At 54.1% G+C, this 115343-nt stretch carries 96 protein-coding genes and 1 tRNA gene (2 of these 97 running past the window's edge); 36 read left to right on the top strand and 61 right to left on the bottom strand.

Features of this window, described 5'->3' with window-relative positions; translation table 11 throughout:
- The 3 genes in view from RGQ30_RS03070 to RGQ30_RS03060 are tightly spaced (at most 15 nt apart) and all read left to right on the top strand, a layout consistent with a single transcriptional unit that may run on beyond the window.
- A protein-coding gene (locus RGQ30_RS03070; protein WP_130558381.1) for an NAD(P)-dependent oxidoreductase crosses the window boundary here: on the top strand, positions 1-33 show its 3' end. It extends 831 nt beyond the left edge of the window; only the last 33 of its 864 coding nucleotides appear in the window; its start codon lies beyond the left edge, outside the window; its stop codon occupies positions 31-33.
- Positions 34-48: 15 nt separating this feature from the next.
- On the top strand, positions 49-987 hold the full coding sequence (locus RGQ30_RS03065; protein WP_130558382.1) for a DMT family transporter: 939 nt from the start codon (positions 49-51) through the stop codon (positions 985-987).
- Positions 984-1970: a quinone oxidoreductase family protein gene (locus RGQ30_RS03060; protein ID WP_130558383.1), complete on the top strand. Its 987-nt coding sequence runs from the start codon at positions 984-986 to the stop codon at positions 1968-1970. The genes RGQ30_RS03065 and RGQ30_RS03060 overlap by 4 nt, the downstream gene beginning before the upstream one ends.
- 652 nt (positions 1971-2622) lie before the next feature.
- On the opposite strand, the gene RGQ30_RS03055 is transcribed toward RGQ30_RS03060, so the two are convergent.
- A complete protein-coding gene (locus RGQ30_RS03055; protein WP_338284713.1) occupies positions 2623-3600 on the bottom strand; it encodes an HD-GYP domain-containing protein in 978 nt (325 codons plus the stop codon).
- A 180-nt stretch (positions 3601-3780) separates the two neighbouring features.
- Here RGQ30_RS03055 and RGQ30_RS03050 point away from each other — a divergent pair, with 180 nt between their 5' ends.
- The 4 genes from RGQ30_RS03050 (at position 3781) to RGQ30_RS03035 (ending at position 9151) form a co-directional block, all read left to right on the top strand.
- On the top strand, positions 3781-5976 hold the full coding sequence (locus tag RGQ30_RS03050) for an amidohydrolase family protein (protein WP_338284712.1): 2196 nt from the start codon (positions 3781-3783) through the stop codon (positions 5974-5976).
- Positions 5973-6362, top strand: coding sequence for a hypothetical protein (locus RGQ30_RS03045; RefSeq protein WP_130558386.1), 390 nt, complete (start codon positions 5973-5975; stop codon positions 6360-6362). The genes RGQ30_RS03050 and RGQ30_RS03045 overlap by 4 nt, the downstream gene beginning before the upstream one ends.
- A 9-nt stretch (positions 6363-6371) precedes the next feature.
- Complete coding sequence (locus RGQ30_RS03040; RefSeq protein ID WP_130558387.1) at positions 6372-7094, top strand: sulfite exporter TauE/SafE family protein; 723 nt, start codon at positions 6372-6374, stop codon at positions 7092-7094.
- Between the two features lie 101 nt (positions 7095-7195).
- Entirely contained in the window at positions 7196-9151 is a 1956-nt protein-coding gene (locus RGQ30_RS03035; protein WP_130558388.1) for a methyl-accepting chemotaxis protein, read from the top strand.
- 3 nt (positions 9152-9154) lie between these two features.
- Here the strand turns inward: RGQ30_RS03035 and RGQ30_RS03030 are convergent, their stop codons facing one another.
- Positions 9155-9517 (bottom strand): phage holin family protein, encoded by a 363-nt coding sequence (locus RGQ30_RS03030; RefSeq protein ID WP_298218895.1) that lies wholly within the window; start codon positions 9515-9517, stop codon positions 9155-9157.
- A 118-nt stretch (positions 9518-9635) separates the two neighbouring features.
- Between RGQ30_RS03030 and RGQ30_RS03025 the strand changes: the two genes are divergently transcribed.
- Positions 9636-10454: a class I SAM-dependent methyltransferase gene (locus tag RGQ30_RS03025; protein WP_130558389.1), complete on the top strand. Its 819-nt coding sequence runs from the start codon at positions 9636-9638 to the stop codon at positions 10452-10454.
- 9 nt (positions 10455-10463) lie between these two features.
- Here RGQ30_RS03025 and RGQ30_RS03020 read toward each other — a convergent pair whose 3' ends face one another.
- The 7 genes from RGQ30_RS03020 to RGQ30_RS02990 form a co-directional block, all read right to left on the bottom strand.
- The gene (locus RGQ30_RS03020) at positions 10464-12668 is read right to left on the bottom strand and encodes an ATP-binding protein (RefSeq protein WP_338284709.1); all 2205 of its coding nucleotides are present in this window, start codon (positions 12666-12668) and stop codon (positions 10464-10466) included.
- An 87-nt stretch (positions 12669-12755) separates the two neighbouring features.
- Positions 12756-13715 (bottom strand): ABC transporter substrate-binding protein, encoded by a 960-nt coding sequence (locus tag RGQ30_RS03015; protein WP_298218889.1) that lies wholly within the window; start codon positions 13713-13715, stop codon positions 12756-12758.
- Between the two features lie 183 nt (positions 13716-13898).
- The gene (locus RGQ30_RS03010; RefSeq protein WP_298218888.1) at positions 13899-14414 is read right to left on the bottom strand and encodes a porin family protein; all 516 of its coding nucleotides are present in this window, start codon (positions 14412-14414) and stop codon (positions 13899-13901) included.
- Positions 14415-14525: 111 nt separating this feature from the next.
- The gene (locus tag RGQ30_RS03005; protein ID WP_130558393.1) at positions 14526-15617 is read right to left on the bottom strand and encodes a fatty acid desaturase family protein; all 1092 of its coding nucleotides are present in this window, start codon (positions 15615-15617) and stop codon (positions 14526-14528) included.
- A gap of 32 nt (positions 15618-15649) precedes the next feature.
- Positions 15650-16762 (bottom strand): ferredoxin reductase, encoded by a 1113-nt coding sequence (locus RGQ30_RS03000; RefSeq protein WP_130558394.1) that lies wholly within the window; start codon positions 16760-16762, stop codon positions 15650-15652.
- A 245-nt stretch (positions 16763-17007) separates the two neighbouring features.
- The gene (locus tag RGQ30_RS02995) at positions 17008-17301 is read right to left on the bottom strand and encodes a flagellar biosynthesis anti-sigma factor FlgM (RefSeq protein ID WP_130558395.1); all 294 of its coding nucleotides are present in this window, start codon (positions 17299-17301) and stop codon (positions 17008-17010) included.
- A 212-nt stretch (positions 17302-17513) separates the two neighbouring features.
- Positions 17514-19619 carry a TonB-dependent receptor gene (locus RGQ30_RS02990; RefSeq protein ID WP_130558396.1) on the bottom strand — a complete coding sequence of 702 codons (2106 nt, stop codon included), beginning with the start codon at positions 19617-19619 and terminating at the stop codon, positions 17514-17516.
- Positions 19620-19796: 177 nt separating this feature from the next.
- Here RGQ30_RS02990 and RGQ30_RS02985 point away from each other — a divergent pair, with 177 nt between their 5' ends.
- Positions 19797-20489 carry a hypothetical protein gene (locus RGQ30_RS02985; protein WP_130558397.1) on the top strand — a complete coding sequence of 231 codons (693 nt, stop codon included), beginning with the start codon at positions 19797-19799 and terminating at the stop codon, positions 20487-20489.
- Between the two features lie 66 nt (positions 20490-20555).
- Here RGQ30_RS02985 and RGQ30_RS02980 read toward each other — a convergent pair whose 3' ends face one another.
- Both RGQ30_RS02980 and RGQ30_RS02975 read right to left on the bottom strand, forming a co-directional pair.
- Positions 20556-20795: a hypothetical protein gene (locus RGQ30_RS02980; protein WP_130558398.1), complete on the bottom strand. Its 240-nt coding sequence runs from the start codon at positions 20793-20795 to the stop codon at positions 20556-20558.
- A gap of 12 nt (positions 20796-20807) precedes the next feature.
- Positions 20808-22427: a DUF4331 domain-containing protein gene (locus RGQ30_RS02975; protein ID WP_130558399.1), complete on the bottom strand. Its 1620-nt coding sequence runs from the start codon at positions 22425-22427 to the stop codon at positions 20808-20810.
- Between the two features lie 250 nt (positions 22428-22677).
- Between RGQ30_RS02975 and RGQ30_RS02970 the strand changes: the two genes are divergently transcribed.
- Entirely contained in the window at positions 22678-23430 is a 753-nt protein-coding gene (locus RGQ30_RS02970; RefSeq protein WP_130558400.1) for a metallophosphoesterase family protein, read from the top strand.
- Positions 23427-24938 carry a bifunctional serine/threonine-protein kinase/universal stress protein gene (locus RGQ30_RS02965; RefSeq protein WP_130558401.1) on the top strand — a complete coding sequence of 504 codons (1512 nt, stop codon included), beginning with the start codon at positions 23427-23429 and terminating at the stop codon, positions 24936-24938. The genes RGQ30_RS02970 and RGQ30_RS02965 overlap by 4 nt, the downstream gene beginning before the upstream one ends.
- 69 nt (positions 24939-25007) lie before the next feature.
- On the opposite strand, the gene RGQ30_RS02960 is transcribed toward RGQ30_RS02965, so the two are convergent.
- The 10 genes from RGQ30_RS02960 to nirB form a co-directional block, all read right to left on the bottom strand.
- Positions 25008-25086, bottom strand: a tRNA-Ile gene (locus RGQ30_RS02960).
- 20 nt (positions 25087-25106) lie between these two features.
- On the bottom strand, positions 25107-27677 hold the full coding sequence (gene rpoD, locus RGQ30_RS02955; protein WP_130558402.1) for an RNA polymerase sigma factor RpoD: 2571 nt from the start codon (positions 27675-27677) through the stop codon (positions 25107-25109).
- Positions 27678-27760: 83 nt separating this feature from the next.
- Positions 27761-29629 carry a DNA primase gene (gene dnaG, locus RGQ30_RS02950; RefSeq protein WP_130558403.1) on the bottom strand — a complete coding sequence of 623 codons (1869 nt, stop codon included), beginning with the start codon at positions 29627-29629 and terminating at the stop codon, positions 27761-27763.
- 150 nt (positions 29630-29779) lie between these two features.
- Entirely contained in the window at positions 29780-30226 is a 447-nt protein-coding gene (locus RGQ30_RS02945; RefSeq protein ID WP_130558404.1) for a GatB/YqeY domain-containing protein, read from the bottom strand.
- Between the two features lie 19 nt (positions 30227-30245).
- Positions 30246-30458 (bottom strand): 30S ribosomal protein S21, encoded by a 213-nt coding sequence (gene rpsU / locus RGQ30_RS02940; RefSeq protein WP_130558405.1) that lies wholly within the window; start codon positions 30456-30458, stop codon positions 30246-30248.
- 178 nt (positions 30459-30636) lie between these two features.
- Complete coding sequence (locus tag RGQ30_RS02935) at positions 30637-31866, bottom strand: BaiN/RdsA family NAD(P)/FAD-dependent oxidoreductase (RefSeq protein ID WP_130558406.1); 1230 nt, start codon at positions 31864-31866, stop codon at positions 30637-30639.
- Entirely contained in the window at positions 31853-32827 is a 975-nt protein-coding gene (gene ybiB / locus RGQ30_RS02930; protein ID WP_130558407.1) for a DNA-binding protein YbiB, read from the bottom strand. Before ybiB ends, RGQ30_RS02935 begins: the two co-directional genes overlap by 14 nt.
- Before the next feature lie 27 nt (positions 32828-32854).
- Complete coding sequence (locus RGQ30_RS02925; RefSeq protein ID WP_338284705.1) at positions 32855-35734, bottom strand: nitrate reductase; 2880 nt, start codon at positions 35732-35734, stop codon at positions 32855-32857.
- Between the two features lie 64 nt (positions 35735-35798).
- Positions 35799-36170, bottom strand: a complete 372-nt coding sequence (gene nirD / locus RGQ30_RS02920; RefSeq protein WP_130558408.1) for a nitrite reductase small subunit NirD — start codon at positions 36168-36170, stop codon at positions 35799-35801.
- Positions 36170-38626: a nitrite reductase large subunit NirB gene (nirB, locus tag RGQ30_RS02915; RefSeq protein WP_130558409.1), complete on the bottom strand. Its 2457-nt coding sequence runs from the start codon at positions 38624-38626 to the stop codon at positions 36170-36172. Before nirB ends, nirD begins: the two co-directional genes overlap by 1 nt.
- Before the next feature lie 346 nt (positions 38627-38972).
- On the opposite strand from nirB, the gene tsaD reads away from it, so the two are divergent.
- A complete protein-coding gene (tsaD, locus tag RGQ30_RS02910; RefSeq protein WP_338284702.1) occupies positions 38973-40031 on the top strand; it encodes a tRNA (adenosine(37)-N6)-threonylcarbamoyltransferase complex transferase subunit TsaD in 1059 nt (352 codons plus the stop codon).
- An 8-nt stretch (positions 40032-40039) separates the two neighbouring features.
- Here the strand turns inward: tsaD and RGQ30_RS02905 are convergent, their stop codons facing one another.
- Entirely contained in the window at positions 40040-42148 is a 2109-nt protein-coding gene (locus tag RGQ30_RS02905) for a hypothetical protein (RefSeq protein WP_338284700.1), read from the bottom strand.
- Positions 42149-42308: 160 nt separating this feature from the next.
- On the opposite strand from RGQ30_RS02905, the gene RGQ30_RS02900 reads away from it, so the two are divergent.
- The 4 genes from RGQ30_RS02900 to RGQ30_RS02885 all read left to right on the top strand — a co-directional run bounded on the left by RGQ30_RS02900 (position 42309) and on the right by RGQ30_RS02885 (position 46694).
- Entirely contained in the window at positions 42309-43799 is a 1491-nt protein-coding gene (locus tag RGQ30_RS02900) for an FAD-linked oxidase C-terminal domain-containing protein (protein WP_130558412.1), read from the top strand.
- Between the two features lie 12 nt (positions 43800-43811).
- Positions 43812-44903 (top strand): glycolate oxidase subunit GlcE, encoded by a 1092-nt coding sequence (gene glcE, locus RGQ30_RS02895; RefSeq protein ID WP_130558413.1) that lies wholly within the window; start codon positions 43812-43814, stop codon positions 44901-44903.
- A gap of 10 nt (positions 44904-44913) precedes the next feature.
- Positions 44914-46164 carry a glycolate oxidase subunit GlcF gene (glcF, locus tag RGQ30_RS02890; protein ID WP_130558414.1) on the top strand — a complete coding sequence of 417 codons (1251 nt, stop codon included), beginning with the start codon at positions 44914-44916 and terminating at the stop codon, positions 46162-46164.
- Positions 46165-46250: 86 nt separating this feature from the next.
- Positions 46251-46694, top strand: coding sequence for a hypothetical protein (locus RGQ30_RS02885; RefSeq protein WP_130558415.1), 444 nt, complete (start codon positions 46251-46253; stop codon positions 46692-46694).
- Between the two features lie 3 nt (positions 46695-46697).
- Here RGQ30_RS02885 and RGQ30_RS02880 read toward each other — a convergent pair whose 3' ends face one another.
- Together RGQ30_RS02880 and pdxH are read right to left on the bottom strand one after the other, a co-directional pair.
- The gene (locus tag RGQ30_RS02880; protein WP_130558416.1) at positions 46698-47297 is read right to left on the bottom strand and encodes a M48 family metalloprotease; all 600 of its coding nucleotides are present in this window, start codon (positions 47295-47297) and stop codon (positions 46698-46700) included.
- Positions 47298-47359: 62 nt separating this feature from the next.
- Positions 47360-47995: a pyridoxamine 5'-phosphate oxidase gene (gene pdxH / locus RGQ30_RS02875; RefSeq protein ID WP_130558417.1), complete on the bottom strand. Its 636-nt coding sequence runs from the start codon at positions 47993-47995 to the stop codon at positions 47360-47362.
- 67 nt (positions 47996-48062) lie between these two features.
- On the opposite strand from pdxH, the gene xerD reads away from it, so the two are divergent.
- Positions 48063-48956: a site-specific tyrosine recombinase XerD gene (xerD, locus tag RGQ30_RS02870; protein WP_130558418.1), complete on the top strand. Its 894-nt coding sequence runs from the start codon at positions 48063-48065 to the stop codon at positions 48954-48956.
- 28 nt (positions 48957-48984) lie between these two features.
- A complete protein-coding gene (plsY, locus tag RGQ30_RS02865; protein WP_130558419.1) occupies positions 48985-49593 on the top strand; it encodes a glycerol-3-phosphate 1-O-acyltransferase PlsY in 609 nt (202 codons plus the stop codon).
- Between the two features lie 62 nt (positions 49594-49655).
- Here plsY and RGQ30_RS02860 read toward each other — a convergent pair whose 3' ends face one another.
- From RGQ30_RS02860 to RGQ30_RS02800, 13 genes are all read right to left on the bottom strand, one after another.
- Entirely contained in the window at positions 49656-54434 is a 4779-nt protein-coding gene (locus RGQ30_RS02860; RefSeq protein ID WP_130558420.1) for a hypothetical protein, read from the bottom strand.
- 24 nt (positions 54435-54458) lie between these two features.
- Positions 54459-55223, bottom strand: a complete 765-nt coding sequence (locus tag RGQ30_RS02855; protein WP_130558421.1) for a hypothetical protein — start codon at positions 55221-55223, stop codon at positions 54459-54461.
- A gap of 422 nt (positions 55224-55645) precedes the next feature.
- Positions 55646-58840, bottom strand: coding sequence for a hypothetical protein (locus RGQ30_RS02850; RefSeq protein WP_130558422.1), 3195 nt, complete (start codon positions 58838-58840; stop codon positions 55646-55648).
- 137 nt (positions 58841-58977) lie between these two features.
- Positions 58978-64665 carry an excinuclease ABC subunit UvrA gene (uvrA, locus tag RGQ30_RS02845; RefSeq protein WP_130558423.1) on the bottom strand — a complete coding sequence of 1896 codons (5688 nt, stop codon included), beginning with the start codon at positions 64663-64665 and terminating at the stop codon, positions 58978-58980.
- Between the two features lie 94 nt (positions 64666-64759).
- On the bottom strand, positions 64760-65317 hold the full coding sequence (locus tag RGQ30_RS02840; RefSeq protein WP_130558424.1) for a hypothetical protein: 558 nt from the start codon (positions 65315-65317) through the stop codon (positions 64760-64762).
- Positions 65318-65396: 79 nt separating this feature from the next.
- Complete coding sequence (locus RGQ30_RS02835; RefSeq protein ID WP_130558425.1) at positions 65397-65930, bottom strand: hypothetical protein; 534 nt, start codon at positions 65928-65930, stop codon at positions 65397-65399.
- Between the two features lie 121 nt (positions 65931-66051).
- Positions 66052-66657, bottom strand: a complete 606-nt coding sequence (locus RGQ30_RS02830) for a hypothetical protein (protein WP_338284698.1) — start codon at positions 66655-66657, stop codon at positions 66052-66054.
- Positions 66658-66725: 68 nt separating this feature from the next.
- The gene (locus tag RGQ30_RS02825) at positions 66726-67295 is read right to left on the bottom strand and encodes a hypothetical protein (protein WP_130558427.1); all 570 of its coding nucleotides are present in this window, start codon (positions 67293-67295) and stop codon (positions 66726-66728) included.
- 170 nt (positions 67296-67465) lie between these two features.
- Positions 67466-68917: a leucine-rich repeat domain-containing protein gene (locus tag RGQ30_RS02820; RefSeq protein ID WP_130558428.1), complete on the bottom strand. Its 1452-nt coding sequence runs from the start codon at positions 68915-68917 to the stop codon at positions 67466-67468.
- 174 nt (positions 68918-69091) lie between these two features.
- The gene (aroG, locus tag RGQ30_RS02815) at positions 69092-70156 is read right to left on the bottom strand and encodes a 3-deoxy-7-phosphoheptulonate synthase AroG (RefSeq protein WP_130558429.1); all 1065 of its coding nucleotides are present in this window, start codon (positions 70154-70156) and stop codon (positions 69092-69094) included.
- A 317-nt stretch (positions 70157-70473) separates the two neighbouring features.
- Positions 70474-71943, bottom strand: a complete 1470-nt coding sequence (tldD, locus tag RGQ30_RS02810; RefSeq protein ID WP_130558430.1) for a metalloprotease TldD — start codon at positions 71941-71943, stop codon at positions 70474-70476.
- A 10-nt stretch (positions 71944-71953) separates the two neighbouring features.
- Positions 71954-72760: a carbon-nitrogen hydrolase family protein gene (locus RGQ30_RS02805; protein ID WP_130558431.1), complete on the bottom strand. Its 807-nt coding sequence runs from the start codon at positions 72758-72760 to the stop codon at positions 71954-71956.
- A 1-nt stretch (position 72761) separates the two neighbouring features.
- Positions 72762-76817: a YhdP family protein gene (locus tag RGQ30_RS02800; RefSeq protein ID WP_338284696.1), complete on the bottom strand. Its 4056-nt coding sequence runs from the start codon at positions 76815-76817 to the stop codon at positions 72762-72764.
- Positions 76818-76896: 79 nt separating this feature from the next.
- Between RGQ30_RS02800 and glnE the strand changes: the two genes are divergently transcribed.
- Positions 76897-79623 (top strand): bifunctional [glutamate--ammonia ligase]-adenylyl-L-tyrosine phosphorylase/[glutamate--ammonia-ligase] adenylyltransferase, encoded by a 2727-nt coding sequence (glnE, locus tag RGQ30_RS02795; protein WP_130558433.1) that lies wholly within the window; start codon positions 76897-76899, stop codon positions 79621-79623.
- Position 79624: 1 nt separating this feature from the next.
- Here the strand turns inward: glnE and mtgA are convergent, their stop codons facing one another.
- Genes mtgA through mpl form a run of 7 tightly spaced genes read right to left on the bottom strand, consistent with a single transcriptional unit; the run spans position 79625 to position 86767 of the window.
- Positions 79625-80377 carry a monofunctional biosynthetic peptidoglycan transglycosylase gene (gene mtgA, locus RGQ30_RS02790; protein ID WP_338284695.1) on the bottom strand — a complete coding sequence of 251 codons (753 nt, stop codon included), beginning with the start codon at positions 80375-80377 and terminating at the stop codon, positions 79625-79627.
- Complete coding sequence (aroE, locus tag RGQ30_RS02785) at positions 80374-81270, bottom strand: shikimate dehydrogenase (RefSeq protein WP_338284694.1); 897 nt, start codon at positions 81268-81270, stop codon at positions 80374-80376. The genes mtgA and aroE overlap by 4 nt, the downstream gene beginning before the upstream one ends.
- Before the next feature lie 17 nt (positions 81271-81287).
- Entirely contained in the window at positions 81288-82112 is an 825-nt protein-coding gene (locus tag RGQ30_RS02780) for an energy transducer TonB (RefSeq protein WP_130558435.1), read from the bottom strand.
- A 5-nt stretch (positions 82113-82117) separates the two neighbouring features.
- Entirely contained in the window at positions 82118-84151 is a 2034-nt protein-coding gene (locus RGQ30_RS02775) for a ribonuclease catalytic domain-containing protein (protein WP_130558436.1), read from the bottom strand.
- 8 nt (positions 84152-84159) lie between these two features.
- The gene (locus RGQ30_RS02770; protein WP_130558437.1) at positions 84160-84723 is read right to left on the bottom strand and encodes a chorismate--pyruvate lyase family protein; all 564 of its coding nucleotides are present in this window, start codon (positions 84721-84723) and stop codon (positions 84160-84162) included.
- Positions 84720-85364: a YqiA/YcfP family alpha/beta fold hydrolase gene (locus RGQ30_RS02765; RefSeq protein ID WP_338284693.1), complete on the bottom strand. Its 645-nt coding sequence runs from the start codon at positions 85362-85364 to the stop codon at positions 84720-84722. Before RGQ30_RS02765 ends, RGQ30_RS02770 begins: the two co-directional genes overlap by 4 nt.
- Positions 85361-86767 carry a UDP-N-acetylmuramate:L-alanyl-gamma-D-glutamyl-meso-diaminopimelate ligase gene (gene mpl / locus RGQ30_RS02760; protein ID WP_130558438.1) on the bottom strand — a complete coding sequence of 469 codons (1407 nt, stop codon included), beginning with the start codon at positions 86765-86767 and terminating at the stop codon, positions 85361-85363. The genes RGQ30_RS02765 and mpl overlap by 4 nt, the downstream gene beginning before the upstream one ends.
- Before the next feature lie 62 nt (positions 86768-86829).
- Between mpl and RGQ30_RS02755 the strand changes: the two genes are divergently transcribed.
- From RGQ30_RS02755 to RGQ30_RS02715, 8 genes are all read left to right on the top strand, one after another.
- Positions 86830-87432, top strand: coding sequence for a UDP-N-acetylmuramate--alanine ligase (locus RGQ30_RS02755; protein ID WP_130558439.1), 603 nt, complete (start codon positions 86830-86832; stop codon positions 87430-87432).
- 8 nt (positions 87433-87440) lie between these two features.
- Positions 87441-87938, top strand: a complete 498-nt coding sequence (locus RGQ30_RS02750; RefSeq protein ID WP_130558440.1) for a TlpA disulfide reductase family protein — start codon at positions 87441-87443, stop codon at positions 87936-87938.
- A gap of 232 nt (positions 87939-88170) precedes the next feature.
- Positions 88171-88617 (top strand): acetyl-CoA carboxylase biotin carboxyl carrier protein, encoded by a 447-nt coding sequence (accB, locus tag RGQ30_RS02745; protein ID WP_130558441.1) that lies wholly within the window; start codon positions 88171-88173, stop codon positions 88615-88617.
- 14 nt (positions 88618-88631) lie between these two features.
- Positions 88632-89981 (top strand): acetyl-CoA carboxylase biotin carboxylase subunit, encoded by a 1350-nt coding sequence (gene accC / locus RGQ30_RS02740; protein WP_130558442.1) that lies wholly within the window; start codon positions 88632-88634, stop codon positions 89979-89981.
- 8 nt (positions 89982-89989) lie between these two features.
- Positions 89990-90904 carry a 50S ribosomal protein L11 methyltransferase gene (gene prmA, locus RGQ30_RS02735; protein WP_130558443.1) on the top strand — a complete coding sequence of 305 codons (915 nt, stop codon included), beginning with the start codon at positions 89990-89992 and terminating at the stop codon, positions 90902-90904.
- A gap of 21 nt (positions 90905-90925) precedes the next feature.
- Positions 90926-91729, top strand: a complete 804-nt coding sequence (locus RGQ30_RS02725) for a zinc-ribbon and DUF3426 domain-containing protein (protein ID WP_420915157.1) — start codon at positions 90926-90928, stop codon at positions 91727-91729.
- Between the two features lie 44 nt (positions 91730-91773).
- Positions 91774-92733 (top strand): carbohydrate kinase family protein, encoded by a 960-nt coding sequence (locus RGQ30_RS02720; protein WP_130558444.1) that lies wholly within the window; start codon positions 91774-91776, stop codon positions 92731-92733.
- A gap of 19 nt (positions 92734-92752) precedes the next feature.
- A complete protein-coding gene (locus tag RGQ30_RS02715; protein WP_130558445.1) occupies positions 92753-93229 on the top strand; it encodes an outer membrane lipoprotein in 477 nt (158 codons plus the stop codon).
- 20 nt (positions 93230-93249) lie between these two features.
- On the opposite strand, the gene RGQ30_RS02710 is transcribed toward RGQ30_RS02715, so the two are convergent.
- The 7 genes from RGQ30_RS02710 to RGQ30_RS02680 all read right to left on the bottom strand — a co-directional run bounded on the left by RGQ30_RS02710 (position 93250) and on the right by RGQ30_RS02680 (position 97777).
- On the bottom strand, positions 93250-93843 hold the full coding sequence (locus RGQ30_RS02710; RefSeq protein ID WP_130558446.1) for a type IV pilus modification PilV family protein: 594 nt from the start codon (positions 93841-93843) through the stop codon (positions 93250-93252).
- The gene (locus RGQ30_RS02705) at positions 93843-94970 is read right to left on the bottom strand and encodes a hypothetical protein (RefSeq protein ID WP_130558447.1); all 1128 of its coding nucleotides are present in this window, start codon (positions 94968-94970) and stop codon (positions 93843-93845) included. Before RGQ30_RS02705 ends, RGQ30_RS02710 begins: the two co-directional genes overlap by 1 nt.
- Positions 94971-94983: 13 nt before the next feature.
- Positions 94984-95718, bottom strand: a complete 735-nt coding sequence (locus RGQ30_RS02700; protein WP_130558448.1) for a PilW family protein — start codon at positions 95716-95718, stop codon at positions 94984-94986.
- Positions 95712-96254 carry a prepilin-type N-terminal cleavage/methylation domain-containing protein gene (locus RGQ30_RS02695; protein ID WP_338284691.1) on the bottom strand — a complete coding sequence of 181 codons (543 nt, stop codon included), beginning with the start codon at positions 96252-96254 and terminating at the stop codon, positions 95712-95714. The genes RGQ30_RS02700 and RGQ30_RS02695 overlap by 7 nt, the downstream gene beginning before the upstream one ends.
- Positions 96251-96718, bottom strand: coding sequence for a type IV pilin protein (locus tag RGQ30_RS02690; RefSeq protein WP_338284690.1), 468 nt, complete (start codon positions 96716-96718; stop codon positions 96251-96253). The genes RGQ30_RS02695 and RGQ30_RS02690 overlap by 4 nt, the downstream gene beginning before the upstream one ends.
- 132 nt (positions 96719-96850) lie before the next feature.
- Positions 96851-97420, bottom strand: coding sequence for a YggT family protein (locus tag RGQ30_RS02685; RefSeq protein ID WP_130558451.1), 570 nt, complete (start codon positions 97418-97420; stop codon positions 96851-96853).
- A gap of 18 nt (positions 97421-97438) precedes the next feature.
- Positions 97439-97777 (bottom strand): hypothetical protein, encoded by a 339-nt coding sequence (locus RGQ30_RS02680; RefSeq protein WP_130558452.1) that lies wholly within the window; start codon positions 97775-97777, stop codon positions 97439-97441.
- A gap of 125 nt (positions 97778-97902) precedes the next feature.
- On the opposite strand from RGQ30_RS02680, the gene RGQ30_RS02675 reads away from it, so the two are divergent.
- Positions 97903-98148, top strand: coding sequence for a DUF1653 domain-containing protein (locus RGQ30_RS02675; protein ID WP_130558453.1), 246 nt, complete (start codon positions 97903-97905; stop codon positions 98146-98148).
- 63 nt (positions 98149-98211) lie between these two features.
- Here the strand turns inward: RGQ30_RS02675 and RGQ30_RS02670 are convergent, their stop codons facing one another.
- Positions 98212-99717 (bottom strand): flavin-containing monooxygenase, encoded by a 1506-nt coding sequence (locus RGQ30_RS02670; RefSeq protein WP_130558454.1) that lies wholly within the window; start codon positions 99715-99717, stop codon positions 98212-98214.
- A 177-nt stretch (positions 99718-99894) separates the two neighbouring features.
- On the opposite strand from RGQ30_RS02670, the gene RGQ30_RS02665 reads away from it, so the two are divergent.
- Together RGQ30_RS02665 and RGQ30_RS02660 are read left to right on the top strand one after the other, a co-directional pair.
- A complete protein-coding gene (locus tag RGQ30_RS02665) occupies positions 99895-100794 on the top strand; it encodes an alpha/beta hydrolase (protein WP_130558455.1) in 900 nt (299 codons plus the stop codon).
- A gap of 52 nt (positions 100795-100846) precedes the next feature.
- The gene (locus tag RGQ30_RS02660) at positions 100847-102058 is read left to right on the top strand and encodes an MBL fold metallo-hydrolase (RefSeq protein ID WP_130558456.1); all 1212 of its coding nucleotides are present in this window, start codon (positions 100847-100849) and stop codon (positions 102056-102058) included.
- A 33-nt stretch (positions 102059-102091) separates the two neighbouring features.
- Here RGQ30_RS02660 and RGQ30_RS02655 read toward each other — a convergent pair whose 3' ends face one another.
- The 3 genes from RGQ30_RS02655 to RGQ30_RS02645 are packed head-to-tail and all read right to left on the bottom strand — an operon-like array spanning position 102092 to position 104391.
- Positions 102092-102913: an Lnb N-terminal periplasmic domain-containing protein gene (locus RGQ30_RS02655; protein ID WP_420915156.1), complete on the bottom strand. Its 822-nt coding sequence runs from the start codon at positions 102911-102913 to the stop codon at positions 102092-102094.
- Positions 102910-103746 (bottom strand): helix-turn-helix domain-containing protein, encoded by an 837-nt coding sequence (locus RGQ30_RS02650; protein ID WP_130558457.1) that lies wholly within the window; start codon positions 103744-103746, stop codon positions 102910-102912. Before RGQ30_RS02650 ends, RGQ30_RS02655 begins: the two co-directional genes overlap by 4 nt.
- A 27-nt stretch (positions 103747-103773) precedes the next feature.
- Positions 103774-104391, bottom strand: a complete 618-nt coding sequence (locus tag RGQ30_RS02645; RefSeq protein WP_130558458.1) for a hypothetical protein — start codon at positions 104389-104391, stop codon at positions 103774-103776.
- A 146-nt stretch (positions 104392-104537) separates the two neighbouring features.
- Here RGQ30_RS02645 and RGQ30_RS02640 point away from each other — a divergent pair, with 146 nt between their 5' ends.
- Entirely contained in the window at positions 104538-106160 is a 1623-nt protein-coding gene (locus RGQ30_RS02640) for an NAD(P)/FAD-dependent oxidoreductase (RefSeq protein ID WP_130558459.1), read from the top strand.
- Between the two features lie 12 nt (positions 106161-106172).
- Here RGQ30_RS02640 and RGQ30_RS02635 read toward each other — a convergent pair whose 3' ends face one another.
- Together RGQ30_RS02635 and RGQ30_RS02630 are read right to left on the bottom strand one after the other, a co-directional pair.
- On the bottom strand, positions 106173-107441 hold the full coding sequence (locus tag RGQ30_RS02635) for a nitrate regulatory protein (RefSeq protein WP_130558460.1): 1269 nt from the start codon (positions 107439-107441) through the stop codon (positions 106173-106175).
- A gap of 113 nt (positions 107442-107554) precedes the next feature.
- Positions 107555-107902, bottom strand: a complete 348-nt coding sequence (locus RGQ30_RS02630) for a hypothetical protein (RefSeq protein WP_130558461.1) — start codon at positions 107900-107902, stop codon at positions 107555-107557.
- Between the two features lie 216 nt (positions 107903-108118).
- Between RGQ30_RS02630 and RGQ30_RS02625 the strand changes: the two genes are divergently transcribed.
- The gene (locus tag RGQ30_RS02625; RefSeq protein WP_130558462.1) at positions 108119-108577 is read left to right on the top strand and encodes a hypothetical protein; all 459 of its coding nucleotides are present in this window, start codon (positions 108119-108121) and stop codon (positions 108575-108577) included.
- Positions 108578-108601: 24 nt separating this feature from the next.
- On the opposite strand, the gene RGQ30_RS02620 is transcribed toward RGQ30_RS02625, so the two are convergent.
- Complete coding sequence (locus tag RGQ30_RS02620; protein ID WP_130558463.1) at positions 108602-109189, bottom strand: IMPACT family protein; 588 nt, start codon at positions 109187-109189, stop codon at positions 108602-108604.
- A 64-nt stretch (positions 109190-109253) separates the two neighbouring features.
- Between RGQ30_RS02620 and RGQ30_RS02615 the strand changes: the two genes are divergently transcribed.
- A complete protein-coding gene (locus tag RGQ30_RS02615) occupies positions 109254-110132 on the top strand; it encodes a PAAR domain-containing protein (protein WP_338284688.1) in 879 nt (292 codons plus the stop codon).
- A gap of 97 nt (positions 110133-110229) precedes the next feature.
- Positions 110230-110673 carry a hypothetical protein gene (locus RGQ30_RS02610; RefSeq protein ID WP_130558464.1) on the top strand — a complete coding sequence of 148 codons (444 nt, stop codon included), beginning with the start codon at positions 110230-110232 and terminating at the stop codon, positions 110671-110673.
- Positions 110674-110679: 6 nt separating this feature from the next.
- Here the strand turns inward: RGQ30_RS02610 and RGQ30_RS02605 are convergent, their stop codons facing one another.
- Both RGQ30_RS02605 and RGQ30_RS02600 read right to left on the bottom strand, forming a co-directional pair.
- Complete coding sequence (locus RGQ30_RS02605) at positions 110680-111216, bottom strand: hypothetical protein (protein ID WP_130558465.1); 537 nt, start codon at positions 111214-111216, stop codon at positions 110680-110682.
- On the bottom strand, positions 111213-111710 hold the full coding sequence (locus tag RGQ30_RS02600) for a M23 family metallopeptidase (protein ID WP_130558466.1): 498 nt from the start codon (positions 111708-111710) through the stop codon (positions 111213-111215). Before RGQ30_RS02600 ends, RGQ30_RS02605 begins: the two co-directional genes overlap by 4 nt.
- A 65-nt stretch (positions 111711-111775) precedes the next feature.
- Between RGQ30_RS02600 and RGQ30_RS02595 the strand changes: the two genes are divergently transcribed.
- Together RGQ30_RS02595 and RGQ30_RS02590 are read left to right on the top strand one after the other, a co-directional pair.
- Positions 111776-114277: a DNA/RNA helicase domain-containing protein gene (locus RGQ30_RS02595; protein WP_338284687.1), complete on the top strand. Its 2502-nt coding sequence runs from the start codon at positions 111776-111778 to the stop codon at positions 114275-114277.
- 91 nt (positions 114278-114368) lie between these two features.
- Positions 114369-114785: a hypothetical protein gene (locus RGQ30_RS02590; RefSeq protein WP_130558468.1), complete on the top strand. Its 417-nt coding sequence runs from the start codon at positions 114369-114371 to the stop codon at positions 114783-114785.
- A 59-nt stretch (positions 114786-114844) separates the two neighbouring features.
- On the opposite strand, the gene RGQ30_RS02585 is transcribed toward RGQ30_RS02590, so the two are convergent.
- Positions 114845-115343, bottom strand: partial view of a class I SAM-dependent methyltransferase gene (locus RGQ30_RS02585; RefSeq protein ID WP_130558469.1) — the 3' portion only. It continues 1181 nt past the right edge of the window; the window shows 499 of its 1680 coding nt (coding positions 1182-1680); its start codon lies off the right edge, out of view; the stop codon is at positions 114845-114847.

Below are 115343 nucleotides of genomic sequence, written 5' to 3'. Positions count from 1 at the left end.
TGGGACACGTCCAGCCTCATCAAACGTTTGTAAAAGCACGCCCAAGCCTTGAGCCGAACGCGCGCTTTACTGGAACGATCACCCACGGCTTGGGGCGTGGGTTTGGCGCTCTTGGGCGCCATCTTTTTTTCGGGCAAGGCCATCGTGGTCAAGCTGGCGTATGCCTACCCTGTAGATGCGTCGACTCTGTTGGCCATGCGCATGTTGTTGTCCCTTCCACTGTTTTTGGGCGCCCTGATTTTCACGACACTGCGCGAAAAAAATGCCGCGAAAATGACGATCAAAGACTACGGGCTGATTACGCTCGCTGGCTTGTTGGGCTATTACCTCGCCAGCCTGTTTGACTTCATGGGCTTGCAATACATCACCGCTGGCCTTGAACGGCTGATTCTGTTCACCTACCCATCGATCGTGCTGCTGATTTCCTGTGCAATCAAACAACGCTGGCCAGAACCTTGGCAACTCATGTGCATGGCCTTGAGTTATGTTGGGCTTGCCGTGGTGTACGGCCACGAAACCGTGCTGCTGGGCGACAACACCGCGCTGGGCGTTTTGCTGGTGTTTGTATCCGCAGTTTGCTATGCAAGCTACCTTATTGTGGGCGAGCGCCTGCTGAAAAGGCTGGGTACCATCCGGGTTACAGCGATGGCCACACTGGTGTCTGCCACCGCCATTCTGATTCAGATCAACCTGCAACAGCCCATCAGCATTATTCTTGATCAACCGCTACCGGTCTGGGGCTGGTCGCTGGTGAATGCGGTGTTCTGCACCTTTGTGCCTGTGTTCTCCGTGATGACCGCCATCAGCTTGATCGGTGCGCCGCGCGTGTCGCAACTGGGTATGATCGGCCCGATCGCCACCATCGCTTTGGGTACCTGGATATTGAAAGAACCATTCACCATTTGGCATGCCGCTGGCACCGCGCTGGTTATTCTGGGCGTGGCCTTGCTGAGCATGAAAAAAACAAAAGAAGGAGTTACACCATGAGCATCACACCGGGAAAAATTGTCCGCTTCCACAACACCGGCGCCCCCGACGTATTGCAACTGGAAAACACGGAAGTTGCCCTGCCCAAAGCAGGCGAAGTGCAAGTGGAACACAAGGCCATCGGCTTGAATTTCATTGAAGTGTACTGGCGCACCGGTGTGTACCCGATACCCCTGCCCTGCTGCCCCGGAAGCGAGGGCGCAGGCATTGTGCGTGCAGTCGGCGAAGGGGTCACCGAATTCAAGCCAGGCGATCGTGTGGCGTATGGCTCAGGTCCTGTCGGATCTTATTGCACTGTACGCAACATGCCGGCGCACCCACTGGTGAAAATTCCGGATGCAATCGATTTTGAAACCGCTGCCGCAATGATGCTGAAAGGTTTTACCGCGCAGTATTTGCTTCGCCGCGTCTACAAAGTACAGGCTGGCGAAACCATTTTGTTTCACGCCGCAGCCGGTGGTGTGGGTAGCATAGTGACCCAGTGGGCCAAGTCCTTGGGTGTGCGGGTAATCGGCACAGTGTCAACACGGGAGAAAGCGGAACTTGCAAAGGCAAATGGCTGCGCAGAAGTAATTATTACAAGCGAAGAAAATATTGTTAGTCGCGTTAAGGAATTGACCAATGGCAAAGGCGTACCCGTGGTGTATGACGGCGTGGGCAAAGCCACTTTTGTCGACTCATTGGATTGCTTGAAACCCCGCGGCATGATGGTCAGCTTTGGCAATGCCAGCGGCAAAGTGGATCCAGTTCCACTGAACTGGCTGGCCGAGCGCGGATCGCTGGTGTTGACCCGCCCCACAGTTGCATCATTCACGATGGACAAAGCCGAAATGCTGGAAAGTGCAGGCGAGATGTTCGATGTAGTAGCCAGTGGGGCGGTGAAAATACAGATCAACCAGCGGTTTGCGTTGGCCGACGTGGTGAAGGCACACACCGAACTGGAAGGGCGACGCACCACGGGGTGTACGGTGCTGATTCCCTGACAGCGCTACCTGCCCATTCGGCACGGGAGTTGATTCAGCGCTGTTGGCTTCATACCCATTCGGCGAGTATTCGAATTGCCCGACGGTTTTTTTATGCCCATTCGGCGCGCATTCCAATTGCCCGCCTGAAAACCTGTCGTTCCCTTTTTGACCGCAATCTACTGCTCACAGAAACCCGGCAAAACACATGGCCGGGATTCTGTGTTGCCCGTTGGGCACACGCAGCGGGTTGGGTCAAACGGGCAGGTTTTCTTGAATGGCGGAGCGATTGGCATGTCGCTACCGAGTGGGCTGGAACCCAACGGTGATTCATCGTACAGTTGCCTGCCACCGCGGCGGCTTAACAACCCGCTCCGCGCGCGAACTGGCGCTGATCAGGCCATCCCGGCAGTGAGCTTGCCCATTTCGCACTTTCAGGAAAACCGCCCTGTTTGAACAAGGCTTGAATGGTCGCGCACAGCGCGACACCCGGGACCGACCGCGCTTTTTTGTCGGCCTGGGTGAATTCAAAGACTTCGTTCAATAAGGGATCAGCGGTTTTCTGTGCGGAATGGGGAAGCCACGCCGGGGTGGCTGAACAACAGACTGGAAACGCCGTACGGAGTGGGCAAGCTACGCTAGGGTACCTAACAAACGGACGCAGCCAACCAGCCTAACAAGCCTTTTTCACCGTGTAAATCTTCAGTGCCGCACCGTGCAACTGCTCCGCCTCTCGAACCCTGTCAATGAAATGCCTCGACACCACGTGGTCTTTGGACAGCCACATGAACCCGTCGGGGCCGGCAAAGTCACGCGACAGCACCATGCCCTCGCACAGGTCTTCGCCGTGCAGAATTTTCTCGTGGGCTTTCTCCGCTGCACGCAGTTTTTCAAGTGCAGCCGGCAACACAGCAATGACTTTGGGGTCGTAGCGCTTGCCTGAGGAACCCATCAGAAAGGCCTGTGCCTCGTGCTCATCAAACTCCTTGGTAGCCAACCAGCCCAGCTGCAACTCATCGTAATCTTCGGCCACGGCCAGAATCCTGGCTCCCATGGGAATTTTATCGGCAGCCAACCCATCGGGAAATCCTTGGCCGTCATAACGCTCGTGGTGGTGGCGAATAATTTGGGCCACATGTGCCATTTCTGCCAAACCATGAAAAACCGATTCTGCCTTCATTGGGTGTTTCATCAATGCCACGCGGGGCTCCCCCTTCAACTCCACCACGGGTTTGAACAGGGTGTTGTCATTCAACCCAAGCTTGCCAATGTCGTGCAGCAGCGCGGCCACATAAATGTCTTGCAGGGCTGCGTCCGTGGCGTGCATTTCCTTGGCAATCAGCCTGGCCAGTTCCGCCACATGCCGACCATGTGCTGCCAGTTGCGGGGAACGCAACTCCATCAGGATTGAAAACGCCTTCACCGCGGCCAGGTACTGCATGCGAATGTCTCGGTGAGCCTGCTCCAGCATCAACTGGATCTGTTGGATTTCCATGCGTTGTGAATCCAGTTGCCGAGTCAGGCTGGAATTGTCGCTTTTCAGTGACTCCGTTTCTACACGAAGCTTTTCAGCCAAAGCCAACGCATCCGCCATTTGCCGTCGCTGCTCTTCACACTGTTTCTTCTCGTTACCGCTGTTGTCTTCTTGCATCTCAGGTTTGGCCTTGCAAAGGTTGGAGCAATTCCCCCTACGAATCAACGGCATTGGCTTGCCGATTCTGAAATGCATCCCCTTGTCAGGTAGGCGACACAAGGCTGAATCTGAATGATTGCCCCGACAGTACCTTTTAGTAGAAACACACGAGTCACAACGACCACAGGAAGAAGAGACATGAAACAAGTACTTTTCGGTACATTGCTGTTGTGCGCAGCATTGGCTGGCTGCAATTCGGATGCCGAACTGGCTGGCAACGGCATCGGAACACCGACCAACCCAGCCGAAGTGGAAGAAAGCCCCACCGCATTTAACATCGCCAACCAGTGCGTGGCCATTCAATCTTTGGCCAACGACCGGTTCATCAGCATGAACAGCGATGGCAGTTATGGTGTGAGCCAGGCCACTGCGGTCAATGCAAGCCCGTTTTACCTCAAGCCCACGGCCCTGGGCAAGTACATGATCTACAACCGGGACAAAGCCATGATGAGGGCTGTTGGCAGCTCCGCGGGCACACCGGTTTCCAGCGCCACAGCCTTCTCAGACGCCATTGAATGGACTGTTCTGGAGGACGAAAAAGGCCGTGCTGGCTTTTCGCTCACCAATTCTGGCAACAACATGAAACTGGCATTGCTGGGCTTCAGCAATGGCTTGGGTACCGTCGAAAGCAGCGGCAACAGTGAAGAAACCCTGTTCCAGTTTGTCAAATCAACCGGCTGTGCCGAATTTCCGGAAATTGCCACCAACACGCAGGGCCGCACCTTTGCGGGCGCCGGGCTGAACAATGCCGTGAAAGGTTTTGCCGACGTGCACAACCACATCACCGCCACCACATTTCTGGGAGGTGCCCACCACGGCACCCCTCACCATCGGTTCGGTGTGACACAGGCCCTGGGCAGTTGCGAAGCCAATCATGGCCCCATGGGCAGGCTTGACCTGGTGGACAACCTGTTCAAATTCTCGCCCCAAGCCACCCACGACACACAGGGTTGGCCCACCTTCCGCACCTGGCCTGCAGCCGATGCACTGACCCATGAAGGGCTTTACTACAAGTGGCTGGAACGTGCCTGGCAAGCAGGGCTTCGCATCTTTGTGACCAACCTGGTGGAAAATGAAACCCTGTGTAATGTGGTCAAAGTGAGCAAGGGTATGCCACTTCAAAACTGCAATGAAATGGAAAGTGCAGTGGCACAAATTGACTACATCAAACAACTGGAAAGCTACATTGATGCGCAGGAAGGTGGCCCAGGCAAAGGCTGGTTTCGCATAGTGACCAGCCCCAAAGAGGCACGCAAAGTCATCAATGAAGGCAAGCTGGCCGTGGTACTGGGGATTGAAATTTCACACCTGTTCAACTGCGGCATCAAGTTGGGTCAGAACCTGTGCGATGAAGCGGAAATCGACAAACAACTGGATCGCCTGCATGCCTTGGGGGTGCGCCAGATGTTCCCCATTCATGAGTTCGACAACGCATTCGGCGGAAACGGTATTTTCGACGGCGCAGTGTTGAACGTAGGCAACTTTCTGGACACCGGCGCTTTCTGGCAAACTTACGATTGTCCAGGTGGCGACAACAATTACGCGGATTACATTCTTCGCCAGCCCGGCGCGGTCATGACCTCGGTTCCCGGTCTGGGCAACGACCCTGTGACGCAGGCGCTGATTGGTGCCAACCCGGGCTTGGCCCCGCTGTACCCCACAGGTGAAAACCAGCGCCAATGCAATCGGCGTGGTCTGACAGAACTGGGCAAGTATGCATTCAAACGCCTGATGGAAAAAGGCGTCATCATTGAAGTGGATCACATGGAGCTGAGCATCAAGGGCGATTTGATTGAAATGGCTGACCGCCAGATGCCGAAGTACCCACTGGTGTCCACGCACGGCGCGCATGGCGGTATTACCCGCGAACAGGGTCGCAAAATTCTGGCGGCGGGCGGCATCATTTACCCCTACCAGGGCGACGCCAAAAGCTGGTCTGAAGACCTGAAAGTGATTGCCCCCTTGAAAAGCCAGCAATTCGATTTTGCCATGGGCTTTGGCGCTGACACAAATGGCTTGGGTGCCCAGGCTGGCCCACGCGGTGCGGACAGGCCACAGATCAGCTATCCGTTTACGCTGTTCCAGGGGCCTGACTGGGCTGGGGTATTCAACATCAATGTGACACCCGTCAAATTCGACAAACAGACCAGCGGTGAGCGTGTGTTTGATGCCAATACAGAGGGGCAGGCGCACTATGGCCTGAAAGCCGATTGGGTTGAAGAGTTGCGCCTGGAAGGTGGCAATGAAGCCCTGAAGGCGCTATACAATTCCGCTGAGGTGTATATTCAAATGTGGGAAAGAACCACCGCCAAGCGAACTCAAATCAATCCATGAACAAACGTGCACTTGTTTACCTGGGCCTGGCCAGCGCCACGCTGGCCGGCGCTTACCTTTATGTTCCATCCACAGTGGAACTGCCTGTGCAAATACCCGCAGGGGAGGAAAATGCTGCACAGGCACTTGACTCGCTTTCCCTAGTTGACGGCGCACTGACCACGGGTTCGTACAACACTACGGTTCAGAAAGGCCAGCGTATCCAGTTTCTGGTGTACAGCAATGAAACCGATTCCCTGATCGTGGAAGGCCTGGATGCGCGGGTACCCTTGCCCGGCAATGAAACCACACTCGTCAGCATCAAGGCCAGCGAGCCTGGTACCCACACCATTCTGCTTGATTTGGCCGGTACAAGCATCGGTACCATTGAAGTGCTGAACAAATAAGGGGACACCATGGCCTTGGTGCTGCTGCTCAGCCTGGCGGCTTTTGTCACGTCCAGCATCACAGCGGCCATGGGCGTGGGGGGCGGTGTGGTGCTGTTGGCCATCATGGCGCAATTTGTACCCCCAGCCTTGCTGATACCCCTTCACGGTGCAGCACAACTGATGTCCAACACCAACCGGGTCTTTGTACAACACAGGCACATCAATTGGACGTATGTCAGGCCATTTTTTCTCGGCTCCATTCTGGGCGGTGCTGCCATCACGCCACTGGCTTTGTACATGCCAGTGGCCTTGGGGCAAGTGCTGCTTGGGCTGTTCATTTTACTGGCCACCTGGAAGGCAGACTGGTTGAAACTGAGCAATTGGCACCCTGCCATATCCGGTGGCAGCACCACGGGCTTGAGCCTGATCCTGGGCGCAACTGGGCCCTTGGTCATGTCCGTTCTGCCAAAATCCGAATGGCGGCGTGAAACCGTCGTAGCCACACACGGAATGGCCATGACCATTCAACATGGCATCAAGATCATTGCATTCACCAGCCTCAGTGTCAGTATCCTGGACTATTGGCCCATGCTGCTGGGCATCGGCCTGGCCACACTGGCAGGCAACATTGCCGGTGCGCGCCTGCTTTCAACAATTCCTGAATCAAAATTCAGGATGGTACTGAACATTTTGCTCAGCATGCTGGCCCTGCGACTTTGCTGGCAAGGGCTCTCCTCCCTGATGGGTTAACAACTAACCAGTTTGGGTTCCCTTCCAGCAGGGATGTGAACACCGCCCTGAATCGACACAATTGTATTCAACCAATTGTTCGTATTTCTCAGGGGAACTTCATGCCGGTCAAGTCCATTCTCAACTCACTCACCTTGCCAAAGAAATGTGCGCTGATCGCACTGCCTTTGTTATTGGCTTTCGGCTTCCTGTTTCAACAGATGTACTCGCAAATCAGCACACTGATTGCTTCCTCCGACAACGAACTTCAAGGCGCGGTTTTTCTGGAAAAGCTCAACCCGGTGATACAGGAGATACTGCAAAACCGGGCCCAGAAACAAAATGACTCGATTGAACCCACGATCAAAACCCTCAATGACCTGAAAGCGAGCGTGCCTGAGCATTGGCCCAACACCAAAGCCAACATCGACAAACTGGTTTCACTTTTGCCGCAAGCCCTGGCACGCAATGCAACAGAAAGCCAAAGCGTGGCCCTGGGCAACCACACGGTGACGCTGGTGCGCCAAATGGCCGATGAAAGCGAGTTGACCCTGGACCCTTACCTGCCCAGCTACTACATGATGAGCCCCATGGCATTCCAGTTGCCGGGAGCCATTGAATACATTGCCGAACTGGAAGGCAAACTGCGCTTTCAAGACACAGATGTGGGCGGCACCCTGAGCTTCGCGCGTTCGCGGCTGGGCACACTGAACCGGGCGCTGGATGAGATTCGCGAAGCCACACAAAAATCGGCGGCTGCTGGCGGTGACATCAAGGCCGAAACCACACAACACCTGGATGCCATTTACCAGAACCTGGAAGGCGTGGCCAAATGGGTGCAAGGTGAATCCGCAAAAGACCTGAACTACGAAAGCATCAGCGGCTCACCCGAAGCCATTCGCCAACTGAACGCGGCCTTCAACAGCGCGTTTGCCTTGAGCCGCGGTTTGAACCGTACCCTGCAGGAAGACCTCCGGGTTCGTATTGACAACATGCAGATTGACTTGATCACTTCGGGTACAGGCTCTGCCGTAGTGCTGCTACTGGCTTGCGCCTTGGGCTTTGTCGTCTTTCGGGACGTAAATGGTGAAATTGCACAAATTCTGGCCCATGCAAAAATCATCGGCATGGGTGACCTGTCCAACCCAATTGAAAGCCCGGGTAGCAATGAAACCAGCAAAATTCGGGCAGCGCTTGAGAACATTCGCCAAAAGCAAACCGGGTTGGTGGGGGAAATCGTGGATGCATCAGCGCGTATGGCCGACACCATAGGCACGCTTGTCACGGCAGCCTCACAAGTCAAAACCAGTGTGCAGGAGCAAACCGATTCAGCATCCGCCGTGGCCGCCTCGGTGGAGGAACTCACTGTTTCAATCGGGCAGGTTCACACGCACGCCAACCAGGCATTGAGCTTGTCAAATCAGGCCGGGCAGTCCTCGGGCGAAGGTCGCGAAAGCGTGAAACAGGCTCGATTGGCCATGGAAGAAATCAGCGCCGCATCAGGCACGCTGGCGCAAAGCATCAATAACCTGGGGCTTCAGTCCGACAACATTTCCAGCATCATCCAGGTCATTCACGCCATCGCGGACCAAACCAACCTGCTGGCCCTGAATGCGGCCATCGAGGCTGCACGCGCCGGTGAACAAGGTCGAGGGTTCGCGGTGGTGGCTGACGAAGTACGCAAGCTGGCTGAAAAAACAGCTGAATCCACGAAAAGCATTTCAGTACTGATTTCCGGCATTCAAAGTGAAACAAGGTCGGCTGTCGAACAGGTTCACGGCTGGACCGAGATGATCCAGTCTGGGCAACGTTCATCGCTGGGCGCCGATCACCAGATGGAAGCCATCAGCCACCACACCGTGGATGCTGAACGGGCTGTGAATGAAATCACAGAGGCACTGAAGGAACAAAGCTCGGCCTCAACCCTGATTGCGCAGCAGGTGGAAAAAATTGCCCGTATGACCGAAGAAAGTCAGGGTGTGGCCCATGAAGTGAACAACGTAATTGACCAATTGCAGGGGCTTTCCCGCCAAATGGACACAGTCATGGGCAAATTCAAACTGACGCAACAAAGCTGATTGTCAGATGCGCTCGATCCTCACCTTCTCCTGAAGCAGGATCGAGCTCAGGAAAGTTGCAAAAGCCGAATACAGCAACGACGCCAGAACCGCCCACCAAAAGCCGGTCACGGTGAATCCGTCAAGAATTGAGCCCACCCAGTAAAACATCAGGCCGTTCAACACAAAGTAGAAAAGCCCCAGGGTGACCACGGTCAACGGCAGGGTCAAAATCAGCAGCACCGGTTTCACCACGGTGTTCACCAAACCCAAAATCAAAGCGGCCCAAAGCGCGGCCCAAAAGCCCTCCACAAGCACACCGGGCAGCAAGTACGCCACGCCCATCAATGCCAGCGCATGCAATATCCAGCTCAGCAAGAGTTTCAAATCGGTTCCCTCCAAGTTGTGAAAACAAGTGATGTACAATCGAAAACGCTTCGGCCATCAACCGGTGTCAAGCTAACACATTTATAAACCCGCATTACCGAATCAAGAGAATTTCAGGATGGACGTCAGCCAACGCCTTGTGTCACGCACTTGCCCTTTCTGCAAGGCCAGCGCCGAGGACGCAACAATCCTCAGCTACGGCAACGATGAATGGCCCATGGTTGAATGTAAGGGTTGCAAATTCGTGTACCTGAAACGCGCCCCGGTGTATGAACGGCTGAGTGAAGAATTTGCCTGGGAAAAAACCTCGGAAACCGAACGGCAAGTGCGCGAAGAACGTGAACCCGTCAAACAGGGCCTGAGCCGGGCATTCAAGCATTTCCGCCAAAAGGTACTAAAGCGCAACAAGCTGCCAGAACTGATTGCCAAGTACATTCCGGGTGGACGGGTGCTGGACATCGGCTGTGCCGCTGGGGGCCTGCTGGCCACGTTGCCCACGCAATATCAACCTTACGGCATTGAAGTGTCCAAGGCACTGGCCCAAGCAGCAGGCGCCGTGGTGGAGCCACGCGGCGGCAGCATCATGCACGACAACGCACTCAACGGCATTCAAAAACTGCCCGAAGCCCATTTTGCTGGTGTGCTGATGAGCGCATTTCTTGAACATGAGGTCGAACCCGATGGGCTGCTGAAGGGCGTCGCACGGGTTCTACAACCCGGTGGTGTGGTCATTATCAAGGTGCCCAATTACGGTTCCTGGAACCGCAAGGTTCGCGCAGAAAAATGGTGCGGCTTTCGCCTGCCCGACCATGTGAATTACTTCACCCCTGAAAATCTGGAGGCGTTGATTGTTCGCAACGGCCTGAAAGTGGTGCAGTTTGGGCTGGCTGATCGCCAACCCACCAGCGACAACATGTGGATTGTTGCAGCGCGTTAAACAAACTGTTTACACGGAAACAGGCTTGATCAACTTGTTCAACAAAAACATCAAGTCTTCCGGCTGCAACGGTTTGTGAAGAACGGCGTTCATACCCGCCTCCAAGGCACGCTTTTCATCCTCGCTACTCACTTCTCCGGTGAGGCCAATCACCGGCAAGTCCGAATTGAAAGGCTGCTTGCGAAGCTCCCGGGTCGCCTCAAGCCCATCCATCAAGGGCATTTGTACATCCATTACCACTGCATCAAACCCGTGTCCAAACTGCAACAAAAAGGACAAAGCCTCCAGGCCGTTCTTTGCCTTGGTGATGTTGGCCTGCTTGCGGCTTAAAATGCCGTCAAGTACTTTCAGGTTCAATTCACTGTCGTCCACAATCAACAAATTCAGCTTGTTAGCGGTGGTTGCCGCAAAGCCTGAGCGCATGGGTAAATTGGGGCTAGGGCCATTGAAAGCATCCTTGAGCTGCAAGGGTGTTAGCGGCTTGACATAAATGGCACTGAATATTTCACTGATCCCCTTGTTCAACAGGCGTCGCGTACCTTCGCCGCCCAGCATCACGGCGCAGGGCACGCCACGCAAGCCCATGGATTTCACGAAATCGACCCAGACTAACCTGTCAATACTTTCACGCGGAAAATCGAGAATGACACCTGCCGCTTTACCTCCACATTCAAACCAGTGAATGGCCTCTTCAAGTCCACTCACGCAAGCCACCCGACGTCCCACGAGATGTCCAGATTGAACCAGGGCATCGGCTTGCAGCGTATTGTCAGTCACCAGCAAAAAGGCCTCAGCCTGCTCGGGTTCAGGCAAGGTTGCAGCATCAGGTTCTGGCAGCTTGAATTCAAGTTCCGCCCAGAAAATGCTACCTTGCCCCAAGTCGCTGGAAAAGCCCATCGTGCCCTGCATCAGCTCCACCAGATTTTTAACCAGGTTCAAACCCAGGCCTGACCCACCAAACTCGCGTGCAACGGAGCTATTGGCCTGGTAAAACTGTTGAAACAGGTTGGCCTGACCTTGAGGAGAAATACCTACCCCGGTGTCCTGAACCTCGACACGCAATCGGCACATGCCTTGGGGGCTGGGCACAGTTTTGATCAACAGGTGCACATGGCCAAACTGGGTGAACTTGATCGCATTGCCCACCAGATTAACGACAATCTGGCGCAGGCGCAGCTCGTCACCGACCAGCGTAGGTGGCAGGTTGGAGGCCGGGCTGATAATCAACTCAACGGGCTTGCTGGCCGCGGCCCCTGTCATGATGCCCGCCACCTTGTCCACAAATTCGAGTACGGAGAATGCCCGGTTCTCCAGTTCCATGCTGCCTGACTCGATCTTGGAGATGTCAAGTACATCGCTGACCAGATCAATCAGGTTGCGCGACGTCTTCTCCAGACTGTCCAGCAGCAGCTTCTGGTTGGAAGACACTGCGGTGTCTTTAAGCAGGTAAGTCAAACCCACAATGCCATTCAACGGCGTGCGAATCTCGTGGCTCATGCTGGAAAGAAACTCGGTTTTCGCCTTGCTGGCATTCTCCACGCGCGCATTGGCTACACGCAAGCGCTTGTTCTTGTGAGCCAGACTTTGCGTCATCTGGTTCACAGCGCGGGCCACATCGCCTATCTCGTCTTCAGAGCTGACGTCGCACACGGCATCTTCGTTGCCATTGCGAATGGCCTCTGCTGTGCGCTTCAACCGAATCAAGGGGTTCAAGACACCACCTCGAATCAAGGCGACCAATAGCGCAATCACCAATACAAAGCTGCCCAGTCCAAGTGCCCCCAGCAAGGTTAATCCCTGCAGGTAACTGGTCTGATCCTTGTTCACTTGAGCGGCCCATTGGTAACCCAACTCAGAGATTAGCTGGGTTTCGGCAATCAGGCGCTCAATAATCAAGGCTTGTCGCCGTTGCATGAAATCCGTCTCTTCGCCCACCAGCAGGTTACCAATCACCAGTTCCTCGAAAATTGGTTTCAGTTCGGCCAGGCTGCTTTCAATGTCAGCGAGTTCTTGTGGCTTCACTCCGGATTTTGTGGGAGCTTTGAGAACCCTTTCAAGTTCATCGCGGGTTTGGCCCCACGCATCACGAACGGAAGGCGATTGAAACAGGACATATTCCTGAGTCAATACCAGCAAGTCAGAAGACAAATGGGTAATCGATTGGGCTTTCTCGGTGCGCTTTAAACCTTTGAACTGCTCACTGATAATGAACATGTTCCCAAGCACAAGCACAACGGTGCACACAATGGTGCACATCACTGCCCAATTGATCTTTGTAGAGACACGCACTAGGTTCAGCCTTTACGGAAGGGATACTGCACCGGGGTCTGCCTTTTTCAATAATCGAGGATACACATAGGAATTGTAGTTTGGTTGGGTCAAAGCAGAATCCACATGCCCTTCCCGCATGGCCCAGCGAGCCTGCCCCTCCATGGTACGCGGCAAGGAACGGTTCAAACTGAGCTTGAACCGGTAATCATTGAATATCGAATTCACAATCGCCATGGGAATATCAAAACGCTGGGCAAGCAGGGTCTTGGCCTTATCCGGGTTCTGATTGATGAACTCGGTGCTGTCCTTCAAAGCCAGCAAAATCAACTCCAGATCACGCGGGCGGGTCTTGATGACCGGTTTTGTTGCGATCAGGTTGAAAGTTTCGGTGTATAACCTCGGGGCGGGAACCAGATTCACTTCAGAGACCAGTTCCTTTTGAATTTTCGACGCAAAGGGCTCCCAAATGCACAAGGCATCCACCTCCGCTTTGGCGAGGGCTTGCAGTGCAGTCTCGGGCGTAATGGCAATGGGGGTCACTGTAGATGGGTCGACCCCACTGTAGACCAACACCAGATCAAGCACATACTGGCTCGCTGTACCCTTGATGTAGCCCAACTTTTTGTTTCTAAGCTCCTGAGCTTGAGACACATTGGCCTTTTTTCTGGCAAGAACCTTCACATCGTTGGACGTACTGACAAAGCTGGTCAAAATGGCAAAATCGGCTCGCTCGAAACTGTTGAACACCACGGGTAGCTCAGTGGCTGTGGCCAGGTCTGTTTGACCCGCCAGCATGTTTTTCATGCACCGGTTTCCCCCGACACACTTGACCAGAGTGACATCGACGCCGCGTTTGGCGAAAAGCCCCTCGGATTGGGCCACGAAAAGAGGCAAGGACAAAATGGTTTCAGACACCCCAATCCGTACCGGCTGGGCGTGCAAAAGGCTGCTGGAGAACAGCAATAAAAGCAAAACGTGAAATTGACGCATCCCGCTTCCTGACAACATGACCTTACCTCAAAAATGTTAGGCAATGTTACAGGATGAAAGTACCAAGAAGCGCTTTAAAAAGCCATCACTTCCGGTCTATCTTCTGGTCTGAGAACACGATATGTTGGCAAGCGGGCACAAGGGGATGCCGCAATGTGACAACCCCTTGATTATTGATGATTTTTAGAAGGCGAAGGTGGCAGTCAAGTTCAAGCCATCGGCCTCAACATTGTTCTTGTCGTAAAGCATTTCATAGCCTGCGCGTATATTCACGCTGCCCGCGGTGTACATCACGCCGCCGCCATAGCTCAAGCCGCCTTCATCGTCGTCCACATTGAAACCGGGGCCACTGATACTGGTGTCAAAAAAGCCATAACCCAGAGTACCGTACAAGGAAAACTGGTTATTCAACGGCAATTTGCCCAACAGGTTGGCACCGATGTAAGAATCAATTTCTCCACGAAACGCACCCGAGGATTCTTCGTCCACACCCGTCATCAAACGGCCTTCCACGGCCAGATTGGGGCTGAGTTCGTAGCCTGCAACCACGCCCACCGTGTCAATGTCCAATTGGTTGCCACCAATGCGGCTGTCGGAAATACCGAGGTTGTTGTATGTGGCGCCCAAGTAGGGGCCTTCGGCAAAAGCCGGGCTTGCGAAAGCGGCTGCAAGTGCGGCAACAGAGATTAGTTTTTTCATGGCTGACATCCTATGTTTGTTGTAAAACCTGTGCGCCCCCTTGGGGAGAGCGCACAGTGTCTAACGCGACAGGATTGCCTTGGGATTACACAGAAAGGACTTCGCTTTGGATCAGGCTGCCACGGCTTGTGTTTTGCTGCGCTTCAATGATGGCAGGCTGTACTTGAATGCACGGCCAACCACTGTTGAAAACTGCTTCACAATGGACGCCTTGTTGTAGTGCTGGCCATAGCGCTTGCAAATTTCCTGTACCTCAACCGACATTTCTGCATAGCGATGGGCTGGCACTTCAGGGAACAGGTGGTGCTCAATCTGGTGGCTCAAGTTACCTGACATGATGTGGAACAGCTTGCCACCGGTCAGGTTTGAAGAGCCTTTCAATTGACGCAAATACCAATGTGCCTGCGATTCACCTTCGGTGATGGACTTGTCAAACACTTCAGAATCAGCCGTGAAATGACCGCAGAAAATGATGGTGAATGTCCAGTAGTTGCGAATGATGTTGGCCAGGAAGTTACCAGCCAGCACGGGCAGGAAGAATGGACCGGCCAACAGCGGAAAGAAAATGTAGTCTTTCGCAATTTGACGGCCAGCCTTCTTGAAGGTTGGAATGGCGCGGTCTTTGGTTTCCTTGAGGGTTTTCTCGCCGCTGATCACTTTTTCAAGTTCAAGGGTTTGCAAGGCCAGCAGGTTTTCAAAGAATGTGGCCAGCAGGGCCATCATGGGCACGTTGGCCAGGAAGCGGGGTTCCCACTTCTGTTCGGGGAACAGACGCAACACGCCGTAACCAATGTCATGGTCCTCACCCAACACGTTAGTGAAGGTGTGGTGGCGATAGTTGTGGCTGTAGCGCCAGTTGTCGGCGGTGCACCAGGTGTCCCACTCGTAGGTTTGGCCCATCAGGCGCTTGTTCTGCATGAAGTCGTACTGACCGTGCATCACGTTGTGGCCCAGTTCCATGTTTTCCAGAATCTTGGAAACACCCAGGGTCAGCGTACCCAGCACGAATGCGGGCGGGAAAATGCCAGCCATCAACATGGCGCGGCCTGCCACTTCGGTATAACGCACAGCTTTTTCAATCTTGGTGATGTACTTGGCATCGCGTTCGCCCACATCGGCCAGGTGCTTCTGGCGGATTGCTTCAATTTCAGCACCAAACTGTTCCAGTTCGGCGGGGCTCAATTTGCGGTCTGCTTTTCTCATGATGTTGCTCCGAATATTTTTTGAATTGGGTTTTACAGGTCCAGTGTTACCGGGCCTTGGGCGGCGTTGATACACAAACGCAGCGCTGAGTTGTTGGTTCCGCAGACCGATTTGTTCTGCATGTTCTGTGTGGTACCGGTAATTTTTTCGCAGGAACAGGTGTTGCAAATGCCCATGCCACAACCGTGGGGTGGGTTGATGCCCTGCTCCTGCAATGCTTTCAGCAAGGGCTTGTTGTTGCTTACTTCCAGAATGCGGTTGCTCTTGGTCAGCGTCACGGTGAATGTTTTCACTTCAGCGCTTTCATCAATGCTCAAGGCCATGGGCGTGAATGATTCGGCGTGGAAGCTCTTGGGCGAATCACCCAGAATGCCGCGCAGTGCAGTCATGAAACCATCCGGGCCACAGGCGTACACGTCGGTGTTGTCCAGGGCACCAGCCACTGCTGCAAACTGTTCCTTGCTGGGGCGGCCTGCCAGATCACCTTCAGCCATGTTTGCACCGCTTTCCAGCAAGCGCACATACTTGAAGTGTTCATTGGTCTTGGCTTTCAGTGCGGCGTCAAACAGCACGTCTTCCGGGTTGCGCGCCCAGCTCATCAAGGTGACGTCTGCTGGCCAGCCTTGGGCTTCCAGTGTTTCGATCAGGCTGATCATGGGGGTAATGCCGCTGCCTGCTGCCAACAACAGCATGGCGGGGCGTTGGGATGTCAGTTCAGGTTGGGTGTGGGACAAAGTCATGTCGCCGAACACATCGCCCAGCTCCACGATTGTGCCCACTTCAAGCTGGTTCACCGCGAAGCGCGAAACCAGGCCGGTTGGCGTTTGCTTGATGGTCAGGCGAACCAGGCCATCGGCTGTTGGGGCATTGCTGAAACTGTATGAACGGGTGTGCACCACGTCATCAATGGTCACGCTCAGGTTCACGTGCTGGCCAGCTTCAAAGCCTTTGAACAAGGCGTTTGGCTTTAGCCACAGGCTGACTGCATCGGCGGTTTCACGGTCAATGCGAACCACTTCAGCCAGGCACCGATCGATGGACTGGGTGCTGCCAGCTTGTTCAAGCCAGAAGTTGACGAATTCCTGGCCCAAAATTTTGGAGAGTCCGCGTACTACTTTGTTGCTTAACTGGCTGTTGGTTCTCATGGCTTTTCCGCATTAGTGAACATGTGTGCACTAATTTAACCAAACCACGCTGTTTTTGGCAACTTATTTTGGGTAAAAAACTAGAATAAAGTGTCAGAAGAGTACAACTGTACACTTAAATTCCCGCTTAAATAATTGATTATTAGGGATATTTTAAATCAAACAGAAAAACCAGTTTTTAGTGAACACTTTTTCATAATTCCGGTTTTTATGTTGATTTCGTGTTGACCACTTGGCTGGCAAGATCACCCCAACAAAGCCTTCTGGTCGTTGATCATGCGATCGGCCACCACATTGGCATCAATTTTAAGTGCGCCGCGGCTTAACTCGCGCCGAATCATTTCTACCTTGTCCGCATCAAACGGCGTTGCGCTGTCAATCAACAGCTTGCCTTGGGGTTTCGAGAACGACACCACCACGCTGGCGCCATCGCGATCGGCGGCTGTCTTGATTTCAGGGGGGCGGCTGGACACCAGCGGGTCTGCTTTCTTGGGGTCGGGGCTTGTGAATGCAATGCTGCTTTTGTCACCAGATATCATGAGAAGACTCGAACAATCATCCAGAGGGGGGCTTGGGTATCAAGCAAGTGAGTTAACACCGATGTGTTAGCACATGCCACACGATACCCGCTTTGCCCAATTTTTTGAATTGGGAAAGGCGAGCATGGGCTGTCAGGCTTTACTGACAGGGTGTAAGGCGCCTACCCCAACACAGTTCCAATTTCCGTAAACCACGCCCTGCGTGCGCCCAATCAGAACAACCAATTGGCGGTCAAGCGTGCATGCCGTGGCAATGCGGGGTGAAATGTTTTTCCAAACGCCTGGTTGCCTGCCAGGAAATAATCCTGTGCATATTGAATGTCGCTGTTGTCACGGTCAAACAGATTGAATATGGAAAAATTCAAACTCAGGTCATTGTTCACTTTGTAATTCACAAACAGGTCGGAATTGATCACGGAATCAGACTTGATGCTGCGGTCTTCAACCAACGGGGCACTGCCAATGTATTTCAGCTTGTAACCCAATTTGAAGTCGCCCAGTGTTTGCCCAATCGACACCGCCGCCGATTCTTCAATGGCATTCGGAATACCATTGTCAGCCACGTTAACAAATCGTGCGTCCACCAGTGTGATGAAGCCATCTACCTCAAAGCCTGACCGGTTGAAATAACTCGCAATCAACTCAAGCCCATTGCGCTGGGTGGCACCATTGGGTTCTGTGGTGCCTGCATCCCCCACAAAAACCAGTTCAGAATTGCTTTTCAACTGAAACAGCGTGGCCGATGCACTCAGGTTTTTGGCGTCGTTAGTCGTTTTGACACCCGCTTCAACACCACGGGTTTTGACCAGGTAATCCACCGGTGCAGCAGTGAACAGGCCTCGAGGGTCGTTGCTGTGAAAGCCTCGCCCCACCGAGAAGAACAATTCGGTATTGTGCTCAAAAGGCGTGAAGCTCGCGCTGAACTTCGGACTAAGCAGGGTGTCTTTGCGCGAACCACTGCGAAGCACGTTGGGTGTGGTCACATCTTCATCTTCGTCAAACTGGCCATTCAAATCCACATCAAACTGGTCGTAACGCAAACCACCTGTCAGCTTGACCCATGAAAGTGGCAACACTTGCTGGGAAACAAACACGCCCAAATTGCGTTGCTCGAAATTGTCTTCATTGCGGGTGGCCAAACGTTGCCGCGCAATACTTTCGTAAAGCCCTGCGGGCTTCACATCGTCAATTCGATAATCAAGTCCCATGGCCAGTTGGGATTGAACAAACGACAAGTTGCCAAAAACGGTGTGGGTTAAACCTGCACCATACGTGGTGCGGCTATCGAACTGGTTGAACTGGTCCGACAAAACGCCTGGCCTGCCCAGCGGGGCATTGTCGCGCAGGCCATACGTGAAGTCGCTGTACAAGTCGAGTTTGTAGTCCGCCACATATGCCCTCACCTGCGTAATCGATTGATCCCACACAGCCGTGAAATTGCCCGATAAAGCATGCCGCTGGGTAAATCCGCCAGCGGTTGAATCCAGGCTGCCAAATCGGCCCACCACGCCTTGGGCCACTGCATCAACCGGAATGTGATCAGTAGATGTCCAGCGCGATTCGTAACCCGAATAATTCAGCTCCAGCTTCTTGCTCGAATCAATGCGATGGTTCAATTTAAGCAACATATTGTGCTTGTACTGGTTTTCCTTGATGTCCCAAGGTCCGTTGTTGTCAGTCAGTTCAAACGCATACAGCAAGCTGGTTTGATCGTCATTGAATTTGACAGAATTCGCCAGCAATCCACGGCGATAGCCAAACTCGCCAATCGACACCGAGGCCAGGCCGCGCTTGAGCTCGTTCACATAATCAATGTTCAGCGAACCAGCGGTGCTGAAGTCCCCATCTTGTGCAAAGTACGGCCCCTTGCGGTATTCCACCCGCGAAAGCAACTCGGGAATGATCATGTTGGAATCGGCATAACCTTGACCGTGCGCGTGGCCAACCAGGTTCAACGGTGCACCCAGAAAATTCACTGACAAGTCAGTGCCATGGTCGAGGCTGAAGCCGCGCAAGAAATACTGGTTGGCCTTGCCACCGCCTGAATGCTGGGTCACATTCAAACCGGGCACGGCTTCCAGTACATCGGAGGACCGCGCCGGGTTTTGATTGGCCAGTCGTTTTTGGCCCAGCACGCCTTGTGAACTGGTAATGCCACCCAAGGTATGAATGGCATCAATTTCATCCTCAACCACCACATCGTCCAGCTCAAGCCCCTCGAAATGCACACCATGTGCGCCTGCATAGCTGGGCAAAAACAGCGAAACAACGGCAAGGGGCAAACAAGCCAGGCGGAACGAGTTTGAAAGTGTGGTCATGAAATTTTCTTTAAACGGAAATTAGTCAAAGCACCGCCAATATTACACGCAGCACTACTATATTTATTTTCTGTAAGCAGTAGCCTCGCTGACTGGATTTCATCCATTTCGCGGTCACCTCACCACTCTTTTCAATAACGGGCGCAAAATGTCTTTCATCACAAGGAGTATTTTATAGTGAAAATATTAAGCACATTGATCGCACTCACCGTACCGGTTTCAGCCTTCGCCCACCTGACCTGGATCGAAGCCGGCCAAGCCAACCTCAGCTTGTCCACAGGCCACAACTTTCCGGCAAAAGAAATTGTAGTGAAAGGTCAATATGTGGAATCGGTTCGTTGCGTGGCCGCTGACGGGGAAGCATTTGAATTGAAATTCGACAAAAAAAGCACACGGTATCCTTACCCCGACAACACGCAAAACTGTGTAGCCAGATTGAAGACCAGTCTGATTGAGCTTTCAACAGCGCAGGGAGTTGCGCACCTTGAAGAAAACAAGGTTGACACATTGTTGGTCGACAAAGCACGGCGCAGCAAAACCTTTCAGGAAGAATACTTCAAGCTGTCACAAATCAAGCCCATTGAAATCGGCAGCCCACTGTACAACAGCGAGTTGGCTCAATTCGTGCACAAACCAGGCGACACGGACAACATTTTTTTATACAGAAACGGTGCACCTTTGGCAGGTGTGTCGGTGGGTCTTGAATACCCCGAGACACCCATCACCTTGTGGAGCAACACCGATACCGATGGCAAAGTGAAACTGCTGTTGCAACCCAAATCCAAGGCACTTTTACGCACCCTGATCAGCGAAGAAAGCGGCAACGGTTTCAAAAGCCAATTCCTCTCGGTGACGCTAAACCCCCGATAAAGCAAAGCCCTGCGGATTGAGATAACCACAGGGCTTTGCTGACCTCACCGTTAAAGCAACTGGTGTTTAGTCGGGCAAATCAAAAGGCTCATCGGTTTCCGATGTAGCCAGCGCGAGGTTACTCACATTGTCTGGCTCACCTGCTTCTGTACTGCTTCCAGCAAGTACACCAGCCTCAATCTGGTTAATGTTGCCATCACTGCTGGCCGTCCCCAGATTGAAAGGCGTGTCATCACTCCCGCAAGCAGCCAAGCCGGCAAGCAATATCGCACCTGCGCCCACACGGATTATATTGGCGAATTTCATTGATTCAACTCCTTAGCGTGCCAGCACAGTTTGTGTGGGTGCCGGTGTTCCAGAACCAGGCGTGGGCGTGCTCAGGTAAGGAAAACGGTTCATGAAGGGTACACGACTTTGATCCACAGCATCATGAATTGACAAGGAGGTATTGCCCAATGGAACGCTGCCTGGGGTGCAAGCAGAAGTCAATGTTGTTCCAGGCACTGTGTTCAACTTGAAAGCATCATTTGCGCCATTGGCCACACACAAGCCACCCATCACTGCCACAAGTGAAATATCCACGACATCATCGATTGGACGACGTCCGTTCGGGAAACCAGCCGCATCACCGAATGCCAAACCAAGCGTGTTTTGCATGGCAATTGGCGTAACCGGTGTTTCAGTATTCAACCGCAACATTTCCGACAACACCACATTAGCCGGGCGGTTCACACCTTGAATACCAGCAAGAAACACGTTCAACAAGTCAGTGCGTGGGAAGTTAGTGGGTGCTGCACCGGCGTTGCCGGTTTGCACCAGGCTGATCAACTGTGGCAATGTGGGGTTGGATACGTAGTTCAAGAACTGACCATCACCACTGGGCTTGGATGCGTTAAAACGGTCTTTGTCTTTCAAGCCAATCACCACCTCATTCACCAAAGGCATGCCCAGGCGTGAAACCTGAACCCATGCACCACCTGTTTTTTCAGCGGTTTGGTGGCCTTGTGCAGGAATGCCATCGCCAATTTGTACTTGGCGCACGCTGGCTGTTGTCCATCCACCCACCACGTTTTCCGCGCCGGGTGTCAGGCAATCCTTGTGGATTTCAATGGCAATGCTGGTGACGTTTTTATCTTGAATTGAATTGGCGGCTGCTGCGTTGGCAAAAGTACGGTTGGAAATTACGTTGAAAGGTGCGTTAACCAGGTCAAAAATAGTGCCCAGATTCACCGCAAAACCTTCCTGACGCTGCCCCACAAATACCTTGGCCTGATTGGTACCACCTGTGCAACCTGGAATGGTCACGTTGTGAATATGTGCATCCGAATAGGCCTGATAAGCCGCCGCATTGCCCAGTGTTTTTTCACCAATGTAGTCCACCGGCTTTTCCAGTGTAGAACCACCACCAGTTTTTGAAACCACAGTGCGGTTACCACTGCGGCGTCCATCACGAACCACCGTCATGGTGTAGCTTTCGTTCAAATTAAGGTTGGCGCTGTTCAGCCCGGTAACTCCGCCTTGTTGTATCAGGGGAATACTGACATCGGCACCGCCAATCGTTTGTTTCAAGTCACGCAAGGTGTTCTTGAAGTTGAACTGGAATGTAATTTCTTCCTGTGCGTCCCCATCATTGTCGATGTGAATCTCATACAGTGCATTCGGGTCCATCGAGAAGTAGTTCGGGCCACCGTAGCCGTCTTGCAAAGGCTGGTAGTTGGCAATCAAGGTGATGAAATCTGAACGGTTCGCTTCGTAACTGCGAAACATGTAGAAGTCTGTGCCGTCTGCTTTCGGTGTAGTGGTGATTGATGGTGCCTCGCGGTGACTGGACGCCAATGCCGCAATGCTGATGGCGGACAAAACGCCACCCAATAAAATTTTTGTCTTGAAATTATTCTTGTTTTTTTGAACTGCTGTCTTCCTCTGTACTTTCAACATACTACCCTCACTGCCAATTGTTGTTGGGGACTCGCTTGCGCGCCCTCGAAAGAGTATATTGCGCGTCAAATATTACCGCAATAAGTTATTTGTGACAGGGGTGTACATCTTTAGAGCAAAACTTGCCTACTCAATGTATCCGATCCAGCTCTCCGCCAATCCCGAAAGCGCCTCCCATTTCTGTAAGCAAAATGAAGACTAACTGCGCTATCATGGACTCAAACAACAAAACCAGAACATTGAGCGAGACATGAAAATAGCGTTGTTGTCCGACGTCCACAGCAATTTGCAGGCGCTTAAGGCCTGCACTGAGCACGCCCGCAAAGCAGGAGCCCAGCAGTTCGTCATTTTGGGTGACCTAGTGGGTTACGGTGGAGATCCAGCCGGCGTTGTGGACGAAGTCATGGCCTTGTGGGAACAAGGCGCTTGGGTAGTCAAAGGCAACCACGATGACATGGCAGTGAACCCGCCACCCGCATTGAACGACATGGGATCCAGCAGCGCGGCCTGGACACACGCCCGGCTTTCCCTGGAACAACGTGAATTTCTTGCCACCCGCCCGATGACCAAGCTGCATGGCAAAGCCCTGTTTGTGCATGCCAGCGCCAATCAACCCGCCAAATGGGAATACGTGGACAGCGAACACAAAGCCAAGCTGTGTATGGATGCCGCGTGCCGTGACCACAGCGCCAGCCATGTGTTCTTGGGGCATGTGCACCATCAGGTGTTGTATTACCCAGGTGCCAGCCGAAACATGATGCGGTTCGATCCGGTCGCAGGCGTGGCCATACCCACGCCCCTTCGCCGACAAATGGTTGTCACCGTGGGATCTGTGGGACAACCCCGTGACGGGGATGTTCGCTCCATGTATGCCATGTACGACGATGTACTTCAAACACTGAGTTTTTATCGCGTGGCCTACGACGCCCAGTCTGCCGCGCAAGCCATTCGCAAGGCAGGGCTGCCTGAACAAATGGCGACCCGCCTGGAACTTGGCAGATGACCAGGCTGACTGTCGGGCAGACGCTCGACGGATTTGTTATCCGCGATTGTGTTCACAGCGGGGGAATGGCCACCATTTACCGCGTGGAGTACGACCGGGACAAAGGCCATGCAAGCCTAGATCCAGGTTTTCCGATGATCATGAAAGTGCCCAAGATGCGCGAAGGCGACGGGGGTGAAAACATCATCGGTTTCGAAATTGAACGGCAGATTTTACCCGCTGTTTCCGGACGTCACATTCCCCGTTTTGTTGCCTCTGGCGACCTGGATAATCTTCCCTACCTGGTGATGGAATACATTCCGGGCCACACCCTGGAGCAGGTTCTCGACACTGCGGAGAACGCAGCAGGAGGTACAAGCCCAGCCACCATCGCCAGAATTGGGGCCGCTTTGGGCAAAGCAGTTCACAGCTTACACAAGCAGAATGCCTGCCATCTGGACCTGAAGCCTGCCAACGTGCTCTTCCGGGAAAAATCCGATGGCTCGATAGATTTGGACCAAGTGGTCCTGCTGGATTTTGGCTTGAGTTTCCACGCCCATTTTCCAGACCTGATGGCAGAAGAATTGCGCAAGGCGGTCGGCTCTCCCACCTGGATTGCACCGGAGCAGGTTGTAGGTGTTCGGGGAGACCCCCGCAGCGATGTTTTTGCGATCGGTGTCATGCTGTATGAGCTGGCCACAGGCCGCCTACCATTTGGCTCACCCAGCACTACCGGTGGGCTGCGCCAGCGTTTGTGGATGGACCCCGTTCCGCCTCGTCTACGTAATGAACAGGTTCCCGAATGGCTCCAGGAAGTGATTCTGCGCTGTCTTGAACCTGAAGCCGTACGGCGTTACCCTTCCGCCGCACACCTGGCCTTTGATCTGCAAGACCCCGCGCAAATTCGAATCACACGCCGCGGCAAGCAAATGGTGCGCACCTCGTTCTGGGTGCACTTCAAACGCTGGATTCGTGCGGCAGGCATGCATTACCAAGCCAGCCCTTTGCCAGAGCGGCAAATCGCCTCCATACCGATTGTCATGGTCGCGATTCCCCACAAAGGCGTCACCGATGCAACCCTGTTCAGCCTGCGTGAATCAGTGCAACGCAGCATGGGAATTCGCCCAGGCGCCAGGCTTGCCGTGGTCACTGTTCTGAAAAACAGCCTGCTGAGTAGCGACGCTTCCGGCAGTGAAAGCGAGTTGCAACGAAGCTACCTGAACATGCTGAAACAATGGGCTGTGCCTTTGTCACTGGACTCACACCATGTTTCTTTCCATGTGCTTGAAAGCAGCGATGTGGCTGAGGCCATTCTGGCTTATGCCGAAGGCAACAATGTGTCATTGATCATCATGGGGGCTGCGACGCACGGTGTGCAATTGCAAAGGCTGATGCGAACCGTACCCATCAAGGTGGCCATGTATGCGCCTTGCTCCGTCATGCTCGTAAAGGCAGCTGTACCCTTCGAACTGCTTGAAGAAGTTGAATTCAATGCGGAAGAAGGGCTGGATGTGTTCAAAACCTGGTGAGTCGCCACTGGCGCGCAAAGCGCTTCCCCAACAAAAAAGCCAACCCCGAGAGGTTGGCTTTTTCAATTGTGGTGGGCCTCCCGTGAGTCGAACACGGCACCAACGGATTATGAGTCCGCTGCTCTAACCAGGCATGAGCTAGAGGCCCACGTAACCTTTCAAATCAAGTTACTCGCCTTCCAGGAAGCTCTTCAGCTTGTCTGAACGGCTGGGGTGACGCAGCTTGCGCAGCGCTTTGGCTTCAATCTGGCGAATCCGCTCACGCGTGACATCAAACTGCTTGCCCACTTCTTCCAGCGTGTGGTCAGTGCTCATTTCAATACCGAAACGCATGCGCAATACCTTGGCTTCGCGCGGGGTCAGTGAATCCAGCACATCCTTGGTCACGAAACGCAGGCTGCTGTACTGCGCTGCATCTTGAGGAGCCAGGGTGTGGTTGTCTTCAATGAAGTCGCCCAAGTGTGAATCGTCGTCATCGCCAATCGGTGTTTCCATCGAAATCGGTTCTTTCGCGATCTTCAGGATCTTGCGGATCTTCTCTTCCGGCATTTCCATGCGCTCGGCCAAAGTGGCCGGATCGGGCTCAATGCCTGTTTCCTGCAGAATCTGGCGGCTGATCCGGTTCATCTTGTTGATCGTTTCGATCATGTGCACCGGAATACGGATGGTGCGCGCCTGGTCTGCAATGGAACGGGTAATCGCCTGGCGAATCCACCATGTGGCATAAGTTGAAAACTTGTAACCACGGCGGTATTCAAACTTGTCCACCGCTTTCATCAAGCCCACGTTGCCTTCCTGAATTAGGTCCAGGAACTGCAAACCACGGTTGGTGTACTTCTTCGCAATTGAAATCACCAAACGCAAGTTGGCTTCAATCATTTCACGCTTGGCCAAACGGGCACGGTTCTCACCGGAAACCATTTGCTTGTTGATGGTGCGCAAATCGTTCAAGGGCAATGACACCATGTCCTGAATGGCAACCAGTTTTTGCTGCAATTCGTTAATGGCTGGCACATTACGCGCCCAAGTTTCAGCCCATGCTGCGTTGGATGCGCTGAACACGCCAACCCAAGCGGCATCCACTTCATGGCCACGGAACTTGTCGATGAACTGCTCGCGGGGTACGCCCACACGGTTCACAGCGATGTCATAAATCTCACGCTCGATCTTGCGTACGCTGTCGACCTGTTCACGCAAAATACTGCACAAACGCTCAACCTGCTTGGCGGTAAAGCGAATTTTCATGAACTGCTCGGCAATCGCTTCCTTGGCCTTTTTATACGCCGCAGTGTTATAGCCGCCGTCTGCACGCGCTTTTTTCAGCTTCGCAAACTGCTTTTCAATTTCTGCAAATACAGCCAGTGAGTTCTTCTTCAGGTCTTCAAGTTGACGCGCCGACATGCCGGAGGTGGTGCCACCGTCATTGCCTTCTTCCTCGTCATCACCCTCTTCGTCTTCACTGATTTCTTCAGGTGCCGCAGCCACGACCATGTCGTCAGGGATGGAGTCATCCACAATGCCATCCACCACTTCATCCACGGTGGATGTGCCTTCAGCAATTCGCTGACCCAGACCCACCACGTCTTCAACAATGGCGGGGCAGGCAGAAATGGCTTGTACCATGTCTTTCAGGCCGGCTTCAATTCGCTTGGCAATCTCAATTTCGCCTTCACGGGTCAGCAACTCGACCGTGCCCATTTCACGCATGTACATGCGAACAGGGTCGGTAGTGCGGCCAAACTCGGAGTCCACGTTGCTCAAGGCGGCTTCTGCTTCCTCTTCGGCATCTTCAGCCGAAGTACCCACAGGCGCATTGTCGTTCATCAGCAGCGCTTCAGCGTCAGGGGCCTGTTCGTAAACAGTGATCCCCATGTCATGGAAGGTGCTGACCATGGCTTCAATCACTTCACCGTCGGTGACGTCATCGGGCAAGTGGTCATTGATCTCGGCAAAAGTCAGGTAGCCGCGCTCTTTACCCATCTTGATCAGGGTTTTAAGCTGCGTGCGGCGCAATTCAAGTTCTTCAACCGTGGCGTTGGCCGACGACAGATAGGCAGAATTGATCAAGGCCTTGTCTTTGGCCTTGGAGCCACGACCGCGCTTGGGCAAAATCACCAGATCCGCTTTTTTCGCGTCTGAATCGTCGTCTTCAGGCACATCATCAGAATCAAGCGATGCATCGGCGCCAGCGTCCATGTCGTCTTCATCGTCATCTTCGGCTTTGGGCTTGCCGGCAGACTTCGGTGGACGGCCACGACCCTTGGGCGCCTCAGCAACAACAGGCGCAGCCTCAGCCAAGGCCTTGGGTTTGCGCCCGCGCTTCTTCGGCTGTGATTCCTCGGCGTCAAGATCGACCTGGGTATCTACTGCCGAATCTTCCACTTTGGGCTTTCGACCACGCTTGGGCGCATCAATCGAGGGCGCAGCGGCATTCTTGCTCACAGGCGTTTCAGCAGCTGCTGTTTTCTTGGATTCTGTATTCTTTACCACGGTCGTATTTTTCGCTTCTTTTGCAGTTGCCTGTTGAGGAGAAACCTTCTTCCCTACCATTGACGACGCTCCCTTGCGTTTGGATGCCCTAGTGGAGGATTCCTTCTCCGGCTTTTGGCCAACAGGAATCTGTGTGTGTGAATCGGTTTGCTGGGAAATCACGGTGGGTGAGTTCGCAGACTTGGTTTTGTGGCCGGATTCGGCTTTCTGTTCCTGTGTTTTTGAAAAAATGTTGAGTATTTTGAACATTCATTCCCTGAACCACTGAATAACGGCCACTGGGTGCGCAACAACGCACAACAAAGATGCAAAAGCTGCACCGTAACCTTTAATTATAACTGATTAACTCGCTTTTGTTTCAATTCTTGGAAGCGTTGCATGCACTCGTGATACCACCGAAGTTGCTCCCCTTGGGTGGGCATTTCGGCAGTAAGGCGCTCCAGTTCGGCTTTAAACCAAAGCTCACTGCATTGATACATCCCGGAACGCAACTCGGTTTCAAAATCGAGAGAATCATCCAGACCGCGTGCCTCTTTCAGCACGGAGTTGACCCAATTCTGATGCACTTCGTCGTTGAAAGCATGTTGTAGACGGGCTTCGAGTAAGTTGGGGTCATTTCTGACTTTTTCAAGCAAATGCACAAAACTGTGTACTTCTGTAGCCGGGTTTTTCTCTCTTTCATACAATTCCAGCAGGGAATCGCACAAATTCACCAGGTGCGGCGCACGAATAACCCGGGCAGCCAGGCTCAACAGTGGCGACTTTGCGACGGGCCTGGGCCCCCAATTGTTTTGCAACGGTTCATCTTTGTATTTCCCAAACTTTTTTCCCCCAAACTTGCCCTGCTGCCCGTTTTGCTGACCACCCGGAAATTGCCCCTTGTTTTTCGGTGAAAAATAGTCGCCACCGCCATCGCGGCTTTTTAGCCCCAAATGCCGGCTCAATTCCATGGGGGTCGCACCCAGCAAATTGGCCAGAGCACGCAAAAGCGACGACCTGTAAACCGTGGGCTGCATTTGTACAATAAGGGGTTTCAAAAATGAAATAGCCGCAGCACTGCCTTCAATTTGTTGAAGCGGGTAGTTTCGCTCCAGATATCGCGCCAAAAACTCGGAAAGGGACGCGGCCTGCGCCACCATGGCATCAAAGCCATCGGGGCCTTCCGTCCGAATGAAGGAATCGGGATCGTGCTCGGCAGGCAGAAAAATGAAATCGGCGCGCTTGTTTTCGCTGACGTGGGGCAGACAGGCCTGCAAAGCCCGCCAGGCGGCCTTTTGGCCCGCAGCATCGCCATCAAACGCAAATACAAGCCGGTCGGTTTGCTTGAACAGTTTCTGCACATGGTCGGGTGTAACAGCAGTACCCAAGGTGGCCACGGCATTCTCGAACCCCCACTGCGCAAGGGCCACCACGTCCATGTAACCCTCGGTCACCAAGGCATAGCCCATCTTGTGTATGGCCTGACGAGCTTCAAACAAACCGTACACTTCATGGCCTTTTGAAAACACGGGTGTTTCCGGGCTGTTCAGGTATTTGGGCTTCTCGTCGCCCAATACCCGGCCACCAAAGCCAATAACCTGCCCTTTGGCATTGCGGATCGGGAACATGATACGCCCGCGAAATGCATCGTACCGGCGGTTGCTGTCGCTGATCTTGGTCAAACCCGCCAGGTCCAACTGGGTGTTGCTGGCGTAGTTGTCAACCACGGCCTCCAGATTCTGATAGGCGTCGGGGGCATAGCCCATGCCGTAGCGAGCCGCCACCTGACCGGTCAGGCCCCTATTTTTCAGGTAGTCGATGGCGACCGGGCTTTTTTTGAGCTGCGCTTTGTAATAGTTCGCGGCGCGTGTCAGCAATTCAACCAGTTCCTCGCGCTCGGAACGCACTTCAGCAGGCACATCCATGCCTTTTTCATGAGGTACATCAATACCCAGGCTTCCAGCCAGGTTTTCCACCGCTTCAGGAAAAGTCAGCCCCAGATGTTCCATCACAAAACCAACGGCGTTGCCATGAGCACCACAGCCAAAGCAGTGATAGAACTGTTTAGACGGGCTAACGCTGAAAGACGGAGATTTTTCGTTGTGGAATGGACACAAGCCCTGCAAATTCGCACCGGCAGCCTTGAGTTGCACGTACCGGCCCACCACATCGGTGATGTCCAGGCGATACAGCAAATCATCAATAAAGCTTTGAGGAATCATGCAGTTTGGGTGAATTCACGTGCAGAGAAAGACGGGTCAATGACCTGTTTTCAAGAATAACAAACCCAAGGGGAGAAAATACACGCACTGTGTTCGACGAACTGAATTGAACACCTAGCTGAACGCTTAATTGAATACCCAGCCAGACGCTCAGTTAGACAATGCCGCCTTGACCAAACCTGAGACCTTGCTCATGTCTGCTTTGCCAGCCAGTTTGGCTTTCACTGCACCCATGACCTTGCCCATGTCTTGAGGACCTGTAGCACCCACCGCCACCACAATGGCCTTGATTTCGGCCACTACTTCGGCCTCAGACAGCTGAGCGGGTAGATAGGCGCTGAGCACAGCGGCTTCAGCCTTTTCAGACTCGGCCGACTCTGGCCGACCACCCTGCAAAAACTGGATGGCGGCTTCATTGCGCTGCTTGATTTGCTTTTCGATGATGGCCAGAACTGCCCCATCGTCGAGTTCGACACGTTCGTCGACCTCTTTTTGCTTGATTGCCGCTGAAAGCATTCGAAGCGTTGTGAGCTTTTCTTGCTCACGGGCCTTCATGGCCAGCTTGATGTCTTCAAGAATTTTTGCTTTCAGTGACATAAACAGTTACATCAACTGATTAATACATCTTCTTGGGCAACATCTGGCTGCGCAGGCGCTTGTAGTGACGCTTTACAGCTGCTGCTTTCATGCGCTTGCGCTCAGCAGTTGGCTTTTCGTAGAACTCGCGTGAGCGCAGTTCAGTCAGCAGACCAGTTTTTTCAATAGTGCGCTTGAAGCGACGCAGTGCAACTTCAAATGGCTCGTTTTCTTTAACGCGAACGTTTGGCATAAGGCTCCAATCGATTGTTCGTAAATTGTTTGTGGTTAGAAACCCCGTCACTCTAAACCGCTGATTTTACAAAGTAATTTTGAAAAACCGAATGCGCAGGAGCAAAGAGTTACCGCCAAGAATCTGGCAAAGACAAAGATACTACCATGGCAAAGAAGATTTCCTCAAGAGGTTTCAATTATTTTTGACCCAATATGGCAAGCGCTGCGGTGGTTCCACTGGCCCAGGCCCACTGGAAGTTGTAGCCACCCAGCCAGCCGGTAACATCCACCACTTCGCCAATAAAATACAGGCCAGGAATTTTTCGGGATTCGAGGGTTTTGGGCTGCAAATCAGCGGTACTGACCCCACCACGCATCACCTCGGCTTTTTTGTATCCTTCCGTGCCACTGGGCACCACCTGCCAAGCTGCAAGTGCCTGCGCCAAAGGCCCCAATTGTTTTTTTCCCAGTTCAGCCACTTTGCGCCCTGCCACAGCCTGCAATTCGGGCTTCTTCAACCAAGCCTGTACAAGACGTTTGGGCCAATGGGGAACCTGGGCTGCAAACCAGTTGTCGGCATTGGCACGGGCCCCCAGCGTGGCTTGCAGCAATTCAGTTTGCAGCTCGGCAGCATCAACAGGCTTGCCACACAGGTTCAAGGTGATCGGCTTACCCGGGTTCCAGTAAGTAGAAGCCTGCAACACGGCCGGGCCACTGAGGCCCCGGTGGGTGAACAGCAGGTCTTCATCAAACCACGGCGCCAGAGGCTCGCTCCCCCGGCTTGAAACGGGCAAGGCCACGCCAGCGAGCTCGACAAACGGTTCCCACAGGGCGGAATCGAAAGTCAAAGGGACCAGCGCGGGGCGTTGATCCACCAGTGAATGCCCAAACTGCTTGGCCAGTTTCATGCCGAAATCGGTGGCGCCAATTTTAGGTACGGGTAAGCCCCCGGTGGCAACCACGAGGTGGCGTGCCTGAAGAGGGCCTGCAGTGGTTGCCAATTTGAACTGGGTGCCATCGTGCTCAACGGCGCTTACGCTGTGTGGCCTAAACCACTTGACCTTGCCTGCATTGCATTCGGCAGCCAGCATGTCGATGATGTCATCGCTTTTTCGGTCGCAGAACAACTGGCCCTTGTGCTTTTCGTGAAAAGGGATGTTGTACTGCTTTACCAGTGAAATGAAATCTGCCGGCGTGTAGCGGGCCAGCGCTGCGCGCGCAAAACGTGGATTTTCGGAAATGAAGTTTTCCTCTGACACATTCACATTGGTGAAGTTGCAGCGCCCACCCCCGCTGATGCGGATTTTCTCGGCCAGCTTTTCACTGTGATCCAGCAACGCCACACGCAAACCACCCTGCCCGGCCTTTGCGGCACACATCAAACCTGCGGCGCCTGCGCCAATTACAACAACATCAAACTGCTGCATGGCGTACTGCTTCAATGGCGGCCAGTTGGCGGGCAAAGCCGTGGGGCATTTCCTGGGGATTGTTCAACCACACCTCGATAAGGCGTGCGGTTGATTCTGCGTCAATTTCAGGATTGGGGTCGGGTTGTTCGGTAAACAGGCTTTCCGGTTCGGCGATGCACCAGGTACTGCCTGCCTTGACGCCATCCATGCGGGGTGCGCGGTACGGGGCGGCCACGGGTTCTCCTTCATGACCACGCAACACCAAGGCCGTGTGGCCCATTGCACACAACACGTCGCGTTGCAGGTGCCAGAATTCGGGATGCGTGTAACTTGTGACCAGAAGGGCATTACTGAAGGCACTGGGCATCATCAGCTTGACCAAAGTGTGGGTACAACTGCGCACACCCAGAATTTTGCGGGTTTGCAACAGCGCTTCAATTCGGGGATAAATGTGCGCCATGGGCAGATAAACAGGCGCGGGGTGTGCCAAATCAACCTCACCCCAATTCAAGTGGGAAAATACCTGAGCACTGGTAACACGGCCTGTGAAGTCGTTTTCAAGCCCATGCACCAGCACCGGGTAACCTTGCTGAGCCAGCAAACCGGCCAACAGGGGTGTGAAATTCGGTTTGCGCCGCGCCCCGTTATAACTTGGAATAACCACCACAGGCTTGCCGTTTTGGATCGACTGGCTGTTCAAGGCCTGCAAAGTATAAAAATGGGGGGAATCGCTTTCGGTGGGCCAATGCTGGGCGATTGCTTCTAGAAAACCGATCAGTTCATCCTGGCTTTCGCCTTTGACGCGCAAAGCGATCAGGACGGCGCCCAATTCGAACTCGGACACCTCGCCACGCAGAATGGCACCATACAAGGCCTTGGCTTGTTCACGGGACAGGCCGCGTGCCCCATCTTTACCGCGGCCAATTTCCTTGATGAAAGGGGCGCAGGAAAACGGCTCGGTGTGAACAGGGTTGGGCATGGCGCTCAAGTTGAACCTAAGTTGAATCTAAGGCGCTATTGTAACAAGGCTGGCCTGCGCGCGAATGAGTTTGCGAATTTCAGGTACGCAGGAACCACATTCGGTTCCACATTTCAAACTGCCTTGAAGGCTGGCCAGTTGTTCTGCTTCACTGGCACCCGGCTCTTTGGCGCAGGCGATGGCAATGCCCGCCTCAATGGCCTGCCGCGAAACACCGATGCAATTGCACACCATGCGCACCGCTTCAGTTTGCACACCCGGCGGCTGGCTGGCTGGGGCCAACAAAAAACTGCGCCAAGGCATAACGTCCAGTTGCGCATCAAAACAATTGCGCAGCCAGCCTTCGGATTCCACATTGCCCGCCAGAAACACCTTGGCGAGGGTGGCTGTTTGTTCTGTCCCTGTTGTGCACACCGCTGTGTGTACAGACAAGCCAATCCGACGACGCACACCGGTTTTCGGGTCGGAATACACCATGACATCCCCGCCCTCACATTCAAACAGGGCTTGCAGGCGGTCAATCACTTCCTTGGGGGGCGCTTCTGCGCAGGCCGCACGGAACAACACACCGGCTTGTTCACGCCCCACAGGCACGCACACCGCGGCATCAAATTGCGGATACATTGAACGGGCCTTCTGCCACAGGCTTAGCCACTTGTCACTGTGAACAAACACCACCACCTGCCAAGGCAAGTGCACGCGTTGAATGTTGACTGCAGCATGTTTCAATTCGGGCTGCTTGGAATACGGGTCAAACGCCTCGGTGGTGAGCGCATTCACACCAGCCACACCCGCCTTGCCACCAAAAAACTCGGGGCCCCAGTGCATGGGCAGCACCGCCTGGTTGCGGGCCACCGATTCATCCGCCTTGGCCCGCAACGTGATAGTGGCGCGGCGTGACTTCACCGACACCCAACTGTTGGGTGTCAGGCTGAGGCGTTTGAAGTCGGCCGGGTGCAGCGAAATAACAGGCTCTGCTTCATGCGAAAAAAATTCGGCCAGCGTGCCTGTGCGGCTGCCACCGTGCCATTGGTCACGCAAGCGCCCGGTGTTCAATCGCCAGGGGAAACGCGCATCAGCCTCCTCGGCAACGGGTTCATAGGGGGCAAATACAAACTTTGCCCGGCCTGTGGCTGTGGGGTACACCCCATCTTCGTACAGGCGGGCTTTGCCTTGGGGTTCACCTTCAGGCATGGGCCACTGTTGCGGCCCTTTTGTCTCCAACACCGCATAACTTAAACCGGTAATGTCCAGGTCACGGCCCCGCGTGGTTTCGCGGTGCTCGTTGAAAATGTCTTCAACCGAGCTGTAATGCAGAAAAGCATTGCCTGCAAGCGCAGTGGGCTGACTGTCTCTGTGTGAGCCATCAAGGCGTGAACTTTCCACCCCCAGCTTGAGCAATTCCTGCTCAAGGCGTTGCGCAAAATCCACCACGATTTGCCAGTCGTTTTTCGATTCTCCATAAGCCGGCATGGCAGCCCGCACGCGGCTGATTCGCCGCTCGCTGTTGGTGACCGTGCCTTCCTTTTCGCCCCAAGTAGTGGCGGGCAGCAACACATCGGCGTAGTGCACGGTGGCGGGTGTCAGGTAGGCATCTTGCACCACCACCAGCTCGGCGTTTTGCAGGGCACGCGCCACTTTTTGTGAATTGGGCAGCGAATGGGCGGGGTTGGTACACGCCACCCACACGGCCTTGATTTTGCCTTGCTCCAATTGGTCAAACATTTCAACCGCACTGGCACCGGGTGTGCTGCTGATTTGCTTCACACCCCAGAATGCAGCCACTTCGGCCACGTGCGCAGGGTTGTTCAATTCGCGGTGCGCAGGCAACAAGGTGGCAAGGCCGCCCACTTCACGGCCGCCCATGGCATTGGGCTGGCCTGTCATTGAAAACGGGCCTGCACCTTCCCGGCCAATGTGGCCAGTTGCCAGGTGAAGGGCAATCAATGCCGTGTTCTTGTCGGTTCCCGTGGTGGCCTGGTTCAACCCTTGGCAGTACAGGGAGAGTGTCCTGCTGCTTTGGGCGAACCAGGTGGCGGCCGTGACAATGTCCGCCTCGGGAACTCCACACACACTGGCGGCAAGGCGCGGTGTGTAATCGGCCAGGCCTTTGACCATGGCCTCGAAGCCTTCCGTGTGTTTGTTGATGGTGGCCATGTCCAACCAGCCGTTTTGCATCATCACGTGCAGCATGGCGTTGAACAGCATCACGTCAGTGCCTGGCTGGATTTTCAAATGCAGGTCGGCCATGGCGGCTGTGTCAGTGACACGCGGGTCCACCACAATCAACTTGTGGCCGGGCATGGCGGCACGCGCGGCTTCCAGCCTGCGATAAGCCACGGGGTGCGCATACGCCATGTTGGAACCGGCGATGAACACGCAATCGGCCAGCGCCAAATCGTCGTAATTGCAAGGCGGCGCATCTGCACCCAAGGTGCGCTTGTAACCACTGACCGCGCTGCTCATGCACAGGCGCGAATTGGTGTCGATGTTGTTGGTGCCAATTAGCCCCTTGGCGAGCTTGTTGAATACGTAATAGTCTTCAGTCAACAACTGGCCGCTGATGTAAAACCCGACACTGTCTGGCCCGTAAGTGGCAATCAGCCTTGCAAATTCCTTTGCGGTGAAATCAAGCGCGGTGTTCCAGTCGGTGGGTGCCACGGCCTGGTCGCGCTGAATGCGCAACAGGGGCTGGCTTGCACGCACCTGGCCGTACACATTTTCAGTGGCTGTTTCCGCCAGCTTACTGCCTTTACTGCACAGCTTGCCCCAGTTGGCCGGGTGTGTTTCATCGCCTTTCACATCAATGATTTTTTTGCCTTGCGTGCGCACCACCACACCACAACCCACGCCGCAATAAGGGCAGGTTGTCTTGGTGCTTTGAATGGGCTGCAGCAATTCGGTCATTGAAATGGTCTTTAAAACTTGGGGGCGATAATTAAATACAGTGGATTTTCAAATACCGCAGTTTTCAAATGCCGTGGCTTTTCACTTCGCTGGTTTTCAGGTGCACGCGGCCATCAATCACTTGCACTGCAAACTTGGCGGTGCAACCTTCATCGGGCTCACGGGCGCAGCCATCGGCCAAACCAATTTGCCAGTTGTGCAAGGGGCAGGTCACGGTGGTTCCATGAACAATGCCCTGGCTCAAGGGGCCTTTCTTGTGCGGGCATTCATCCAGCAGGGCAAAAACCTGTTGCTCGCTGTTGCGGAAAATGGCGATGTCTTGCCCAACAGGGCGACGCACAATTCGAGACCCCAGCACGGGGATGTCTTCCACCGCGCAAATGTTGATCCATTCCATCTGAATTTCCTTCTGTTCCTCAAGTAATGAAGCCGACATTAGACCACCTCCGCCAGTGTGATAGGAATGAACTGGCGCAAATCAACCTGCGCTTGTTCAGGCTTGTGCCACGGGTCTTCTTCAATGGCCAGGGCGGCTTGCAGCTCGGCCCACAGGGCATCGCGGTTGGCCACATCGTCAATCACCCGTGCCTTCACATGATCAAGACCCACGCGCTCCAGGTAATGCACCGTGCGCTCCAGGTACCAGGCTTCCTTGCGGTACAGCTGCAAAAATGCACCGCTGACAGCCAGCACTTCATCGGATGTTTTTACACGGCACAAAAACTGCGCCACTTCGGTCTTGATGCCGCCGTTGCCGCCGACATAAATTTCCCAGCCGGAATCCACACCGATCACACCCACGTCCTTGATGCCACTTTCTGCACAGTTGCGCGGGCAGCCTGACACGGCCAGTTTGACCTTGTGCGGTGCGTACATCTTGAACAAGGCGTGCTCAAGGTCCTTGCCCATCTGCGTGCTGTCTTGCGTACCAAAGCGGCACCATTCGCTGCCCACGCAGGTTTTCACGGTGCGCAGGCCCTTGGCATAGGCGTGGCCGCAGGGCATGTCGAGGTCTTTCCACACGGCCTGCAAATCTTCCTTTTTCACACCCAGCAAATCAATGCGCTGGCCACCCGTCACCTTCACTGTGGGAATGTTGAACTTGTCGACCACGTCCGCAATGCGGCGTAACTCGGCTGCCGTGGTTTCCCCGCCCCACATGCGGGGCACAACAGAATAGGTTTTGTCTTTCTGAATATTGGCGTGCGCGCGTTCATTGATAAAACGGCTTTGCGGGTCGTCCACCGCCTCGCCGGGCCAGGAACTGATCAGGTAATAATTCACCGCCGGGCGGCAGCTTGCGCAACCGTTGGGGGTACGCCAGTTCATGGTGGAAAATACTTCTTCCTTGGTCAACAGGTGGTGCTTGAAAATCATGTCGCGCACTGCCTGGTGACCATGGTCAGTGCAACCGCACATGGGCTTGGTTTTGGGCGTGGCGGAATAATCTGCACCTGCCGTGCTCATCAAGATCTGTTCACACAGGCCTGTACAAGAACCACAGCTTGCGCTGGCTTTGGTGTGCTTGCGTACTTCTTCAATGGTGAACAAACCCTTGGTCTTGATGGCCTGCACAATGGTGCCCTTGCACACGCCGTTGCAACCGCACACCTCGTCTGTGTCAGCCATTTTGCTAGCCTGGCTTTGGCCTTCATGACCTGTGTCGCCAATGTTGTTCTGGCCAAACATCAACTTGTCGCGAATTTCGCCCACGGCCTTGCCTTCACGCATCAGCTTGAAGTACCAGGAACCGTCCGCGGTGTCGCCGTACAGGCAGGCACCCACCAATTTGTCTTCCTTGATGATCAGTTTTTTGTACACGCCACCTATGGGATCGGAAAGCAGCAGCTCTTCACAGCCTTCACCACCCATGAAGTTGCCTGCGGAGAACAAATCCACGCCGGTCACTTTCAGTTTGGTGGAGGTGACAGAGCCTTCGTAACGGCCAATGCCGAACTGCGCCAGGTGGTTGGCACACACCTTGGCCTGTTCAAACAAAGGTGCTACCAAACCGTAAGCCACGCCACGGTGGCTGGCACATTCGCCTACCGAATAAATTTTTGGATCAGTGATGGTTTGCAGCGTGTCGCTGACGACCACGCCGCGGTTGCAGTGCAGGCCACTGCTGGCCGCCAGCTTGTCGTTCGGGCGAATACCCACGGCCATCACCACCAGGTCAGCCTTGTGAATTTCGCCATCCGTGAATTCAATTGTTGAAACCCGTCCATCGGCGCCTGCATGCAGGGCCTTGGTGTTTTTGGCCAGCAGAAACTTCAGCCCCTTGCTTTCAAGGCTTTTCTGCAACAGGCCTGCTGCGGTGGGGTCAAGCTGGCGCTCCATCAGCCAGGTGGGCAGGTGCACCACTGACACGTCCATGCCTTGCAAGGCCAGGCCGTTGGCCGCTTCCAGGCCCAACAGGCCACCGCCAATCACCACTGCTTTTTTGTAATGCTTGGCTGCATCCAGCATGGCTTCGGTGTCTGCAATGTCACGGTAGCCAATCACGCCCGGCAATGTTGAACCAGGTACTGGCAAGATGAATGAATTGGAGCCTGTGGCCAGCAATAACCTGTCGTATTCAGCCGTGGTGCCGTCGGCACACTTCACAAGGCGCTTTACTCGATCAATCTCGGTGACCTCGCGACCCACGTGCAGGGTCACGTTGTTGCTGGTGTACCAATCCCAGTCATTCAGAACGATGTCTTCGAATTTCTGCTCTCCAGCCAGCACGGGCGACAGCATGATGCGGTTGTAATTGGGATGTGGTTCTGCGCCAAACACCGTGATGTCGTACAGTTCAGGCGCGAGCTTGATCAGCTCTTCAAGCACCCGTATGCCGGCCATGCCGTTGCCTACCACCACCAGTTTCTGTTTTTTGACGGACATCAGCATGTCTTCAATCCCAATTAACCAAAAAAAAACGGCACCCGGCTGCACGAAGCAGCACGGACACCGTTGTCCAACTCCCTCAGTCGCTTGCGCAACCTCAGGAGACCTGTCAATCCACCTGCAGATCGCCGCCGTTGACGACCTACGCCCGAAGTAAATGCAAGGGTCGTGCCAGCCTTTTTCAATGGAATTTGCACAGTTTTGGCTGTTTTTAACCTGAAAAACTGAATACTGGATGGACCACGCACCATTAAAAAGCACCCCAACGGTGCAGTGCACAAAAGAAGGATTCGCATGGGAAGGCTGGGCTGGTTTAAAATGCAGACTTACCCCATCCCGGCAGTGTGAAGTGACCTCTCCAAAAATTGTGCTTGGCTTTGAAAGCTCTTGTGATGAAACAGGCGTGGCCCTGTGCACCACAGACGGCCGCATTCTGGGCCAGGCCCTTTATTCACAAATTGCCATGCACAAGGACTACGGCGGTGTAGTGCCTGAACTGGCGTCCCGAGACCACATTCGCCGCCTGATCCCGCTGATGAATGAGACCTTTGCACAAGCGGGCATTGGCCTGAATGATGTTGATGCAATCGCCGTGACCACCGGCCCTGGCTTGCCCGGTGCGCTCATGGCTGGCTGCGCCTTTTCTTACAGCATGGCCATGGGCCTGAACTTGCCGGTGATCCCGGTTCATCACCTGGAAGGACACTTGCTGTCGCCTCTGTTGTCAGCCAACCCGCCTGCTTTTCCATTCACTGCCTTGCTGGTCAGCGGCGGCCACAGCCAATTGATGGGTGTTGAAGGCTTGGGAAAGTACAAATTGCTGGGCGAAACACTGGACGATGCGGCTGGTGAGGCCTTTGACAAAACTGCCAAAATGATCGGCCTGCCCTACCCGGGTGGCCCAGCCCTATCGAAACTGGCGGAAAGCGGTAACCCCGAGCGATTCAAGCTGCCAAGGCCCATGCTGCACAGCGGTGACTTCATGTTCAGTTTCTCTGGGCTGAAAACCGCCGTGCTGACTACTGCCATGAAATTGGCTGGCGTTAGCCAGCCCGCAGAAGGCATGGCCATCGATGACACGGACAAAGCCGACCTGGCGGCCAGCTTTCAGGCTGCCATTGTAGAAACCCTGGTGAAAAAGGCACTGGCCGCTTGCCTGCACATGGACCACAAACGGTTGGTTGTGGCGGGCGGCGTCGGTGCAAACCGCTTGCTTCGTGAGCAATTGGTCAAGGCGGCGACCAAACGCGGTATCGACGTGTACTTTCCCGAACTGAACCTGTGTACCGACAACGGCGCCATGATTGCTTTTGCTGGCGCCATGCAGGTGCGTGAACACCCCGACCTGCTGGCGAACCGGAATTACAGCATGAACACCCGCCCGCGTTGCGAGCTGGCCACTTCCTGAGTGATGCGTCAGGTGTTCAACTGGTGCACCTGTTTTGCCACCTCCGAAGTCAGTGAAATGTCTTGGGGCACTGTGACCGGGGTGATGTGCAGGCGGCGCTGCTCCACGGCCGAGGCAGGGGTGATCTCGACCAAAGTGGCGGCAACGGTTTTAATTTCCCCTTCAGGGGGTATGGCACTCAGGCCCACCGGCACACCATGTTGAACAACAGTGTGCCCCACCCCACCCGCCAACTCGGCATTTTGAATAACCTCGGACACATCGAAAAGCGCCTTCAACGCCAGTTCCGGTGTCGCATAACTGGACGCCCCCACCCTCGTGGTGTGTCCGGGCACTGGCTGGCCAAGGCTTCCCGTGCCATCCTCACCGTTGAAACGCGCCTTCAACTGTGCCGGTGCCAACCCCACATGCCTGTTCCACATTCTGTTGAACAAGGCCTCATGCAAACCCAATTGTTTGCAGACATACTGGCGCGCGGCCAAGATGACTGAATCCGACAACTGGTGCCGCGCTACCTTGCTGGCCAATTCAGCCAGCTTGGCTTCATGAGCCTGCTCAAGGCTTTGCGACTCGATTTCAACCAGTGAAAGCCGTTCTTCCAGCACTGGAAGCTTCGCGCGCATCTCGTCCAGCCGGTTGGGATCAACCTCCTTGATCGAACGTGGAGCCGGTTTTTTGTTCAACAAGTCAATTTCTTCTCTCAGCTTCTTGCCCTGGCCATGTTTCAAGCCATGCTCCAGCGAGACGATCAACTCCTTGCGCTGGGTCAGATCGAATCGAAGCTGGCGAACCTCGGTTTCAAGCCCTGCTTTTTCAGTCCGCTTCTGTTCAAGCTGGTTGGCCAGGTCGGCAGATACCCGGCTTGCTTCCGCCAAGCTGGGCAGTCGAAGAGTTTGCAGCACCTGGTTGCGTTTCTCACTGAGTATTTCAGCAGGCGCATGCTGAGCCAGGTAAGTCAGAAACTGCTGCACTGAACCCGATAAAGCCGGTGTACCTGCGGCTTGGTTGCTGGCACGCCACTGCCTGAACAGGTTGCGTTCAATGCCGGTAAAAGCACTGTGCTGGCTTTCAAGTTGTTGCGCGGTTTTGGCGCACACCTTGTTTGAATTGCGCCGTACGGTGTCTGAAAACGAGGTCCACCCGCTGATCTTCAGGCTGGCTGCCTTTTCGATCCCCATGGTTAGCAAACCATACGCTGCGCAAATGAACACGCCCTGCAAAACTTGAGTCAGGAGATCCTGATTCGACAACTTGCCATTGAAATAGGCCTGCGCAATGGTGGTGACAAAGGCGCTGCTTGCCAACAGAAAAGCTGCTGCATGCCCGGCATAGAATGCCGCCTTGATCAGGCGTTGGCCCACGTCCAGCCTGGCATTCAACTCCCCCAGGAAGTCGGCCTGAATACCTTTGAAAGCTGCTGAAAACTCATCTACCGACTGGCACGCCAGCAATGCACCCGAAGTGCGCTGCAGATGCCGGTTCAGCATGCGCTCAATTTCTTCGCCCAGGCTGGCAGACAATTGACGTTCGCAGCCGGCCATCAGGCGGTTCTTGTATTTTTGCCCGTTCTCGGTTCCAAGCTTGCCGGTCTTTTGAAAAAACCTTTCCACTTTGTCCAGCAAATGACCGCAGTCGATTTCAGACTCGTCCATGTTGAACAACTTGCCCAGCTTCTCATGCTGCTTTTCCAGCTCGTTGATCTGCCAGTCAACTTTTTTGGCCAAGCCCTGCCGCTGGTCAATCTGCTGCTGCAATGGTGCCAGGGAAGTCTTGGTTTGCGTCCATTCGGTGCGCATTCCATTCAGGGCATTCTTGAGCGTTTGTTTTTCGTTGCGCACCCGCTCGGCCTCGCGGGGTACGTTTTCACACTCGGCTATTTCGCGCTGCAACCTGGCTACCGTAGATTGAACCTGTGCCCTTTTGCCCAACAGGGCACGGCGGCTTTGCTCGACACGCGCCAGGTCGGCATGGTGATGACTTACTACCTGCAACTGCTTGCAATACAGTTCCGCCAGGCGGCTGGTGGCCTCACGCACCTTCCCGGGTTCAAAGGTTGTGTGTGATGATTGCCCGGGTGAAATCGAGGTATCAGACCCCGAAGAGTTGACTGCGCGCACGAATTCCACCTGTTCACATAAAAAATTTAGGTGGTAAAAACAGAATCACGGTTCCCGAATATAACTTGGTTAACCCAACACTCGGGCAAGCACCAATGCCAAATTTCACCAGAAATAGGTATGCTTGAAAACTGTCAAAAAGTAGTCCAAAGGTAGTCCCATGAATGCGCCCACCGAAGAATTTGCATTGAATGCCGCCCAAAGGGCTGAGGTTATTGCTGGTTTGAACCAGATTCTGCCAGCCCATGCCGTACTGCATGAAGTGGAAGACACCAAGCCTTATGAATGCGATGGCCTGAGCCTGTTTCGACAACTGCCCATGGTGGTGGCCTTGCCGGAAACTGAAGCCCAGGTTATTGACATCCTTAAACTGGCAAATCGCCTGAATGTGCCGGTGGTGGCGCGTGGTGCAGGAACAGGGCTTTCCGGCGGCGCGCAGCCTCACAAAAACGGCATTTTGCTGGGAATGGCCAAATTCAATAAAATTCTGAAGGTGGATGTACAGTCCCGATCCGCCGTGGTTCAACCTGGCGTGCGCAACCTGGCCATTTCAGAAGCCGTGGCGCAACACCAGTTGTATTACGCACCCGACCCTTCCAGCCAGATTGCCTGCACCATTGGCGGCAACGTAGCAGAAAACAGCGGCGGCGTGCACTGCCTGAAATACGGCCTGACCGTACACAACGTGCTGAAGGTGCGAGCCATTACCATTGAAGGTGAAATTGTAGAATTTGGCTCGGAAGCGCCCGACGCACCCGGCCTTGAACTGCTGAACCTGGTGATTGGCTCCGAAGGCATGTTGGCCGTGGTCACCGAAGTAACGGTGAAACTGGTACCCAAGCCCGCACTGGCCCAAGTGATCATGGCCAGTTTTGACGATGTGGCCAACGCTGGCAATGCCGTGGCAGCCGTGATTGCAGCAGGTATCATTCCAGCGGGTCTGGAGATGATGGACAAGCGCGCCACACAAATGGTGGAGCCCTTTGTCAAGGCCGGTTACGACACCGAGGCAGAAGCGATTTTGCTGCTGGAAAGCGATGGCACCATTGAAGAGGTGGCCGAAGAAATTGCCGAGATGACCCGCGTGCTGAACGGCTGCGGTGCCACCGCCATCAAGGTGTCGCAAAGCGAAGCCGAGCGCCTGAAATTCTGGGCCGGCCGAAAGAATGCCTTCCCGGCTGCAGGCCGTGTGTCACCCGACTATTACTGCATGGACGGCACCATTCCCCGCCGCAGCTTGGCCCATGTGTTGAATGCCATCACCGAGATGGAAAAGAAATACGACTTGCGCTGTGCCAATGTGTTTCACGCCGGCGACGGCAATTTGCACCCGCTGATCCTGTTTGATGCCAACAAGCCTGAAGAAATCACACGTGCCGAAGACTTTGGCGCGGAAATTCTGGAACTGTGCGTCGAAGTGGGCGGCACGGTGACCGGCGAACACGGCGTGGGCATCGAGAAAATCAACCAGATGTGTGTGCAGTTTTCCCGCGCTGAACTGGATGCATTTTTCGCTGTGAAAAAAGCTTTTGATGAACCGGGCCTGCTCAACCCAGGCAAGGCCATTCCCACCCTGCATCGCTGTGCCGAATACGGCCGCATGCATGTGCACGGTGGCCAAGTGCCTTTTGCCGACCTGCCCCGCTTTTAAAAGAACGAGACCATGAGCGATTTTCTCGACGACCTGTGCAAGCGGGTAGAGCTTGCTGCACGCAACAACACGCCGCTTCGCCCAGCGGGTGGCAGCACCAAGAACTTTTACGGTGGCCCCCTGCAAGGCGAAGAAGTGGACATGCGCCAGTGGGCAGGCATTGTGGAATACGAACCCACTGAACTGGTCATTACCGTGAAGCCCGGCACCCCGCTGGCAGAAGTGGAAGCCGCACTGGCTGCGCAAAAGCAGGAACTGGCATTCGAGCCTCCGCGCTTGGGTGGTGCAGGCCACGCGGCAGGCGGAACCATTGGTGGTGCAATCGTTTCCGGCCTGGCAGGCCCCGCCCGCTTAAGCCGCGGCGGCGTGAAAGACTACGTACTGGGCTGCACCCTGCTGGATGGCAAAGGCCAACTGCTGCATTTTGGCGGCGTGGTCATGAAAAACGTGGCGGGCTACGACGTGTCACGGGTTATTCCCGGCAGCATGGGCACGCTTGGCATTGTCACCGAGCTTTCCATCAAAGTCATGCCAGTGGCCCCCGCCGAAGCCACGCTGCAATTTGAAATGGATGTGAACAAGGCCATTTCGCAAAGCAATGAATGGCTTTCCAAGCCCCTGCCCATTTCAGCCACCTTTTATGACAACGGAAAACTGACGGTGCGCCTGCGGGGCGCCAGCGCTGCCGTTCAAGCTGCGCTCAAGAACATGGGCGGGCAGGAATTGCCAACCGAACAGGCCCAGACTTTCTGGGTCAGCGTGCGCGACCAGCAGCACGAGTTTTTTAACGTCGAAGGCGACCTGTGGCGCATGGCTGTGCCCCCCACCACTGTGGATTTGGCTTTGCGTGGCCAAAGCGTGCACGAATGGGGCAGCGGTCTGCGGTGGTTGCGTACGGACGCCACATTCACCGGCGAACAGATTCGTGCGGTGGCCAAACGCGTGGGCGGCCACGCCACCCTGTACCGCACGGCCAATGAAGCAGCGCGCGTGCAGGCATTCCAGCAACCCGACGCGGTGATGTTGAAACTGCAACGCCGCCTGAAAGAACAATTTGACCCGGCTGGTGTGTTCAGCATCAACCGCCTGTCACCAATTTTGTAAGCAAAGCGCCATGGACACCCAACTCGCCGACTGGATCAAAGACACCCCCGATGGCAAAGCCGCCGACGCGATTTTGCGCAAGTGCGTGCACTGCGGTTTTTGCACGGCCACCTGCCCCACCTATCAAATTCTGGGCGATGAACTGGACAGCCCACGCGGCCGTATTTACCTGATCAAGCAAGTGCTGGAAGGCAAACAGGTGACGCGCAAAACCCAGCAACACCTGGACCGCTGCCTGACCTGCCGCAACTGCGAAACCACCTGCCCATCGGGTGTGAAATATGGCCAGTTGATCGACATTGGCCGCAAGATTGTGGACGAGCGCGTGGAGCGCCCCATGGCTGAAAAGCTGACTCGCGAAAGCCTGAAAATGCTGATGACCAATCGCCCCATGTTCACAGCAGGCATGGCCATGGGCAAGGCTGTTCGCGGCATATTGCCGGAAAGCATCAAGAAAAAGGTGCCCGCAAAGCGCGTCACCCTGCCCTTTGCAAACACCCAGCACACACGGAAGGTGATTTTGCTCAAGGGTTGTGTGCAGCCCGCGATGATGCCGTCCATTGACACTGCCACCTCCGTGATACTGGATGCATTGGGTATTCAAAGTATGGTGATTCAGGAATCGGGCTGCTGTGGTGCCGTGAAATTCCACTTGAACGACCACGCTGGCGGCCTGGCGCAAATGAAAACCAACATCGACGCATGGTATTCATTGCTGGTTTCAGGCGAAGCGGAAGCGCTAGTCATGAACGCATCGGGTTGTGGGGTCACGGTGCGCGAATACGCCCACCATTTTGAAAACGACCCGGTGTATGCAGCCAAAGCCGCATTGGTCAGCGAAAAAACTTTGGATATTGGTGAATTCATCACAAGGCAAAATGCCGAAGGGCTGGCCCGCCTGGGCACGCAGGTGAAAGCGGCGATTGAACAACAACGCATTCCAGGCAGCATTGCCTTTCACCCGCCCTGCACCTTGCAACACGGCCAACAAATCAAGGGCGTGATTGAGAATGTGCTGACCACGCTGGGTTTCAAACTGACCCCAGTGGCTGACTCACATTTGTGCTGTGGCTCCGCTGGCACGTATTCGGTGTTGCAACCGGAATTATCCAAAGAACTGAAAAAGCGCAAGCTGGCCAACTTGATGGCGGGAAAACCGCAAGCCATTGCTTCGGCCAACATTGGCTGCCTTGGGCACCTTGAAAGTGATGCCACAGTGGACGTTCGCCACTGGGTAGAATGGGTTGCACAAGCGATTTAAAAAAGGTTGATACGTAAAAGTGGGAACTGAAAGGCAGCCTAAACCACTAAAGGCTCCTAAAAAAACCACTTTTACTGTCAATCAAAATGAATCCAAATACCATTCAGTCTGCCCCTGAAATTCAGGCCATGTCGCGCAGCCTCAGTTCACTGTCAACCGATGAAAATCCGCGCCCAACCAAACGTGCTGCGCTTGATATCGCGCAAACTCTGTCGGAAAAAACACCAACGGAACAACTCGTTTCCAAATGTCGGGCAATCGAACAAGACATGCCCGGCGGTATTCACGTTAACAGTCGCAAAGCGCTGGCCAAGTTCCTTGTTGAAAACAAGTTAAGTAACCCGCAAACACTGAACGACAAACACAGACAGCTGTGTGCATGGACCCTGCTTGAACATGTTGCGCGTGCAGATCAACACAGCGACACCGCATCCAGCCTGGTGCACAGCTACATTCAGCCGGGTGAATTTGGCCATTTCATGCAAATTGCCAAAGCAGCAACGCCGCCCGCCCGGAAAAACACGCGCTGAACCTTACTTCCTGCAAATAACCTGTTTTCTGCTGTAATAACCGGGGTGTGAGGGAACAACAGGCATCATCATGTCTGCACCGTCGATGCTGCGCAGCACGTCCTCGGTGCAGGCCGACAGGCCCAACTGGGCCAGCCACTTGGTGGCAGCTTCGTCGGCATCCAGCTCAAACTGCCTGTTCATTGCGTGCAACTTTTCCATGGTGGCGGGTTTGCTTTCAATCGCATCAAAAGCCATGTCAGGTGTCGGCATACCGGCGAGTTCCATGGCCTTGATTCCCAGTTTTTTTTGATGTTCCAGGTACACGTGGGCGTATTCGTGCGCAATCACGAACAGCACACCGTCAGCGGTCAATCTGTTCAGGAAATCTGGATCCATGGTCAGCAAAGCACCATCAATCCGATCGGTGATGTAGGCCCTGCTCCAGGTTTTGGTCAACTCAACCTGAATTTTCATGGACGGGACAGCCCGGCCTAATTGCACAATGGCGTCGTCCACGTCGCTGCGGGTGGCAGCCCATGTAGAAGATGTAAAACCAGAGAGCCCCAGAAAAGCACACAAGGCACAAAGACCTGCCAGAATACTGCGACTAAAACCTGACATGAAACTGCTCTCCTGCTGCTTGATTGCCACCTGCTACTTGAACAAGAATAATCGAAACAGGCTTAAGGTGCCAGACGCACCATGTTCCAATGATCACCTTGTTTGGAGTAAGCCAGGCGGTCGTGCAACCTTGAAGAACGCCCCTGCCAGAACTCGAAAAAATCTGGCACCAGGCGGTAACCACCCCAAAATGGCGGACGTGTTTGCGGGTCACCCTGCTGCTCAACCTGCGCCTGCTTCACACGATTTTCAAGCACGCTGCGCGATTCAATCACCTGGCTTTGGGGCGACGCCCATGCCCCCAGGCGGCTTCCGGCTGGGCGAGACAAATAATAGGAATCGGACTCTTCAGCAGTACATTTCTCGACCCTGCCCTCAATTCGAACCTGCCGCTCCAGTTCAGTCCAGTGGAACAACAATGCGGCATGGGGGTTCTGGGCCAGTTCCTGACCCTTGCGGCTTTCGTAATTCGTGAAAAAGGTAATGCCTTTGTCGTCCAGCCCCTTGATCAGCACAATGCGTGCCGAAGGGCGGCCTTGTTCATTCACCGTGGCCAGTGTCATGGCGTTGGGCTCGGGTAGGTCCGCATTCAAAGCCTGGTCAAACCACAGCTTGAAAAATTCGAATGGATTGGCGAGCGCGTCGGCCTCGTCCAAAGTGGCCTGAGTGTAATCTTTGCGAAGATCGGCGATTGACATGTGAGCTGACTCCTTGGTGCTGCTAAAGGTATGATGAGCCTTATTTTCACACGCGGCCAGCCCCCTGATGACCAGCAATGCCGATCTGATCGATGAATTCTCTACCAACCTTTGGCTGGAAGAAGGCCTGGCGCAGGCCACACTGCAAGCCTACCGCAGCGACCTTGAACAATTGGCGGAATGGCTGGAAAAGAAAGTGGGTGAAAGCCTGCTGAACGCCAACAGCGAACAACTGAAAAACCACGTGCACGACTTGGTTGAACTCAAGCCCAGCAGCCTGAACCGGAAAATCAGCAGCACCAAACGCTTTTACCTGTGGCTGAACACCAGCCACAAACGTGAAGACAACCCGGCGCAGCAACTTCACAGCGCCAAGCAAGGCCTGCGAATACCCAAGGTGTTGAGCGAACAACAAATGCTGGACCTGCTGGCCGCCCCCGATGTCAGCAACGCGGCCGGCCAGCGCGACAAAGCCATGCTGGAATTCATGTACGCCAGCGGCCTGCGGGTCAGCGAACTGGTGAACATGCCACTGCGCGCCATCGACCTGAACGCGGGTGCCGTGAAAGTGCTGGGCAAAGGCAACAAGGAACGGCTGGTACCCATGGGCGAACCCGCCAGGCTGGCCATTCAGCTTTATTTGCAGCAGGCCCGTGGTGAACTGCTGAAGGGAAGAACCAGCGACTTTTTGTTTGTCACCCACTTTGGCACACCGATGACCCGGCAGGGCTTCTGGAAAAACATCAAACGGCTTGCACTGGTGGCTGGCATTCACAGCCCCATCAGCCCGCATGTGTTGCGCCATGCCTTTGCCACCCACCTGGTCAACCACGGCGCTGATTTGCGGGTCGTTCAGCTTCTACTGGGCCATGCGGACATTGGCACCACGCAAATTTACACCCATGTGGCCAAAGAACACTTGCAAAAGCTGCTGAACAGCGGCCACCCCATGGCAAAATAAGCCCATTCACAAAAACAAGGAGACAGCTGTGCTCAATTTCATCGCGGCCCTGGTCGTGGCTTACCTGATTGGTTCAGTTTCATTTGCAGTAGTGGTGTCCAGGTTCTCCGGCCTTGCCGACCCCCGCACCTATGGATCCAAAAACCCGGGTGCCACCAATGTACTGCGCAGCGGCAACAAGAAAGCAGCTATTCTGACACTGCTGGGCGATGCCCTGAAAGGCACACTGGCCGTTGCACTAGCCTTTCATTTTCAAGACCAGTTGGGTTTGACACGCAGCGACATTGCCTGGGTGGGCCTGGCTGCATTTATAGGCCACCTTTACCCGGTATTTTTCAAGTTTGAAGGTGGCAAAGGCGTGGCCACCGCACTGGGCGTGCTGATCGGCCTGAATTGGGCCCTGGGCTTGGCCACAGCGGTTACTTGGGTGGTTATAGCCTACTTCTTCCGCTATTCATCGCTTGCCGCGTTGATCGCAAGCCTGTTTGCCGTGTTCTACAACGTATTACTGTTTGGCATTAACGGCCAAGCCGTAGCCGTGGCCATTATGTCGGCTTTGCTGATTTACCGGCACAAACAGAATATTGCCAACCTGATCGCCGGGAAGGAAAGCAAGATTGGGCAGAAAAGCAAATAAGCTTCATTTGTATATTCTCTTCAATTAACTCAATTCTGGGGTTTAAGTGACACAGCAGACCTTCAGCCCCCTTTTTTGTACACTCTGATTGAATCAGGATCAAGAGATCCGTTAGTGCTAAACAAAGCCGGCAACTCTGTATCTAAAACTTTCATGAAATTTTCTACTACTTGTTTTTTATCAGATTCAAACTGAGCAAGTGGTGACAACGCTATTTCAGTTTCTAGCTTTAAATCTTTTCCTGCCAAAAGGATGATTTCTTTTTTCAAGGAATTATTATTCTTAATACTCAATCTTAAATTTTTGCAAATTCCCTGTATCCAAAAAAGGCCACTAGATTTTGATTTTCCTTGAGTCTCAATAATTTCATTGACAAGTAAATCTTTTACCTCATCTTTAAACTCGGAAGAATATTCCTTAGGAGTTTTATCAAAAATAGGCGAAAGCATTTTTTTCATTTTATTTAAATACACTTTTTCTTTATGTGATTCTTTGATCTCCGCCACCATAGTTTTGAACCATTCATTCAAGTTGGCTTTGCCTTTCTCAAGAATAATTTTCTTTTTTTGTAAATCTTTTTTTATCGTTAAAACAGGTAACCCACTAAAATCACCCCAAGCTTTTATAAATTCCTCATCCTGGAAAAGAAAACTTACAAACTCTGTCATAAGTCTTCCTGGTTTACCGGTACTGGTGGGCATACGTTGCACTAATAATTTGTCCAAGCTAGCGTGGACAGACACCCTTACAGGCGCGATAAGCGCAGAGTCAGCTGACTCATAGTCTTCAAAAAATCTATCTATCTCACTGTGAATTTCTGAGGCATCAAGCCAATCGTTTTCTTTAAATTCATCCCAAAGATCTAATGTACTATTGAAGACTGGGAGAGGTTTCTCCGCATCAGGTACATCTTTTGCATTTAAACTCTTATCTTCATTAGTTTTGATAATTGGACTTTTATTGCTTGCAATGTCAAATTGCTTAACAATATTACCAACAATATCATCAATAACCTCACGCACTAAAAGCTCATTAATTTTTGGACTTTTTTTAGCAGAATCAGATTTAGAGTCAGTAAAAGTGGTGTTTTTTATTTCGAATTTTCCTGAAAGATCACTGATATTTTTTTTTTCAGACTCAGCACCACCCAATTCATTTGTCAATAAAGAAACAGCAGAAATATCCTGGGATTTTTTGTCATGCCTCAACTTCAGATCATTTAAACTTTCAACATCGGATCCTATAAACTCATTCCCTCCGTTAGTTACAAAGCTCTTTTCATCCACTTCTCTTGCTGTGCGCTCTACTTGCTCTTTCCGAGGGGCGATATCATCCTGCTCTAGAGCTTCCTCTCCTGTTAATTCTGGGTTCTTTATTTCCAATCGATCAAAAGTTGGATCTTTTTCATCGCCCATTTCAGACTCGTCGTCAGCGAGTTGTGTAATCCCTTCCATTTCGATTGACACATGTCCATCAGGATCCACATCCAAATCATGAGTTTCTTCAGCATCTCCAAGGTGAGGATCAGGTCTATTCGAATCAACTCGCTCACCTTCCGGCGCCGTAGAAGGTGTAGGTAGTTGGGCTGATGATGAACGTTCACCCGTGATTTCAGGGTTTAGCGGAGATAAGGGCTGGCGAGTCTCTTCGACCCCATTCACACCGATTGTTGATTTCTCTTCTTCAGTAGACCTTGGGGTATCAGAAACTGCGCCATTCGCTACATACCCCTCGTCAGGATCAACTTGGCTGCTCTGTGATTCTGGTGCTGTAAAACCGAATGGAGTTTGATCTTCGTCCTTAGAAACGTGTTGCCTCACAGATCCGACGAAAGCGTTATTTTTACCCTGCAGGCCATGTGCCTTCTCTAGCCCCTCATCTGCTGCTTCATGATGGACGCTGTACGCTTCAACTTCAACTTCAACCCTCACCTCATCAAGAGGTGAGGGGTTAAGCTTTGGGGGAGCTGGTTCCTCCTTATTTTTCTTAGATTCAGAATTATCTGGACCAAAGGATGGCCAAAACGAATGGGTAGAAACTGGTGCCGGGCTTCCAAACTGAAAAAACGTTCCCAGACGCACACCCGGTGCCGAAAACATTGCTGGTGATGCGTGACCTCTGAGCAATGGTGCTGAATTCCTATCCAGCTGGGGCCTTTCTGCGGCAGACAAAAACTCCTCCGATCTGGCTGTCGGGATAGGGGTGGATAAACGGCGTTGATGGGAGCGGCCTCCCTCCTCGGTGTTTTGATCACCATTTTGACGGTATGCATGCTCCATCATTAGGCTCAGCAAATTACCCATCATTTGATGTTGATGTGCAAGAAGAGGGGCATTGAGATCCCGGTTAAGTTCGGCAATACAATCGATCACCTGCGAACCCAAAGTGCCATGGCTCCACGTCCCATCCGGCTTTTTTTTGCCTTCGCCTCCGAGCAAATTAGAGGCAAAATCGTTGGCGCTCAAAGGAAGATTGCCATCTACTTGCGCTAAATTCCGGTACAAACCGTCAACATCTTCGCTCGACATCTTCTTGCGAAACGTTTCAGCGCCCACAGCCGAGACAACCAATTGACCCATTTTGATCAAACTTTCGCGGCTAAGGTTTCTCTGGTTGAAACCGATTTGCTCAAGCAAGGGAAAATCGACTTGTGCACGGTCTGCATGTTTGCTGAGTAAAGCGCCTGAAATCGCTTCAGGCTTCACGAATTTCCACAAGGATTGCCGGTAAGTCATGTAGTTGACAAAGGCTCTGTCCCACTTTTTGGGTATATTGCCGCCTTCTGTCCCGCGCTTAACCAGCCCAGAAAAACGCTTTTTACTCGTATCTTCGGCCCGTTTAAACGCTTTTTCCTCCAGAGATAACGGGGAGACTTTACTTAGCAACCCATTGGTCACCAAGCCGTCGGCGCCATTGTCAGACAATCTCAACTTCTTTGAAGACGAATGAACTGACCTGTATGCAACCCTGTCATAACGGCGAAGATCAACCCCACAATTTGCCAATTGCCCCTTGAAAAAACCTTGAAGATAATTGGCTACATGACCGGTTTCCTTCCCCGAAGCCACGGCTGTGACCACGCTTTTCATTTCCACATCGACCAAGCGTTGCTTTTTTGGGTCATTGAGTTTGTATGCCAATTTCTCACGAGCCCCTTCAGGCTTACTCACCACCACTGCGTCAGCCACTCTTTTGGTCGCGGAATCGGCGTGAATCAATGAAACCTTTGACGAATTAATTCTAGCCTCAAGTTCTTCCATGGGCCCAGACAGAGTTTGCGATATAAAATGCACACGGAACCGCTCCCCACTTTGCGACATCAAGGGCATGTTTGCATTGGTTTCGGGCAGCGCCACCTGCTGACTCTTTTTTACCTCTTCTCTGGCTAGAACCGGCGGTGGATTAAAAACGATCACGTCGACTTTCCCGAGTACGTCAACTGGCAGAAACCCACCTTTTTCAGATAGAACTTGCTTGGACGTCAAAGTCTTGACCAGATCGTTGACCTTTTCCGGTGAAATATGGCTGGGTTGGGTGCTTTTACCATGTTTCAAACACAGGATAAATTGGGCGAGAAACTGGTTTTGCAAACCTGGCTTACTCTCATCTTCAGACCCTATAACTGTAGAGCGAACAAGGTAACGGAGACTTTGCACGACAGCATCTTGAATTTTAACCTCGCTAAATTTGTCACCGAACTTGGAAACCAAATCACTGTAGCTTTTCAAAAATGCCTGCTTAAGCTTCGAATTCGGCACCACCGCGGGATTAAAAAACAGCCTGGCGGCGAGGGCATCAACCGTATCGCGTGAATTTGCATTGCCCTTAAGATCCGCAACATGATCAAATAGCAATCGAGTTAATCCAATGGCCTCTGCATTCGTACTGAGGTTCGAACTAAGACCCTCTTCCCAACCAAATGCTTCATTCACGAAGTCGCAAAGTTCTTCTGCCTTAACCTGCTCGGCAATCGGAACCGTTTTACGCTCATTAAGATCTGGCCACCTTTCATGTACCATTTTCGGGATTTCATGCAGCAAATTCGTGCAAATTGCAATTTCAGAATTGCGGTTACACTTGGAGGTGACTGGCGGATTTTCTAAGATGTACCACTTTAAGAAAAGACCGGATTGATCTTGTAGGCTTGCACTTCTGATGGGGGAACGAGCAAGCAGACTAACTGCATCAGCAGCAAGCCCCTCCTTGTCAATTCCTGCATGATCCAGTATGTCCCTCACATTTTGTGGTGATAAAGCAGGAAAAGCAGTGAAACTTCCACTGTTCGATGAAGCTGCACGTAGTTGGTGGAGAAGGCTATCTACCTGCTTGCCATCAAGCTGAGAAATCGCATTTCTTATGGCACTTTGCGTCATCACGCCCGCAGACGAATTAAGAAACGCCATGTACGCTTCGCAGCGCGCTTTCGGAGAAACCGGTGGACTTGCCTTGGATCCTGTGGGCGAATTCATTTCGTCGACCTGATCTGCCAATTTCTCTTTCCCTTTTGCACCGAATTCTGGTGCGACCTTGTCACCGGATTCTGATTCACTGTCAGATAAATAGTGCTGACTTGCTATCGGTGAAAAATAAAACTCAAGTACAGCATCACTTAAATGATCCAACGCGGGTTTATTGTCGCAAACCAGATTCAGCTGCCGATATACTTTTTGAATCGCAATACTGTACTCTTTTATATAATGCTCAGGAATTTCAGTGGCGTTCAATAAAAGTCGAGCAAGATCACCCGCCAATTCTTTGATGGGAAAAGCATCAACCTTCTGAGCGTCTTTTACAAGCTGCGAAGCTTGTAGTTTGAGTTGATCAACAGTAGGCGTCGTCATTGTTTTATCCCCTGACTCAATGTGTTAACTGCGAGTTATCTTGTTGCTGTTTATCCTATCGAGAATCTTTTGAACCTCTGGATCCTTGTCAATTAATCTGACTTTTTGCTGCCCATTCCCTCCAGCCATCCAACCATCAAGACTGAGATTAATCGGCCCATTCACATCCTCACCCAAGGACTCTTCAGTCACTAGTGGAAATTTTTTATCGTCGATAACCGTGTCGCCAGGCCCCCTTTGAACGGGACGGGGCTGTGGTTTCCTGGAACCGTGTGCCTTGGTATTTGAATTTTCTTCGGCTGAAGAATGCGGTGACGACTTTGATAGTGCAGTTTTGAGGACTTGCCGTTCCTGAATCAATGTGGAGTCAAACGCCGCAGTTAAGTCTATTTTGATCTTTGGAATGCTTTTTATATTGCCTTGCGATATGGACCCAGCCAAATTAATTAATTGATCGATTCGAGGTAACTCAATACCTTCTAAGATTGAAGAATTCGCTGGGTCATTTAGAACCGCCTTGACGTTGGAAACGACATCATTGAAAAAATCGCGGTCGTCTTTTGAAGAAACACCATGTTTTTTGATGTGGCCATTCAAAACATCACGGAGGGTGGTGGCGATTTCTCCAACAACATTAGTAATCGCGTCTTTCTCCGTTATGCCTGGAGGAAGTTTGTCAGGCAAGATGCGTGTATGCCCTGTGGCCTGATAGGCAGCAATCTTGGATTCGATACTGTCAGATTGCGTACTGCTGGCTTGGCTACCGCTAGATTGAATACTACCACCCATGGCTTTTCACCCCCATTCATGACGCGCACCCAACAAAGTTTGAGCGCAGGCATTTTCTTTGGGTGGGAGCAGGATTAGTTCGGTTCCATCAAATTGGATAACTTACAAAAATACCTCCGTTCTGGGAGGTGTAGTAGAGCGTATGTGTTGTATCTGCCTGCTTTTAGCTCAATTAAACAAGCCGGAACTGGTTCCGGCCCTCCGGGCTTGAACGTGCATTGGCTGCAATCGATCCAGATTAGTTTGGCGCGGGCCTTTCGTGTGGCACTTGCATGGACATCCGTTCAATTGTGTCGGGATCTGCGTGGGTACTCACTATGGCTGCCACCGCCCCCATCAAGAAGTTCACTTGCATTTGCGTGTTTTCCGGAATGGGTTGCAATGCAATTTCGGGTAACAACAAAGAAACTGGCCCCAAATTTTCAGGCTGGCTGAATTTCCGACTGCCGGTTGCCGCCTTGACCAGCCCTGTTCGTGTTATCCATGGGCACTGAACGTGCTACAAGCTCACCCGCAGTGTTTGCAAAATAGTCCATTAAACTGACCAGATACGCGTGCCTGTTTTTAGTTGTCAAATTCGGTATGTTATCGGCTAGGCCTTGGTCCACTGCGGCATAAAATCCAGCGTCGTTACGCAATACGTCTTTCAACTTGTCCAAAAACGGCACATTGCCCACAATCTTGGCTTTAGCAATTTCTACAAAGGCCTTGTTAACCGCCTTGGTTGCCGCTTCGCATACATTGGCCATCGATTCGTCATCCCGAATGAGAATGTTTTGCGGTTCCTGGCCTCTCAATTGTCCGGTCAGGTTTTGCTGGAAAGTCGCAATCAAGGTGTCCTTGAATGGATCTGCTTGCCTCGACACATCGGCTTTTCGTATGGCAACAGGTGTTTCAAGACGAGCTTGTCGCTTGACCATTAGTGTGAGCAAATTGCCCATCATCTGGTGTTCTTTCAAACTCACCGGCTTTCCGGGTTTTGAATTGAGTCGGGCCATTAAATCTATGACTTGTGAACCCAGGGTACCGTAATTTTTTTCGCCTCCCCGAGTGATACGACCTGGCCCCAGCGCAGCGCGAAACTGATTAACATTCAGGGGCATGGCTTGGTCCTCCTGCATTCCGTCTTGTTGATACAGGCTTCGAATATCAGCATCGGACAAGGGGCTGCGCACCACATCTGCCCGCACGCCTGACATCACGAGCTTGCCCATCTGGACAAGTTGATCGGCATTCAGGTTGTTTTGAGCGAAACCAATTTGATGAAGCAGGTTGAATTGAATCGGCTCGTTGCTGGCAGGCACCACGAAAAGCCGATCACTTGCCAAGGGATGAGGCTTGATTTTGTTCCAAAGCGCTTGCTGACTGGCCATATAAGTTAAAAAAGCCTTATCACTGGCCTTGCTGAATTGCTTTGGGTGATCGGCCAGGGCTGACAAGCGCTTACCACCGCGCCCATCCAGTCGGCTCACTGCCTTTTGTTCCAGGGATTTTTTTGGCCCCATGAATGGCAATGTCCTTGCCATCAAACCCCCGTGGGCCTGGGCCGACAAGCGAAAGCCGCCTGCTGACTGATTGGCCCCCTGCCTGATCGCCTGGTGATACAGGTGCTTGTCAATGCCGCTGTTGTCAAGCTGGGCCAGGAACATGGCATTCAATGACTTGTCACCTTGCGAAAAGGTATGGGGGTTAAGGGCTGCTTTAAGCTGCAGGTTTGCTTCGCTGTTGACACGCGTACGCTCTTTGCCTATGTTGAATTTGACGGCCAAGGCTGGTGGGGCACTGTCCTTTTCGATCACATCCACTTTCACACCGGGAGTGTAATTGGCAGCATGCCGTAACCTTAAAGGGGCCGAAAGTGGTTTGGCAAACCACGAGAAATTCTTTGCCAGTTCAGACAAGCGTGAACCTTCACTGCTGCGGGACCCGATCAAGCGGGCCGGGTTGGCCTTGGGCAACAGCTCTGCCAGCCTGGACTGATTGTTTGGGCTTGACATGTACAACATTTCATCACCCCAGCCATTCGAACTCAGGCTGGAGGCCGACTCCACGTCATCCCGGCTGCTACGGCCACTTTGACTGGATGAAGAACTTACTTCCAGAATGGGATACATGGTACTAGCGTCCAGCCCTTCCTCGTTTTCCTTCAAGCAACGCTTGACGAGCGAAGAAAACTGGTTAGCTGGGTTGACATTGCCGTCATCAATGGGGCCATTGAACTGTTCATTCAGCCAATCCTGAATGTGGTAGGTTATTGCGATATCAATCTGATCGGAATCAAATCCACTGCGACGAAGATCATGGTGCAATGCATTTCGGTCGTATTGAAACGCCTGGTGCAGCCTGGGTATGGATGTTACGGAAGAGCCGTGACCAAGCAATATATTGAAGGAAGCGATGTTTTTTTCTTCTTGTCCCAAGTTTTCCACAGCCCCATGGGTGTTACTCAACAGGCGCCAAAAGGAATACATTTCCGGATTGGTATCAAAAGCCAGCAAATTGGCAGGAACTTGCCCTGGATCGCTTGAAAGAAAGGGATCTGCGGGCCTCGATGCTGAAATGTGTGGCCCCAAGGACTCGGAGGAATCAAACGAGATGGAGTCGAAACTGGCAGACCGGGTAAGACCCTCACTTCCCTCAAAATCTATGTCATGCCTTCTTTCACTGGCCGAGCTTTCGTGCGCTACCGTCATTCCGGCAAAACTGGCTTCACTGTCTAGGTCGTCAAAACCCAAGTCCTCAAAATCTACGCTTGCTTCATCGGGCGTCGAGAACAATCCGACTGACTCCGTGGCCTGACTCGGCCTGCCATTCAAATCCAGAGACACCTGATCGAGAAACTGCTGCTTCAAGGCCTGTTTCTTCTCTGGCGCCCAGTTCACCAGGTTTGCCTTGGTCCACAACCGAACATTTTTTTGAATGGCCTGCTGAATTTGCTGATCAGGGAATTGATAACCATGGGCATGGTACAAATTGGCGCAATCAGCCAGAAAAGGAGTTTGCAAACCGGGGTCTTGAAAATCAGGTCGATTGGTGTCGGACAACAGATCAAAACACAGGGCATCAACATCAACTACCCGCAAGTCTTTTCCTTGCGAATACTCTTGCCAAAGACAGGCGTGAAAAAAAACATCCAACGCATTTCCCGCGGGGGTTTTGCTGGCACCGGCCAGTTCGCGCTCATCCCCTCCAAAAACATCCCACAAAAATTCGTTGGCTGACACGGTGATTAGCTTGTCAACTCCGTACGGTGTCAGAATATATTGGCGGGCTGTTTCCACAGAACCACCGGGAGCGCCGGCATCGCTGTCCTGTGGCGGTAGCAAGTCTTGATTCAATTCAACGTTTGAGATGGGCTGGGGCGAAGTACTTTTCCAGGCCTGGCTTAAACTGGAGGAGATGCTTCTAATTGCATTTTTGAGAAAGGCACCTGCTGCGCTTCGCCCATTGCTGCTTCGGGAGTGTTCGCTTACCTGAACGGAGTGTTCACTTCCCTGAACGGAGTGTTCACTTCCCTGAACGGAGTGTTCACTTTCTTCATCGGATTGACTGTCCTCTTCAACAATTGAATCGAGTTTCTGTTTATTAGGGAACGATTCAATAAAGGCTTTAGGCATGGCGATTCCATCTTCACAAAAACTGTTTTCAAAAGCTGTTTAAAAAAACAGCGACATACTGAGTAACCACCCAGTGTTGTCGGTTCCTGAAAACTTGAATATGTGAAGTGGGTTTAACCTGTTACCAACGCACCTTGTTATTGCCGAGATTGATAAAAATCCGCCATGGCCTGCGTGGTGTACCCCGCTTTTTTGCCCTTGAGCTTGCCAATTTCTTGCGGGCTGCCCTGTGCAACCAACTGGCCACCGCCTGAACCTGCTTCCGGGCCCATGTCGATGACCCAGTCGGCCTGGGCAGTCAGGTCCAGGTCGTGTTCAATCACCACCACGGTGTGGCCTGCGTCCACCAGCCGGTGAAGCACGGCAATCAGCTTTTCCACGTCGTTCATGTGCAGGCCAACCGTGGGTTCATCCAGCACATACAGGGTGGGCGGGCTCATTTGCACACCGGCCTTGTTTTCCCGCACCTTCACCAACTCGGTGACCAGCTTGATGCGTTGGGCCTCACCGCCGCTCAGGGTGGGGCTGGGCTGGCCAATGGTGAGGTAGCCCAGGCCCACGTCATTGAGCAACTGCAAGGCCTGCGCAATGGCCGGGTGGGCGTCAAAAAACGGTGCTGCTTCTGAACAGCTCATGTTCAAAATTTCTGCAGCTGTTTTGTCGCGCCAGGTGACCTGCAGGGTTTCCGGGTTGAAACGTTTTCCACGGCAAGCCTCGCACACCACTTTGACATCGGGCAGGAAGTTCATTTCAATGGTTTGCATGCCTTGGCCATCGCACACAGGGCAGCGGCCCGGCCCTGCGTTGAAGCTGAAGCGGTTGGCTGCAAAGCCGCGCATGCGGGCCTCAATGGTGTCGGCCAGCACGTTGCGAATTCGGTTCCAAAAGCCGATGTAGGTGGCCGGGCAACTGCGCGGTGTTTTGCCAATCGGGGTTTGGTCCACTTCAAGAACACGGGCAACCCGTTCTGCGTTTTCAATGTTGTCGCAGGCAAACCAGTTATGTGTAGGTTTGCCTTTTTTGTTTTGATTGGCCACGTACTGCCGCATATTGGCCAGCAGAATGTCGCGGGCAAGCGTTGATTTTCCACTGCCTGAAACACCGGTGATTGCAACAAGGCGGCCCAGGGGAATGTCCACATCAAGCCCGGTAATGTTGTGCAGCTTTGCGCCCTTGATACGCAAGCGCGGTGTGTCTTTTTCAACCGGGCGTTTGGGTTGCAACAAGTGCGGAATGGGCTGCTTCAAATAACGGCCCGTCAGCGAATTCTTGTCTGCTTTCACTTCAGCCACGGTGCCCTGGGAAATGATTTCACCCCCCAGTTTGCCGGCACCTGGGCCAATGTCTACAAGGCGGTCGGCACGGTTCATGGTGTCAATGTCGTGCTCCACAATCACCAATGTGTTGCCCTTGGCGCGCAGTTCCTCCAGTGCATCCAGAAGCCTGTGGTTGTCGCGGGTGTGCAGGCCAATGGTGGGCTCGTCCAGCACATAGCACACGCCACGCAGGTTGGTGCCCAGTTGCGAGGCCAAACGAATGCGCTGCGCTTCACCACCACTCAAGGTGGGCGCGCTGCGGTTCAGGTGCAAGTAATCAAGACCCACTTGTTTCAGAAATTTCAGACGCCCGGCCATTTCAATTCGAATGTCTTTGGCAATGGCGGTTTCGCGTTCATCCAGTTCAAGCTGGTCTACCCACTGCAAGGCGTCGCTGACCGTTTGGTCGGCCAGTTGGGCAATGTTGCTGTTCTTGAACTTCACAGCCAGTGCGGTTGGGTTCAGGCGCTGGCCGTTGCAAGCAGCGCACGCCAGGCTTTCACGCAGTGCGTTGCCCAGGTAAGTGCCGTCATCGTTCTCGGCCACATCTTCAGCGCTTTTGTCCTGCTCGGAAAGCCACTTGCCTTCTTCGCCGGTGGTTTCTGCATCAAAGCCTTCCACTTCTTCGCCCACGCCAAAGCAGCTTGCGCACCAGCCATGCTTGCTGTTGTAGCTGAACAGGCGCGGGTCGAGCTCGGGGAAGCTGCGTGCGCAACTGGGGCAGGCGCGCTTGGTGGAATAAAAGCGAATGGCAGGTGCTGCACCTTCGTGTTTGCCTTTGCTGCCGGGTGCCTCCACCATCACAGTGCCTTTGCCGTATTCAAGCGCCAGGGCCAGTACTTCGCGCAGTTCTTTCTCGCCCTTGGCTTGAATGCTCAAGGTTTTGACGGGCAGTTCAATGTGGTGTTCCTGGTAGCGGGCCAGCTTGGGCCAGGGGTTGGTGGGCACATACTCACCATCCACGCGCAGGCGGTCATAGCCACGGTCGACAGCCCACTTGGCGATTTCGTTGTAAATGCCTTTGCGGCCCTGTACCAACGGGGCCAGCAACGTGATTTCCTGGCCTTTGTAATGCTGCATGATTTGCGCCAGCATGCTGTCCATGCTTTGGGGTGCAATGGGCACTTCGCAGGTGGGGCAATGCTGGGTACCCAGCTTGACAAACATCAGGCGAAGGAAGTGATACACCTCGGTCACGGTGGCCACGGTACTTTTGCGCCCGCCACGGCTGGTGCGCTGCTCAATGGCCACAGTGGGTGGTATGCCGAATATGGCATCTACATCGGGCTTGGCTGCAGGCTGCACAAACTGGCGTGCGTAGGCGTTCAAACTTTCAAGGTAACGGCGCTGCCCTTCAGAGAACAAAATATCAAATGCCAACGTGGACTTGCCGCTGCCGGAAGGCCCGGTGATCACCGTCATTTTTTCACGCGGAATGGTCAGGCTGACATTTTTCAGGTTGTGTTCACGGGCATGAAGAATTTCAATGCCGTCGGTCAGGCCACGCCGCGTGTGGGCACTGTTCAAGCCATACAGTGCGGCTCCTTCTGCCACCATGTGGTCGCTGCTGTTGCTGGCCTTGTTCAAGTCGGCTGCATGCAGCAAATTGCTTTGCGCTAGGTACTGCTTGATGGCCACACCCGTGTGGCTGTTCTTGGTTTTGGCCAGTTGTTCGGGTGTACCCTGGTCCACCAGTTCGCCGCCGTATTCGCCCGCTTCGGGGCCCAGGTCGATCAGCCAGTCAGCAGCGCAAATGACATCGAGATTGTGCTCCACAATCAGCACACTGTGCCCGGCCTCCTGCAACAGGCGCAGTGAACGCATCAACTTGGCCACATCGTCAAAATGCAAACCAGTGGTGGGTTCATCAAACACGAACAGGTCACCTTTTTTCGCCAGCTTCTGGCCACTTGCTGAGGGTTTCAACTCGGCCAGGAAACCGGCCAGTTTCAGGCGCTGTGCTTCGCCCCCACTGAGCGTGGGCACAGGTTGGCCAAGGCGCAAATAATTCAGGCCAACAAGCGCAAGTGGCTGCAGGGTTTTCAGCAAGGCGGTGTCTTTTTCGAACAGGTCGAGTGCCTGGTCTACAGTCAACTCCAGCACCTGGGCCATGTTGAGCACCTGGCCTTTTCGCTCCAGCGTGACTTCCAAAGCCTCGGGCCGGTAGCGCGTGCCATTGCATTCGCCACAGCGCAAATACACATCGCTGAGAAACTGCATTTCAACATGTTCAAAGCCGTTGCCGCCGCACATGGGGCAGCGGCCGTCGCCACTGTTGAAACTGAAAAAGCCGGGCTTGTAATCGCGCTCCACGGCAATTTTTGTTTTGGAAAACAGCTTGCGCAGTTCATCAAATGCACCCACGTAACTGGCGGGGTTGCTGCGCGTGGTTTTGCCAATCGGGCTTTGATCGACAAAAGCCAGTTGTGTAATGTGTTCAACACCTTCCAATGAATCGAACTCGCCGGGTGCTTCAGTGGGTTCGCCCTTGATCTTCCTAATCGCCGGCACCAGCACGTCTTGCACCAGGGTTGACTTGCCTGAACCTGACACACCGGTGAGCACGACCAGGCGGTTCAGCGGCAGTTTGAAGTCAATATTTTTCAGGTTGTTGGCACGCACACCGGTCAGCACAAGGTGTTCTTTCGCATCGCCCAGTGGCTTGATTCGCTCCACCACTTTCAGCTCGCCTTTCAGGTAGCGCGCGGTGAGTGAACCAGATTGTTCAATGGCAGCAGGTGCACCATCAAACACAATGTGGCCGCCTGCTTCGCCAGGCCCTGGGCCAATGTCGACCAGCCGGTCGGCCTGGTTCATCAACTGTGGGTCGTGCTCAACCACCACCAGGGTGTTGCCCGCTTCTTTCAAACGCTGCATGGCCTGGGCCACGCGGGCAATGTCGCGGGGGTGCAAACCCACCGAGGGTTCATCCAGCACAAACAGGGTGTTAACCAGTGAACTGCCTAAGGCCGTGGTCAGGTTGATGCGCTGCACCTCGCCGCCGCTGAGCGTTCTGCTTTGCCGATCAAGCGTTAAATAACCCAAACCCACTTGAATCAAAAAGCCCAGGCGTGTGCGAATTTCCTGCAGCACCAGATCGCTGGCTTCATCGAGTGCGCCGGGCAGTTGCAGGTTTTTGAACAGCGTGGCAACAGTCAGCAAGGGCAACTGCATGATGTCAAAAATGCTGTAAAGCGCGGTGTCGGCAGGCAGTTTCCAAAGCAGCGAATCGGGCTTCAGGCGCGAGCCATTGCAATCGGGGCAAGGGGTGTAACTGCGGTACTTCGACAGCATGACGCGCACATGCATTTTGTAGGTTTTGCTTTCCAGCCATTCGAAATAGCGGGCCACGCCGTAGAACAAATTGCCTTCCCAGTTGCCATCAAAATTGGCGTCGCCTTCAATCACCCACAGCTTGTGTTCTTCAGGCAAATGCTTGTAGGCAATGTTGGTGGCAATGCCCCGTTTTTTGGCGAAGCGCACCAGGTCTTTCTGGCAGCTTTTGAAGCTTTCCGTGGTCCAGGGTTTGACTGCGCCCTCTTCCAGCGATTTGTTTTCATCGGGAATCACCAGGCCGTAATCAATGCCGATGACGCGGCCAAAACCGCGACAGGTGTCGCAGGCACCCAAGGGGGAATTGAAGCTGAAGTGGCTGGGCAAGGGGCTTGAATAATCCAGGTCGCAAGTGGCGCAGTGCAGCCCTTCGGAATAGCGCCAGGGCTCAGTGGTCTCGGTTGCACTTGCACCTTCTTCGCCACTTTCAGGCAGGGCAAACACATTGACCTTGCCCTTGCCCCGGTGCAGGGCACTGGCCACGGCGTCGCTGAAACGGCTTTCCTCAACAGCGGCAACACGGAAGCGGTCTTGGACCACGTCCAGCAGCTTTTCAACCACGGTGCGGCCTTTCTTGATGGGCGTTTCCCGGTGAATGCGGGTGTAGCCTTGGGCACTCAGAAAGTCTTCAATTTCCTGTGCGGTGAATTTTGCGGGTACACGCACCGGGAATGTAACAACAAGGCGCGGGTCGTTTTGCGCAGCGGCTTTGTGCAGTATCGATTGCTTGATGCTGGCCACCGTGTCTTCACGAACCCACTGCCCGCACTGGCGGCAATGCAAATGGGCAGCGCGGGCGTAAATCAGCTTCAGGTGATCGTTGATTTCAGTCATGGTGCCCACGGTGCTGCGGGAGGTGCGCACCGGGTTGGTCTGGTCAATCGCAATGGCGGGCAATACGCCATCGATGCTGTCTACATCGGGTTTGTCCATGCGGTCCAGGAACTGGCGGGCATAGGGCGAAAACGTTTCCACGTAGCGGCGCTGGCCTTCGGCATACAGTGTGTCGAACACCAGTGAGCTTTTTCCACTGCCTGACACGCCAGTGAACACGGTGATTTCACCGGTCTTGATGTCGATGTCGACGTTTTTGAGGTTGTGCTGGCGGGCGCCCTTGATTCGAATCACATTGCCAAGGTACTGGGAATTCTCGGTTTTCTTTGCTTTGCTGGTCATGGGGCGCCTGGGGTAATGCGGTTGCTACAGGCCTTTGATTGTACTTCGCCCAGTGCAAATTCCCCTTCCAGCAATGCACAAGCACCCCTTGAGTTTACAGCCTGCCCAAGGTTTCAAGGTTATCAAGAATGGCCCTGTCAATGCCACGGACACGCGGCTGATAAAGTCGCCTTGTCTGGTCAATTGTATCCAGTGCGCTGCGTGCCACATGTGCTTGCTGACACCCAAGATTGTGGGCACGCGCCACTGTTTTATTGACCTGCCGGGTATACCAGTTTGCCCGAACGGCCAATGGCACAAGCTGCGATATTTCGTGATGTACGTCGTCCTGATATCGGGTTAGCAACCCCACTTCACTGTCCAGGCTTTGGCATTGTGCCTGAAGCTCTTGCAGGGCATTTCTGGCTACAATAAGCGACGCCAGCAGGTCCTTGGTATCCATGGGCCGCGGGGTGCCGTCAAGCTCTCTTTTCAGGCTGGGTGGCTGTCGGGTTTCCACAAGCTCGATCATTCGGCTCACGTTTCTTGATAGATCGTGCGCGGCGTTCGCAATTGCTGGCACCTGTTGTTCAATGGCAGTTAGCCGGGACTGGTTGATGGTGCGCTGAACTTGCGGCGAAAAAGCAGCGTGCGTTGAATTAACCGGATACATGAAAAGAAACCTCTTGAGCTGATTGGGTGGACAGCTAGGTGGCACAACAGCCCCAGAGGTTCCGGGGACACCTGGATTTCTAACGGTGAAGCTCGGATGTGCGCTCAAGATTTTCAACGGCATGGACCAAACCCAGGGGCGGGCGTTGGAGCAAGGCATTTGCCGCCTGGCTGAGGGCACGTTCAGCGTTGTGCGCAAGTGGCAAGATCTCGGTCGCAAGTTGTTGGGTCAACTCGCCACGTCTGCGGACCTCATTGTCAAAATGTGCAGCCTCCCGGTCAATCAAACCTGCCTTGCTACCAGCCTTCGGATAGGCCTTTGCAAAATGTTTTGAAAAGCATTTCAGCTCAAAAGTGGTGGACTTGCAGTAATCAGAGATAAGCGCGAGGGAAGATTGTGCGCCATGCAGGTTGTCTACCAAATTCATATCAATGGATGCTTTGCGCAAGTCCCCTTCGAGCGACAATGCCAGCTTGACGCAGGCCTTTGTAGTGGCTGCAAGTTCGTTGACTGACTCCTGAAGGTCGTTCATTCGGGCCAACCCCGCAGTCATGTTGGGATTCACTTCACTTGAGGTCGAGGCGCGGTTGCATGAAAAGCACGAGGTCAGCATGGAAATAATCCTTGGAGGCAAAGGCTTGGGTAACACTGATTTCGCTGAGGTTCCTTCAGTTCTGAAACCACCACGGGCCTGGAAGCCAGCTGGTGACTTTTCAACACAATGGGCTTATCGGTTAACGCATCGACTGTGACAAGTTATCCAAATGCTCCACTGAATCAACCAGACTTACGGGGGGCGAAACATCAAGTTCGGGTTCTCTGCAAAACAGCCAATATTCCGCAAAGTGAGCACTGACTACCGTGGCAAGAGGCCTGCATTCAGCCGCCAGATTACTGCCGAATATTCCCGCGCGGCTGATGTCTTGCTGAATGCGTTCATCTCGGGCTGAGCTAATGCTCGTAGTGGCACCCCGATAAGTGTTGTTGAATTTTCGTGTGAAACATTGCAATTCATTTTCACCGTGCATGCACAGCCTGGCCAAGTCGCGAAGTCGTTCGCGAGTTGCACCATGTCCAAAAAAATCGACCTTGTCAAACTGCTGGAGATTGTAGGCGAGTCTTTTTAACGTACCCCGTGGAGCCATCGCGCGTTTGTGATCGCTTTGAAGCTGCGACGCTTGCTTCGTGTGCTCTAACGTTATTTTGGCAAGCAGCTTGACGGCCTCTTGCAGCTCATTCAACTGGTTGACTCCTCTTGAAAAAGCTGTGTTGCCTTCTTCCGTAATGTGAGCTTGGTTGCGAGGGATACATGTACTGAACATGGCAAATAAAGTTTCCATTTGAACGCTGAGCTTGCATGCACCCTGAAGCAATACATAAAAGATCGCCTCAAGGTTGCACACAATCCTTACATGTTGTTAAGCACGCGCCTTGTCGCATCGAGCAATGGCATGCTGTCGACAGGCAATCCAATAATTCCTTTCATTCCCACAACGGTCATTTCATGGTCCTCGATCTTCGGCAGCGCACGCTGAAGCGAATCTCTTTGTTTGACCAATCGCGCATTCGCCTGCCGCTCACAGGTTGCGACCCGTGTTCTTAACGAGAACACTGACTGAAACGTATTCATCGTGTGATCATTGACTTGAATTTGATAGTCATAACCCCGTGCATGTTTATCGAATTTGTTTGCGATTTTCCCTAAAGAGTCTGAACTCTCCTTCAACATCTTGACTACTTTATTGACGTCCAGCTCAGCGTTGTCAAGTGACTCGCAAACAATGACTCTCACACATTCACGCTTCAGGTTCTTGGCTGCTTGCAGCAACTGTTGCGCCACATTTTTCGTTTCTCTACTCAAGGAAGACAGGCTTCTGGAGTCTTCAGACTTTTCCCTCAAGGTTTGCTTGATTGTTTGCGCATGGAAAATTAACTGCGTTGAGTCAACGCTTGGATGCATTGCAATTTGATCAATCATGGCCGTAGTCCCATAACATGAAAGGACTACTACGTATCAACTGCCTAGGGGTGGTTCAAACAATCGGCATTGCGAACTTCGATCTGCAGAAAAGAAAATCCCGCCAGGGTTTTAAAACTGGCGGGATTTCTGCAACCGAACTACGAGGCTGATATTGGAATGTGCTTCGGCTACTTCACCCACTCTATTTTCTCGGCATCAATCAGTTGCTGTAGTTTCATTGTGTTTCTGGGTATCCAAGGGTTAAGGTGGGCTGCATTGGGCATTTTCTTGAGTAGGGCAAACAGCTCGATACCCAGCTTGTAGTCGCCACCGCGGTTTTCGGTGTTGTGAATTTCTTTCAGTTTTTTGAGCAGCTGGCGGTTCTTCAAGCCCACCAGTTTGTTCTTCCAAACCCACAGTTTCTTGTTCAGGTCAACCGTGCCGTCGCTGTGAAGCCGCCCATGCTCCTTAAGATAAGCCGTCACCACTCGCCCAAACTCAGACGCAGAAAGGGGAGTGCCCAGGTCGGACAACGCGCCTTTGAGGGTGACTGCTCGTTCGGCCAAAGTGCTTGCTATGTTGGGCAGTTGGCTCAAGTCCGTGACTTCCGGTTTGCGGCCAATGATACCTCGCACCGCTTGAGTTTCATATTTATTATGGTTGAGTACCTTTCGCCATAAAATGCGCATAGCCTGCGGCTCCAATCGCGTGCTCATGCCATGCAGGCTGAGCTGTTGTTTTGCCTCATTGACGGTTCGGATTGCCGCTTGGTAAAGGGTGATGGCGGCCGAGGCCTGCGCCTCGGCTTTGGCAACCACGGCCTTCATATTGCCTTGCAGGTCTGCAAGCTGCTGCTTCAATTCAGCCAGTCCGACATAGTTACCCGCCATACCGGTGTTCGGGCTTACAACCCGGGGTGGGCTGGAAGCCTTGCCTTGACTGCTGCCACCATTGGGGACCAAGGCATGCAATTGCCCGCCGGGCGTGCTGGCAATTTTTTTCAATTTGATCAGTGTGTCCAGCGTCGGCGGCAGATTTAGCAGGGTTTGCGAGAGCTTAAGCTCATCAGGGCTGATATCGGACACGCTTTGGCTTGCTTGACTGGGTACGGAGTCGAGCAGGGGGAGTTCTTTTAAGTCGCCATGCTGCCTCTGAAACTCTGCCAATGCACTGGGTAAATACTTCAGTGGGGGGTTTTTGCTGATGGAAAACTCTTTAAGCCCCGTAAGCTTGCCGATGTCTTCAGGCAGGGTGGTTAGCGGATTGCAGCCAAGGTTAAGGGTTTTTAGCTTGGTAAGGTTCCCAATGCTTTTAGGCAGTGTGGTCAGTTGGTTAACGTTAAGGTTGAGTGTTTGCAGATTGGTAAGTGCCCCAATATTTTCAGGCAGAGTGCTCAAGAACAGCTCATTCAAATCAAGTCGATCAGCCCCAGTGCGATGGGCTTCCAAAATTCGTTGTTTGGCTTCGTTTCTTCTTTCATATTTCGCCCCCTTCGTGGCCCAAGTGTTCAACTGGTATTCCAGTTGTGCCGGGCTTATTGGCACATGCGCCAATTGTGCGCCTGCCTGCGTACGACGTGTTTCAGCGTGGTCGAATGAAAGGGCTTGGTGTGCGTTGGCGCCTGAACGTTGTGTATGCATCGAGTATCTCCGGAATTGAGGAGAACATAGTGGCGATGCCCAAGAACAAAGTTCCACAAAAAAACGGACCCCGAAAATCAGGTCAATTTATTGGCATTGAATGGCGCTTGCTAGGCGCCATTCAATTTCAAGCTTTTACAACATTTGTAGCGAAGCTTTTACTTCTTGGACCAGTTATGCCACCTGCGCCAACCTGCGCTTGCGCACGCCCTGGGCCAGTGTTTCAAGCACTTGCAGGCTGTCGTCCCAACCTACGCAGCCATCGGTAATGCTTTGGCCGTAGGTCAATGGCTTGCCGGGTTCAAGGTCTTGCCGGCCTTCCACCAAGTGGCTTTCAACCATCACACCCATGATGCGGGCATCGCCTGCGGCCAACTGCTCCGCAATGTTTTCACACACACCCACCTGGTTTTTGGGCACCTTGCTGCTGTTGCCGTGGCTGGCGTCGATCATGATGCGTGCAGCCAAGCCCGCTTTGCCAATGTCGGCCGCTGCCGCTTCTACCGAAGCTGCATCGTAATTCGGGCCTTTGCCGCCACGCAAAATGATGTGGCAGTCTTCATTGCCTGAAGTGCTCACAATGGCGCTGCGACCTTCCTTGGTTACGCTCAAGAAATGGTGCGGGTGTTGCGCTGCCTTGATGGCGTCGACTGCAATTTTCACATTGCCATCGGTTCCGTTTTTGAAACCCACTGGGCAGCTCAAGCCACTGGACAATTCACGGTGAATCTGGCTTTCAGTAGTGCGGGCACCAATGGCGCCCCAGCTGACCAAATCGGCAATGTACTGGGGAGTGATCATGTCCAGAAATTCAGTGCCGGCGGGCAAGCCCAGTGCGTTGATGTTCAACAGCACTTCACGCGCCATGCGCAGGCCTTTGTTGATCTGGAAACTGCCATCCAGATCGGGGTCGTTGATCAAGCCTTTCCAGCCCACTGTGGTGCGGGGCTTTTCGAAATACACACGCATCACGATTTCCAGGTCTTCCGCGTATTTCTCGCGATACACCTTCAGCTTGTTGGCATATTCCATGGCCGCTTTCACGTCGTGAATGGAGCAAGGGCCCATGACCACGATCAGGCGGTCATCGCCACCATGCAAAATCTTGTGCATGGCGTTGCGGCTGCCCGACACAGTTTCAGCAATGGCTGCGGTAATGGGCACTTCTGCGATCAAGGCCGCAGGGGTGGTCAGTTCTTTAATTTCTTTGATTCTCAAGTCGTCTGTTACCGTGTTCATGCCAATTCTCCTGAATGCTGGCGCGCTTTCTGTTCAAAGTGTCGGTTCAAAAAAAAACCGCCAGGAGGTTCAGGCCTGGCGGTTTTGGGATCTGTTCGAACTATGTGTTTTTACGCACAACCCTCTTCCGCCGCTTGCCCAAACCAGGCAAAGAAGCCAAAAAATGCATAAAAAGAGTGCGAAAAGTTCATGTTCATCTTTTTAATGTAATCAATTCAAGGCCGCTGTGCAAGCGCGCAAGTGTGAATATTAGCAAGCCTTCTTGACGTGTGGCTTGCATCCCACTGAAAAATCAGGATATTTGATTACCGTGGTGATTACTGAGTGCCACCCATAACCAAACCGTCGATTCGCAAGGTTGGTTGACCCACGCCCACAGGCACGCTTTGACCTTCCTTGCCACAAGTGCCCACGCCATCGTCCAGCGCCATGTCATTGCCCACCATGCTGATTTTGGTCAGTGATTCGGGGCCATTGCCAATCAGCGTGGCGCCTTTCAATGGGTAGGTGATTTTGCCGTTTTCAATTTTGTAGGCCAGTGAAGCCGAGAACACGAACTTGCCACTGGTGATGTCAACCTGGCCACCGCCGAAATTCACGGCGTACACACCGTCTTTGACACTGGCAATGATTTCTTCCGGCGTTTTGTCGCCGTTCAGCATGTAGGTGTTGGTCATGCGGGGCATGGGCAGGTGGGCGAAACTTTCGCGGCGACCGTTACCCGTTACCGGCATTTTCATCAGGCGTGCGTTGGTGATGTCCTGAATGTAGCCTTTCAAAATACCGTCTTCAATCAGGGTGGTGCACTGGGTTTTGTTGCCTTCGTCGTCAATGTTCAGCGAACCACGGCGGTTGGCCAATGTGCCGTCGTCCACAATGGTGACGCCCTTGGCAGCCACACGCTGGCCAATCATGCCTGAAAATGCGCTGCTGCCCTTGCGGTTGAAGTCGCCTTCCAAACCGTGGCCAATCGCTTCGTGAAGCAGAATGCCGGGCCAGCCGGAACCCAACACCACGGTTTGCGCGCCAGCCGGGGCTGGGCGGGCTTCCAGGTTGATCAGGGCTTGGTCCACTGCCGTGTGGGCATGGTGCATCAGGAATGCATCGGTAAACATCGCAAAATCGTAACGGCCGCCCGCACCGGACGAACCGGTTTCGCGGCGGCCTTTCTGTTCAACCACCACGCTCACGTTGACACGCACCAATGGGCGAACATCGGCGGCCAGAATGCCGTCGCTTCGGGCCACCAGCACCACGTCGTAAGCACCCACGATGTTGGCCATGACCTGCTTCACGCGCTTGTCGCGCTTGCGGGCAAACTGCTCCAGGCGCTTGAGAAGATCCACTTTCTCGGTGGAAGTTAACGTTGGAATGGGGTTCAACGCGCTGTACAAGGCACGGCTTTCTGCATCGGCAAAACCTTTGCCGGTTTTCAAATTGCGGTTGGCTGTTTTGCCCAGGTTGGCAATTTCACGCACCGACTTGGCTGCAGCCAGAATGGGCTTGAATGCAATGTCATCAGAATACGCAAAGGCGGTTTTGTCGCCGCTGACCGCACGCACACCCACGCCTTGCTCAATGTTGTAGCTACCCGATTTCACGATGCCTTCGTCGAGCGACCAGCCTTCCACGCAACCGTACTGAAAGTACAGATCAGCGAAATCCACCTTGTGGGAAAAAATTTCGCCAAAAGCCTTTTGAATATGGCTTTCGTCAATGCCGTAAGGGGTCCAAAGCAGGCTTTGGGCTGTGGCCAGGTTGGAGATGGCGGGGTCTACTACTTTCATGATGAATCCTTTAAAGCACGCGGTGCGCAAGCGCGGGCAAGCTGTTTCGCACATCGTCTATCTTAGCAGGGTCAAGCTGGCCCAGCACCACACCCTCGCCTTCTGCCAATACATTCTCAACCTCACCCCACGGGTTCACCAACATGGAATGTCCCCAAGTGCGCCGGCCGTTCTCGTGAACACCACCCTGCCCGCAGGCCAACACGTAGCACTGGTTTTCAATGGCCCGGGCGCGCATTAGCACTTCCCAGTGCGCACGGCCGGTGGTGTAGGTGAATGCGGCGGGCATCACGATCAAATCCACTTTGCCCATGGCGCGGTACAGCTCAGGGAAGCGAAGGTCGTAGCACACGGACAAGCCAATCTTGAAGCCGTCCACATCGGCCACCACCGGTTTTGTGCCTGGTAACAGCACGCGGGCTTCGTCGTAACTTTCCTGCCCCTTGGTGAAGCAGAACAGGTGAATTTTGTCGTACCGTGCCGTGCATTGCCCTTTTGGATCGAATACCAATGTGGTGTTGTACACCCGGCCTTCCGTGCCGCTGGCAATGGGCAAGGTGCCAGCCACAATGTGCACGTTGCGAACCACCGCCTGATCGGCGAGAAACTGTTGAATGGGCCCGTGGCCAAACTGTTCGGCAATGGCCAGTTTGTCGGTGTCTTTCTGGCCCATCAGGCAGAAATACTCGGGCAGCAATACCATGCGGGCACCCAGCTTGGCGGCCTGGCCTATCAGGCGTTGGGCTATGTCCAGATTGCGTTCCAAATCGGGCGTGGAAATCATTTGCAGGCTGGCTACGGTCATTGGCTTGGACATGTTACGGCCTTGGGTTGGTTTCGCTGGTGGGAGGGGTAACGGCGTCGCCTTTGCGCACGCGTTCAATGACCGGTGCAACCCATGGCCCGCTGACGCGGTACTGAAACGAGAATATCTTAGCCAAGGGGTCTTTCAAAACAAAGTCTGCGATCAGGGAGGCAATTCCAACGGCCGGGTTGGCCGCAATCACGGAGTAAATCAGTGAACCACCGGCTGGGTTCAAATCAGGAAGTACCACCACATTCATGTTCTGGGTTTCACTTTCGAGATCCAGGTCACCATCCATCACAACCGTGGCACTGGGGCCGGTCATTTTGAAGTTCTGGGTGCTGGCAATACCCTCTTTCAGCACCACATCGGCTTCCATGGTGTCGTAGGCAAAGCCATCAGAAAACACGTCCTTGAAATCAAGCGTGAACCGACGTGGAATGCTTTGCAGCGAAAGCACGCCGAGCAACTTCGCCACACCGGGGTCTGCTTTTAAAAACTGGCCTTTCACACTTTTCAATTTGAATTGTCCACTCAGGCTGCCGTAATCAATGGTCGTGGGTGCATCGTTCCAGCGCAATCGCCCGACCAGACTACCCTCCCCACCTTGAAATACATCTTCCATACCCAGCCTGGCCAGCAGTGCGCCGCCATTTTTGACCGTCTGGTTGACTTCAATGTCGGTGCGCTGATTGCGCAGGTTTTCGTCGTACTGCCAAATGCCCTTGGCCTGGGTCACCGATTCCGGGTTTTCAATTCTCAATGACTCAAGTCGCCATTCCTTGGGCCGCTGGCTTAACGTGGCCTTGGCCTGTTCTTCGCGAGTCTGGTTTACGGCAATCAACTTGAGTTTGCCCAGCACCACGTCGTTCAGGGTAAAGCTGTCGACCTGTACGTCCAGCGCCGGAATGCTGGACGCAGGTTCCTCCACCAAATCGCGCATGCCGCTGTCCAGTGTCTTGGGAATAACCAGGGTTTTAAACCGGGCCAGCAAAGCGCCTTCAGGCCTTTGTTTGTCAGAAACCCAGGACACATAACCGTCAACGCCCTTGCCTTTGATGTCGAATTGCCAGCGGCTTTCAATGGTGCGCGCTGCGACTGAGACGCCTTCAAACGATTTGCTGCCGATGTTGAGGCGGTCAGCCCGTATACCCACCTTCAGGTTGATCGCCGGGCCGCCTGATGCGTTGTCAAAAAAGCCGTTCATCAACCCCATATTGCCCGAGGCCGAGGTGATGTCATTGGCAATGGCCCGCCAAGTGTCAACATCAAGGACAGCCATGCGCACATCCCCTTGAATGCCAGGGGTGGCCGGTGCAAGCGGAGCCCCAACTGCAAACTGCAATGAATCAATGCCAGCCTGGCCTTGCTCGTCCAGAACAAGAGCGCGCACTTGGGCCAAAGGTTTGCCTTCTGGCCCCAGATCCACTGTCCAGCGCTGCCCTTGCGAGTTGACAGTCTGGTTTAGCCGGAAGGGCAAACGGCTCTCCGGTTTTTTGGCAAAAGGGCCAGGCAGTTTCACTTCCAGGCCTTGCAACTGACTGGCTACATCAACTGCGATGCCATTCTCACGGGTTGAAACAACCACGGTGTAGGGGGTGGAACCTGCCAGGTAGGGCTCGGCAAGCGGGTTCAAATACTGGGCCAGGCCCTTGGCCCGGGCTGTACCGGTGGCCTTGATTTCCATTCGGCCAGCCGTGTCTGTAGTGCCTTTGATTAGCACTGGCCCGCCCAGGGCCTGGCCTTGCAGCTGTTCAATGAACAGGCCCTTGTTTGAAAAACGGATCAACCCTTCGGTGTTGCTGACAAGGGGCATACCCCGAACAACACGAATCGAATTGCCTTTCAACGCAAGTGCACCCTGAACCTGTGTTTTCTGCGGGTCAGCAATCGGAATGCTCAACTGCAAGTCCAGGTTGGCAGCGCCTTCCACTTCAGCATTGACCAAGGCCTCATTCAATATCTCGCGCACAGGGCTCTGATTGACGAATTCGACCATTTTTCCAAGCTCGCCAAGGCCAGTGCCCTTGATCACAAGGAGTGGTTCCCAGGCATCCAGATTGTCGATTCGGGCTTCCACTTTCTTGAGTTGCACGCCCAGCGATTCCGCCGTGTCGGCCTGAATCAGCATGCGTTTGCCCGCGAAGGTGGCCTTGCCCTTGACCTTCTGAATAGCAGGCCAGCCCGGTGCATAAGTCAGCTCGCCGTTGTCAAAAGGCACCTCAATGCTGAACACCCCTTTTTGTTTCGGGCCGTCAAAGGGGAAATCGTTCAATCGCCCCGACAATTCAAACCGGCCGTTCTGGGCCACACCAGCCAGAATATTGGTCTTCAGCCATTCGCGGGCACTGTTGCCCACAACCAGCGGCAGATAGTTGGAGACCTTTGCCAGATTGGCGGTTGGCAAGGTGCCCCGTACGTCCACGAAATCCGGTTCGTTTCGTCGAAATTCATAAGTGCCGGCAACCTGCGCCTGCAAGTCGGTATTGCGCACCTTCAGGCCGGCCACGGAAAACTCAACGGGCAAGGTGCCGTCAAACACATTTTTCCAGCCCCCGGAACCTGCCAGCTCGTCAAACGCAAGCAAGTCGGCAGCAAACACTTCGGGCAAGGCAACTTCCGCATTTTTGCCGGTCAGGGTCCATTCACCTTTCCGGTCATCGCCTTTGAAACGGCCGCTGAGGTTTCGAAAGCCGGTCACCTTTCCATTTGCGGCATTCGCTTTGCCTGATGCTTCGCGATACAGCACGGTGAGCTGGCTGAAATCAATGTCGGAACTGAATGCGAGGGAATCGCTGTACGGGGTTTCTCCCTGGGTAGTCCAGTTCACATCAACCTGGTTGATTCGTCCCGAGATTTCCAGATCCGTGAAAGCGTCCAGCTTACCGGCCTGCCCAACATGCGGACCCAACTCGAGCGCGATCGCTTTGGCCTGCGCCGCGTCCAGTTGATTGACCCGCAACCCCCACTGAACACCCTCATCAACCACTCTTCGGGTGGCCGACAAATCCGTGGGGCCAAACTGCTTCAAACCGGCAATCTGGCCTTTCAAACGGCGAATGGCAATGGCTTCAGGTTTCAACAGAAAGTGCTCGCCAGCCACTTCAATCAAGGCGCTGGTGTTCACCATGTCAAACGGCGGCGCATTCACGGCATCATTTGAAAACCGCAGCTTGGCAACCCTGGCATCCAGAACAGACCTTTGCACCAACCCGTTTTCAAAATCCAGCCACAGCTTGCCTTGGGGCTTTGTCAGGTCCACATCAAGACCCAAGGTTTTGAAAACTGAGTCAATGGGTGCTGCCTGGTCAACAACCACATCCAGAAAGAAAGTGCCTTTCCATTTCTGAATGTCGCCATGCACGGCTTCCAGCAATGGTGTTTTGAAATTCAGGTTGGCCTTGACCGGGGTTTGCGCCACGCCGGGTACGTTGAACACCAGCCCGGCCGAATGTCGGCTCAAGCCATTCTCGAGCAACAGCTCTGCGTCCATGGCTTGTGCATCGGGGTACTGGCCCATGGCATCATGCCAGGTCAGCACGCCATTTTTGAGCAACACGCGTTGCTGGGCCAACAACCAGTCCAGTGCAGGGTTTCCCTTGCTGCCATCGTCCACAATGGGCTGGCCTGCCACCTCGAACACCCCTTGCGGGTTTCGCTGCACACTCAGTTCAGGTGAATGAATTTCAAGATTTTTCAAACGCGGCCGAAAGGCCAGAATGCTGGGCAGTGACCAGTCCATTCGAATTCGGTCGGCCTGAAAACCAGTGGCACCACTTGGTTGGGGCAGACGAACATGGTCAACAACAAACTGTGGGCCGAAACCCTGCCAGCTGGCCCGGATTTCACCCAATTCAATGGGGGCACCAGTTCGGGTTTGAAGAAAATGCTGAATCTCGGGCCGATACCGATCAATCTCCGGCAGAACCAGCCACTTAATGGCAAGCAAGGCCAGGCACAGTGGAGTGTATACCGCAATCAGCACCCAGAACAAAACGATCCCGGCGCGCCGAAGTGCGGGGTGGCCGTTGACCTGTTGCGCCAGCGCGTGGTTTGTTCCTTCCTGCAAGAAATACCGTCCGAAAAATCGTGAACACCTGTAGTACGCTATTGTAGAACCAAGCTTCACTTTTTATATAACGACACGCATGAACGACCCACTGGATTTCTATCATCCCGTTTGGCCTACACATTCAGAGTATGCCAAACGGTGGCTGAATCGCTTTCCCCAGTGGGACACCGACCAGTTCGACGGGGAACACCTGCTGACCTGTATCGACAACTGGCTTGAAAAATCACGCGAATTAACAGACGAAAAGGCCTTGATGGCTGAACTTCGCTTGGTTCGCCAGCGCAGCATGATAGAAATCATGCGCCGTGACCTGCAGGGCAAGGTGGATTTGTTCGAAGTGACTGAAGCGCTGTCTTTTTTGGCAGATGCCGCCGTCCAAATTGGTTTGAAGCTGAGCCACAGGCTGCAGGCGGAACGATTTGGCGAACCGGCCCGGGGCGATTGCCTGATGGTGGTGGGCATGGGCAAACTGGGCGGGCTTGAATTGAATGCGTCGAGCGACATCGACCTGATTTTCCTTTACAACGAAGATGCAGACACACTGGGTGGCCCCACGGGCAAAACTCAATCGCATGCCGAGTTTTTCACACAGGTGGGCAAGCGCCTGATCAAGATCATTTCCGAAGTAACCGATGAAGGCTTCGTGTTTCGCGTGGACATGCGCCTGCGCCCCAACGGAGATTCAGGTCCACTGGTGGTCAGCCAGGACATGCTGGAAGAGTACTTCGTGGTGCAAGGCCGCGAATGGGAACGCTACGCCTGGATCAAGGCGCGCGTGGTGAACTGGGCAGTAGACCCCGAACAGGATGCCGCATTTCAGCAAAGCCTGGACAATTTGAACAACATTGTGCGGCCTTTTGTATTTCGCAAATATTTGGACTTTGGATCAATTCGCGCCTTGCGCGCCCTGCACGTGCAAATCCGAAGTGAAGTCAGCAAACGTGAAAACCAGCACCCCGGCTCGGTGCACGTGAAACTGGGCCGGGGCGGCATTCGTGAAATTGAATTCACGGCCCAGGCATTTCAGTTGATCCGCGGCGGCCGCGAACCCAAATTGCAATTGCGCCGCACAGTGGATGTGCTCGAGGTGTGCCTGGAGCTGGGCCTGATTACTCAGGAAGACCACGACAAACTGGTGACTGCTTACCGTTTCTTGCGCAACCTGGAGCACCGTTTGCAATACGTCGACGATGCACAAACCCACCGACTGCCCGCCTCGCCAACCGAAGTGTTGCGAATTGCAAGGTCCATGGGTTTTCAGGACCCGGGCAATTTTGTAAAAGCATTGAATCGCCACATGGACTACGTGGCCAGCCATTTCGACGTGGTGTTCGGTGACAAGCAGGAAGACGAAGAAACTCCCAGCCTTGAATTGCCCTGGGCCGACTCGCTGACCCAAGGGTTCAGCAACCCCCAGGCCGCCCAGGATCGCTACCAGCATTTAATTGAATCCAGCCGCTACCAGGCACTGCCCACCGCCCACAGGGAACGGGTGGACAGGCTGATGCCCACCCTGCTGGCTGCAGCGGGAGCATCATCGGCACCCGATTCCTGCTGGCGACATTGCTGCGACCTGATCGAAACCGTGTCAAGACGCGGTGCCTACTTGAGCTTGCTGGACGAATACCCGATTGCGCGAATGCGGGTCAGCCGCATGCTGGCGGCCAGCCCATGGGCTGCCAATTTCCTGATCCGGCACCCGCTGTTGCTGGACGAACTGCTGGACAGCCGCACCTTGCTGACGCCGCCCAATCTGGATGAATGGAAACAACAGCTACGGGAGATGCTGGACCAGGCCAAAATGCCGGACGGACAACCTGACCTGGAACGCCAGATGGACCTGATCCGCGAACAGCACCATGCACAGCTGTTCAGGATTCTGGCCCAAGACCTTGAAAACCTGCTGACCGTGGAGCATGTGTCCGATTTGTTGTCCGCCCTTGCAGACTGCACGCTGGACTTGATTCTTGTTCAGGCCTGGGACCAACTGCCCAAGCGCCACCGCGCCCAACCCCGGTTTGCCGTGGTGGCCTACGGAAAACATGGTGGCAAGGAACTGGGTTACTCATCCGACCTTGACCTGATATTCCTGTTTGAAGACAGCGATGACAGGGCACCCGATTTGTACGCCCAACTGGCCAAACGAATGAACCGCTGGCTGACCACACAAACCGCCGCGGGTACCCTGTTTGAAACCGACTTCCGGCTACGCCCCAACGGCGAAGCAGGTTTACTGGTCAGCAGCGTGGCCTCGTTTGAAGACTATCAACGCCGCGAAGGCGGCGTGGGTGCCTGGTTCTGGGAGCACCAGGCCCTGACCCGCGCACGCTTTTGCGTGGGTGATGCGGAAATCGGAAAAAAATTCGAGAACCTGCGTGAAGAAATTCTTCAGCTGCCAAGAAACTGGGACGATGTGAAAAAAGAAGTATTGGACATGCGCCACAAAATGCTGGAAGGGCACCCCAACCACACCGAGCTGTTTGATGTGAAACACGACCTGGGTGGCATGGTGGACGTGGAATTCATGGTGCAGGCGCTGGTGTTGGGCCATTCCCATTTTTACCCAGAGCTGACCCAAAACAAGGGCAATATTGCGCTACTTAAAAAGGCCGGTGAGTTGGGTTTGCTGCCAGCCAACCTGGCAAACTATGTGGCCGATGCCTATCGGCAGTTGCGCGCCAAGCAACATGCATTGCGGCTGGCCGGGCACGACAAATCACGAACCAGCGACCCGGCCATGATGGTGTTGCGCAAACCCATCCGTACCCTTTGGGCAACGCTGCTGGGCGAGGAATCCACATAACTTATTTGGGCACCACCACCTGGAACATGCGCTTTTGCAAGGTGCCTGTTTTGCGGGCTAAAAAAGGTGAATTGCGGCGTTTGTCGAAGTAACGTGGCGCGGGCAACATGCCCGCCATGCGGGCAGCCTGGTAACTGCTCAACTGCGCAGCATTGACACCGAAATGGTGTCGGGCTGCAGCCTGAGCCCCATACACACCATTGCCCCACTCCACCACATTCAGGTACACCTCAAGAATACGACGCTTGTCCCAAAGTGCTTCGATCATGAGGGCGATCACCAGCTCCTGACCTTTTCGGATGTAACTTCGCTTGCTGGTCAAAAACAGGTTTTTGGCCAACTGCTGGGTGATGGTCGACCCCCCGTGCGTCACGCGGCCACGCCGTGCATTTCGCTTGATGGCCAGCTCAATCGCCTCCATTTCCACGCCCTTGTGGGTCATGAATCCGCTGTCCTCAGCCGCAATCACGGCACGTTTCAGGTTGAGCGAAATTTTGTCGTAAGGCACCCACTCGTGCTTGAGTTGAAAGCCCGGCTCGGTTTCGCGAATTTCAGCAAGGCGTGTTTGCATGAAACTGGTGCTGGACGGGTTCACGTGGGTCCACACCGCGATTTGCACCAAGTACCAAAGTTGAAGCAATACAACGGCGCAGAAACCCCAGAAGAAAATACGCCACAGCCACACCAGCGGGTTCAGGCTGAACTTTCGGGTACGGGCCGGCTGGCCTGCTTTTCGGCGTGCCATGGCGTTCATTGAACAGCTGCCTTGGCCAGCACGAGTTGCCGAACTTTGGTCAGGGTTTCAAGGGCATTGGGCGACTGGCCAGTCCACACCTCGAATGCCAATTGGGCTTGAAACACCAACATGCCCAGACCATCGCTGCACGGTAGGCCCGTGCTTTCCAGCGCCTGCATGAAAGGGGTAGGTTGCGCGGCATACATCATGTCGTATACCAGCACAGCACGCTCGAACCAAGCTGGGTGTATCAGGGGCACATCGCCATTCAGGCTGCTCGACGAGGCATTCACGATGACCACCGGTGCACCCGGAATTTCGAAATGACTGGGTGGTGTGTCCAGGCTGCCGCCCGCAGCAGGCAGGTCAATCGCTTCTGCGCGTTCAGCCAGCTCGCGGGCTTTGCCAACAGTGCGGTTCAACACCGTCAAATGATGAACGCCCGCCGCGTGAAAGGCCGCCACGCAGCCGCTTGCTGCGCCACCTGCGCCAATCATCAACACCTGGCACTGCTCAAGTTGCAAGCCCAGAGTTTTCAGTTGGCGCGACAAGTCGCGGCACAGGCCACCGCCATCCGTGTTGTCGGCGTGAATGCTTCCATCGGCTTGAAAGATCAAGGTGTTGGCAGCCTGGGCAAATTGCGCGGCAGGTGACAACACATCAGCCAGTCCGAATGCGTCCAGCTTGAAAGGCACCGTGACATTGGCACCCTGCACACCTGCAGCCTTCAGGGCCCTGACGGTTTGCTTGAAACCGCCAAGTGGTGCCAGCACACGGGCATACTGCAAAGGCATTTCAAGCTGTGCTGCAAAGTCGGTATGAATCGCCGGGGACATGCTGTGGGCAATCGGGTTACCAATCACCACATAGCGCTCAATACGGTGATCAACAGGGCAATTGGGCGTGCTCAACAAATTCTCCAGAAAACTCAGTATTCCGTGCTGATGGTGTCCCGGCTGAACACCCAGGTTCGGGTGATGGCCAAGATATCTGCCTTTTGACGCATTTCGGATGGAAATGGCGGAAAAGGTGTAGACATTCTCAAAATACGCAGCGCTGCGCGATCCAGCACAGCAGATCCCGATGAGCGGTCGACCTCCACATCTTCCAGTGTACCGTCCTGGCGCACATAAGCCGTCAAGCGCAATTTGCCGTAGATGCGGCCCTTTAATTCATCGGGGTAGTTGGCATTTCCAACCTGTTCTACCTTGGCACGCCACGCTTCTTCATAAATTGCAAAAGCATAGGGCGAGGTTCTAGGCGAGAAAAAATGTTTTCTTGGCCGCTCGTTGTAGCTTTTGATGTTGTCCGCAATTTGCGCCTGCAGGCGTTTCACTTCCAATGCGCGCTGGCTTTTTGGATCGTTGCCGGTGCGGGTGTCAGGCGTTTCATTCTGCGGCTTAGTTCGCAACTCCGCGCCGGCCAGGTTGCGCTGCAGCGTTTCCAATTCTTTCAGCCGTTCCTGGCTGGAAATCAGCTCACGCTGATTCACGGCATCGTCCGCCTGGCCCGGCAATGTTGTGGCCCTGCCCTTGTCGGTCTGCCCACCACCATCCAGGGCAACCTGGGCAAGCACCTTGGCATCATTGGGCGCTTTTTGGGATTGGGCATTGACCAGAATCACTTCCAGCGGACGACTGAACGCAGTGTCCGCCTTGGGCTTTGAAAAATGCACCAGCAAAAACAGGGCGTGCACGAACACCGACAGCAGCAAGGCCTTTTTCAAGTTCACTTCGCCAAAGGGTGCGCGCATTGTGTTCACGCCTGGGGTTCTCCAGATTGCTCAGCATCCACATTCACATCCGCCACTGAAGCGGGCAGCTCGGGTAAGCCTGTTTCGTCTGGTGCAGCAGAGGAAGACTCGGCTTCAACTTCCTCTTCTTCCTCGTCATCGAGCAAGCGCGTGGGCGTGCCCTTTTTCAAAGCCAGCAATTTGCAGGACACGGTCAGTGTCAGTTCATCCACCTGGTCCAGTTCCAATTCAACCTGAACGCCACGGCCTGGGGATGTCACACCCACCAGGCGAACAAACAGGGGAATGTCGTCGAGCCGAACCAGTTCATCTTTCACCACCACGCCATCAAACTGCTTGCGGCCTTTTTGCTGAATCCAGCGCAGGCACCAATAGCGTTCCATGCTTTGCTGAAACTCGGCGTAGGCTTTGTAGGTGACATCAAAACTGTTCACGGCCGACAACAGTTCCGCATCGGTCGCGGTGTACACGGGCGGCTCCTGGCGCAATAGGGAAATCAATTGTTGCTGGTTCACCAAATCCACGTAACGGCGAAGGGGCGAAGTACTCCACGCATATTGCGGAACACCCAGGCCCACGTGTGGCGCGGCGTGTGTGGACATGCGCACGCGGCCCATGGGCGGTTGCACCCGATAAATGCCGGTGACCTTGCACTCATCCAGCATGCCACCCCATTCCCGGTTCACGTAGATCATCCATTCGGCCACCAACAAATCCAGCGGGGCATCGCGGCGGCGGGGTTGAATTTCAACTGTGCCATCTTCTGCCACGTAGAAATTGAAATCGATTCGCGTGTGTTTCTCGGGCTGGCCGCGCGCAATTTCACGTTCCATGCGCAACACGCACGAACTTTTCCACAACATTTTCAAAGCCGGGAAAAACTCGCCCACCACGTCGAGCTGATTCAACTCGGGGTCTTCCAGCACTTCCTTGGACAGGGCTGCATCCAGGTGATTGTGGCGCAGGTTGGCGGCCATGGGCACCTGTTCAATCGCGCTGTAGGGCTCACTGAGCAACTCGCCTGTTTCCGTGCTCACTTCTACGTAAATGCTGACACTGGGCACGGTGCGGCCTTCTGCCAGCGTGGCCAACTCGACCACCTGGTCAGGCAGCATGGTGATCTTGTCGCCGGGTGCATACACGGTGGAAAGTCGTTCGCGGGCGACACGGTCGTAAGGGCTGCCACGGGGAATCAAAAGCGCTGGGGCCGCAATGTGCACGCCGATGCGCGCGCGGGTTTCATCGAGCCACACCACGCTGAAGGCATCATCAATTTCGGTGGTTGAAATGTCGTCGATTGAAAAGGCACGCACATTGGCCACAGGCAAATCGGCCAGATCGGCCGGCACGTCGGGTGCAGGCAGGTCAATTTCCGGGCCCTTGGGAAAGTACACGGCCGCAAAGCGCGCGCGCATCATTTCATGTACCGATTTGAACGCACCGCATTCAATCAGCAACACATCGGGTGACCGGCCTGCTTCCGTGCAGGCCAGCATCAAGGCCTTGTACTCTGCACTGTTTTTATCGGGCCGCACCAGCAATACCGCCGCCTGTTTGGCAAAACCTTCCGGCAATTCGCGACGCACCAAAGCATCGGCCCAGGCCTGCTGTTGTTCTGCAGCCAGGCGCTTTTTCTCCAGGCCCGCCAGGGCTGCCTGCAAAATTTCAGGCGGCGCGGCACGGTACATGCCCTTGCCTTTGCGGTGAAAATGAATGGGCGCCGCATGCAGAGCAGCCAAGGTGGCGGCCTGTTGAACTACGGTGGGCTTCTCGCCAAAATATTCCACGGCCATCACATTGAAATCGAACTCGCCTTCCGGGGCGCATTCCCACAAAAACTCAGTGTCCACGTCCTTGGCCAATGCTTCAACCTGGGTGTGAAATTCCGCGCATTCCAGCGTATCGAATTTCAGCATCACGCTGTTGGATTTCACCTTGGTGCGTTTGCCATGCAAGGTTTCTACCTGAAAGGCATTGCCCTGGTCTTGAAGCACGCGACCTACTTTGAAGGCACCGGCCTCTTCATAATACAAATTCATCAACTGTCCTAAAGATAAAATTCAAGTTGGGGCAGGAACACTTCCATCACCCACAACGGTGTTCGGTCAGGTTGGCGCGAAAAACGCGCGCATCGGGCGTACCACACCCGGCCCGAACCCAAGGTATTCATTTCAGCTCGCAACTGGGGGCTTAACAACTGCTGTACCCAGGTCTGCCCCAAGGGCAGGCGTGCAAAGTACAAATTTCCCCGCTTGACGCGTGGGTCGGAAAACAACACCGACCCCAAAGAACGTGAACCCAGCCCGCGCCAAAAATGCCAGTCGCTCACCGCCCCGTTCATTTTGACCAGGGTTTGCGCAAGCACCACGGGCTCGTTGTTCACATGCAAACGCACCAAACGCTGACGCATCAAGCCACCCGCATCACTGCCAGCGGGCAGGAACGGGCCACGCGGGTTCAACACCTGGCCCTGAACAACCGGCTCAACCCGAAAACCGCGGTTCAACCCCGACAAACGCAATGTCAGTGACCCTTTGGTTGTGGCCCAGTCACGAGCCCACGCAGGCCAGGACGGTGGGCAATGTGCTGTCCAGACCACCCGGCCTGTCATTGCAAACCCACGGTCAGTTTCACGAATGGCAATATTTCATCAAAATCGCTCAAGGCATGGTCCGAGCCCAACAAGTGCAACTGGTGCGCACCTTGATAACGCCTCAGCATGGTGTCACAGTTCAACACTTCGTCGTCTCGGGCAGCCACCAGAAAATAGCGCTCGGGCTTGGTCAGGCTGGTTCGCTCCATGGCTTTCAGATCGTCCAGGTAAGCGGGCACGAACTCGATTTCTTCATCGGAAAAGTACACTTTCTTCTTGCCGATTTGATCCTGCAAATCGTCATACGGCTTGATGGCTGGGTTCAACAGCACCACGCTGGCCTGTGGATAACGCTCGCCCAGCACCGTCGCATAAAACCCACCCAGCGAACTGCCAATAAATGTTAGCGACAAATCCGGCCTGCTTTGCAAACGCCCGTGCAACTGGTTCTCGACCAAAGCCAAGGCCTGGGCGGGCGACGCGGGTAAATCAGGCACCCATAAATGGCTACTCAACCCAGCATTCGCGAACACATCAATCATGGTCTGCGCTTTCATCGATTTCGATGAAGACCTGAAACCGTGCAGGTACACCACCAGTTCTGCAACGCCTGCCGTTCGGGCAAAACGGCCGGGGCTTTTCAACACAAACGGGGTCAAGCCAATGCCCCGGCTTGATCGCCCAAGGCGCTCAAAAGTTTCTGGTGAATGCCGCCAAACGAACCATTGCTCATGGCCACAATCCAGTCGCCCGGCTTGGCCTGATCCAGCACGTGCTGGATCACCTCGTCCAGATTGTCGCTTGTGAACAGCCTGTCACCCAAGGTGCCCAAGGTGTCGCGCACATTCCACTGAATGCCAGCGGTGTAGCACACCACGGATTCCGCACTGTCAAACGAAGCAGGCAAGGCCTGCGCCAAGGTGCCCATCTTCATGGTGTTGGACCGCGGCTCAAACAAGGCGATCAGTCGACCTGCCTGTTGCCCATTTGCTGCGGCCACTTCAGCCATTCTGGCCTTGGCACCTTCCAGCGTGGTGGCAATTGCGGTGGGGTGATGGGCAAAATCGTCATAGACCCGCACACCGCGCACTTCGCCCCGCAGCTCCATCCGGCGCTTTACACCGGGAAAACTGCTCAAGGCAGCGCAGGCGACTGAAACAGCGACACCTACAGCATGGGCTGCCGCCACCACGGCCAGGGCATTGTTCACATTGTGCAAGCCCGACCAGTCCCAATTGACCAAGCCCTTGCTTTCGCCGTCTTTCAACACTTCAAATTTCGAGGCCCCCAATACGCGGGCCTGCCAAGGCGCATCATTGCCCTCAGCGGTTTCGGCAGAAAACCGCTCAACCGGCGTCCAGCAACCGCGCTTCAAAACTCGTTCAAGCGAGTCGGTGTTCGCAGGGCACACCACGCGACCATTGCCCGGCACGGTGCGCACCAGGTGGTGAAACTGGGTTTCAATGGCGGCCAGGTCGGGAAAAATATCCGCATGATCAAATTCAAGGTTGTTCAACACCGCGACTGTGGGGCGGTAATGCACGAACTTCGAGCGTTTGTCGAAAAACGCCGTGTCGTATTCATCGGCCTCGATCACGAAACAATCGCCCTGCCCCAAACTGGCCGACACACCAAAACCGCCGGGCACGCCACCAATCAAAAAGCCGGGGTTCAAACCCGCTTGCTGCAACACCCAGGCCAACATGGAGCTGGTGCTGGTTTTGCCGTGGGTACCGGCCACCGCCATCACCTTTCGGCCACGCAATATGTGTTCACCCACCCATTGTGGCCCACTGGTGTATGGCAAGCCCTGATTCAGAATGGCCTCCATCAGGGGGTTGCCCCGGGACACCACATTGCCCACAACCCACAAATCGGGCTTGATGGCCAACTGTTCCACGCCAAACCCCTCGGTCAGCGCAATGCCCGATTCGGTCAGTTGGGTACTCATTGGCGGGTAGACATTTGCGTCGCAACCGGTCACGGTGTGGCCCAAGGCCTTGGCCAATTGGGCAACACCGCCCATGAAGGTGCCACAAATGCCGAGAATGTGGATGTGCATTCTTTCTTCCTTTCAGAACAAGCCCATATTGTAGTGCCTGTGAATTTGGATACACTGCCGGTATGGAAGAATTCTTCGCCCCGCAAGACGAACTTCGCATTGAAATTGCGATGACTGCCGCCCGCCTGATCGCCGAGGAAGGCCTGGATTACGCCACAGCCCGCAACCAAGCCGTGAAATCAAAAGTGGGCAAACAGCGCATTCCGCGTGACAGGCTGCCCTCTGACCAAGACATTCAAGACGAACTTCGCGCATATCAAGCCCTGTTTCAAGCCGATAGCCAACCTGGCGAATTGAACGAATTGCGCGAAATTGCACTCCAATTCATGCAAGGTTTGGCGCAATTCGAACCGATTGTGTACGGGGCTGCGGTTAACGGTACAGGCAGCGCCCATTCCGACATTCACCTGATTGCATTTGCCGACGACGAGAAAGAAGTGGACTACTGGCTGTTAAACCAGAACATCAACTTCGACGCTTGCGAAGACGCCTTGCTGGCTGGCAAATCATTTCCTGCTGTCGCCTTTCGCTGGAAACAGCGTTGGTTCCAGTTGGGGGTGGCCAACCACATGCAACGCCGCGGGTTACTCAACAGGCAGGCACCTGACGGCACCGTTTTCCAAACTGACATTGCGGGCCTGGCCCGCCTGATAGAAGCACCATGAGAAGCGCAATGAGCAACAAACTGATCCCCATTGTTACAGCCATCATCGCCCTGGCGATTGGCCTTTATTTTGGCTTGAAACCGCAAGGTGAACCCGCCTACCCTTTGAACGGCTACACTTTTGAAACACCGCAAGGCGGTTCGCTCGACCTGGGTGCCTTGAAGGGCAAGGTGGTGGTCTTGAACTTCTGGGCCACGTGGTGCCCCCCCTGCGTGGAAGAAATGCCGGAACTGGACGAGCTGTACCCCGAGCTTCAGGCCAGGAATGTCGAGTTGATCGGCATTGCCATTGATTCTCCTTCGAATGTGCAACAATTTCTTCAAAAAACACCAGTAAATTATCCTATCGTGCTGGCAGGCATGACAGGCACCGAGCTTGGCAAAGCCCTGGGTAACAAACAGGGAGGATTACCATTTACCGTCATATTGGACGAAAATGGTAATGAATTACTGACAGAAGCCGGCAGAATACAGATGAGCACGATCACCAACGCATTACACCGGTAAAATCAGGTATGCTCACGCAACGCTGACGCTGGGCGAGCCATGAAGCAAGGCTCAATACAACCCGCCAAGGTGGAAAATAATTGATTTTCAGTGCACACTAAGCGAAGTTAAGCTCAGTTAATAGGCTAAGTTATTAAGCTAAGCTAACCGTGAACTTGGTTGTGCATTGCCATACAAGACGGCCCGTCACTTGAGCGGGCCCACAACCAACCTCCCTAGATGGAGCAAGTAAATGGACCTCAGAAAGCTAAAAACATTGATCGACCTGGTGGCTGAATCCGACATTTCCGAACTGGAAGTGACTGAAGGTGAAGGCAAGGTTCGCATCGTCAAAAGCCAACCCCAATACACCATGGCCATGCCGCATCAAATGATGCAACAGGCGCCAGCAATGGCCGCACCGGCCATGGCAGTTGAAGCACCCGCCGCGGCACCTGTGGATGCGGGTCACAAAGTGACCTCGCCCATGGTTGGTACCTTTTACCGCGCGCCCAATCCCGGCGCCTCCAATTTTGTGGAAATTGGCACGACGGTGAAAGAAGGCCAGACGATTTGTATCATTGAAGCCATGAAGCTGCTCAATGAAATCGAGAGCGACAAGTCCGGCGTGGTCAAAGCCATTCTGGTCGAAAACGGTCAGCCCGTGGAGTTTGGTCAAGCTCTGTTCATCATCGAATAGAACAGGAGCACACCATGTTCGGAAAAATTCTGATCGCCAATCGTGGCGAAATAGCGTTGCGCATTCTGCGCGCCTGCAAGGAAATGGGCATCAAAACCGTGGCGGTTTACTCCACCGCCGACGTGGATGCCAAGTACGTCAAGCTGGCTGATGAATCCGTTTGCATTGGCCCGCCCAATTCACGCGAAAGCTACCTCAACATCCCAGCCATCATCAGTGCTGCCGAAGTCACTGACTCAGAAGCCATTCACCCCGGCTACGGCTTTCTGTCTGAAAACGCCAGTTTCGCCGACCGCGTGGAAAAAAGCGGCTTTGTGTTCATTGGTCCCCGCGCGGAATCCATCTTGTTGATGGGCGACAAAGTGTCCGCAAAGCGCGCCATGATCGCTGCCGGCGTGCCTTGCGTACCGGGTTCTGAAGGCGAGTTACCAGACGATCCACGCGAAATCGTGAAAATTGCGCGACAAGTGGGTTATCCGGTGATTATCAAGGCCGCAGGCGGTGGCGGTGGTCGCGGCATGCGCGTGGTACATACCGAAGCCGCCTTGGTGAACGCAGTGGCCATGACCAAAAACGAGGCGGGAACGGCATTCAACAACCCAGCGGTTTACATGGAAAAATTCCTTGAGAACCCGCGGCACATTGAAATCCAGATTCTGGCCGACGAGCACAAAAATGCCGTGTGGCTGGGCGAACGCGATTGTTCCATGCAGCGCCGCCACCAAAAAGTCATCGAGGAAGCACCTGCACCCAACATTCCCCGACGCCTGATTGAACGCATCGGCGAACGCTGTGCGGAAGCGTGCCGAAAAATCGGCTATCGCGGTGCTGGCACATTCGAATTCCTCTATGAAAACGGCGAGTTCTACTTCATTGAAATGAACACGCGCGTTCAAGTTGAACACCCTGTGACTGAAATGATCACTGGCGTGGACATTGTTCAGGAACAGATCCGCATTGCGGCGGGGCAGAAACTGCGCTTTCGCCAGCGCGATATTGAATTCCGTGGCCATGCCATGGAATGCCGTATCAACGCAGAAGACCCGTTCAAGTTCGTGCCCTCGCCCGGCCCGATCAAGAACTGGCATGCACCGGGCGGCCCCGGCGTGCGCGTCGATTCCCATGTCTACAGTGGCTACAACGTGCCCCCCCATTACGACTCCATGATCGCCAAAGTAATCACCTACGGCGAAGACCGCAAGCAGGCCATGGCCCGCATGCGCCAAGCCTTGGCGGAATTGGTGGTGGATGGCATCAAGACCAACACCGCACTTCACCGGGAATTGATGGAAGATGCACGGTTTGTCGAAGGCGGCACCAGCATCCACTACCTTGAAAACAAACTGGAAACACGGGTCAAATAAGTAAACGCATGAACCAACAGAGCACACCACTGATTCAAGCCAAACTGACCCTGCCCTTTGAGCAAGCGGACGAAGTGTCCGACCTGCTCATGGAACTGGGTGCACTGGCCGTCAGCCTTGAAGACGCCAATGCCGACAGCGAAGACGAACAGCCCCTGTTCGGCGAGCCCGGCATGGAACCTGAATCGGCGGCCTGGAACTTGAACCACGTGGTGGCGCTGTTTCGCAACAAGGGCGAAGGTGAACAGATTTTCGGCGAAATTCCCGGGGAATTGCTGGGTGATGCTGAAATTGACTACACCGAAGTGCCCCAGGAAGACTGGGTTCGCCTGACCCAATCCCAGTTTGACCCGATTGCCATTTCAGCCCGCCTGTGGATTGTGCCCTCCTGGCACGAACCCCAGCACATTGATGACCGAATCAACCTGGTCCTCGACCCCGGCTTGGCCTTTGGCACCGGTTCACACCCCACCACTGCACTTTGCCTGCGCTGGCTCAGCGAATTTCCGCTCAAGGGCATGTCCGTACTCGATTACGGTTGCGGATCCGGCATTCTGGGCATCGCCGCATTGAAACTGGGTGCAGCTGAAGCCATTGGCGTGGATATTGACCCCCAGGCAGTCGACAGCACCGCCTACAACGCCCGCAACAATGGCGTTGAAATGCCCTGTGGCCTGCCCGACTTCCCACTGGCCAAGCGCCAGTTCCCCGTGGTGGTGGCCAATATTTTGTCCAACCCCCTGAAGGTTTTGGCACCCTCACTGTGTGCCCATGTAGAAGCGGGTGGCCAGTTGGTCTTGTCTGGCGTGCTCGCGCGGCAAGCTGAAGAAGTCATTGAACATTACCGCCAGTGGATCGACATGTCGGTGTGGGCTGAACGCGACGGCTGGGTGTGCCTGCATGGCCAGAAAGCCGCAGACTGATCAAGCACACAAACCCACCTCATGAGCCTGGCCACGCGCTGCCCCAACTGCAACACCCTGTTCAAGGTGACGTCGGGGCAATTGCAACTGCACGAAGGCAAAGTACGCTGCGGGCAATGCCAGTCCGTGTTTTCAGGCATTGAGCATTTAACCTCCGCGGACACTGAAGCGTGGCAGAAGCTGGACCTCAGCCCCACCCAAAGCAACAGCGGCTACAGCAGCGACCACAACCCTGCTGGTGGAGATGGCACAGGTTCTGAAAATCTGTTCGGCACTACATCCCCGACCAACAAACCCCTGCTGAATTTCCGGCAAGGCAGCCCTGCTCTAAAATTGGCTTGCCTGGCGCTGCTTTTGGCCCTGGGAATTCAGACCCTGTGGTGGCAACGCACCGCGTTTGCAGAACAAATTCCCGCACTGGCTGCGCGTATCAATCAATCAGCCCCCACCGTTCAAAAACTGTTTTCCACGCCAGCCACACAGGCCTTGAAGGTCGAGGGCAGCGGCTTGCAGGCGCTTGATGAGCAAAATGTGCGCGTTGACCTGACATTGACCAACCAGCAAAACCTGCCTAGCCACTGGCCCCACCTGAAGATCGAACTGCTTGACCCCCAAGGCCTGGTCATGGCCAGCAAATCACTGGCACCCGGCGACTACCAACTGCGCGATGAAGGCTCCGCAAGCCAGGCGCCGCTTATTGCGGGCCAGCAAACCGTTGAAGTGCTGGCATACTTGAACCTGAGCACATTGAACAAGCAACTACCCGAAAGTGCTGCCACAGGCTTTCGGCTTGAACTTTACGACCACGGCCCACGCGAGAACTGACACCGCCTGAGCCAACCCACTTCATTCACCGGAAAAAGCTGCACATGAGTACCCATTCAACACAGTCCAAACGCGTTTTAATTTGCGGATCCATCGCATTCGACACCATCATGGTGTTTGAAGGCCGTTTCAAAGACCAGATCCTGCCCGACCAGGTTCACATCCTGAACGTGGCCTTCCTGGTACCCAGCCTACGCAAGGATTGGGGCGGCTGTGCAGGCAACATCGCCTACAGCCTGAACATGCTGGGCGGCAAGCCGGTGCCCATGGCCACAATTGGCCACGACGCGGGTGGATATTTTCAACGCCTGCAAACACTTGGCATTGAAACCACTTGCGTGAAACAGGTTTCAGAAGAATTCACCGCACAGGCCTTCATCACCACCGACCTCGACGACAACCAGATCACCGCATTTCACCCCGGTGCAATGAGCCATTCGCACCTGAACAAAGTCAGCGATGCCGGTGACATTGCAATCGGTATCATTGCCCCGGACGGCCGCGACGGTATGATGCAGCATGCCGAGCAGTTCGCAGCAGCCGGTGTGCCCTTCGTATTCGACCCGGGCCAGGGTCTTCCCATGTTCGGCAAACCCGAACTGGACCGTTTTCTGGAACTTGCAACCTACGCAGCTGTCAATGACTATGAGGCCAAGATGTTGTGCGACCGCACCGGCCTCACTCTGGAACAGATTTCAGAGAAACTGGAAGCCCTTGTCGTGACTCGCGGGGCCGAAGGCAGCTGGATTTTTGAAAAGGGTCAACGGCACGATATTCCGTGCGTTAAAGCTGAAAAAATCGCTGACCCAACTGGCTGCGGCGATGCGTACCGCGGAGGCTTGCTCTACGGCCTGACTGAAGGCATGGGCATTGTTAATGCGGCGAAACTGGCAAGTTTGATGGGCTCCTTGAAAATTGCAGTCAAAGGTCCGCAAACTTACCAATACAGCCAGGAAGAAATTGCGTCCAGGTTTGCCGCCGCATTCGGCCATCAACCCTGGTAACTTGAAAGGAAATCAAATCATGGCCAAGTCAATTCAGTTTAGTTTCAGAAGCACCGGTGCAGTGGCCTTGATCGCGCTCTCCGCGCTGGCTGGCTGCGCTACTCAAAGCAGCTCAGGCCAGGTGTATCGCGAAGGCGAAACACGCCGCGCACAGACCATCGAGCAGGGCACTGTAGAAAGTGTTCGCACGGTGACCATTCAAGGCGACACCAACGGCGTGGGCACAGCAGCTGGCGGTATCATCGGTGGCTTGGCAGGCAGCAACATTGGTGGTGGCAGTGGCCGCGCTGTAGGTGCAGTGCTGGGTGCAGTGGCTGGCGGTATCACAGGCCAGGCAGTTGAACGCAACGCGTCAAACCGTCAAGGTTATGAAATCACCGTGCGCATGGACAACGGCACCTTGCGTGCCTACGTCCAAGATGCCGATGAACAGTTTCGCCCCGGCGAACGTGTTCGTGTGGTCAGCGGTGGTGGTACATCTCGCGTAACCCATTAAACGGGGTTTTTCGTATTGCTTTACAGCGAACCAGGCGGCGTAGCCGCCTGGTTTGAAGGCACGTAGCCTTGTGAATAGTCCGGCGCATACACGCTGCCCGCGTCTACTTCAGACAAATCTGACCACCCCAGCATGCTCACCCGCGAACCTGTGTTTGCCCCCCCGCTATTCACCGCAGCAAGCGGCAGCTTCAGGGTTTGTCCTTCCGCAGAATTCATTTGCCCTGTGGTGGAATTCCAGCTGACATTCAAGGTGAGTTGGGCAAAATCACTGTCTACCAACTGAGCCGAAGACACATCAATGTCGTAGCCGCTGGTGTCTGAACTGTCGCTGCCCAGCAATTGCAACTTGGGCGTTAACGCATTCACGAATCCGTTCAATTGCGCCAGCTTGGTCGACGATGAATCATCGCTGGCCGCAATGGTCTGAGCTCTCGCCTTCAGAATTTCCGCCACGTCCAGCGACACCATGCCCCCCTGGAGAAGCTGGCGCATATTGGCGCTGATCAACTGCATACCTGCGGAACCCTGCACACTGGCCACGATCACCACGCTGAGCAAGGCCACGCCGATCAACACCGAGATCAGCGTGTCGCCACGCACGCGCGATTTCATTATTGCTCCCATGGGTGCAATGCCCTGTTGCTTTGCGAACCACTTAACGTGGCCTGGTAGTACTTTCCACTGGAACTGCCCACTACAGGCACTGTGGATGTGGTCGCCCCAGGCACATTGTGCACATTGCCCGCGTTGCCTGAACTTTGGGTCTGGGTGCCATTGCCGTTGGTCGTGGTGTTGCCAGCAAAAGACCCATTGCCAGTAGTTGTGGAATGAATGTTATTGCTGCCATGGGTTGCCGAACCCTGCGTGTTGCTGGTGCCCTGCCCATTTGTCGCGTTGCCGCCCACCGTGATGCTGCCACCAGCCCCCACATTGCCAGACGTGCAAGTCAACGTGCCAGTGTTTGTCGCGATTGCCACAGAACTTGCAGAGGTTGTATTGGGGTTGCTGTTTTGTGGAGCCAAGGCTGCACAGGGGTCGCTTCCGCCACCGCCGCCGCCACCACCCGTTGATCCAGTAGTCACGGGCGTTCCAGTGCCTGTTGTAGTGGTCGGCGTTGTTGGTGTTACCGACGGGGGCGTGACCGGCAACGCTGCAACCTGCAAAGGTACCTTCCAGCGCAAATCTGCGGCCGCCTCGCCCGTGGCACAACCGGTTTTGCTGCCAGCAGCAGGGCAGAAATAATAGCCCTTGCCTTTCACCCGCAGTGTGTACTCCAGGCTGACCGGAATGCCGTGGGCATCACGCAGCACACGTGGTTGCGCACCCAGCATACGGGTGTTCAACTCCAGGCTGGCATTTTTAAAGCCTGAAGTGGCTTGTACCTCTGCCCCTAACTGCTGCCCCAGCGAAGAGAAATTGACCCCGCTCTGGCTGCTCAGTTCTTCAAGGGAATTTGGACTGTTCTGCGCAATCGCCACGTCGGCTGAAGCGGCATTGACACCTTGCAAGGTAATGGGTGTCACCGCTGCCTTTTCAAGTGCGGTCAGCATCATCATGACCCGCTCGGAAGCCAGTTCGCGCGCCTGCAAATAGCCTTTCAGCGACTCGTTGCGCTCGCCGGTCTGGCCCTGCAGCCGTGCCTCGTAGCCGATGGTCCCCGCCACACCCGCTGCACCGATCAAAGCGACCAGTACGGTTCCGTAACCTTGACTGTACTTCCTGGATCGATGTATGGACATGCTGTTCTCCGTTTCAAACTCGGGGTATGTTGGGCAAATGAATCACTCGGATCGCTTGCAGGGGAAATGGGTCTTTGCCAGACAACTGCCCGGCCATTGAAATCGCAGCCAGGTTCGCCCTGGGCTGGGCACCGGATGCTGCACTCAGGGGGTAACAATCCGGGCTGGAATACACGGTTTCAAGGTCATCCAGCAAGTCTTGATCACTCGCTGAACTGAGGTAACAAACCCGCAGCTTGGTCAGGGAATAGGCAGTGGTTTGAGTCAAAGCCACCCAGGTCACACTGCCTGCTGTTTCACAGAGCGAAGCGCCTGCAGGCTCGGTCGGTGTTTCCCTGCGGGAAATTTGCAGTTCAACCAGCCCCTGCGCATTGGGTTGGGGGCGAATACCGGTTTCAATCCAGTTGTTTTGCTCTGGCTGGAAATAGCGGGCGCTGACACACTCGAACTGGGCCACAGCACCTGCGCCCAGCGTTCTGCACTGGTTGGTGGACACATCGTAAGGGCAAGTGAACAAGGTGGTCGCCGAGGACGGGGACGCCACAGAACCAAAACCCGCACGGCGTATCTGGTTAGCCAGCACTAGCGCTGTGTCATTGAAATCTTCCATGGCCAGGCGCTGTGCTGCGCCGCCTGACTGCCCGGCAATTCGCGCCAATGTGCCAAATGCAATGCCGATAACCAAAGTGGCCACCAGGGTGGCAATCATCAGTTCAATCAGCGTGAAGCCGGCGTTTCTTTTCAGCATGTTTTCACCACCGACAGGTATTCCCGGGCGTTGCGCGCGCAAATATCAAAGCGCCCCAATTCATCAAATGCGACTCGAAGCAAGGCACCCGCCACATTGCCATCCACACTCAGGGGAAACTGCTCCACGGCAGGCTGTGCAAGACTGGTGTTTTTTCTCATGGCATCGGGAATGGACAAAGTCCAGTTGGTGCTCTGGTTCACGGCAAACACGCCTTTGTTGGCGAGAAAGGACTGGGCTACCACGTCGCAAGCCCCGCCTGTGTTGCAGGCGCAGTTCGATCCACTGCGAACACCGGCAATGCACCAGCGGTCGGTTTGCGGATCGTATTGCACACTGAGCTGAAAACTGGATGAATCACGCCGGCTTTGAGTACGTATGGCCACCTCGGCTTGCGACAAGGCCCCCATCCACGCCACCAGCGCAGCTCGCTTGTAATAATTCGAAAAGGAGGGCAACACCACCACCGCAACAATGGCCAGGATGACCACGCAGGTCATGAGCTCCAGCAAACCAAAGCCATTCCTTCTATTCATTGCCACACCCCGCCACCGCATTCACCTTCAAACCCGGAGTATTGAATGGATGCGCGATTCCAGCTGGCCACGATACGTGTACAGGCTGAGCTACGATTCAGCTGCGCGTTTTGCCGAAGGGCAATGACCACATCGAAGCTATTAGCCGTGGCCGCTTGCATGGACAAGGTGTAACTTTCAGACTGCAGGGGAAACGGCACTGTCAGGGAGCGGCTCGCGCAATTGCGGTTCAGGCTGCTGCCACTTTGCAGGGACATTGCATACACAGGGCAAAGCACGCGGAAGGATGCCTGCTCGTTGATGACACGGGCCAGCAGTTCCTTGGCTTCAAGTTGACGGGTTTTCGAGATGTAGCCATCGTAGGACGCCATGGCAAAGCGCATCAGCAGGCCCATGATCAGCAGGGCGATCATCAACTCGATCAGGGTAAATGCCTTCTGCGCTTTCAAATCAACACCCGCCAAATGGTTTATTCCATTCTTTGAGTGTAGGCAGCGTGCAGCAAAGTTGCATCCCCACCCCACGCTAACTATTACACGTTAGCTCGGGGCCTCTTTGGAGGGGGTGGGGAAAAACAGGCGGAAATCAGATTTGGATCAGAACCCGGGCATGAGGCTTTGCAGCACCATCATGATGATTTGCAAAATCAGGAAAAATGCCAATGGTGACAAATCGACATTGCCCACTGTAGGCAGCACACGGCGTAGCGGCTCCAGGAATGGGCGGGACAATTCATTCAAGATGGATGCAATTGGTGAAAAAGGATTCACCCAACTGAGTACCACCTGAATCAAAACAATGCCCATCAAGAGGTAAGCCACATTGCGCAGCACCCAGAATATGGCAATCGGAATGGTCAGGGTGATCAGTGAACCGACGCCCGGCCCGCCATTGCCCAGCCCTACGGTGACCAGAACCAGGATAATGTGCAACACAAACGACACCACGAAGGCGCCAAAAATGGAGGCCCAGTCAATGCCGCCATAACCTGGCACACCCTTGCGCAGAGGCTTGACCAACCAGTCTGTCATTGAAAAAATGAATGGTGACAGGGGGTTGCTGGGGTGAATGCGTACCCATTGCATGAGTGCACGCAGCAACAGGCAAAAGGTCAGCAGGCTGGCCGCAGTTTCCAGCAATAAGCGCAGTATGTCGATTAGCAGCATGGTCAGCGTGTGGGCAAGTTAAGGGCGTGAGCCCGTTGGAAAAGGCCACGTTGTGGTGGCGCCTTTCAACTTTCTGGGCTTGGCTGCACCCGAACGGCGACGGCGAGCAGGCTTGCTGGGCGTCAACAAGGCCAGAGGCGTCACTTCCGACGGGGACAGCGCAGTTTTGGATGGTTTGCGGGTACTGGCAACAGGCCGGCTTGCAGACGCATTTTCGGAAACATTTGCAGCCACTTCAGCAGCCTCTTCAACCACTTTTGCCATTGCTGGTTTCGCACTTGCTTTGGAAGCCACCTTGGGGATTGCCTTGGTGGCTGTTTTACTGGTTTCCTCGGTTGCTCGCTTGGATGCAGGCATTCAGGAACTCCTTTCAATTCTTCTGGGACAGCCAGCCAGTTTAACGGTATGGCCTTGAATATTCAAGAAATATGACTCTCATTCCCGTTTGGAAGTACACTGCAAAAAAACACCAGGAGACCAAGATGAGCCACGTACCCGAACAAACCCACAGCGTGAAACCCGGAGAACGTTACAGACACTACAAAGGTGGCCTGTATGAAATCATTTGCCAGGCTGTACAGGAAAGTGATTTAAGCCCCGTGGTGGTGTACCGCCCACTGAGCGGCGATACCCACACGGCATGGACCCGGCCCATGTCGGTGTTCTTCGAGATGGTGCAGGTGGGTGAACGCATGTCACAGCGCTTCACCCGCGTGGACGGCGACTAAAACAGGCGCCTTTAATTCATCACCTTAAGTGACCACCCTCAGTCACCACCTCAACTCACCAACTTAGGCCACAGCCTTCAACTTGGGTTTGGCTGGGGCGGCAGGCTTAGCCGCCTGAAACACCAGCCCCGGTTCATCAACCGGGTCTTCAAGCAGGGTTTTGGTGTCGTGGTAATAGTCTTGCCGGTTGTGCCAGGGGTGGGTTTCACCCTGACGCGGCAGTTGGTCTGCCACGCGCTTCAGGTAACCTGAATTCAAGCCACCCAATACCGTGAAGCCTTCCACTGGTTGAACAGTGTCTGTTTTGGCCACCGCCACTGCATGTCCCTTCTTGTCCATGTGGTTCAGCAAACGGCAAACAAATCCACTGACCAAATCGGACTTCAATGTCCATGATGCATGGGTATAACCCAGCACCACTGCCGCATTGGGAAGGTCCTGAAGCATGGCGCTCTTGTAGAACATTTTTTCGCTCAGATTCACAGGCGTTTCATCCAGGCTGATTTTCATGCCGCCCACCATTTGCACATTCAGGCCTGTGGCCGTCACGATGATGTCGGCTTCAAGCACTTCACCTGAACTCAGTTCAATGCCATTGGGCACGAACTGCTTGATGGTGTCTGTGGCCACACTGGCTTTGCCACCGCGCAGGGCCTTGAAAAAATCACCGTCCGGCACCAGGCACAAACGCTGATCCCAGGGCATGTAATTCGGGGTGAAATGCTTAATGTCCACTTTCGAACCCTTCAACTGCCGACGCATCATGGCGATGAGGAAGCGGCGCACCACTTCGGGTTTGCTTTTGCTGGCTTTGAACATGAAGTGTGCAAGCCCAATGGTGCGGGTGCGGTTCAGCTTGTAGGCGAGCTTGGAAGGCAGGGTTTTCTGCAACACGCGGGTTAGTGCATCTACCGACGGCAGCGAGAAAATATACGACGGTGAACGCTGCAACATGGTGATGTGTTCCACCTTGTCGACCATGCTTGGAATCAGCGTGACCGCAGTTGCGCCACTGCCAATCACCACCACTTTCTTGCCGGTGTAGTCGAGATTTTCCGGCCAATGCTGGGGGTGAATAATTTGTCCCTTGAAACTCTTTTCACCGGGAAAGTCGGGGCGGTAGCCTTGGTCGTAATTGTAGTAACCGGCACAGGCCATCATGAATTTCGCGCGGTACTGCTCGGGTTCGCCCGTGGCTTCATTCACCGCGTTGATCACCCAGCGCTGTGCTTCGCTGTCCCAGTTGGCATCGCTCACCTTGCGCTGAAAACGGATGTGGTCAAACACCTTGTTTTCAGTAGCGGCTTCGTGCACGTAGCTGCGGATGTCGCCACCCTGCGAAAAGAAGTGCGCGTTCTTCCAGGGCTTGAATTTGAAACCGAACGAGAACATGTCCGAATCGGAGCGAATGCCGGGGTAACGGAACAAGTCCCAAGTGCCCCCAATGGTGGTGCGGCGCTCAAGAATTGTGAACTTTCGCGTGGGGCATTCTTTTTTCAAATGGCAGGCGGCACTGATGCCCGACAAACCTGCGCCAATGATCAAAATGTCTTCGTCGAATATGGCCATGATGTCTCCGTGGATTGGTCTTTTTTTTATTGTGCCGATTTTTCGCGCCATGAAAACAGCGTTTCAGCCCGCGCTCCTGATTTGTCCGGATTTATCAAGTTTGATCGAAAGACCAGTTAAACTGACACAAACAGGCAGTGCTATAAATACCCAACTTCACCATGAACAAGGAAAACCATGCCCTCCATTCAAGCCAGGTTGATGAACAAAATTGCCAGCATCACCGTGAAAAGTTACAAAGGCAGCGGCGCGGGTTTTGTGCGCCGCTTCCGCCTGGTCACCGGTGCATCCAACCTGCTGGCCCCCATTCCAAAAGGCTTGAAATTCAAGAAAGGTGAATTGGGCGGCGTGCCCGGCGAATGGCTAATTCCGCCAAACCCGAAAGGCGCCCTGCTCTACATTCATGGTGGGGCCTTCGTGGCTGGCCACCCGCCGATGTACCGCCCTTTCTGCGGCGCATTGGCCAAGGCACTGGGTTTTAGTGTGTTCATGGCCGACTACCGCTTGGCACCGGAAAACCCGTTTCCAGTTCCACTGGAGGATTGCATTGCGGCATTCGAAGCCTTGGTGAAAGACACACCTGCCGGCGAACCAATATTCGTGGCGGGCGACTCCGCCGGGGGCAATCTGTCCCTGGCCGTGTTGCAACATGCAGTGAAACGCAAATTGCCGGCCCAAGGTGGTTTGCTGATTTCACCCGCAACAGACATGCGCAGGCTGTCCCCATCCATTGAAGGCAACGATGCGACAGACAGCATGTTGTCAGCCCACATCATTGAACACGCAGCCAACCTGTATCTGTGTGGCGCCGACCCGGCCGATGAGCGCGCTTCGCCCCTGCTGGGCAAGCTGAAGGGCCTGCCACCACTGATGGTGACAGCCAGTGAAAGTGAGTGCCTGCTGGATGATTCCGTTCAACTGCGTGATGCAGTCAAACAGGTTGGTGGAGAAATCGAGCTGCTGACACGCCCCGGTATGCCCCACATTTGGCCCACCATGAACCTGGCTTTGCCCGAGGCGAAAGAAGACCTGGCCAAGATCATCCGGTTTTTCTCGCCACTGCTGAAAAGCATCTGATCAGCCCCACTGGCCAGTACAAGGTGTTGGAGACACATTCAACACCACAACAATGACAAGCACAATTCAACGCGCAGGCCTTCTGGCCTGCAGCCTGCTTTTGTCCGGCTGCCTGGGCAGCGGCAGTGAACAAGCTATTACAAACCCGCGTACGGTAGCGCCCAACGAAGCACGGCACAACGTGTTCAACGCAGGCAATTTCACCCCCCTGCCTGCGGCCACACCCGCCCCTGCGGAGCTGCAAGCCATTCGCGAACGGATACTGGGCCCGAATGCCATGGACCCCGATGAGGTCAAATTCTGGTGGGTTGGCGTATCCAGTTTCATTGTCAGCATGAAGGGGCATTTGTTCCTGATGGACGCTTGGGAAATTGTCGGGTTGCACGCCAACTACGTGCCCATTGGCCGTGAAGAACTGGCTGCAATTCGACCTGAAGCAATCTTCATTGGCCACGGTCACTTCGATCATGCAGCGGATGCCGGTTATGTCGCTGGCCTGTCCAACGCATTGGTCATTGGCGGCAGCACCGTGTGCGACATTGCACGCGAACGCGCCGCGAACGAAGGCATTGCCGCCACCTTTCCCTGTTTGAATTTGGGCGACCAAGCAACACCAGGCGTGGGCAGCACCCAGGCCATCCAGGTTTGGGAAGACCTGCCTGCGGTGCATGTCGTTCAACACACCCACTCGTCCGCTGAACCCACTGATTTGCTCAGCGGTGGCATGCCCCTGGTTTACATTCCCGATGTGTTGACCTTTCCCACCTACCTCAACACCAGCGTGGCCGAAGCACTTCGTTTTGTGGGCACGCTTCAGGATGACGGCGGCGTGGGCCAACCGGGCGGCGGCACTTGGGCTTACCATTTCCGCGTGGATGATTTTTCATGGTTCTGGCACGACTCCACCGGCACAATGAAAGCAGGCAATGCTGACAGCGAGGCCATTGCCACGGCCATTCAAAATTTGCCGGAATGTGTGGATGTGCAATTGAATGCCATTGTGGGCTTTGGTTTGATTACAAGCGCCTACCGCGACGCGCTGGCCTATGTGGCCATGGCTAAACCCAAAGTGGCGCTGCCAACCCACCATGATGCATGGACACCCGGAATTGGTGGCGGTGCCGCAGCCTATGAGAACAGTTGGCTGAATGCTGTGGGCAAACTGCCGCAACCACCTGTGGTGGACTACCTGCGCGACCCGGTTGATTACATGAAACCACGCAGCTACAAGATCAACGACCCACGCTGGGCTGGGGGCTGCTAAAACCTGCGTGAAGTACAAACGGCCCCGGTGTGTTCAATGCATGCCGGGCACACCCCGGCGAATCACTTCAGAAAAGTTTTCGCCAGACTGAGCGGCTTTTGCACGGGGCACAATATAGCCTTTCTGCTTCAGCTCATCCAGGCTGAAACCTTTCACCAAACCACCCTGTTCGTGCGCGTATTCATCAAAATAACCACTGGCCAGGAGGCGATAGTCCAGCGGCAAATCAGGCACGATCTGTTTGGCGATTTCGTAAACCACGGTGGTGCAATTGCTCGTCAGGGTGTTGTAAAACGCGGGGGCCTTCTCCAATTCAGTGGCGCGTTCTACGTAAGCCAGAAATAGTGTTTTGAGTTGTTCGGGTGGAATGTCGAGACGGTAGATGTACACATCTTCACCGCGTGCATTGCTGCGGGTGCGCACAATATCCGCTTCGTCAGCGGCCACCAGTATGGCTTCGTACTGTCGAAAAAAGCCCTTCCATGCAGAAAACTCCTCGCCTTTTTCCTTGCGTATTTCCAGGGAGAAAGTCAGATAGCTGCCATCCGCGAAACCAAACGACACCAAGGTGTGGGCGATTGCAGGCCCCATCCAGTAAGACAAAACAAGGTCTGCACTTTGAAGCGTCGACAGGTCATAGCGCCGCGTGTCCCAACGCACGGTGTAATCGGTTTCAGTGCGCCATACAAAATTGCGCACGTTGTGCAGCACCACGGCATCGCCTTGCACCTCGGGGTGTAACAGTTCGGCCACGTCATCCGCCCAAGGGCGGTCGTGACTGGGCTTTTGCAACAGCCACCAGGCCGCGAATGCACCCAAGGCAATCAAGACCACCAACAGGAAATGCCGTATCACGAGAAGGCCGCCCAGGTTTGCTCATCAGCCGGGAACATGTGCTCAATGCGAAGTGAAGCCGCCGTGATGTCCATGGGTGCACCAAAGGTGGTGAAGGTGGAGATGAAGCGCAATTCCCCAACACTGCTGCTGAAACGGGTTTCCAGCGTGGGGCCGCTAACAGGCCCGTGATGCTGCCGGGTGTTGCGCAGGTTGGCAGGCAAGGCATCCAGCACGGCTTGCAGTGCAGGAATGTGCAAGGCTTCACGCTGTGCACGACGCAACACATCGTCCAGCACCTCATCGGGGTTCAACAGGCGCGTGCCCAAGCCACCGGGAGCGGCCAAGGCCAGCAATACATTGGGGGTGGCCTGCAAAGCGGTCAAGTCAAATTCAAGCAACTCGATCAGGCGCACAAAACCGGGGTTGAATTTCACCAGGTTCCATGCACTGTCAAGCACTATGGCAGGGGCGGCCTGCGGCCCCATCAACAGCAGGTCGATCACTTGATTGATGGTGCTCATCTCGCGGTGATCAATCGGCCGGTGGCCAAACACCGGGGCGAAGCCCGCGGCCACCAGTGTTTCGTTGCGCTGGCTCAGCGGCGCATCCAGGCCTTCCAGCAGGGCCAGCAGCATTTCCTTGCTGGCGCTGGCCTTGCCGGTTTCAATGCAACTGAGGTGTCGTTGAGAAACACCAACGCGCAAGGCCAGGTCGAGCTGGCTGACTTTCTGTCTTGCACGCAAATCGCGCAGGCAAATTCCAGCGTGTCTTGAGGGGGCGTGTATGTTCATGCTTGAATACTGCCATGGAAATTGAATGGCATCCATGACCTTGCAGGTTATTGCAATCATGACCTGCAAGGTTTAAAAACCGGGTTTTCAGCAACCCAGTTGAGGCAAGCTGCCCAACACCTTTGGCTTGGCTGTGGGCGTAAAAGAGACCGGGGTTGCGCGGAAAAACCGGCGATCGCATTCAACCCGCGTTTGGTAGGTGTTGAAAGTGATTATTCCTTCCACAGACCTATTCAAGCGTTTTTTCAGAATGTCGGCGGCCAGCTTTTCCCCAAACAAGCGCGTCAGCATGGCGCTTTCGTCACCATTGGGAATATCCAGGGAAATCAGCTTGGGCAATGTGGGCGGCTCCAAGGGGTGTTGAACCACCGGAAGCTTGGTGTGCTGCTCGGCCGCGGGCACAAATATCAGCTCCATTTCAATTTCAATCGAGTCTTCAGCAATCCACCTGTACCACCCAACCTGCACCTTGCCCGCCAACTCAACCTGCCCGACAAACTCATGAAGGGTTTCATCTTCCAAGCTGGGCATGTGAATCAGTGGCGAACCTTCCGGAATGGATATGTTCGCGTGGGTGGCATACACCCAGTCAGGAGAAGCTTGCGCGGCAGCGGACAAGGCCAGAATCAACAGGGCAAGCGGGTAGTTTCGAATTTGATTCATCACGGAAGCAGGAAACACGTCGCCCAATTGCGGAATGTGCAATTCATGACCTTACTGGATGAACAGGCCAAGTGGAAACGGGTGACCCGTTGTGGCTAATCACCACGCAAAATTTGGTGACGAGCTGGCAGGCAACAGCTTAAAATGCCGGCTTGATCCGAAAAACAGATCCACAAGGTACTACCGCCATGATCCGCCTCTCCGAACTCAAGCTGCCGCTTGACCACCCCGAACACGCCCTGCAGGAACTGATCGTCCGCACACTCGACATATCGCCTGCGGACATTCAAAGCCACGCGATTTACAAACGAAGCTACGACGCGCGCAAGCAAAAGTTGCTGCTGGTCTACATCGTGGATGTTGAGTTGGGTAACCCGCAGCTTGAAGCGAAATTGCTGGCCAAATTTGCCACCAATTCGCACATTCGCCCGGCGCCCGACATGGCTTACCACCTCATCACCCAGGTGAAAGAGGCGCCCGCCATTCGGCCCGTGGTGATTGGCTTCGGCCCTTGCGGTATTTTTGCGGCCATGATGCTGGCACAGATGGGCTTCAAGCCGATTGTAATTGAACGTGGCAAGCCGGTTCGTGAACGCACGAAAGACACCTGGGGGCTGTGGCGCAAACGCGTGTTGCACACCGAATCGAACGTGCAGTTTGGTGAAGGTGGCGCTGGTACGTTTTCAGACGGCAAGCTGTGGAGCCAGATCAAGGACCCCCGCTTTTTGGGCCGCAAGGTGATGACCGAGTTTGTCAAAGCCGGTGCGCCTGAAGAAATTCTGCTGGTCAGCAAGCCTCACATTGGCACCTTCCGCTTGGTCAAGGTTGTTGAAAACATGCGCGAACAAATCATTGCCATGGGCGGTGAAATTCGCTTCCAGCAGCGGGTCAGCGACTTCCTGATTGAAGACGGCCATATTCGCGGCCTGACCATTGAAAACCTTCAGGACAACAGCCACTACGAATTGCGCGCAGACCACGTGGTGCTGGCGCTGGGGCACAGCTCGCGCGACACCTTCGCCAAGCTGCACGAGCGCGGCGTGTACATGGAAGCCAAACCCTTTTCGGTCGGCTTTCGAATTGAACACCCGCAAGGCTTGATTGACCGCGCCCGTTTGGGCCAACATGCAGGGCACCCGCTGCTGGGTGCGGCCGATTACAAACTTGTACACCACGCCGCCAACGGCCGCTCGGTGTACAGCTTTTGCATGTGCCCTGGTGGCACGGTGGTGGCCGCCACCTCTGAAGAAAACCGCGTGGTGACCAACGGCATGAGCCAGTATTCACGCAATGAACGCAATGCCAACGCAGGTATCGTGGTGGGCATCAGCCCGGCCGACTACCCCGGTGGCCCACTGGCGGGTATTGATTTTCAACGCCAATTGGAATCCAATGCATTCACGCTGGGTGGAAGCAATTACGAGGCACCTGGCCAACTGGTTGGCGACTTCATCGCCGGCAAACCATCCACTGAATTGGGCAGCGTGGAGCCTTCCTACAAGCCAGGCGTGCACCTCACCGACCTGGCCACGGCCCTGCCTGAATATGCCATCACTGCCATACGCGAAGCACTGCCCGCTTTCGGCAAAAAGATCAAAGGCTTCGACATGCACGACGCGGTGTTGACCGGCGTTGAAACCCGCACATCTTCGCCCTTGCGCATTACACGTGGCGACGACTTCCAGAGTCTGAATGTGAAAGGGCTTTACCCCGCGGGCGAAGGGGCCAGCTATGCGGGCGGTATTCTTTCTGCCGGGGTAGACGGCATTGAGGTGGCGGAAGCCGTCGCCAAACAGTTGTTTATCCAATAAAGTGCGGTGTACTCAAGGCTTTCCCGGACCCGGCAGCACTTCAGACAACGACAACACCGACTGGGCCACCTCTACAATTCTCCGGTTGTGGTCCATCGCACTTCGGCGCAAAAAGCGGTAAGCACTTTCTTCATCCAGACCGCGGTGGGTCATCAAGATACCCTTGGCGCGCTCAATCAACTTGCGCTCATCCAGTGAAGTACGAACCTGTGCCAGCTCTTCCGTCAGGGTTTGAAGCCGTGCGGACTGCACGTGCAACATGTCCACCACCGCCTGGGTCAGGTGTGGGCCGACGGTGCCTTGTTCGCTGTCTGCGCGCAGGCTTTCAGGCGAAACTTGAGTGGTGAAAGCCGCCAGCGGCGAGAATGCCTCGGGGTCGCCGAAAGCAGGCAGCACCTGTTCCTGTGCATCCAGTTCATGCTGCAGCTTGCTTGTTTTATCCCTGCACAATTGCTGCAACACGCTGGCGATGTGCATTTCCACATTGTGCAGTTCGTCCATGCGCAGGGTACAACAGGAAAACCATTGGTCAGACAGGGCGCGATTGAGCTTGCCTTCCCGACTGTCTAAAAGACTGCGGCGCATGCCCTGCAATTCAGCCAGCGGCATGCTGGCCTGCAAAGCCTGCCACTCGCGGTTCAAATGCCCCGCAAACGATTCAAAACGCTGAAGGGCCTGGTCTTGCATTTCAATCAGGAACTCAAGCGATTGTTTCTGCTCATTGCCAATACACCCCGCTGCAAACGCAGCGCCGCCAGTGGCCCTTTCCTGCCCTGCAAATTCCTTGCCCTGCATCAAGTGAAACAAAGCAATCAACAGGCGAGAGATGTCCGGGTCAACTGCGACGTCGGCCGCCTCGAAAATCAACGCCAGTAGAACATTAACCAATTTTTTGTAACGCTCTGTATTGGCTTGCGGGTTGCACTGCAACCGGCTTACCGACTGGCGCAACGCCTGAAGCTCGTCGAGAGCATGCAGGGCCAGTGCAATTTTGGTGTAAAGGCGCGCGCCACCACTGAACTGGGCTGTATTGTCTTCCGGGTCGAGAAGGTGGAGCACAGCCTGGTGTGAGGTGTCCGTGGCTGCGATTCGCTGCGCACGAAGTTCAGCGTACTGTTGCCCCTTCGAGGCCAGAAACAAATTTGAAACACCCCGTTCATGCTGCAATCGGTGAACCAATTCACTGACAACACGAATCAAATCACAGGTTCGGGCCAAGCTGCCCAATTCGTCAATTTCGCAGCGCCGGGCCGCGACCAGGTAACTCAGTGCAGTTCTCATGCGTAGTCCTGACAATACAAACAAGGATTTGCACACCGGGTGCAAAACTCCATTGTATTGTCTCCCATTCAAACGTTGTGGCTCAAGCCATTGTTCCCGTTGCAGGCATTGAATCAGCCACCGTAATTGGTGTTGTCAACCGGTAAATCCGGGTGCCTGGGCGTTTCTGGCTTTTTCGCGATGGAATTTCCAGTGCAACATGCAATACAGCACAACGTACTGAGACCTGCACTAAGGCCACACCCCCAGAGCCCCGACACCATGCTGCTAGTCACGGGGGTAGCAACCAAGACCCCCAAAGTACCAAAGGTCCCGGTTACCCATGAAATTTTTGATGCTGCGGTGCGTGTGGGCGATGCCTTGAATTCCGCCAGTTGACCCGCATAAACAGCCATGTTTTCTGCGTGAATCTGGTTGGATCGGGACATGGTCGAAATACTTGGCGATGTGTATGAATCCATGATTGAGCACCTGCTGAAAATTGAAATGGATCGCTAAGTACTTTTACAAATCTTGGTGGTTCCTGCTCAACTCCTTTCTGGCAGCACCTTGGCTTCAATTCGAGATAACACGGGAGGCTTTGCATTTGACCTCAAAGGTTATTGCAGGCTGGTGGCCCGTACAGTCAGACTCGCTTTAAAACCTTCATCAACTCAGCCACACAATGGAGCTTCGCCATGCAAACACAAATCACCTCTAACGCCGCCACTTCAAGCATCCCTCTGTTCTGGATCAATTGGCTCAGTTTTGCGGCAGTGTTCACCATGCTGTTCGGCCTGCTGATGGTTGTGTTGCCAGGTCTGACCCTGCAAGGTTTTGGGTTGATGATTTTTAAAAATGCAAACCAATTTGGTACATTTGACCCTTCGGCCACCGCCTACATTGAACTGGCGCACGCCGTGATGGGTGCCGTGTTATTCGGCTGGGGCGCGTTGATATTCATGGTGGTGCGCAAATTGATGAGCCGGGGTATCAAGGAAGCTTGGGGCATGGTGGCAGGGTCGGTGTTGCTTTGGTATCTGCCCGACACCGCCTTTTCACTGGTCAGCGGTTTTTGGCAAAACGCCGTGTTGAACACTGGCTTTGCCTGCCTTTACGCAGTGCCATTGTTCGCGTTGCGCCCCCATTTCAAGTGACTTTCCAATTCTTGCAATTATTGTTTAATCAGCCAACCACACCACCCGACCTTGCGCACCATCGTTGATACGCAGGACCAAGTGATCCAGTTCGGCTTCTGACACTTCGATTGCGCACAGCACATCGCTGTCGTGTTGCACATTCAAAAACCTGGCGCCGGCTTGCTCCACTTCCCGGCGCACCAAACCTTCTAGCGAATAGGCAAAGCGACAATTCAAAACGGAACGTTTGATGATCGGAATTTTGTGGGCATTTTTAACCGCTTGCGCCACGGCGTCGGTATACGCACCAACCAAACCGCCTGCCCCAAGTTTCACGCCACCAAAATAGCGCACCACCGTGGCCAGCACCCCTTCCAGGTTTTGGTGACGCAACACCTCCAGCATGGGCCGTCCGGCCGTGCCACTGGGTTCGCCATCGTCCACTGCTGCTGACTGCCCACCTGCCATCAAGGCCCAGCAAACATGCGCAGCACCGGGATGCTGCTCGCGCAAGCGGGTCACAATTTTCAACGCCGCCGCGCGGTCTTGAACGGGCTCAACGCACGCGATGAACCTGCTTTTCTTGATCAGCAAATCCGCATGGACAGCTTCGGCAATTGAATAAAACATGGAAAGGAACCACCTGACGGGGTTTGACTACTTAAATGGATTCCATAGTTTACTTTCCTTGTCCATGTCTTCCAGACCCATTATCCAAGGTCGAGCCCAAATTTTGGTCGGCGACACCACCAGCCATGGCGGCGTGGTGATCTCGGGCAGCCTGACCACCACAGTACAGGGTCGCCCGATTGCAAGGGTTGGCGACATGGTCACCTGCCCATTGTGCAAACCCCATGTGTTTCCAATTGTTGAAGGTTTGGCGATGTTCACCGACAACTACATGGCGGTGGCCCTGCATGGTCACAAAATCGCGTGTGGCGCAACCTTGATTGCGGCCGCTAACGGTTCAGGGGGTGCTCCAGCGGTGCCAAGCCCCACGAATCCTCCAAGTTCAATGCTCAATGGAAAACTGGGGCAAAGTGTCGATGCGCTGGTGGCCATGTCACCCACCCTGAACAGCAATTTGAAAACCTTGCAAAGTCAGGGCTGGACAGTCGACTATGGCCTTGCTGGCCAAGGTTCCTATGCTGACCGGCGCACCAAGACAATCACGCTGGACATCCAACTGAAAACTGACCCCAACCAGGCCACACAGATTCTGGCCCATGAAGTGGGTCATGCCCTGCACCCTTATCAGCTTAATACCAGTTCAAGGCAAGCCTACCTCAATGGCGCGTTGGACGACGAAGGTGCTGCCACCTTGAAAAATATTCAGGTGCAAAGGGAAATCATTGCAGCAGGCGGACCCGATATTGGTATTGCCGGAAACCCGAAAAACCATGCAAGCTACATTCAGGCCTACAACCAGTATTTGAAAGACGGCAATGCCGAAGTCGCCATACGAAAAATTGGATCACAATTTGGCAACGGCGAATTTACATCCACAACAGGCCAAAATTATGCAGACTATTACGGCGGTTGGTACGACAAGCACCATGGCGGGAAAAAGTAATGCAAGCCACCCAGGCCTGTGTTTGTACTCGTTTTTGTTGGCGCTTTTGTGCGCGGTTTTTTGGCAAGACACAGCATTCGCTTCGAAGGAAAAAACAATGATCAAGCTGAACCAATCCATCTGGCAGATAATTGAGGACATTCAATCGATTTCCCCGTTTTCATTACCCGGGGTAGAGAAGATATTGGGCCAGTCACTGCGTGAAGAAATGCAAAAATCAAACGAATTCTTTCAGTTTTATTCAGGACGGGAACTGGCGCTGGCCGGCGCAATCACCATCGTGAACATTGATTTACGCTTGCCCAGGCCAACAACTGCAAGCGCAGGCATGCTGTTGCTGCACGTCGCGGATGATTGCATATCGTTGTCGCAGGTGAAGCAACAATACCCCACACTGGACATCACAGGCACACCACGCGGCCGTTCTCTTGAGGAAGCCACCACCTACACAGCCAGCACTGCATGGGGTGAAATCGATTTTGGCTTTCAGGAAAAAAATGCAGACTGCCTGGGCTATGTGGGCTTCAAGCCCAATAAGTAAGCCACATTAATCGGGAAGCTCGGTCCATTCGTATAGGCCTTGGGAGTTGAGTGAAAGCACGCCCTCGGCTGCTTCAGTGGCGAGTTCAATTTGGTATTGATCGCCCTCTTGCGACTGACGCCACAAGTTCTCACCGTCGCGTGTGTTCTGCAAAATTAAAATGGCAGTACTGTTGAACCGGGGCTCGCGGTCTGTCAATAGCAGAGGTTGTACTTCAGCGTTGCCACAGTCAAAAACCTGAATGGCTCGCTGATTTTTTTGCACAGGTATCAGCCCACTGTAAAACGCCTTCACGCTGCAATTGTTTTGTTGACAGGCCATTTCAGGATCGAGCACTGTCACGGGCTTTGCGCAAAGGGGTGCATCGACTGGTCCAATTTTCAGTTGATCCGGGTCTATGTTTGAAGCCAATTCAATAGCGGGGGCAATGGCGGATTGATTTTCAATCGCCACTGCAGTGAACTTTTCCTCTTTCGCGTCATCTGATTGCTGACAGCCGGTCACGAAGATGTACGTCATCAGCATTATAAAAATTGCTTTCATGCTGCCACCGCCTTGCACAGGCCACCAAGATGAGTGCAAACCATTTCATCCAGAAGCGGGGTAATATCCATAAGGTCCGCACGCCGCAAATAGGGTGGGTTTGATCGATCAGTCAACGGGCCGACCTTACTTCCCTTGAACTGCTCAATGTGCAACATGGGTGGAATACCACGCCCCAGGCTGGCCACATAGCCAATCACCTGACCGGCCTCCACGTTACTTTTCAAATCAAGCCCTGGAGCAACAGCAATTTCTCCATAGCGCACAACACCCAGCGCCCCGTGATCAATGCTGACCTCGAAAGTGCCCATGTAAAACTTACCCGCTGAAACGACACGACCAGCCGAAATTGCCAACACCTCTGAACCCAAGGGCGCATACAGGTCGCAACCGGCGTGTGTGCGGCCTTGAGAGCGCTTGGACCCGAAACTGCGCGGATGTTGCTTGTAACTGAACTGACTTTGCCATTGAGGAACAGGCCACACTTTCTTCATTTGCAAACCTTTTGCGCAAAAGGAGTCGACATTAGATTCTGCTCAGCATTCTGTCAAAACGAGGTATGACCCAAACCACATCAAGACCTCCCCCACCCATTTATGGCCCCGGCCACGCTCACCCGGAATGGTTTTGCGAAACAACAATTCCTGATACATTCAAGGCACAAGAACAAACTGCATTCCCGATGATTGTCTACACCGCCCGCAAATCGAAGTTTCTGGACGACGTACTGGACGATCAAATCCATGACGTCATTCACCGCGAGTTCCAACGCAAACTGTTTCGCAAGGCTGGCCAGTCCGAGGTGAATTCCTGGCGCAACTCCATGAAAGAAATGCGGCAGGTGTTGATCGACCCGGACATTCCCGGTGACTCGCTGGTTTCAATCGAATACAACATTCCGCTGACCGGCAAACGCATTGATTTCATATTGACTGGCCGCAACGCCCAGCTTGAAGAATGTGCGGTAATCATTGAACTGAAGCAATGGAGCGAAGTGCAAGCGACCGGGCAAGATGCGGTGGTGAACACCTGGCTAGGCAAAGGCAATATCAACACGCCCCACCCTTCTTACCAGGCGTGGACTTATGCCGCGCTGATCGAAGACTATTCCGAGGTGGTACAGAATGAAAAGGTACGCCTGGGTGCCTGTGCATATCTACATAACCTGCACAGCGATTCGGTCATAAACGACCCGTTCTACAAAGCCCACACCGACAAAGCCCCGGTTTTCATTTCCAAAGACGCCCGCAGGCTTTCCGAGTTTTTGAAACGGCATGTGAAGTACGGCGACAAAAGCGATTTGATGTACCGCATTGAACACGGAAAAATTCGCCCATCGAAAAACCTGGCCGACAGCCTGACCAGCATGCTGCAAGGCAAGCGCGAATTCCTGATGATCGACGACCAGAAGCTAGTGTATGAAATGGCGCTCGATTTGGCCCATGCGCGCGATACTGAACAAAAGCGCGTGCTGATTGTGGAAGGTGGGCCAGGCACGGGAAAATCGGTGGTGGCGATCAACTTGCTGAACGAATTCACGCAGCAAGGCAAGGTCTGCCAGTACGTGTCGAAAAATGCAGCGCCGCGTGCGGTTTTTCAGGCTCGTTTAACGGGTACATTTTCACAAACTCGGATTGCAAATATGTTCCGCGGATCGGGCGGTTACATTGACAACGTACGCAATCAATTCGACGTTTTGTTGGTAGACGAAGCCCACCGCCTGAATGAAAAAGGAGGTTTGTACGGCAACCTTGGCGAGAACCAGGTTAAAGAATTGATTCATGCCAGCAAGCTCTGCATTTTTTTCGTGGACGAAGACCAGCGCGTGACCTTCAAAGACATTGGCAGCAAGGCAGAAATACACAAGTGGGCACAAGCGCTGGGTGCCACAGTGTATGAGCAAGAACTGCGCTCGCAATTCCGCTGTAATGGCAGCGATGGTTATATTGCCTGGCTGAACCACCACCTGCAAATCAAGCCCACCGCCAACCTGAACATGGACGGATTGGACTTCGAATTCAAGGTATTCGACAATCCGGCAGAAATGCACCAGGCCATTCGCGAGAAAAACAAAATCAACAACAAAGCCCGCGTGGTGGCTGGCTACTGCTGGGACTGGAAAAGCAAAAAAAACCCGCAAGCTTTCGACATTGAGTTTCCCGAGTACAGCTACCAAGCAAAGTGGAATTTGAGCGACGACGGCAGCACCTGGATTATTAAGCCCAACAGCGTTGAACAGGTGGGTTGCATACACACCTGCCAAGGGCTGGAACTTGATTACGTGGGGGTCATTGTTGGACCAGACTTTGTGGTGCGCAATGGCGATGTAGTCACCGATGCATTAAAGCGCAGCAACATGGACCAAAGTATCAAGGGCTTCAAAGGCGGCCTGAAAACCGACCGTGCCAAGAATCTTGCAATGGCCGACACTGTGATCAAGAACACTTACAAAACCCTGCTAACACGCGGAATGAAGGGCTGCTACGTGTACTTCACCGACGACGAAACACGTGTGCACTTTTCAGCCTTGGTGGCCGGGTTTGGCAAAGTAGAAACTCCACCTGTGCTGAGCAAGTACGAAGGTCTGGATTTGCCGATTGTGCAAGCAGGTCAGGAGGCTGCCAACAGCGTGCCGATTTTTGATCTGAAATTTGCCGCGGGCCAGTTCAGCGAATACCAGGAGGCTGACACGTTTGACCATGTTGTGTTGCCTGAGCACCTGCGTGCAAGCGATGGCTATTTTGTGGCCCGCGTCGAAGGCGACTCGATGAACAAACGCATACCACCCGGCGCATGGTGCCTGTTTCACTCCAACCCGCAAGGCACCCGCAACGGAAAAATTGTGGTGGTTCAACACCGCAACATTTCAGACCCCGAACTGGGTGGGCAATACACGATTAAACGCTACAAAAGCGAAAAGCGTGAGGATGGAGATGGATGGGTGAACTCTGTGGTTGTGTTGAGCCCAGAGTCGACGAATGACAAGCATGAAGCGATCGTACTGAGTGCTGAGGATGCGGAGGGAATGGTTGTGATTGCGGAGTTTTTGACAGTGATTTGAATGTGGGTTTAAGGGCTGGTAATGTTCAGGCAAATGGATATCGCCATTTTTTCTACAGATCCAGTTAGCGTGCAATGGGGGGCCCACATTCATGGAGTACTTGGTTGGAGCAGCTCTGGCTTTGGTGGTTTGCCTTTCTGCAGGGGCGGCAGGCTTCGATAAGGATCGCAGCTTCTATCCGGTCATCCTTATCGTTATTGCGTCGTACTACCTGCTCTTTGCTGCAATGGCTGAGTCACAACAGGCTTTTCTGGTCGAGCTGGTCGTGTTTTCTGCATTCTTGGCTGTTGCAATGCTGGGCTCACGCCGCTGGCAATTGTTGGTCGCGCTAGGACTCATTGCGCACGGGCTGTACGACATCGCCCATGTCGGTTTGGTGGACAACCCCGGTGTGCCTTCATGGTGGGGAGAGTTCTGCCTGTCATTTGATTTTGTCGCGGGTTCGTATCTTGCGGTGCTGGTTGCCTTGCGTCGTCGCCGGCAGCAAGGTCAAGATGTTGCTGCTTAGCTGATAACCTGGTTTAAGTCCGCTTTCCAAGCCGAGCATTTCAAACTCCAGAACCGGCACTAAACCTTTCCCCACTCCTCTATCCGCTGGTTCTTGCGCAACACTGCCCGTTGCAAACACATCGCATCAAACAGGCCGCTGACATCGTTCACCTGCTCGCCCAAAGGCAAGGCTGCCTTGGCCTGTACCCAAAAGCTTTCCTCCAGCGGCGAGTGCAAATACCCTTCCTGCCACCACCCGGTGATGGATGGTTTCGATTTCTCCATCAAGGGTGCAGAAGGCAACTTATCCGACTTGCTGCTGTTGGCTTTATCGGTGGCGGGCAGCAGGTTCCACAGGTCATTGTTGCGCCAGCGTGCCCACGGAAAACAGTGATCAATTGCAAGGTTTGTATCGGTTAACTTACCTGCAGTCCACACACACCGCAGATCGGCTTTTGACCCAATCAATTCAAGTGCGATGTTGCGTGCCGCAGTGACACTACGTTTAGGCGGATTCAGTTCAAGCGCATCGCGAATGGTGCTTGCAGCAATTTCCTTGTTCCAGCCTTTGCTGACC

This window comes from Limnobacter thiooxidans (assembly GCF_036323495.1).
GTDB classification, from domain to species: Bacteria; Pseudomonadota; Gammaproteobacteria; order Burkholderiales; family Burkholderiaceae_B; genus Limnobacter; species Limnobacter thiooxidans.
Note: the sequence above shows the minus strand (reverse complement) of the source record. Positions and strands in the feature narration are given on the sequence as shown.

Bases quoted from the DNA above. Each gene is read 5' to 3' on its own strand.
- RGQ30_RS03060 (WP_130558383.1), top strand. From the start codon at position 984: ATGAGCATCACACCGGGAAAAATTGTCCGCTTCCACAACACCGGCGCC.
- RGQ30_RS03055 (WP_338284713.1), bottom strand. From the start codon at position 3,600: ATGCAAGAAGACAACAGCGGTAACGAGAAGAAACAGTGTGAAGAGCAG.
- RGQ30_RS03050 (WP_338284712.1), top strand. From the start codon at position 3,781: ATGAAACAAGTACTTTTCGGTACATTGCTGTTGTGCGCAGCATTGGCT.
- RGQ30_RS03045 (WP_130558386.1), top strand. From the start codon at position 5,973: ATGAACAAACGTGCACTTGTTTACCTGGGCCTGGCCAGCGCCACGCTG.
- RGQ30_RS03040 (WP_130558387.1), top strand. From the start codon at position 6,372: ATGGCCTTGGTGCTGCTGCTCAGCCTGGCGGCTTTTGTCACGTCCAGC.
- RGQ30_RS03035 (WP_130558388.1), top strand. From the start codon at position 7,196: ATGCCGGTCAAGTCCATTCTCAACTCACTCACCTTGCCAAAGAAATGT.
- RGQ30_RS03025 (WP_130558389.1), top strand. From the start codon at position 9,636: ATGGACGTCAGCCAACGCCTTGTGTCACGCACTTGCCCTTTCTGCAAG.
- RGQ30_RS03020 (WP_338284709.1), bottom strand. From the start codon at position 12,668: ATGTTCATTATCAGTGAGCAGTTCAAAGGTTTAAAGCGCACCGAGAAA.
- RGQ30_RS03015 (WP_298218889.1), bottom strand. From the start codon at position 13,715: ATGCGTCAATTTCACGTTTTGCTTTTATTGCTGTTCTCCAGCAGCCTT.
- RGQ30_RS03010 (WP_298218888.1), bottom strand. From the start codon at position 14,414: ATGAAAAAACTAATCTCTGTTGCCGCACTTGCAGCCGCTTTCGCAAGC.
- RGQ30_RS03005 (WP_130558393.1), bottom strand. From the start codon at position 15,617: ATGAGAAAAGCAGACCGCAAATTGAGCCCCGCCGAACTGGAACAGTTT.
- RGQ30_RS03000 (WP_130558394.1), bottom strand. From the start codon at position 16,762: ATGAGAACCAACAGCCAGTTAAGCAACAAAGTAGTACGCGGACTCTCC.
- RGQ30_RS02995 (WP_130558395.1), bottom strand. From the start codon at position 17,301: ATGATATCTGGTGACAAAAGCAGCATTGCATTCACAAGCCCCGACCCC.
- RGQ30_RS02990 (WP_130558396.1), bottom strand. From the start codon at position 19,619: ATGACCACACTTTCAAACTCGTTCCGCCTGGCTTGTTTGCCCCTTGCC.
- RGQ30_RS02980 (WP_130558398.1), bottom strand. From the start codon at position 20,795: ATGAAATTCGCCAATATAATCCGTGTGGGCGCAGGTGCGATATTGCTT.
- RGQ30_RS02975 (WP_130558399.1), bottom strand. From the start codon at position 22,427: ATGTTGAAAGTACAGAGGAAGACAGCAGTTCAAAAAAACAAGAATAAT.
- RGQ30_RS02970 (WP_130558400.1), top strand. From the start codon at position 22,678: ATGAAAATAGCGTTGTTGTCCGACGTCCACAGCAATTTGCAGGCGCTT.
- RGQ30_RS02965 (WP_130558401.1), top strand. From the start codon at position 23,427: ATGACCAGGCTGACTGTCGGGCAGACGCTCGACGGATTTGTTATCCGC.
- rpoD (WP_130558402.1), bottom strand. From the start codon at position 27,677: ATGTTCAAAATACTCAACATTTTTTCAAAAACACAGGAACAGAAAGCC.
- dnaG (WP_130558403.1), bottom strand. From the start codon at position 29,629: ATGATTCCTCAAAGCTTTATTGATGATTTGCTGTATCGCCTGGACATC.
- RGQ30_RS02945 (WP_130558404.1), bottom strand. From the start codon at position 30,226: ATGTCACTGAAAGCAAAAATTCTTGAAGACATCAAGCTGGCCATGAAG.
- rpsU (WP_130558405.1), bottom strand. From the start codon at position 30,458: ATGCCAAACGTTCGCGTTAAAGAAAACGAGCCATTTGAAGTTGCACTG.
- RGQ30_RS02935 (WP_130558406.1), bottom strand. From the start codon at position 31,866: ATGCAGCAGTTTGATGTTGTTGTAATTGGCGCAGGCGCCGCAGGTTTG.
- ybiB (WP_130558407.1), bottom strand. From the start codon at position 32,827: ATGCCCAACCCTGTTCACACCGAGCCGTTTTCCTGCGCCCCTTTCATC.
- RGQ30_RS02925 (WP_338284705.1), bottom strand. From the start codon at position 35,734: ATGACCGAATTGCTGCAGCCCATTCAAAGCACCAAGACAACCTGCCCT.
- nirD (WP_130558408.1), bottom strand. From the start codon at position 36,170: ATGTCGGCTTCATTACTTGAGGAACAGAAGGAAATTCAGATGGAATGG.
- nirB (WP_130558409.1), bottom strand. From the start codon at position 38,626: ATGCTGATGTCCGTCAAAAAACAGAAACTGGTGGTGGTAGGCAACGGC.
- RGQ30_RS02900 (WP_130558412.1), top strand. From the start codon at position 42,309: ATGAATGCGCCCACCGAAGAATTTGCATTGAATGCCGCCCAAAGGGCT.
- glcE (WP_130558413.1), top strand. From the start codon at position 43,812: ATGAGCGATTTTCTCGACGACCTGTGCAAGCGGGTAGAGCTTGCTGCA.
- glcF (WP_130558414.1), top strand. From the start codon at position 44,914: ATGGACACCCAACTCGCCGACTGGATCAAAGACACCCCCGATGGCAAA.
- RGQ30_RS02885 (WP_130558415.1), top strand. From the start codon at position 46,251: ATGAATCCAAATACCATTCAGTCTGCCCCTGAAATTCAGGCCATGTCG.
- RGQ30_RS02880 (WP_130558416.1), bottom strand. From the start codon at position 47,297: ATGTCAGGTTTTAGTCGCAGTATTCTGGCAGGTCTTTGTGCCTTGTGT.
- pdxH (WP_130558417.1), bottom strand. From the start codon at position 47,995: ATGTCAATCGCCGATCTTCGCAAAGATTACACTCAGGCCACTTTGGAC.
- xerD (WP_130558418.1), top strand. From the start codon at position 48,063: ATGACCAGCAATGCCGATCTGATCGATGAATTCTCTACCAACCTTTGG.
- RGQ30_RS02860 (WP_130558420.1), bottom strand. From the start codon at position 54,434: ATGACGACGCCTACTGTTGATCAACTCAAACTACAAGCTTCGCAGCTT.
- RGQ30_RS02855 (WP_130558421.1), bottom strand. From the start codon at position 55,223: ATGGGTGGTAGTATTCAATCTAGCGGTAGCCAAGCCAGCAGTACGCAA.
- RGQ30_RS02850 (WP_130558422.1), bottom strand. From the start codon at position 58,840: ATGCCTAAAGCCTTTATTGAATCGTTCCCTAATAAACAGAAACTCGAT.
- uvrA (WP_130558423.1), bottom strand. From the start codon at position 64,665: ATGACCAGCAAAGCAAAGAAAACCGAGAATTCCCAGTACCTTGGCAAT.
- RGQ30_RS02840 (WP_130558424.1), bottom strand. From the start codon at position 65,317: ATGTATCCGGTTAATTCAACGCACGCTGCTTTTTCGCCGCAAGTTCAG.
- RGQ30_RS02835 (WP_130558425.1), bottom strand. From the start codon at position 65,930: ATGCTGACCTCGTGCTTTTCATGCAACCGCGCCTCGACCTCAAGTGAA.
- RGQ30_RS02830 (WP_338284698.1), bottom strand. From the start codon at position 66,657: ATGGAAACTTTATTTGCCATGTTCAGTACATGTATCCCTCGCAACCAA.
- RGQ30_RS02825 (WP_130558427.1), bottom strand. From the start codon at position 67,295: ATGATTGATCAAATTGCAATGCATCCAAGCGTTGACTCAACGCAGTTA.
- RGQ30_RS02820 (WP_130558428.1), bottom strand. From the start codon at position 68,917: ATGCATACACAACGTTCAGGCGCCAACGCACACCAAGCCCTTTCATTC.
- aroG (WP_130558429.1), bottom strand. From the start codon at position 70,156: ATGAACACGGTAACAGACGACTTGAGAATCAAAGAAATTAAAGAACTG.
- tldD (WP_130558430.1), bottom strand. From the start codon at position 71,943: ATGAAAGTAGTAGACCCCGCCATCTCCAACCTGGCCACAGCCCAAAGC.
- RGQ30_RS02805 (WP_130558431.1), bottom strand. From the start codon at position 72,760: ATGTCCAAGCCAATGACCGTAGCCAGCCTGCAAATGATTTCCACGCCC.
- glnE (WP_130558433.1), top strand. From the start codon at position 76,897: ATGAACGACCCACTGGATTTCTATCATCCCGTTTGGCCTACACATTCA.
- mtgA (WP_338284695.1), bottom strand. From the start codon at position 80,377: ATGAACGCCATGGCACGCCGAAAAGCAGGCCAGCCGGCCCGTACCCGA.
- RGQ30_RS02780 (WP_130558435.1), bottom strand. From the start codon at position 82,112: ATGCGCGCACCCTTTGGCGAAGTGAACTTGAAAAAGGCCTTGCTGCTG.
- RGQ30_RS02775 (WP_130558436.1), bottom strand. From the start codon at position 84,151: ATGAATTTGTATTATGAAGAGGCCGGTGCCTTCAAAGTAGGTCGCGTG.
- RGQ30_RS02770 (WP_130558437.1), bottom strand. From the start codon at position 84,723: ATGACAGGCCGGGTGGTCTGGACAGCACATTGCCCACCGTCCTGGCCT.
- mpl (WP_130558438.1), bottom strand. From the start codon at position 86,767: ATGCACATCCACATTCTCGGCATTTGTGGCACCTTCATGGGCGGTGTT.
- RGQ30_RS02755 (WP_130558439.1), top strand. From the start codon at position 86,830: ATGGAAGAATTCTTCGCCCCGCAAGACGAACTTCGCATTGAAATTGCG.
- RGQ30_RS02750 (WP_130558440.1), top strand. From the start codon at position 87,441: ATGAGCAACAAACTGATCCCCATTGTTACAGCCATCATCGCCCTGGCG.
- accB (WP_130558441.1), top strand. From the start codon at position 88,171: ATGGACCTCAGAAAGCTAAAAACATTGATCGACCTGGTGGCTGAATCC.
- accC (WP_130558442.1), top strand. From the start codon at position 88,632: ATGTTCGGAAAAATTCTGATCGCCAATCGTGGCGAAATAGCGTTGCGC.
- prmA (WP_130558443.1), top strand. From the start codon at position 89,990: ATGAACCAACAGAGCACACCACTGATTCAAGCCAAACTGACCCTGCCC.
- RGQ30_RS02725 (WP_420915157.1), top strand. From the start codon at position 90,926: ATGAGCCTGGCCACGCGCTGCCCCAACTGCAACACCCTGTTCAAGGTG.
- RGQ30_RS02720 (WP_130558444.1), top strand. From the start codon at position 91,774: ATGAGTACCCATTCAACACAGTCCAAACGCGTTTTAATTTGCGGATCC.
- RGQ30_RS02715 (WP_130558445.1), top strand. From the start codon at position 92,753: ATGGCCAAGTCAATTCAGTTTAGTTTCAGAAGCACCGGTGCAGTGGCC.
- RGQ30_RS02710 (WP_130558446.1), bottom strand. From the start codon at position 93,843: ATGAAATCGCGCGTGCGTGGCGACACGCTGATCTCGGTGTTGATCGGC.
- RGQ30_RS02705 (WP_130558447.1), bottom strand. From the start codon at position 94,970: ATGTCCATACATCGATCCAGGAAGTACAGTCAAGGTTACGGAACCGTA.
- RGQ30_RS02700 (WP_130558448.1), bottom strand. From the start codon at position 95,718: ATGCTGAAAAGAAACGCCGGCTTCACGCTGATTGAACTGATGATTGCC.
- RGQ30_RS02695 (WP_338284691.1), bottom strand. From the start codon at position 96,254: ATGAATAGAAGGAATGGCTTTGGTTTGCTGGAGCTCATGACCTGCGTG.
- RGQ30_RS02685 (WP_130558451.1), bottom strand. From the start codon at position 97,420: ATGCTGCTAATCGACATACTGCGCTTATTGCTGGAAACTGCGGCCAGC.
- RGQ30_RS02680 (WP_130558452.1), bottom strand. From the start codon at position 97,777: ATGCCTGCATCCAAGCGAGCAACCGAGGAAACCAGTAAAACAGCCACC.
- RGQ30_RS02675 (WP_130558453.1), top strand. From the start codon at position 97,903: ATGAGCCACGTACCCGAACAAACCCACAGCGTGAAACCCGGAGAACGT.
- RGQ30_RS02670 (WP_130558454.1), bottom strand. From the start codon at position 99,717: ATGGCCATATTCGACGAAGACATTTTGATCATTGGCGCAGGTTTGTCG.
- RGQ30_RS02665 (WP_130558455.1), top strand. From the start codon at position 99,895: ATGCCCTCCATTCAAGCCAGGTTGATGAACAAAATTGCCAGCATCACC.
- RGQ30_RS02660 (WP_130558456.1), top strand. From the start codon at position 100,847: ATGACAAGCACAATTCAACGCGCAGGCCTTCTGGCCTGCAGCCTGCTT.
- RGQ30_RS02650 (WP_130558457.1), bottom strand. From the start codon at position 103,746: ATGATTGCAATAACCTGCAAGGTCATGGATGCCATTCAATTTCCATGG.
- RGQ30_RS02640 (WP_130558459.1), top strand. From the start codon at position 104,538: ATGATCCGCCTCTCCGAACTCAAGCTGCCGCTTGACCACCCCGAACAC.
- RGQ30_RS02635 (WP_130558460.1), bottom strand. From the start codon at position 107,441: ATGAGAACTGCACTGAGTTACCTGGTCGCGGCCCGGCGCTGCGAAATT.
- RGQ30_RS02630 (WP_130558461.1), bottom strand. From the start codon at position 107,902: ATGGATTCATACACATCGCCAAGTATTTCGACCATGTCCCGATCCAAC.
- RGQ30_RS02625 (WP_130558462.1), top strand. From the start codon at position 108,119: ATGCAAACACAAATCACCTCTAACGCCGCCACTTCAAGCATCCCTCTG.
- RGQ30_RS02620 (WP_130558463.1), bottom strand. From the start codon at position 109,189: ATGTTTTATTCAATTGCCGAAGCTGTCCATGCGGATTTGCTGATCAAG.
- RGQ30_RS02615 (WP_338284688.1), top strand. From the start codon at position 109,254: ATGTCTTCCAGACCCATTATCCAAGGTCGAGCCCAAATTTTGGTCGGC.
- RGQ30_RS02610 (WP_130558464.1), top strand. From the start codon at position 110,230: ATGATCAAGCTGAACCAATCCATCTGGCAGATAATTGAGGACATTCAA.
- RGQ30_RS02605 (WP_130558465.1), bottom strand. From the start codon at position 111,216: ATGAAAGCAATTTTTATAATGCTGATGACGTACATCTTCGTGACCGGC.
- RGQ30_RS02600 (WP_130558466.1), bottom strand. From the start codon at position 111,710: ATGAAGAAAGTGTGGCCTGTTCCTCAATGGCAAAGTCAGTTCAGTTAC.
- RGQ30_RS02595 (WP_338284687.1), top strand. From the start codon at position 111,776: ATGACCCAAACCACATCAAGACCTCCCCCACCCATTTATGGCCCCGGC.
- RGQ30_RS02590 (WP_130558468.1), top strand. From the start codon at position 114,369: ATGGAGTACTTGGTTGGAGCAGCTCTGGCTTTGGTGGTTTGCCTTTCT.